The sequence below is a fragment of the Aliiglaciecola litoralis genome, from assembly GCF_039523355.1.
Classification (GTDB): Bacteria; Pseudomonadota; Gammaproteobacteria; order Enterobacterales; family Alteromonadaceae; genus Aliiglaciecola; species Aliiglaciecola litoralis.
This window is the reverse complement of the sequence record NZ_BAAAFD010000002.1, coordinates 346,029-461,371: the sequence shown is the minus strand read 5'-3', so window position 1 is coordinate 461,371 and position 115,343 is coordinate 346,029. Positions and strand designations below refer to the sequence as shown.

The following is a 115,343-nucleotide window of genomic DNA, read 5'->3' as shown; positions in this document are numbered from 1 at the left end:
AGCCCAGCCATGGCGAAGCTACCTTACATTTCAACTTTGGAGCATGGCGTGACCAATCCTGAACCTTTATTTCGTCAGTATCTTGATACTCCAATAGGCACTCTTGAGATCGCGGCAGATGATACCAGTGTGCGGTCTATCTATTTTGTCCAGAAGCGACAAGATTCGCCTTTGGGTAATGACATTACGCAGTTAGCGCTTGACCAATTAGCCGCGTATTTTAATGGACAACGCCAACAGTTTTCACTTCCGTTAGGCGCGCTGGGAACGGCATTCCAACAACAGGTATGGCTGCAGCTCAGTGATATACCTTATGGCAGTACTTGCAGCTATGCTGATATTGCAAGACAGTTAAACAATCCCAAAGCTGTGCGCGCCGTGGGAGCGGCAAATGGTAAGAATCCGATTTCTATTGTGGTGCCATGCCATCGGGTGATTGGCGCAAACGGAAAACTGACAGGATACGCCGGCGGATTGGATCGAAAGTCCTGGTTACTAAGACATGAACAGCAAGGTCAGCTATGAGAGCACAAGATATTTTAGAACTCATTTTGTTAGGTGCTATATGGGGGGCCTCTTTTTTATTCATGCGCGCTGCTACGCCTGAATTTGGCGCCATCGGGCTGGTTATAGTGCGAACCGGGGTTGCTGCATTATGCTTATTACCTTTGCTGTTATTGTCCCGTAAACTCAATGTGGTCAAATTACATTGGCGGCCAATTTTGTTTGTAGGTTTAGTCAATACCGCAATTCCATTTTGCTTATTTAGTTATAGCACAGTGTTATTAGGGGCAGGTTTAGCCTCGATTTTAAATGCAACTGCGCCCATTTTTGGCGCGTTAGTGGCGTTTTTCTGGCTCAAGGATCGACTTTCCTCGTTGGCCGTATTTGGCTTAGTGTTGGGATTTTCCGGTGTTGCCGTGATCAGCTTGGTTCGCTCTGGCGTTGATGTTTACGCATCATTAGTGCCCGTTGCAGCAGCACTGATGTCGACATGTGCTTATGGGATAGCCGCTTGCTACGTGAAACAGTATCTGTCTGGTGTCAATACGCTGGCTGTTGCTACCGGTAGTCAGGTTTTTGCGACCGTAATTTTAGCACCTTTCGCCTTTTGGTTTTGGCCGACCCACCCCCCGTCCATAGAAGCCTGGACCCAAGCAATTGTGCTCGGGGTTGCCTGTACTGGGTTTGCTTACATTTTATATTTCCGATTGATCGCTAATATTGGGGCGCCCAAAGCGATAACCGTAGCTTATATTGTGCCGGTATTCGGTGTGTTGTGGGGCGTGATTTTTCTGGGCGAAGTGATAACACCTTTGATGATATTAGGCGCTGCACTTATATTACTTGGCGTAAGCTTCACAACTGGGGTTATCAAGTTCAAACTTAAGGCCGCATAACGCGGATATTATTATGTGCTTAACATCATGATTATGCAGCCTTAGCCAACTGCATTTTCACCATATTACGACCGTCACGTTTTGCTTGATAAAGCGCATCATCGGCATAACCAAGTAAGTCAGTAAGGGCGCGTTCGGTATCGGTGTGAGATACCCCGAAACTGGCAGTAACTTGCAACGATATGGAGCCCGTTGAAGCGGTCATTTTTGCTAAGTTTTCACGTAGTTTTTGCGCCACTTCAAAGGCTTGATCTGCGGTGGTGTCAGGTAATAGCAATACAAATTCTTCACCGCCCCAACGACCGACCACATCACCATCGCGCAATTGATTTTGTAACAGCTTTGCGATTTGTCGAAGTACTTGATCGCCCGCGTTGTGACCATGGGTATCGTTTACGGTTTTAAAGTGGTCAATATCAATCAATATAAGACCCACAGACTGCTTTTTATCGAGCATCTCGGCATAACGCAGTTCCACTTTATTACGATTGGGCAGGCGCGTAAGCGGATCGGTTTGAAAGTTTTTCTGCATGTCTTTTTTGAAGTGATAAAGCAGGTGATAAATCAAAAAGAACAATGCAAAAATGATCACGAGCAAGGTAACTACGCTGACGATAAAGCTTCGACTTATTTCGGTTTGTCTGGCTTGCAAGGGAGTAAGTAAATACATAGTCCAGCCAAAGGGATCTACCTTCACTTCAGCAATCAACGCATCTTTACCATTAATGGACACCAAAGCATTGTTGAGTGACCCTTTGGCAATTCGTTCTGAACTTAATCCTTCATACCACTCGAGACTTTGTAACGTGGTGAAAACGGTTTTATTCACAATCAGCTCTGGATCTGAAGACAGGGCAATGTTGTCGTCTTGATCGACAAAAATAAAATCATAACCGTGCAGCGCTTTATACTGTGCGAATATGTCGACGAAACTGTCTAAACTTTTGCTTATGCCAAAAAATCCGACGAATTTTTTGTCGTCATACACTTTTAAATCAATATAGAAATTCGGGTCTTCCCATTGGCCAATATCAGCGATTGCGTCTTGCTGCCATTCTTTATAACGAAAATACCAATCTACCTTGCCTTCTACTAACGCCAACTTAGTACCATTTGAGTTGTACTGCATACGCGTTAAATCGCTAGCGATAAAAAACTCCATATCGAACTCTAGCTCGAGTCGCCGAAGCATCTCGAATACCGTTTTTTCGTCTACCTCTGGGTTTTTCATCAGGTCTTTAAGCTCTTTTGCCTCGGCCAAGGTTTGCGAGACATGAAGCGGTTTTAATAACTGATCAACGATTAGCGAGATAGCAGGTGAGATTGATTGTTGCTGGGCACGACTTTGTTCCGCCACTATTTTGGAAGCAGTGAAATGTACCAAAGTGACAATTGATACCACCACCACAGCGAAAAGTATCAAGAAACTTCTATATAGTGAGCGAAACGCGTTCAAAAGAAATCCAATTTCTACGTAATTATACCGACGCTCACATAATAACCGCTTGTCACTCACAGTTCCATGCAAATTCGACATTCACAGCAAAACAATAATAATTTAACCTCCCTAGACGCCCCACAATCAGCAAACAGAACACCACCTCTCACTTTTTTGTAGCTAATAACCGACATTCACAGTTAAGCATTAACATGGACAGGCATGTTTAAGCATTAACATGGACAGGCATGTTTAAGAATTAACATGGACAGGCATGTTTAGGATTAACATGGACAGGCATGCTTAAGGATTAACATGGACAGGCATGTTTAGGAATTAACATGGACAGGCATGTTTAGGAATTAACGTGGACAGGCATGTTTAAGAATTAACGTGGACAGGCATGTTTAGGGATTAACATGGACAGGCATGTTTAGGATTGGCATGTTTAAGAATTAACATGATTAACATGGACAGGCATGTTTAGAATTAACGTGGACAGGCATGTTTAGGAATTAACATGGACAGGCATGTTTAAGAATTAACGTGGACAGGCATGTTTAGGATTAACATGGACAGGCATGTTTTAAGTAAGTATGTGAATCTGTACTGAGATAAAACACTCTCTGGCACTAGACCTTTGTTAAGGCATGAGTAGAATAACGTCAGATTAAATTATTAAGGAACTTATATGACATTTTCTGTGGTTATTTTGGCCGCTGGTAAAGGGACGCGCATGAAGTCGCAATTGCCCAAAGTACTTCACCCAATTGCCGAGAAACCGATGGTTCAACACATAATCGACACAGTGAAGACCCTAGGTGCGGAAAATATTCATCTAATTTATGGTCATGGCGGAGAACAGTTAAAACAAACGCTAGCCCATAACGATCTAAATTGGTGTTTGCAGGCTGAGCAGTTAGGTACGGGTCACGCAGTGCAGCAAGCGGCTCCACATATTCAAGATGATGAGGATGTACTGATTCTGGTTGGTGATGCGCCGCTGATCAAAGCCTCAACTCTTCAGCAGCTTATTGATGTAAAGAAACAGTCAGATTTGGCATTGTTGACGGTAAAGCTTGACGATCCCACCGGAATGGGCAGGATCATTCGAGAGGGTGAGAACGTAAAAGCCATAGTGGAACACAAGGACGCAAGTCTAGTTCAGCGAGAAATCAAAGAAATTAATACCGGCATGATGATCATGGGCGGTGCAGATCTGAAGCGTTGGTTGTCTGCGCTTAAAAGTGACAACGCACAAGGCGAATTCTACCTTACCGATGTGATCGAAATGGCTGCTAACGAAGGTAAAATAATTAAGGCCTCGCACCCAAGTAGCGCGGTAGAGGTAGAAGGGATCAACAACCGCAAGCAACTGGCAATGATCGAACGTGCCTATCAAATTGAAAAAGCCCAACAGTTATTAATGGAAGGCTTGTACATCATAGATCCCAATCGATTTGACTTGCGCGGCAGCATTGAGTTTGGTGAAGACTGTAGCATCGATGTAAATGTGATTGTCAAAGGCCGTGTTGTGCTGGGCAACAACGTACAGATTGGTCCAAATTGTATATTAATAGACTGCGAGATAGGTGACGGTAGCGTGATTGAAGCCAATTCAGTCATTGAACAAGCCATTATTCATCAACACTGTACTGTGGGTCCATTCGGCAGATTACGCCCAGGAGCAGTAATGCATGACAAATCTAAAGTTGGTAATTTCGTTGAAATGAAAAAAACCATTTTAGGTAAGGGCTCCAAAGCAAACCACCTGTCATATTTAGGTGACACTGAGGTAGGAGTAGGAGCGAATATTGGCGCTGGTACCATTACTTGCAATTATGATGGTGTAAATAAATCTAGAACTATCATTGGCGATGGCGCATTTATTGGTTCAAACAGTTCGCTCGTTGCCCCAGTGAAAGTTGGGGTTAATGCAACCGTCGGTGCCGGTTCAGTGCTCACCAAAGATCTCGACGATGAGCATCTAGGCATCGCTCGCAGTAAACAGCGTAATATTCAAGGGTGGGAACGGCCAGTCAAAAAATAGTGTTTCATCGCATCAGCAAAGCCAGCCATTCGTGCTGGCTTTTTCATTACCGCTAAACAAGCAATATTTACAATGGATTGTAAATTAGTTGTGAACTCAAAACCTTTTAAATTCTAACTTATTGAAAGTATTGATTTATTTTGTGGCACACAATATGAATATTGTAAAGCTCGAGCTATTTCATCGAGGCGATGTCAACTTTATTTAGATAACTGCTGCCTTGAACCAAGCGGAGCATATTATGAAAGAGCGCAACCAAGAAATCCTAAAAATGACCGGTCTATTTTTAGTAATTGCATTAGCCGTTATTTTTTTGTGGAAAGTGGCAATTAAAAAAGAACAAATAATAGAGGCAGTTGAATATATCCAATCTTTTGGCGGTTGGAGTATCGCAATTTACGCACTTTTATACATCACATTAGTTAGTCTGTCTTTTCCCAGTTCTGTTTTTAATATAGGCGCAGGTATATTGTTCTCGTTTACTCAAGCAGCGATCTTAGCCTCTTTGTGTGGATTGACAGCAGCTTCAGTGACCTTTGTAATATCTCGATATTTCTTTCGTGATTTTTTCTGCACCAAAATGGAAGCCTCAGAAAAAGGCAAAAAAGTGCTCAAATTGGTCGAGTCAGAGTCCGGCAAAGTGATTGTTTTGCTGCGCCTTAATACATTTTTGCCTGCTGTGGTAAAAAACTATGGGTTAGGAGCAAGTGATGTTGCCTATACGCCATATGCTCTTTACACCCTTATTGGGCAGCTACCACTAACGTTAATGTACGTTTACATTGGTTGGATAGGTGGAAGAAGCATACTAGCCGAGGAGAGCGGCCCTGATACAGCGCATTGGGTAATGTTGGGCTTAGGACTAACCATCACTATCATTACCTTAGCTGTGTCGCACTATTACTTTAGAAATAAAATGCAAAGGTTATAAAAACGAATTAAGCGAGGTGTTTATGATCTCTTTTATTGCAAAAGATACCAGGCAACTTTTCCTTTTCTTGGTAATTTGCATGATCATTTTTGGTTTTGTTCAGCTATCCAGTGTCGTCATTGCCGGTAGCAGCGCCCATATTGACGAAAAAATTTTACTGATGCTCAGAAACGAATACGATGTCAGTGATCCAATTGGACCTATGTGGGTCGAAGAAATGATGCGAGATATTACCGCCTTTGGTGGTGTCGGCATTTTAGTTGCAATTTCACTGATGGTCTTTTCCTACTTACTGCTCAGCGGGAATCACACGCTGGCGTGGAGCTTCTTTGTCGCCATCACGACTGGGATAACGGTCAGTTTCGCGCTCAAATATGGATTCACGCGGCCGCGTCCCGATCTCGTACCTCACGGGAGCTATGTATACACAAGTAGTTTCCCAAGTGGCCATGCGATGATGTCATCGCTTATCTATTTCACCATCGCGGGTATGCTGGCGAAAGTAGGGTTTGAACGACGGATTAAGTCTTATTTCTTTTTTGTCGCTGTGATTTTAACCGTTGCTGTAGGTGTTAGCCGAGTATATCTTGGCGTGCATTGGCCTACTGATGTACTAGCTGGTTGGATGACCGGCACTGGCTGGGCAATGCTTTCATTGTTTATAGTACGTTATTGTCGAGCAAAAAATTGGTTACAGATATAGATGATATGCCGCGAGTAATAAGCTCTTTATCGTTTGAATTGACACTAACCTTTCGATTCGAAATGCATTACCAGTAAACCAAGTTTCCTGCACATTATACTTAATTATCGAATAATATACTTGCAAAACGAAATATAATAACTATTATTGCTTTCGATTTGAAATATAACCCTTTCGATAGTGCAGGTTTTAGTGCAGAAACGAAATACTCAACAACGTCGTCGATCCATCATAGAGCGCTTGAATGAGCGCGGCGAAGTGGCTGTTGATGAACTATCAAAACTATTTTCTACTTCCGAAGTCACGATTCGAAAGGATTTGGCGGAGCTTGAAAATAATGGGTTGCTGCTGCGGCGCTTTGGCGGAGCGGTGCTTTTACCCGCTGAATCTTCAGAATTATCCAACGAAAAACTATCGAATCGAAAGAAAGCAATTGCCGCAGTCGCAGCAACACTTATCCAAGACCATAATCGAATTATTATCGATGGCGGTAGCACTACTTCAGCCCTGTTGCCTCACTTGCCCAGCAAAATGGGATTGGTAGTGATGACCAACTCACTGCAGGTCGCCAATACATTGCTAGAGGGCGAGAATGAACCGCAAGTGCTAATGACCGGTGGCACTTGGGATCAGCAGTCTCATTCTTTTCAAGGGCAAATGGCTGAACAGATGCTCAGAGCCTATAATTTTGATCAAGCATTTTTAGGAGCCGCAGGGCTGGATATTCATCGTGGCTCGACCACATTTAATGAATTAACCTCATTAAGTCGCACTATGGCTGAGGTTGCTCAGCAAGTCGTCGTGATGGCTGAGTCTGAGAAATTACAACGAAAAATTCCCAATGTAGAATTGCCTTGGTCGCAAATTTCTATCTTGGTTACTGACGATGGCATCGATGCGGATGCCAAACAGTCCATTGAACAACATGGCGTAACCGTACTTTGCGCCCAAATATCAGAAACACATTAGGAGATTAATATGTGTGGGATCGTAGGCGCAATTGCCGAACGTAACGTGGTTGAAATTCTACTTGAGGGATTAAGACGGCTGGAATACCGTGGATATGATTCCGCTGGTGTTGCATTGCTTGACGGACATGGAAATCTTACGCGTGAGCGACAAGTAGGCAAGGTGCAAGCCTTAAGTGATGCCATAGCTGCTAACCCAGTGAAAGGTTCAACCGGCATCGCCCACACCCGTTGGGCCACTCATGGTGGTGTTAACCAGAAAAATGCCCATCCACATTTCTCAGACGAGCGCATTGCGGTAGTGCACAATGGCATTATCGAAAATTACGAAAGTCTCAGAGCAGAATTGCAAAGCAAAGGTTATACCTTTGGTTCAGACACCGACACCGAGACTATCGCTCACACCGTGCACGAAGAAATCAAAAAAGGTAAAGATCTGTTAGCTGCAGTTCAAGACTCAGTAAAACAGTTTCATGGTGCGTACGGTACCGTGATCATGGATAAAATGGATTCCGAGCGAGTGGTTGTTGCTCGCTCAGGCAGTCCTTTGGTGATTGGGTTAGGGATTGGGGAAAACTTCATTGCCTCAGATCAAATGGCACTGCTCCCCGTTACTCGACGCTTTATGTTTTTAGAAGAAGGCGATGTAGCGGAAATTACCCGAACCTCTGTGACTGTTTACAACACCAATGGCGAAAAAGTTGAACGTGAAGTGTTTGATTCAGAAATAGAACATGACGCGGGTGACAAAGCCGGCTACCGCCACTACATGTTAAAAGAGATCCACGAACAACCAACGGTGGTGCGTAATACCCTGCAAGATAGACTGGGTGAAAGCGACATTGTTGAAGGTATATTTGGTGCAGGCTCCGAAGCTATTCTGAAAGATATTAAGCATGTGCAAATTATCGCGTGTGGCACCAGTTACCATTCAGGTATGACAGCCCGTTATTGGTTAGAGCAATATGCAAATGTGTCTTGTAATGTCGAGATAGCCTCCGAATTTCGCTATCGCAAATCTGTGGTTCACCCCAACAGTTTATTGGTAACGATTTCTCAATCAGGCGAAACCGCCGACACACTTGCGGCGCTGAGATTAGCTAAGCAAGCTGGCTATATGTCGAGCCTAACGATTTGCAACGTGCCGGGTTCTTCTTTGGTGCGTGAATCCGATATGGCCTTCATGACACTTGCCGGTGCTGAAATTGGTGTCGCTTCTACTAAAGCGTTTACGACGCAATTGACCGGCTTTTTGATGCTAACTCTGGCACTTGGAAAATATAATGGTATCTCTGCGGAAGATAAAAAATCCATCATCGATGGGCTGCATAGTCTGCCAAGTAAATTGGAAGAAACATTAGCGTTAACAGCAGGCATCGAAGACTTAGCCGAGGAATTTGCCGATAAACATCATTCGCTGTTCTTAGGGCGAGGCGATCAATATCCTATCGCGATGGAAGGCGCGCTTAAGCTGAAAGAAATTTCCTACATTCACGCCGAAGCCTATGCCTCAGGCGAGCTAAAACACGGTCCCTTGGCACTAATCGACGATGAGATGCCAGTGATTGTGGTGGCACCGAACAACGAGCTACTGGAAAAGCTCAAATCGAATGTTGAAGAAGTGCGCGCGCGCGGCGGAATTATGTATGTGTTTGCCGATAAAAACGCCCACTTCCAAAGCGACGAAACCATGCGCGTGATCAACGTACCTCACTGCGAATCGCCGATAGCACCGATAGTTTATACTATTCCGCTGCAGCTGCTTTCATACTACGTTGCGGTGATTAAAGGCACTGACGTGGATCAGCCAAGAAATTTAGCGAAGTCGGTCACGGTTGAGTAAGAGGGCCGGTTGTTTACAACTATTGTAGATTGTGAATAAAGTTGGAAAGTGATAATGATAAGCAGTCTAAAGATAAGGCTGCTTATTACCCTTAAACGAAAGATTTGAAGTTTGCTTTAGAATAAATTGCGTATTTGAGGCAAATATCTTTCGGCAATATCAAGTTGTTCATTAAGTATGGATTTAAAAAAACTTCTCAATGTCACTTGCGATCATTGGTTTAGCAAAGAAATAACCCTGTGAAACATCAGCGTCGTATTCTATGCATTTATTCAGATGCTCTTGTGTTTCCACTCCTTCAACTACAATCTTTAATTCCATCGACTTGCCGAGATTGATTAATCCCCGTAACAGGCGACAACTTACTTCGCTAGTTGGCACATCTTCTAAAAATGATCGATCAACTTTAAGCGTTTGCACATTTAATCGTTTTAAATAACTCAAGGAGGAGTATCCCGTTCCAAAGTCATCAATAGCGACAGCAATACCTAAGTCATTTAATCTATTTATAACTGACAATGCAATTGTGAAATCTTGTACTAGTTCGCTTTCGACTATTTCTAATTCAATATTACTCGGGTCTAAACTGAATTCTTCCAAGGTCGTTTGAATAGTGGGTAAAAAACCCTCATCTTTAAATTGCCGCGCTGAGATATTGATCGCCATTTTAATGTTATCAAAACTCGGTAATTGGCTTTTCCATTGCGCATACTGCTTACTCGCTGCACTAATCACTAGCTTGTCAATCTCTACAATTAACCCTGTTTCTTCGGCAATATCTAAAAAATCAGCCGGGTTGAGTAACCCTTTGCTGGGATGTTGCCAACGAACTAGTGCTTCAATGCCAATAATGGATTTACCATGCGAATCAAATTGTGGCTGATAAAAAACCACAAACTCTTCTCTCTTTATCGCTGTTCTTAAGTCGGAATGCACGCTCATTCGTCGTATGGCAATCGACTGCAAAGACTCACTAAAATAGTGAAACCTGTTGCGACCCTCCGCTTTCGCTTTATACATCGCCAAATCCGCTTGTTTTAGCGCTTCGTGTAAATTTACAGTTTCTTCTGGGAGATCGGCAATGCCAATACTGCATTCAATCGTAATATCGATACTGCCGATTGGAATGGGGGGCTTAAGTCGTTTGAAGATCCTATCAGCGACGGAAGAGGAGTAATCTGCATCTTTACACGCTATAGCAATCGCAAATTCATCACCGCCAAGACGACAGATAAGATCATTCTCTCGGCAAACATGTTGCAAACGCTGGGCAACCGTTTTCAATATATGATCGCCAGCGTCATGACCAAAGGTGTCATTGATCCATTTGAAATTGTCGAGATCAAGTAGCATTAAGCTTCGGCTGTCGACTGTGCGTCTACCAAAGCCATTTTTATCGGCAACTCGGGTTTCAAAAGCGTAACGATTTAGTAATCCAGTTAATTGGTCATGCTCAGCAAGCTGTTGCATTTTTTGACGGTTAACTTCTAACTCGTGTTCATTTTTGTGGCGTAATTTCGCGTGAGTAATCGCCTTGATTAAGTGGTTTGAAGTTAAATGCTTTTTTTGTAAAAAATCCTGAGCGCCGTGTTCAAGACATCGTTTGGCCAAAACTTCATTTTCTTCTCCTGATAGAAATAGCACGGCGGCATTACCAAGTGAATCAGTGTTAATTTCTATCAAAATGTCTAAACCGTTTATATCGGGTAAATTATAATCAAGTAAAATCAAGTCGAATTGATTTGCCTTGATCATTTCTACCGCATTTTTGCCGGTATCAGATTCAACAATGTTGATATCATTCAGAGATTTTTTGAGCAGACGTTTGGTTGCCATACGATCAAGTTGATCATCATCGACCAAGAGTACCTTCATGGATTGCGGACCCTCTTATTTGGGGGTAACTCACTGATATTCCAGTAAGACGTTAACATTTCAATTAGCCTGTCAAAACTTGTTTTTAGATTGGTTTTTACGATGTAGCCGGCAATATTGCGCTCGTAGGCAGCTAATAAATCGACCTCTGAGTGAGACGTGGTTAAGACAAAAACCACAGTCTCTTTCAACTGTTCGTCGTTTCTAAGCTCATTCAAAAATTCAATACCATTCATTCTAGGCATATTTAAATCGAGTAAAACAATTAATGGCTTGGGCACAGCGTTACTTCGCAATAATTTTAAGCCTTCCAAACCATTGGTTACTCGCGTCACAGGGTTTGATATCTGGTGCTTTTTAAATGCTCTCATCAAGCCCTTAGCATCAATGTCGTCGTCTTCCATGAGTAGAATGTTAACTAGCTTATCGTCCACTTCTTTCATATATCTATTCTCGCAGTTGCGCCAATGTTTGTTTTAGCTTTGTTTCTTTGGGCCATGTGAATATCACACTGAGGCCTGAATCTGAATTGGCAGCGAAATTAAGCGTTCCAGTAAAGTTGGTGATGATTTTGTCGATGATGGCAAGGCCCATTCCACTTCCCTCAACTTCATCTTTGGGTTTTAAGGTACTAAAAAGTTGCGTGATTTTGCTAAAATCGTTAGGGTTTACGCCTGGTCCGTCATCTTGAATCGTGAACTCATAATAGTCTTCGAGTTCGTTATATTTTACCCAGATATTTCCATTGCTGTCATGATGATGCTTTATGGCATTATCTAGCAGGTTTCGGAGCACTTGAGCAAAGGGTGCGGCCATGGTCTTAAAAGCGGGTAGTCCGGGCTGCAAATGCAATTGGATTCCTTTATCACTGTTGAGCATGTCAAAGAGCTCTGAACATAAGTTACTGCAATCGATAAGTGTTATCTCATTTTGATGCATTCCAATTTTAGAATACTCTAGTAAATCCTCAAGTAGTGTTTCCATTCTTATTATTCGTGAGTTCATCAGATCAAAGTGGCTTTTGGTCTCTTCAGATAAGACCACCTTCTCATTTTCGAGATCTTCTTTAATCCAGCCTGCAAGTTGACGAATGCCTCTTAGAGGAGACTTAAGGTCGTGAGAAGATGCATTTGCGAAAGCTTGGAGCTCATCATTACTGTCTAGTAATCGCTGAGATTCAGCGGTAAGTTTGGCCTCAGCCAATTTTCGCCTTTCAACCTCAATTCTTAATTTTTCTACAGTCGGTAATTCCTTGAGAGTTGGTACCAGTTTCCAAAGCATAATGGCGGTTGCTACCGAGACGAGTGCCGTAACGCCTTTAACGCTTCCGCTAAACCAATATGCTCCGTTCCAAACTGTCCAAATAGAAATCGCATGTGTGAAACCGCACAACAAGACAAAGGCACCAAATAACGCCATGACCTTGGAAAAAATCAGGTCTTTTCTGATTCTTAAAATATAAACTAGAGTAATAGGGATACTGGTATAGGCTAAAAAGATTAGTGCGTCTGACACGACATGAAGCCATAGTAAATCGGGTTGCCACAAATAACACATGCCATGTGGCATAAATTCATCACTAAACAGTATATCGGTTATATTCAATTTAATTCTCTTTCTAACTGATAAGATAGCATTCGCTATTGGTTACATTAAATGAAGACTCTAGCTGCGGTGCATCTTCGATACATTAGGGAGCGTCTGTTGGCACTAACAATCTCCCAAACACCGCTAAATTGAGCTAGGCAACACCCTTTAAATCGCGATTCATTTCACCATAAAAAAGTATCAGTAGCGCGAATTCTGTTTTTAACATTAGACGCGTTTTAACGAAAAAGACAATAATGTCATTGATGGAATAGTGATTAATTTTTTCCACGCGGTTTCGATTTTATTAGTATTTGAGTGCATCACTCAATCGGCTAAATAATCGGGCTATGTTTAGAATAAACGTCTTTATTAACATTATTATTTTGCCTGAAAAGCTTTTTTACTAGGATTAGTTAACGTCAGTCTTGCAATATGCTATGCACCGCCGAGGTCACTGTGATTACTATTATAAAAGCCAAAAATGAGTTTACAGGACTATTACGTCGGCAGATCAATGTGGCGAGTTGAATATTCAACTCGCCCCGGCTTTAACTATTGGGCGTTGTTTCTGCGTTGCTCGTCAAATTCCATTAGCATGTTGTACATTTCTTCTTCCGAATAGCTCTCCTTTAAGCGTCCTTGTTGTTGCTGCTCATTGAGGGTCTTTCTTATCCAATCAAGTTTTTCATTAATTTTAAACTGACCTTTGATAAATCGTCTTATGAACTGCAGCATGGGGTTGGCATGTCCGCCCGGGCGCCATGTCTTCTCAAGGTTGTTGTGGAACGCATCAAAGTGTAAACCTCTAGGGGCGCAAATTACCTTGCCACGATTTACCACCAGTTTGATAACGTTGGTACATAGCGTACCGGAGGCCAAATCAATGCCCATTTTAGTCGAGGGGAGATCTTTGGTGAAAAAGTCGACTTTACTTTTATCCATCAGGTAGTGCCGTTGTTGCACGGTGGGTCCCACACCCACTACAAAGCGGATAATATTATCAATGTACACTTCTAACTTGTGCATGTGCATGGCGACAGGATCGTCTTTGTGTTTTTCAAGAAACTTAGGACAAGGTGAGTTCATTCCAAAATAGTCAGCAAAGCTCATGCCTTTGCCGGGCAAAAAGGCCATAAAGGCGACGCCCATACCCATAGGTCCAGCAGTTAACGCGGGAATGTTCTTTTCGTGACACTTTTGAAACGTGAGCCGGCGTATTTCTACCGCAAATATATCAAGGCTATCGAGATAAACGTCAACACCATCGAGAAACTCATCAACATTGTCTTTTTGAATGCCATTGGTGAAGTTTTTAATATTTGCATCAGGGTTGATGGCTTTTATGGTTTCTTCCAATATCTGAGATTTAGCTATTCCCACGGTGTCTACGTTTGCGCCTGCCTGACGGTTGAAATTACTGTAATCATAATCATCTAGATCGGCAATGTGGAAATTCTGCGCGCCCATTCTGGCCATCGTAATCGCATGATCACCGCCAACGCCACCTAAACCGCCTACCGCAAAGGTGGCATTTCTGATTTTTTCTTGTTCTTCTGGTGTTATCCAGCCTAAATTTCGCTTAAACGCTTTATGATAATCGAACATGCATCGTTCCTTAATTAGACGTTAAAGTTATTCTTTTTAAATTCGTCAGCTCTGCTACGCAATTGCTTTGCCATCAAAATCGTTTTTGGGAACGCCGCAAGTTCTTTGACAAAGCGTCCTACCATTCGGGTCATGCCAACATTCTCGCTGTAGGTTTTTATCAGCTCTTCTCCTTGTCCTCCGTAGTTGGAAAACTCATCGGGGAAAAAGGCCTTATTGACAAAGGGCCAGGTTTTACGCAATTTGACAATTTCAACTTCGCGCTTGCCTAACCCGGTACTTTCGTCAGGTTTTTTGGGGGTGAAAACCCAATTGGCGTTGCAGTTCACCTTGCCCAAAGAGTGAACTTCGTGAAACCAGTATGGAGGGATTGAAACCACATCACCGGGCTTGCTGATAAAGTCGTAAAAATCGTATTTTTCTGGGGCGTAGACGAAATCTCTGCCCACCAGGCCCGCATACATAAAAGGCATACAGGGTAGGGGAGTTTTAGGCGACGTTAATATCCACCGTTTCTCACCAATCACTTGTTGGTTAAGTCCGTGTAAACTGTTGCCATCATAGTGAGGCAAGGTAATGTGACCTTGGGGCTGCATAAAAACGCGCATCGGCGATTTACGCACAGCATACTCTTCGCGAGCCAATATTTTTTTTACAAAATCGGGGATGGCGATGATTTCATTATCCACCAAGTCAGAATCAAACCAGCCTAGTTCTTTTTTTGATTCGTTCGAAAAATTCTCTTTGACGTATTCAGGCGTGACTTTGTCGCTATCAAAGGTAAATACACCTTCTACAATGACGGGCTTTTTAGGCACGATATATTCGTTAAAATACGTATCAAAATCGAATTCACTGTAGGCGATTCTATCAATTTCCAATTTCATTAAAATTCTCTTTGCAGTTTTTACTTGTGGTTACACAAGGATACCAAGCTGATACCGATTGAACGCTTTATTAGGGTAGTATCTTTTCTTGCTTCTATCACTATTGATGTCACAGTTCGCCACGCGCTCACAGCTGATAATTGCCGACTGTAATTACTTCAGCAACCGATGCACACATGACTGTACTAAAGAGTTTGAGGAATAAACCCTAGTGATATTAAGCAATGTCTGTTCATTCATTATGAAGAGTATTAGCCTATCGTTTTATTATCAAGGAATAAGCGACACGGGCGAGTGAAAATCGTTCTCAAATGTGTTTGTGTGAGATGCTTAATTGTAAAATTTTAACCGCTGGAATGTATAAAAACGAGACAAGCATACCCTGTATTGCTGACAGACAGATTCATTTCAACAGTGGCCAAGGGTGTGGTGATACGAATGAGTTTACCGTCAGTTGATGTTTGGCTTGGGCACTGAGTGCAGTGCATTACATAATAAAACGCTGCCAAGATTTCTCTCGACAGCGTTACGTTCTTCATTTCACCACTTGTTAATAAACGGCTTTACTCGGTCTCTGCAATCGAGCGTCTAGAACTTGTGTTCAAGACCCAGTGCCAACCAAGACTTGTCTTCGCTCTTGTCTAGTCCGCGATCTGTGTACCAAATAAAGGCTTTTGTGGATTTTCCTAATTTGTAATCGGCACCAATAGTTGCACTATTGTCATCTTCAAGGGTTTGATATTGACCTTTTAACACTAACTTACCAATGGTATAGGCTGCACTCATCATCACGCCGTTTTTCGAGCTGCCAGTTTCAACCGATTCTTGACGATGTAATATTGCGCCAAGGGTTAGCTGGTCAAACTTTCCTTGCACTGAAAACCGTTGACTATCGTAGCCTTTCATATCGAAGTCAGCAGCAACAGAGGCAAACCACTTGTCTTTTTTCAACGCTTTGTCGCCATAGGTAAGTGAAATTGATTGGGAGTCATCTCCAGCAACGTCATCTTCGGCAACATAAGTCAGGCCTAAGCTAAAGCCATTTGCCGTTGGTGAAATATAGGTGACTGAATCACCCATACGATTCTCGCCTTTCCATAACCCTTTGATATCAGCTTCGTAATCACTGAATTGGTCAATCTTACCTTGAGATTGTTTTAATACGGTGTCGTTCCTGCCTAATAAAACCGTACCAAAGCTGCCTTTTAGACCAACATATTGATTACGCGCTTTGATATTATCTGAACCCGATTCATCGGCTAAATCGACTTGCCACTCGAAGGTGTACAAAACCTCCATATCGTTATCAAGCTTGAGGTCGCCTTTAACGCCAAATCGTGATGCATTACTTTTGATTTCAGTAAAACTGCCCGCGCCTTCATCTGCCGCTTGAGCAGAAATGTTTGCCTTACCATATACCGTAATAGGATCAGCAAAACTTGCCGCTGAGACGGATATTGCGAGTAAAGATAACGAAAGTTTGCTTATAAATTTCATGTGTTCAGTTCTCAAATAGTAAAGTTTTAAATAGCAATGTATGGAATATAGGGCTGGTTTATTACATTTGTATTACAAGTCATATTCTAATTCACATTAAAATAAAGCGCGTATCAATTTAATTAGAGGGGACTCTATCCCAATCTAACGTTCAATTCATTGGTTTTTGTGCTCGAATATCATTTAGTTGATGAAAATGCGCACATAAAAGGGACAATGAAATTTAGCAACACCAAGTCAATTAACTGGCGCGGCGCAATAGCAACTGTTAATTATCATGGCTAAGTTAATTTTGTCAGTTACAACGTAATTAGGTTATCTGAGTTGAGCAATAAATGACGCCAAAAGAAAGAAGGCGGCAACCAGACTTATGTTTGGCATCTATAATAGACTAAGCATCCTTAAGGGGCGCGTTGCAAACATCGGCTTCACCTTTGTCCGCTTAGTTTGCCAGACTCTTTCTTATCGTCAGTTTAATAATGTTCGCTTTAAAAACACTAAGTTGCTAGAGACTAATATTACGAGATATAGTATGTTCTGTGATGCCTGACTTATGTTGGTTGAGGTTAGACGAAATGCCAGTTGTTAGTCCCTTTTGGATGGGATTAAATACGCACTTAAATTGGTAAGTTGAAATAAATTTGAACCACTTGATTGATTAAAGTGCTAAAATTTAACGAAAGTTAACCCATTAATTATAAACGGTTTTTCTATGGAAATGTTGACAGATTTGCTGATTTCGTTAAGTAATCCACGCAAAAACAACCAACAAAAACTTAAGCAAATATGTTCAACTACGATGCAAGCGATAACGCATGCTAATAGGGTTAGCTTGTGGGCATTTAATCAAGATAAAAGTGAAATAGTTTGTTTAATGTGCCTTTCAGGTGAGCCGGCAACGTTTACGTCTGGAACGAAATTAAACAAAACCGATTTTGCCGACTATTTTAATGCGATTTTATCTGAGCAGGTGTTAGTGGCATCCGACGCGAGAACCCATCCCGCTACCAAGTGCTTTAATAAAGGCTATTTTGAACCCAATCATATCTATTCTTTATTTGACTATGTTTATCATGACGACTTTGAACCTAAAGGGGTTATATGTTGTGAATCCGTGGGTAAACCAATCGAATGGGTACAGTCTGAACAACATATACTGCGCAAAATTGCCAACATCACTTCGATGTTCTTTAAGTCTGAATAACAGCCAATAGTTTCGTTCTTTAATCCGCCTCAAATATCCCGATTTTAATAAAACAACCTCATCTCATTGTCTTTGAAACTATACTGTGTGGTAACGACGCTTTTTCTATTTGCGTTTTTCGAATACAAGATATGTATATGAATGATACTCAACTCGCTACTCAAATAGCCACCCAAGTGATTTCTGATACCAAATTCTGGATAGGAATTATTGGTTTACTTGGTGCAATTGTTGGGTCGTTACTCACTATTTTCGGAAACGTTTTACTGCATTGGATAAAGCAAAAACCGCAAAACGAGCTTGAGAGAAGCAGAATTAAGATGTTGAAAGATATGCTCAGCGACGATAGATTTCCAGACAAATGGCGGCTTCTTTCCACTATGTCTGCCGTCATTGGGGCTGACAATGAAGAGACTAAACGACTGCTGTTTAAAGCTGGTGCACGAGGCTCCGAGAAAGCGGATGGGAAATGGGCGCTGGTCGAAATCATCCTTTACCCAAATCTGAGTGATGTCCGAAATCAAGTATACTTAGCCCCTTCGGAGCGGCTAACTAATAAGGTTTAAAATAGCTTAACAATTGGCGGTTAAAAGCGCTATAACCACCCTTTGCTAGGTTAAAATCCGACTTTAAAGCCCAAACTTGTCCATGAGTAAAGACTAGACTTTGTATAGGTAAGGTTTACATCAATGTTTTTTGCCAACTGGTAACTAGCGCCAACGCCAGCCATAAGACTACTGTCTTTAAATGAATAGGGTGGGGTGTTGCCAACAACTGAGTATATATCACCTTTTCTTTTTACCCATTGATAACCTAATTCTAAATGCAAACTAAAGTCGTTAATTGGGTAAGTCGCTACTGTAGACATTGAATATGCGTCAGAATTAAATGATCCACCACCTTCAAACTGACTATTAGACCAAGTAAAAGTGCCTAAGTCTTGATATGCCATTTCTACCGACAAGTATTCTGAAAATGCGTAACCGGCCCTCAAAGCGTAACCAATGTCACTATTTTTGTCGTGCAAGTAGCTGGTTTCAGAATTCAATAAAGATGCACCAATATAAAAGGGGCTTTCAGCATCAGTTGCAAAAGTTTGGCAAGAGTAAATGGTAAGAGCGGACAATATAACTTTCTTCATTTTATATCCTATAGTGATTAATGCGATGTAATTGTTGTTTAACAAAAACGGTGAGAGCAGTCTATTCTGAAGTCAGCATTGATGTAGTTTCAAATTGCCAATAATTGTAATTTTGTGTAATCAAGAAGGATGGCGGACGATGGATGTATAGATAGTTGAAGTAAGGTTCTATTGAATTGAATCATACTCGGACTTGTCATTGATACTAGCGAATCTTTCGTTCGGTAAACAATGAGATGACAGTATCCTGCAGAGCCGTAATAAGTCCCAGCTGTTGAGTAATTCAAGCAGAAGAGTCAAGATCTGCTTGCGAAGATAAGGTCGGAATGAACTAACGACTGTTCACTCCGATCCTCTTTAATCTACTTTTTTATTTCACTGTTGCGCGCAACATCCACGCCGTTTTTTCATGGACACGCATTCGATCTGAGACCAAGGCTGACGAAGATTCATCGTCGGCTTGCTGTGCTATTTTTAAAACGCTACGACAGGTTTTGACCACTTGTTCATGGCCTTTGGTGAGTATTTCGACCATCTCGCTAGCTTGCGGTACGCCATCAACTTCTTTAACTTGGCTTAACTTGGCAAATTCTTTGTAAGTGCCTGGGGCTACTACGCCCAATGTTCTGATCCGCTCAGCGATATCATCGACTGCCACTGCCAGCTCGGTGTAGTGTTCTTCGAACATCAAGTGTAGCTCTCGAAATTGCGGCCCGGTCACATTCCAGTGAAAATTGTGGGTTTGCAGATACAGTGTGTAGCTATCTGCCAATAAGTGCTTTAATCCTTGGGCAATGCTTTGACGATCTGATTCATTAATACCAATATCAATTTTCATTTTGTTCTCCTAGTGATGAATACCCCTATGATACAGATTAAAAGTGCCTCATCTAATCAGTAATATAGATTAATTGTATCGACTCAACCAATGAACTCAGTTGTGACATGCCATTTGCTTGATGCATGATGTAGTTTGACAACGGATTAGGCCGCTGCTCCGTTGCGCGGGCTGACAAGGACATTAAAGCTAGGGTTAATATCATTGTGAGTATTGTATTACGCAGCCTATGATTTCCAGTAAAGCGAATAAGACCTTGGTCTAGATTATAGTCGGACACGGCATGTGTTGGATTTATGCGATTAGCTACAAAAATACGTGACCGAAGACTTGAATTTATTGCTTAATCAATACTGCTATGAGCAAAAAAAAAGGGGCGCGAGGCCCCATAGGATTGGCTTTCAGATAAGCCGGGAGGTTTAGAGGAAGGATTACTTACTATTTCTCTCCTCGTCTTTTAGGAGTCTGTACTCCTAACAAGGTGAGTCAATTCTTTGTTCAACACTCTCTCTTTAATTGACCTAGGCCGAATTACTCAAAGTAGGCGTTGCCCTTTAATATAAGCGAACACTGTGCCAACTTTGTTAACGTATTGAATGTTATAAAGAAAAGTGTTTTTAGACGTGTTTTTGTTTGCTTTTCGTTGAGTTTAAAGCGTGAATTTTACACAGATAAATGAAAATTTTTCATACCTGATTACAAACATAGGCTTGCATGTCGGTATTGTGTATTTGCGGCTTTAAAGTTAGGTATGCAACGCTGGTCTTTGAGGGGGATAAATACCTCATGGTCGAGTCCTGACTTTTATTTGAGGGTCACTTATTATCCGCCACATAAGCGCCTCGCTTACCTATTGGTTTATCTTCACCAATAGTGCTGTCTTTATGCGTTTGTCGTTCCATGGCAGAATTAAATTCGGCTCCAAATAAAATAATGTAAGCGCTTAAATAAAACCACATCAACAGAATGATCACTCCACCAATAGATCCGTATGTTTCATTGTACTTTGCGAAGTGACTCAGATAGTACGAAAATCCATAAGTAGCTGAAATCCACAACAGAGTTGCTAATGTTGATCCGCTGGTGACCCATCGCCATTTCGCCTTTCGGCGTGAAGGAGCGTAGCGATAAAGTGCAGCCAAACTAAATTGAAAAAGCACAATCAGCACCGGCCAGGTCAACCACTTTGCTTGTTGCTCTGAAAGCGTAACTCCAGCCAGTGAATCGATTAGCATAGGCATTATAGTTATGGTTCCTAAAGCAATTAGCAATATCATGATTGCACATAGAGTTAGCGCTAATCGCATCAGAATTTTTAACCAAAATGGACGGCTAGATGTTTCGTTATAGGTAATATTGCATGCAGTCATCAGTGCTTGTGAACCCTTACCACCACTCCAAATAGCCAGCAATATACTCACCAGAAAACCGATACCTAAGGTTGTTTGGCTTTTACTAGACACTTGTGCAATTTGCTCTTCCAATATGTAGCGGCTTTCGTAAGGGACTATGCCAACTAAATGCTGCATGTGCTTTTCCAAATCATCTGCAGATACAAAAAAGCCATACAAAGAAACAAGCGCTGCAATAAGTGGGAAGATTGCTAGCAGAAAATAAAAGGCCACCCCAGCAGAGATCAAAGATAGGTTGTCTTGCTCCATTTTTCGGTACACCCGTTTGGCAATATTCCAATATCCACGCTTAGTAAAATCCAGTGGGCTGGTGGCGGTGTGTTGTTGCTTGGTATTTTGCATATAAATCTCAATTAACCTAGTTGCACTGTGCGTCAATGACGACGCTTTTTCTTAGCTGCCTCATTCTGCTGCAGTGGCTCTTGATAATTATAGCCGACTCTTATTGTTCGCCTATTTATTGCACTTGATTAGTATAAAGTCGAGCTTTAACGGCCGCGGACTTAAGCGAAATTACCCTAACTGTCAGCAACAGCTGAGCGTCAACGAGCGCCATAGTGTTAACACCAAGCGTTATAGTCACTAGGACAAATTCAGTAGCTTCAGTCTAGCCTCGTCTGAATCTAATGTAACAGTTAAGCTTCGATGAGTTTTAACCAATGTGACAAAATACCTACTCGCTCAATTACTAACTTAATACAGACAAGAACAGGCACCGCTAACAATACACCGAGTATGCCCCACAACCAGCCAAGAATGAGTAACCATAGAATGATCACCAGTGGGTTCACTTGCATACGTTTACCTAATACTGTGGGCGTGACAAACTGAGATTCAATAATATTGATTACGATGAATACGCTAGCTGGGAGTAACGCCATCGGCTCAATTCCGAATTGCACTGCGCCAGCCAAGCATAAAATCGCTAAGCTAAACAAGGAGCCTACGTAAGGTACAAAATTAAAAAAGGCAACCAAAGCGCCCCACAATAATGCATCTTGGATCCCCAACAACGAAAAGGCGGCGGCCGTTGCCAACCCCAAAAGGGCATTGATCACACTGATAGTTGCAATGTATTGCGACAAAACTCGCTGAATGTCATCAACCATTTCGATCATGCCTTGTTTATTTTTGACATGGGGGAAATCTTGTACGAACACATTAAACAGTGCTGGCCCATAAATCAGCAAAAACACGATCAGTATAATGCTGGCGAGAAGCTGCGCCATTATAATAGGAGCATTGCTTAACACCGACACTAATACTTCAATACCTCCCTGTTTAATCCGCTCTTTTACCACGTTTTGTGTTTCATTTTGGGGGGGAGCCTCTTCTTCATCGTCGTCTGAGAACCAACCAAAGAAATCGAATCCGCTATCCTCTTCCTTTTTTTGTGCTTTGACTTCCTGTTTGGCTTGCTGTTCTTGCTCCGCAAATTCTTCGCTCAAACTGTCAATTTTTTCTGTTAGATGAACCGATATTTTAGGAAGTAGTTTCACCCATTTTTCCGCTGGCTCAGCTAACTCATTGGCTAAGAAGGTAAAGGGAGCGATTAGCAGAAACAATAAAACAAACGCTGCTATCGGTCGTGGAATATAGATCGCCTGAAGAGAGCGCACTAGCGGGCTCAAGAGCAATGCTATGAAAACTGAAAATACGATTGGGATCAATAACGACTGTGCCAAATACAGTGTGTAGAGGGCGGCAAGACCTAATAAGACCCTTAGGTAAACACTCGCTGTTGTTTTCGTTTTGTTTGGCTGACTTGTTTGCTCGCTTTGCTTGACCACTATGAATCCTTTTTAAATCAATTGCCGTGATATCTAGTAATGGAGGCCTTTATCTTTCTTTTCTTAACGTGTGAATATACTTATCCGCGATGAACTCACTATATTGATCATATGAATATGATTTTGTACTGGTAATGCTTTGTTTGCGCTTTTCCACAATAGAATGAGCCGCAGAAAAGATCAAATGCCGCTTAACAACAACGCCAAAAATCATTTTTCGGTTATGGCGTTCAACGCACACTTTTGCATCTTCATCCTCTGTGTTTACGAAAGAGGGTGATCACTGATTTGAAACAGTTTACTATCCCGCCCCATAAAATTGTCTTCCCGAATACTGTTCGGAGTGTAAGTAAAAAGGAATAGAAGTAGTGAATCTGCAATTAAGTGTTGCCTGTTTTTTGGCAATGTTCGCAATACCCTCTGTGGCACAAAATAATATTGAAACAATGCAAGTCACTGGCTCTCGAATAATCGATAGCAACCAGGCAAGCTTCACGGCATTGAATCGAGATCAAATCGACCAAATTAATCCGGTTTCCACATTAGATTTACTCAGACGTATACCTAATTTAGTCGTTGCTGAAAATGGTGTCGGGGGGCTGTCCTTTGTGTCTTTGCGTGGCGGCGAGTCGAACTTTACCCTGATCATGATCGATGGCATTGCAGTCAATGACTCCACTAATAGCCGCGGGGGCGGGTTTGACTTCAGTCAAATAAATCCAGAAGCCATTGAATCAATCGAAGTCTCTCGAGGTGGTATCAGTGCAATCTATGGTGGTGAAGCAATAAGTGGTGTCATTCACATCATTACTCGCAATAATGCAAGCCAGTCGGTTGGCATAGAAATAGGTACAGATGAGCTTTTTAATGCCAATTTGATGCTGGCAAAAAACTTCGACAATGGCGTGAATCTGCTAGCGAGTCTTTCAACCCGCCAGCGTCAACAATCAACGTCTGCAAAAGCGCAAAGTCAACAAGGTCTATTTAAACTTGGCTATCAAAGCGATTTTTCAAAACATGCATTTTTGGTGACACTCAGTGACAGTGATAACACCAGCTTTGCAGAAGATTCCGGTGGTATGTTGTTCGCAGATCCGCGTACACCAGAGTATCGCAATAGCCAACAATGGTTAGTTGGTTTAAACAGTGAATTTCAGCTAGATGAGCAGCTGCAATTACACAGTAAATTATCTTGGCTGAATCGCGAAGAATCATCTGTCCACCCTGGTATTAACCAAGGCGTGCTTTCTGGAATACCGGCCAGCGATATTGTGTCAGAATTCGAGCGTAAAGAAATTGAGGTGTATACCGACTATGCACTTAATCAAAATATTAACCTCATTACCGGACTCACGCTTCGCAGCGCAGAGGGGAGCAATGACGGAACGCTGGATTTTGGTTTTCCACTGCCAGTCGATTATGTGCTTAAGCAAGATACCCGAAGTGCGTTTGCCGAAGCGCAGTATCGCCAATCGAGTTATGCGTTGAATCTTGGCTGGCGTTATGACGACTCCGATGATTTTGACAGTGAAACCTCATTGCGTGTTGCGGCCAACTATTTCGCCAATGACCAAGTGACCTTGTTTGCGGTGTATAACGAAGGCTACAAACTTCCTAGCTTCTTTGCGCTGGCCCACCCTTTAGTTGGCAATCCACAACTACTTCCTGAGCGAAGTGAAAATATTGAAATTGGCATGGCATATAGTGAAAATGGTCAAGAGCTCACCGTGACCTTTTTTGACAACCATTTTACAGATCTTGTCGACTTTGACGCACAGCTTTTTACCAACGTAAACCGAAGTCGCGTTGATAGTGCAGGATTGGAACTTAGCTTTGTTAGCGAGTTGCAATCTTGGTTAAATCTTTCTGCCGATATCAGTTATGTGGAGGTTAATCTAAATGACGGGGTGTCTCAATTACGCCGACGTCCGCAGTGGTTTGGTAGTGCTAGTCTCGACGCTCATTGGCAAAGACTGAGTGTGACTTTGTTCATGGACTTTAGAGATCGCTATTTAGATAGCTCTATTCCAACAGGATTAATCGAGCTTGGCGGCTACGCGAAGTATGGTTTAGCTGCTAGTTGGCAGGTATCTCAAGCGATGATAGCAACCTTTAATATTGATAATTTCCTAGCCCGTGAATATCAAGAATCGGTCGGTTTTGTGAATGACGAAGCCAATCTAAGAGTAGGATTGCAATACCAATTTTAGTTAATACCTTTTTCGAAACTAACTAAGGCGCCCTTCCAGGCGCCTTTTTAGTGGCCGCAGAAATTTCTCTGCGAGCCAGAATATATGCAATGTTCCTTTAGCGTTTTGTTAGTCGGAAAAATATCAGTATTGCAGCTTAAGCATGCCTGTCCATGTAACTGATGCAATGGGATTAAACGTGCCTGTCCATGTAACGGGATTAACATGGCTGTCCATGTAAGATAAGTTTATTCAACTAACTCTCGTTGTAACAAGGCAACCATATTTCCAGTTTTTGCAGTCCAAAGCCCTTGAGCCAACTCTGGAGTTAAGATTTGAACTACCTGCCAGCCTTGCTCACCTTGTTGATTAAAAATGTCGACAAAATCAGGCAATTTAGGCTTTTTGATACCTGCTAGAAAACCTTCTTTGTTTTCAATTTCTAACGTTTTGTATTCGTACTTTTTCACTTTGATCAATTCCTCGAAGTCGAGGTCTTGGATATTGATATCAAACACAGAGGCTAATGCCTTTTTTGACTGCAGCGAAGCTGAAGCCTCATTCTCAATTCGCTGCACTGTTCTCAAGTTTAGTCCGCTAGCAATAGCCAGCTCTTCTTGTGACCAAGCTTTATTGTTTCTTAGTTTAATTACTAACTGAGCATTAATTTTCATCAATATCGACAACCTATGAGTTATGAGACCAGTGGAGTATCAAGGTAAATCATGGACTCTGTTACGACTTTTCACCGTATTCTTTCCGACTATCATACGACACTTTTACGACAGGTTGCTAATAACTGTCGTTGAATCGTAAAAGATTAGCTCTGACAATGCCTGTCCATGTAATGGGATTAAGCATGGCTGTCCATGTAACGGGATTAAGCAGTCCATGTAATGGGATTAAACGTGCCTGTCCATGTAATGGGATTAAACATGCCTGTCCATGTAATGGGATTAAACATGCCTGTCCATGTAATGGGGTTAAGAGTGGCTGTCCATTTAACGGGATTAAGCATGGCTGTCCATGTAATGGTCCATGTAATGGGATTAAGCGTGGCTGTCCATGTAATGGGATTAAACATGGCTGTCCATGTAATGGGATTAAACATGGCTGTCCATGTAATGGGATTAAACATGGCTGTCCATTTAACGGGATTAAGCATGGCTGTCCATGTAATGATGTAACGGGATTAAGCATGCTGTCCATGTAATGGGATTAAACATGGCTGTCCATGTAATGAGATTAAGCATGCCTTTCCGTCCATGGAATGGGAATTAGCATGCTTGTCGATGATAGGTTGCATCGATTGATGCAATCTAATGTGGCAGTAAAAGGTTTGTCTAGTTGACAAAGAATAAAACGATTTCTAATGCGATCAGTATGATGATGATCCATTCTAGGAAAGAGGAGTGTTTATGATTTTGTTCTGCAACGAGCATGTCGAGTAATTCGTGTATGGTTTGCAGCTTTAACTTCAGTAGCTCTATGCGCTGGTCTAGCTCTTGATAACGAGAGGCGCCTATGTACAATTCTTGGGTTTCTGGAAAGTCCCCAAAATACTCTGGCGTATCCAATAAACTAAAGCGCGACATAATGTCACTTTTCGTTTGAAACAACGCACCTCTTAATTTGGCTAACTGGGTCCGACTTAACGAAATACGCCCTTTGTTGATCAGCTCATCGGTTAAATATCTATTGTCATCTAGTGACTTTTGCGCTCTGCATTCAAATATTTGTAGCTTACAAGATTGTGCAAGCGCATGGCTCACGGCCAACAAGGTATGGATTTTAGAATTCTGCAACGTCACCGTATTGTTACTAAAACTAAATCGGGCTTCTGGCTGCAGTGCGAACCGATATATCTCCCAATCTTTATTTTGTTCTTTGCTGTAAAACTTCTCTAAGCCTTCCATAATCAAAGATTTTTTAGCGTCACTGATCCCCCAGGTAACCACCACGCCATAATTAAAAACGAAAATGTGTCCACGAGGTACATCAATGTGTAAGGCATCACGATATTGGGTTGCCACATAAGACTTAGCAAAGTGCGCTTTTACATCTTGTAACTTGATCGTGTCGGCGATACAGCTCACTTCGACTTGATCAGTTGAAAAAAGACTGGTCATGATGATCCTCTTATTGTTCGGGAACTAGCGACGTTTGATTAAAACGACGGTTCGAAGTTTATTTTTGCCAAATGCAGACATCTTGGCAAAATCTTCAAGCGCCAAAGGAACATGTTGTGCATCAGAGCTATGCGTCTGGCTACTCTCAGTATTGGGTGTGTCTGGATCAGGATCGTGGAAATACAAGCAGTCTTGATCAATATGGGTAACGGCTACCCAGTGGGGCACTTTTTTACCATCCAAACGATAAGTACTGATAAGACATAGCAAGCTTGCGCCTTGTTCAATCTGCGCCCGCAGTTCATTCAGATCAGGATCTTTTATGTCGATCTCAATTCCCAAATTCTGAGCGGTATATTTGAAATGGCTGTCTACCGCTTTGATGATCGTTTTTTTGTGCTCGCTGCGAACGCCGTCTAAAAATAAGGTGTCGTTGGTGTTAATAACCACCTTAGCGTCAAAACCAAATTTGTTCGCGGCTATAGCCAGCCCAACGGGATGGCAACCACCGTGTCCTGATGTCATAAAAATCGTAGTCGCCTGACGCCATATATCCAATTCATTAGCTTGGTTCATACTAATCTCTGGATCGAGATTATTCATCGCCATCAGTAAAGACGATGGCCCGCAAGTAAACTCCGTCGTTTGGTGATACCAAGGATAAGCTTCAAAGGGACCATGATCTGTGGTTTGACGCAATGATTTTTGCATTCTCAGCGCATCTAAATCGTTGTCGTAATATTTTTCGTATATGCCAAACGAGCGATAACCCATACTATTGTAGAGTGCGATACCCACCTGGTTATTGCAGGCCACTTCCAGGCGCATAAACAGTTTGTCATGTTGCATGGCTTGTTGTTCTAACTCAATGAGTAGCAATTTTCCCACGCCCAAACCGCGGGCATGCGCAGCGACTGCAATAGAGTACAGGCGCGCAAGACGAGTCCCTTTGCGAATTAATATCAAGCCATAGCCCAATAGTTTACCGTCTTGAACAGCAACCAGCATGACGGATTTGGCCGACTTGAGGTAGTGTTTAAAGCTACGAGTGCTAAGACGATCGGTGCTAAAACACGCTTGCTCTAACTCCACCAAAGACGCCAAATCGTCGGCGTTAGCCAACCGAACGATTGGCTGCGCCTTATGTTTTAATTGAGCTTGGCTCATTGTCTGCCCCGATTTTCCAGGCGATTAGCAAATTCTTGCATTATGATCATGTACAACTCTTTGCCCAGATATAAATCTTCAACTTTGGATTCGATGCTGGGGTTGTCATTGACTTCAATCACATAGGCTTTGTTATTCACTTGTTTTACGTCCACGCCATAGAGGCTTTTGCCAATCACTAAACTGGCTTTCAACGCTGCATCTAGCACCGGCTTGGGCACTTCAAAGGTCGGAAGTGTTTCAAAGTCACCTGAGAAATGCTTTTTAGAGCTGTGGTTATAGATCTGCCAGTGATTGCGCGCCATAAAATAACGACAGGCATAAATCGCTTTACCGTTGAGCACGCCGATTCGCCAATCATATTCAGTAAAAATATATTCTTGTACTAACACCAGTGCAGAAACACTTAACATTTCCTGCAGCTTAAGCTTCAACTCAGCCAGAGACTCCACTTTGAAAACACCCATAGAAAACGCACTTTCAGGTAATTTCAGCACCATTGGAAAACCAAACAGGGCAACCAGTTTTTCACAAGTCAGGTCGCTTGCATCAGAAATAAACTGACTCTTGGGTGAGGGCACATGGTGATAGCTAAAAGCATCATGTAAATACACTTTATTACAGCATCGCAAGATGGATTGCGCATCATCAATCACCACTAAGCCTTCTCGCTCGGCTTGACGGGCAAGACGATAAGTGTGGTGGTTAATCGCCGTTGTTTCGCGAATGAAAAGCGCATCATAGTGGCCAATCGACTTGGCTTGTTTTGCACTGATCAACTCCGCTCTGATACCCACTTGCTCGGCGGCTTTGATAAACATTTTCAATGCTTTGGTATCACTAGGCGGTGTTTTTTCTTTTTCATCGACCAATATCGCCATGTCCCAACGATATGAGCGCTTGTTGTAATGATTGCGCCATTTTGTCTGCGTGTAATTTTCAATTCGCTGGGCAAATAGCGGCCATTCATTTTCAGGCAGTTCATGACAGCCTAACGACGTCACTTGAACGCTGATGGATTGCTCCGACGGTTCAATATGTAATCGTAAAATAGGTGAAGGAAAGCGCTCAAAAACTTGCTTTGCGACTTTTTTGAAATCAGGGTTTTCGGTCCAACCAAAGTACACATAGAGATCCTGCGTATCATTACTTTGCATCAGTGTCTTAGGCAAAATTACGCAGCGTTCGGCTGGCAATTCAGCGGTGTTCACGGCATTTAAATCATTGATACAGTTTACACTGGGTAGCACTTTATGTTGTCTAGCTTCAGCTAATAATGAACAGTAATAGCCCTCGCTCAAGTATGTAGAGGTGCTGCATAGATTTACTATACGCGTTTTGGGCTCGCCCGCTTTTGGGTAGTCCGATAGATACTGAGTGAAATCGATCACGATCGCATCCATTGGCGGCAAATTTTCTAATTTATCAACAACTACTATTGATTTGTACATGTGGTTCCATACCTAAAATAATGGCCGTCGAATCGACAATTCGATATCGCGGATACCTAAAAGAATTGCGCGCAATATAGGCTTAGTGTTGATTATAGCAACTCATTTCAATTAATTTGACGACGCAAAATTATTGTCGTCAGATGCAAATTATTTTGCTGGTTAAGCGGCGATTAGTTGCTCACAATTCCGCAACTTAGAAAACTTGGCTAGGAAGATAAGGTAAAATGAGAAAAGCGATTATCAGTTTGTTGGTGTTATTGTCTACCAGTGCATTCGCTCAGCAAGTTGCTGATGCTGATACTATCAGTGAGATGCTTGAGTATTGTAAAGACGTCGCCGCGGAAGATGGCACAGGCAACAAAAGCATGGATGAATTCTTATTAAACTGTGTCAATGAAGAATTGGCATCAGAAGATTTCAAAAAGATAAAAATGCTTCCTAAATTATAGGTTGCGGTTTGTAAAGAGACATACTCTGCAACGGAGTGTGTCTCTTTCTTAAATGAGCATAGCCCATTTAGTTAAGGGATAATCTGTTTAAAGTAATTGGTGATTTGCTCAATCTCAGACTGTGGAATTCCTTGCATCACACTCAAAAACACACTCAAACTGACATCAAAGGTCGACTCGATTTGCACCAGGTTACCTACCTTATGACTAAGAGTGCTATTGCCTGAAACAATATTCTTAGGCAGTATCGCACAGCTATTGGGGTGGCTCAGGAGTTGATCTAGTCCAATACTGGCAGAACTGGTCTTCAAGGTACTTTGTTTGAACTCTGGACAGCTCTTAAACACCGCATCGCTAATTTTCTGGTTCCACTCGATATGAATATATTGACGCTCTGCTTGCTCATGTTGATGGCCAAACAAAGCCAATGGCAATTCAAACAGCTTGATACTTTCGACATTATCTAATTTTAGCGGCTCGGTTGTGAAACCAATATCAATAGTATGATCATGTAACTGACGAGATATGAGTTCAATGTTGGCTAAGTCATTACGCACAGAAATATCGTGAATATGGTTACCCAAGTTTGCGATTGCTTGCCCCACGGGCGTAAAGTACGCATTAGGGGTACAAGCACAATGGATTGTGGTGATCGCGGTTTTTGCCAGTGCTTTTTTGGCTTCTTGCAAATTTTCCGATAATTGTTGAGCGAAGGGAATTAGTCGTTCACCGGCGACGGTTAGTTGAATACTATTGCGATGGCGAACAAATAGCTCTACATCGAAATATTCTTCTAACAGTTTGATTCTGGCACTGACCGCCGATTGGGTCAGGTATAAATTGTCCGCAGCCTTGCCGAAATGGCGTGTATTGGCGACTTCAAGAAAGGTTGATAAAAAACGAATATCCACAAGAACGCTTAATCACTGATTATGATTATTCGTTAATACGACAAAATGACAAATAAGGCAAGCGATTCGCCTGCCTTATCATCGTAGATTTCTAGTGGACTTCAGTCCCTCTAGCGCGTTCACGACTCATGTGTTTGCTAGCGCGCTTGCGCTTTTTCACATCATCGAAACGCTTTCCTTTATTCGACATTTCATTTCCAACAATCCAATCACTATTGTCGAAGTCTTCTTTCTCGCGTCTGTAATCTTTACTCATTAGTCTATCACCGGTTAAACCTACCCACATCATCGCCAAGTTCTTAGTGAGAGTGAAACAAAATATAATTGTCTTAAAGACAAATAATTTTTGAGGATAACCAGAACGCGTTGATGCTGATCTACCATGCCAACTAACTTAAAAATTACCGTGTTACTGCATGCGAAAGACACACTCAGGGCAACCTTAAAAGTGGATTGGTTGTGACTAACTGAATTTACTGAATAGTCCGTTGACACTGCGCACCATCCATCTTGGGTAATGCGTAGCCCATTGAACCAATAACTTATTAGCCAGTTTGTCTAGGAACACTACTTCACCTTTCATTAGTGCTTTGTAGGTATCATTCGCTAAAGTATCTGGGTGTGCTTTGAGAAATCCCGGAATGTATCTTTCTAACCCTTCTGCATGACTAAGCATTTTGGTTTCAGTCATACCTGGGCAGACACAGGTCACTGATACGCCTGTACCTTTTAGTTCTTCAGAAATCCCTTCTGAGAACGACAATACAAAGGCTTTGCTGGCGCCATAAGCACTAAAATTGGGAGTAGGCATAAAACTGGCGATCGAACCAACGTTGAGAATTCGTCCCTGACCTCTTGCTATCATAGGTACCACAAATTGCCGAGTCATATTGACTAGGCAATTGACGTTTAATTGCAGCAAACGGTTGAGTACGTCTTCATCGCTCTCATGCAGCTTTTCAACCTGCATCATGCCGGCATTGTTAACCAAAATATCAACATGAATGTTGTCTTTAGTTAGAGTGGAAAACAGCTCTTTGGCCGCATCCTGACCCGTTAAATCCATCGGGTACACTTTGCACTCAACGGCATATTTTGCGCTCAAGTACATCGACAACTCATTGAGTTTTTGTTGGTTGCGAGCCACCACCACAAGATCATGACCTTGCTTGGCAAAGACTTCAGCAAAACTGCGCCCAATACCCTCGGAAGCGCCTGTGATTAAAACCGTTTTTAACGTCATCAAATTTCCTAAGCAAATATAGTAAATAAATCTTAGCAGCTTCTCATAAAAACAAGATATATAGCGCGATTGAGTTTTGATTAAAGTGCAATAGTCGTACGCACGTAAAGGTTTATTGTTGCAGTCAATATAAGCAAGTAAATAATGTAAGTTAGGCTAAACTCAAATCTGCACTTCAAGGAGGGATAAATGAAAAGCTTTAATTATTTTGTGCTTGTGAGCAGCTTATTGGTGTTTAACCTAGCTGCGTTCGCCAATGAAAACGCCAGTGTTGATTATGATGGTTTTGGACAGAAAGTCGATGCACTGCGTAAATCCAAACACATTCCAGGCTTGTCTATTGCTGTGGTGGATGATGCCCAACTAATGTGGTCTGCGGGCTATGGTTTCGCAGACAATAATAACGAGATCCCCGTAACCGCTAACACACCCTTTTGGATCGCCTCAGTGACTAAAACGTTTGTCGGACTGGCTTATCTGCATTTGGCTAAAGACGGCATCGTTAACTTGGACGAGCTTGCGGCAAAAACCCCTGAATTTACTGGTTTGTGTGATTGGTTGGCAGGCACAACCATCCCTTTTTCCAAAGGTATGGATTGCAACGAGCCGATCACCATCCGCCATGTTTTGCATCATCAGATAAACAAACCTGTGGGGACCACTTTTATGTATAACCCCATTATGTATTCTCGGTTGTCTCGACACCTAGAGCATGGTGTGGGAGAGGGAGTGCGCCAAGTGGAAGGGCGACACAACTATTTGGCGCAAGCGATTGATAAATATATATTGCAGCCAGCGGATATGACTCGGAGTTTGGCAAGCATGTGGGATCGCAGTAAACCGCTAGTGTATTTCGATTTAGCTGATGGATTTAAAGTCGATGAACGTGGCAACAAGGATCGCAATCGCCGCCCCGAAAGGCATATTGCAGGTGGGGCAGGTGTGGTATCAACCGTACTAGATTTGGCCAAATACGATATCGCTATCAGCAATGGAAAAATTGCTTCAGGGGATATCGGCAAAGCGCTACTTCAGCCTGCAACCTTCAATGACGGGTCGCAAGCGCCGTACGGATTTGGCTGGTATTTCCAATGTTATAACGGTGAGAAACTCATGTGGCACTCCGGCTGGGATCCTGATAACGGTTATTCTGCGATCCACTTACGTCTGCCTGAGCGCAACATGGCCTTAATTATGTTAGCTAATGGCGAAGAGCTATGGTGGGATAATCCGTTAGATAAAGCGCAGATCGAATCCTCTGAGTTTGTTCAACTATTCTTTAATCATTTCAATTTGACTAAAGGTGATGCTTGCGGATCTGCACTCAACAACAAGGGCTAGACTGTGACTCAAACGATTAAAGCGAGTTGTTCAATTAATCTTGGCTATCCCTATCACGGCGCGGTGCCATTAAATGATCTGCTCATTCAAATGCACGATTATGTCAGTCAGCAATCTCATCAGCCTGAGGAGCTTGGCACCGAGCAAGGCGCAGCAGTGCTGGAGCAAAAAGTGGCTAAGTTGCTAGGCAAAAAGGCGGCATTATGGTTGCCAACGGGCACCTTAGCGCAAGGTATCGCGGCGCGCATTCATGGTCAACGAATTGAAAATGGGCAATTGTTGTTGCACCCTAGCTCACACCTATTGTTACATGAAGAAGAGGGCTACTATCACGCCCACGGCAGCTCAGCCAAAATCATCGGTCGATGGCGAGAGCCCTTGCAGCCTGAGGATTTTGATGACGCGGTTGGCTGTGCTTTTATCGAACTGCCCCAGCGCCACAGTGGCGGTAAGCTGCCCAGTTGGGACGCCCTAGTAGCAATAAAGTCTCGATGCAAATCACAAGGTATTCCGCTGCATATGGACGGCGCCAGATTGTGGTCATGTCGTCCCTTTTACAACAATAAAACCTACGCACAGATCGCATCAGGGTTTGATTCTGTTTACCTGTCTTTATACAAAGATATAGGTGCTATCGGCGGCGCTATTTTAGCTGGTGATAAGTCTTTTATTGATGAAGCGCGTATTTGGCGGACTCGCTTAGGCGGCTTCTCAGTGGGCTCATGGCCGCTAATTTACGATGCTCTGCGGTTGCTTGATACACGCATTGCGCAAATGCCAGAATTCGTAAGGAAAGCCGGTGAATTAGCCTCGTCTATTGGTCACATCGCTAGGTTACAGGCTGATCCCCAACTACCTCATACGAACTTATTCCACATTTTACTGCCGGTCAGTGCACAGCAGGCGCAAAAAGCACGAGATCAACTAGCGCAACAACACGGTATTTGGTTAGCGGATCGCTTTTGGGGGTATGAGTCTGATCAACAGTGTGCGATGGAAATAGTGGTAGGCGAAAAAGCCTTAGCCTTGGATAAACAGGTTTTTGCTGAGGCCATGGCTAAATTTGCCCATGCGATAGGTAAATAACGGACTAAATTTTTATTAAGTAACCTCAACTAGGGATAGGATGTGTTAAGCGTATTTAGATTTAGTTATGCGTTGTGCAGCACAGATGTCACATTAGAAAATCCCCAGCGATTGCCGGGGATTTGAATTCAACAACAACGTTGCTTATTTCAGACGTTCATCGTCACAACTTGACGGTGAGACTCCGTATTTTTGCGCAAAGTTCGCTTTTTGCGCTTCACATTGATTGTCCGCGTCTTGGACTTGAGATGGTTTGCCCGCTTCTCTAAGGGGCTTAGCGCTATTCCCTATGCCGGAGCTTAGGGCAAGTTTACTAGAGTCATATCCATCCAAACCACAAACCCGAGCGGCATTGCAACTGATAAACAGAATGTCATTAAAGCGCGATGTACCAGTGTCATCCACGCCTGCTTCTGAACTCCTAGAAACCGTTAACGGCGTTGTAGAAGAGAACTGATAGTTCCTTCTGTTTGCACCTTCAGTCTCATTCAAAATCACATCAATGGTGTAATTAGTGCTTGGACTGCCACTGTAGTAATGCACGTCAATATCGAACTGACCATTACTATACGCACTATTACCGTCGGCGCGATAGGAGACCACTTCAGGACCAAATCCGCTGATATCATCTCTATCTAAATTACCTAAAGTCACTGTTTTATCACGATACCAAAGGGTTTCACTTAAGGGATCTTTAGAGTAGATGTCGATGTCAGTGGACGTATCCCAGCGCAGCACAAATACCACGCGAGACGCTATCAATGCGTTCACACCTGTTGAGCTTGCAGCTATTCCGTTCAAGGTAATGATTTCTTCTCGTGTAGTGGGTGTGTTGCCGTTGAAGCCTTGCGCTTTAACGGTATTGGCACCAAGGGAAAGCACCACAGAACCCTCGAATCCACCATCGTTCCCCATAGGAACCACCGTTGTGATACCGTTGGCCGTAATATGCACATCGTTGGTGAAATCGCGCCCTTCAGCTGGGATTTCGCCTTCAATGCTGACCACGCGATCACTCAGGTTCTCACCCGTTTGATGACTGGTAATGATAGTATCAACACTCAATTCATCTCGGATCCTGAAGGTCACACTAACAGTGGCGTCTGTGTCTTCATCGGCGTTTACTACGGTTACAAAAAGGTTGGGTAGATTAGTTACGCCTTCACCGTATACAAAACTAGATTGAGATGAGGTGTTAAACCAAGTGTGGGCTATGCCATTGATGGTATTCGTTCCCACAAAACTTGTATCGTTGCTGGCGATAGAAACCATGACTTCCGAGGATGATTGAATCAACAACTCGGCCACTTTCCCCTCAGGCATTGTGCCCGACAAAGCCGGCACTTCAAATGAAACCGCACCGGCACTTTTTACTTGGGAGACGCTTCGTAAGTTATAGGCACTATCACCATGTTGAATTATTGCATCGTCAATTGAGCTGGCAATAGTTGGCGCGAATCGATAACCCGGCTTTGTAAAATTAAAGGTTACGTTAGTTTCATTACTATCTAAGGCCACCATACTATTACTAAATTGAGTCGCAACATTATAATAGGCTAACGCTGCTGCGAGGGTATCGGCCTTGTCAGCACCAAAATGATCACCAAAATCACACCCCATGGTTGCTAACAGACCACTGAGGTTTTGTAATGCCAGAGGATCAGTATCTTGAGCGTGATTGAACACCTGCTGCATGGTTTCGTTCATGGTCGGACATTTTTCGTCAAGCAATTTGAACACTGAAAAGCGCTGATAGGGGCGATTGATGCCGTCTCCACGACCTGTGGTTAAACCAGCTTCGAGTATGCGTTGACCACCATTTTCTTTGTTGATGTAGGTATTAACACTGTCGAAGATGACATCTTCCACCCAACGCGCAGTACCTTCGTATAGCCAGGCTTTGTTGGTACCACCGTTGATGGCTAAAGATAGGTTGCTCAGTTTTGAGTCAGGGTGACCTTGTGCATGGTGATAATACTCATGTACCGAGGTTCCTTGTATAGAAGATGCAGCAATGGTGTTAACTTCATTTATATGTAGTACTTTCCTACCTTCTTTAGAATCAACAAAGCCTAAATGGCGCGGATTACTCATCGCTTCTATGAGAACTTCGAACTCGTCATCATATGCTAAGTTTTGCAATGAAAATTCGGCACGCGCATCAATTAACCAAGATACCATCTGTTCCTTGGAAACACTTGTCCAACGCAGCGTATCGTCGCCCCAACCGGCAATCGTAATTTTTACATTTGCATCAAGTGTGCTGGTACATTCAAACTCATCTAATGAAACCGTTAGAAAGGTTTTTTGTGTACAAGTCACATCCTCGGGTCTAGCAGCCTCGACGGGAGTAAAGTTAGCCGTATTGCCACTGGATAGTGGCTTTTCTTGTGATACCGATTGGTACCCAAAGAATCCCAGCTCAGGTAATTGCGAGAACCTGAAAGAAACGACCACATCCTCTTCAGTGCCGGAGAATTGGCGATTATATCCGCCTACTGACCATATAGGCTCAGCCGATTCTGAGACCTCTCCGTACTTGTAGAAACGGACATCATCTATATTGACGCCATTGGGCAGGTCATTCAATGGGAAGCGAATATCAACATCAGCTGCAACAGTTGAATTAACTATCAAGCCGTCCGTCAATGGAACGACCCCAGTTGGCATGTTCGGGATACTTTCTTGAGCGACCTTGCTCAGCGTTAATGTAGCTAAGGCGTCGCCTGCTGCTACTTGACTCAATGCGACACCTAATAAGTTAGAGCCATTCTCAGTTACGCTTAAGGTTGACGTGGCGGCATCATATTCGGTTGTCAGCAAATTAGTCTCAGGCACAGTGATGCTAAGCTCGACAGTTGAAAAGCGACTGCCATCATTGACGGTGACATCGGCCGTGACCAAACCGCTAGGTTGATTACTCGGTGGTAACCAACTGACTAAACCATTGTTGAAATCAATGGTCATGTCATCGGGAGCGTTGCTCAACGAATAAGTTAGCGGATTGTTGCCTGTGTAGCTTAATTGAACTTGAAATGACATGGGCACATTAGGCAGTGCGACTAGGTCAATCTCAGGCTCTGATGCAACTAACTGGATACCTTTTAAGTCAACATCCTGTGGGTCAATACCATTGTAGAAAGCATCTCCTGATGTGGCTTCTGCCAAGATGATTTTGTAATCTTGTTGGCCATCGACAACGCTGGCATTTTGCCCGTACACACTAACTGATTGCGGCGTTTGCCAATTCTCAGTAGTAAAGGTCAACGTGCTTTGCTCTGGCAATCCTTCTTGCTCATCTGTAGAGGCAACGCCGATGGTTACGTTGGCCATTGGCTGACTAGCCAAGGATACTGAAAACTCGGCTAACGAGTTTACACTTGCCGTGTTACCAATGACGTTACTGACATTAATGGCCGGCAAGGGTCTGCCTAACACCGATACGGTGTCAGTGGCAGTTGCTCCGTCGTCATCGGTCACGGTCAATTCAAATTCAAAATCAATGTTTTCGGATAGCGCCGGTATAGTGATGCCTGGCTCGCTAGTTTGGGCATTTTCAATTGTTAAACTGGGAGCACCGTTGTTCACTTGAGTCCATTGATATGAGGCAATAGTCCCGTCTGTATCTTCACTGCCACTGCCGTCGAGCAATACTGTTTGGCCAATTTTAGCTTGGGTTGCTGCGCTGGCATTTGCGGTCGGCGGCGCATTAGTCACTTCAACATTTATTATACTGATGTCAACACTATCCGTTGCTGTCGCGTTACCGTCATCAGTTACTTGTAATTCAAAGGTCGCTATTGCGTCGGCATCTACAGCTGGAGCATCAAATGTCGGTGAAGCTACTGAATTGGATGATAGCGTGATACTAGGCCCTGAGGTCTGCGTCCACAGATATGCGCTGATGGTGCCATCTGAGTCGGTCCCCGAACCGGATAATGAGCCGCTAGTATTTTCATTTAGCTGAATATCCGCGCCAGCATTCGCCATCGGAGCTTGGTTTACCGGTGGTGGCGGAGGAGGGGGCGGTGGTGGAGGCGGTTCACTGTCGCCGCCGCCGCCACACGCAGATAAAATCGTTGCTAAGCAACTCGCAATCGCAATTTTTCGAAATGAGTGTAATTGATTGGCATTATTATTGTTGGTCATATAGATCCCTATTTTACTTCAGACCAAACAGTGTACTGGAAGGCAATACACCATTTATATCTTAATTATGAGCCTAATCTCGCGTTCAGGAGGTCAGGCTTTCCCTTTTACATTCAGAATGTTACTACAAAAAAACACAAAAATTCAAAGTAAAAAAATTAGCTGCAGGCAACCTTGAAGTATCGGTAGAATTATTGAACTATTTTGGAGTATCTTCTGGTCCAATCCAAAAGTGCGGGTTGTGAGCAACTTCCCATAGATGCCCATCAGGGTCTTTAAAATAACCGCTGTAACCTCCCCAATCAGTGGGGCGGGGTGTTTTGGTCACCGTTGCTCCGGCATTTATCGCCTGTTGGATTACCTGCTCAACTTCAGCTTCTGATCCCACGTTGTGGGCCAGCGAAAATGCATTGAATCCGCTGGCGTTGCTGTCCACCATTGCATCTTCAGCCAATGCGTCTTTTGGATATAGCCCCAACCAACTCCCGTTCAGGTTGAAAAATGCCACTTGTTCGCCTTCACCGTGTCGTGGAAATCCCAAGCCATTTTGGTAGAAGTCAATGGCCTTGGCCATGTTTGCCACACCTAAGGTGATCATGCTGATCCTCGGCTTCATAGTATTGTTCCTTCCAATTATCTAAAGTGATTAAATACGATTGCAAATACGTCAACAGCATAGTGCGAATACAAAACATCATCACAATTTAGTCGTGACTAGTTTGCCTGTTTAGCGGCACTATTAACGGGTAGAAAGTCACTTAAAAAGGCTTCGGTTTCCGTAAAAACGTCCTCAATATCTTGTTTGTAATACAGCGTGTTGTGACCGGTTTCTTTAAGGGTGATCATCCGCACCCACTTTTTTCTATCGTCGAGTGCATCAAACATCATTTCCGATTGTTCTAGTGGCACAATGTCATCGTCGTCACCGTGTATCAGCAGTACGGGAATATTGATTTTGTCAGCTTGCAATGCAGGTGACTTGGCAACTAACATCGGCATGTCTTTTTCTGGGTCGCCGATACTGTCTTTAATGTAGTTGTGAAACCTCTCTGAGTCGTATTTATCCAGATCGAATTCAACTTGCTCGGGTAGATGAGATACGCCACTGATACTAATGGCACATCTGAACATATCAGGGGTTTTTACGGCACCCATTAATGCGGCATAACCACCGTACGAGGCGCCAACAATACACACTCGTTTTTTATCCACTAAGCCTTCGCTGACCAAGAATGTCACCACATCTTCTAAGTCTTCTTGCATGATACCGCCCCATTGCTTGTAGCCAGCTTCTTCAAACTGTTTTCCATAACCTGTAGAGCCGCGGAAGTTGGGTTGCATGACGATATAACCGCGGGTAGCAATAAACTGTGCGTACTTGTCATACCCTAGATAATCACGGGCATGCGGGCCGCCATGGGGCATGACGACGAGCGGCATTGCCTGACTGCCATCAAATTCAGGCGGAAGTAGAATGTAGCCATTGAGTATTTGCTTATCACGAGTGGGGTATTGAATTTTGATCCCCGCAGCTAACTTGTCCATTGGCAAAGACGTATAGGGGTAGTTGAGAGTTTGCATTTTATCGTTGACCAAATCGTAGGTGTGGTAGGTAAACGGATTATTGCTTCCTGAAGAGATCACGACCGCCCGTTGTTCTTTTTCATCGATACTGCGGAAGGCGAAATTTTCACCTTCGAAATATTTCGCGGCGGCCGTGTATCGAGATTGCAATTTTTCATCAAAATAATAAGAGCGATACACATCACCAAGGGTTCGATACCCTATGACTTCTGAATTTATGCCATCGGTGATAACGCCTACTACATCCCTATTGGGGACGCTTACCAACACTTCCGTAGTCTCTCCGTCAAGGGTAATGAGTTCATGAAAGCCACTCTCCTCATTCATCTTGCGGTATACAAGTTTGCCATTATAGAGCCCAACTAGATCCTCTAACTTGATTTCATTCTTCTCTTGATCCTCTTCGTCAAAATAAAATTCCTCAACTAATTCCCATTCTTGTCCATCGCTCAACGCAAAAATTTCAAGCACCTTAGCAATACGTTTATAATCGTATCGATAAAGTACCTTGCCATTCTCATCAATCAGGTAATCAATCGTGTTCTTGCCACCGGTAATGACCAACTCAGATTCGCCGTCATTCACATTAACTTTGAAAAGTGCTAGGCGCTCTCTGCGCTTTGATGACATCAAAATATGATCTTTATCGTCGGGTAGGTAATGCGGTATGCGTGACAAATTGACATTGCGCTTAGCGGTGCGCTCGTCGTTCATTAACTCAACTAAGCCTTCGCCTGAAATATCGGTGGAAACGATGCGACCAAACATAAAGTAATCGTCAATATCAAAGTCGTCTTTACTACGCGCATCACGTCTAACTTGAGAGGTTTTGTAGGGAACTAACAATTTCACCAAAATGCGTTTGTCGTTTGCCCAAGTTACGCCAAATGGGCGAATAATGTTGTCGCCAAATTTGGTGATTATTTTGTTGGCATCGAGATCGTAAACCATCACCGTTCGGTTATCTTCGATGTTCCAAACGGTTGCTACATATTTACCATTAGGCGAAATAGAGGCAGAGATCATCCCGGGTTTGGCCAAAAAATCTTGAAGCGTTAGTTTGGAGGCGTGCAAGTTGGGCGAGAAAATGAAAATAAGTGCGAACAAAGTACCGGTAAATTTAAACATAAAGCATCCCTTCAAATACGACTAATCCAAACAAAAATACCTTTTTTACCTTGCTGCTACAAATTTTGTCTCAGAATTGCACGAAAATGTCCCAAAATCACATGCTCATATGCCTCATGATTGAGTATTAGGGGTGTATTCAAAAATATTGAATTAAAAATTCAAAATATTCCGATTTTGTTTTGTTTGGTAATGCTTATACTCATTTCAAACGCTAACTATATGGCGCTTGGTTTTTTCAGAATAATTAAACTAACATTGAGGGTAAGGTAATGAATGCAGCACTATTAACAAAAATATTTAACACTGAATCAGGTTTTGGCGCTTTGGCTCTTCGCGTTCCTGTTGGCATGATATTTATTGCCCATGGAGCGCAAAAGCTATTCGGTTCATTTGGCGGCTACGGTTTAGAAGGTACGGGACAGTTTATGGCTTCCATTGGGTTAGAGCCAGGCTATTTGATGGCGTTATTAGCAGGAGCAGGCGAGTTTTTCGGCGGTCTATTTATCTTATTGGGATTGTTAACGCGCCCTTCGGCATTGGTGTTAGCCATTACTATGTTAGTCGCCATTTTTGCTGTGCACTTTCAAAATGGGTTTTTTATGTCCAATGGGGGGTATGAATTTGGTTTAGCGCTGCTTGCCGCCTCTGTATCTTTGTTTTTCAGCGGCGCAGGCAAGGTTTCGCTGGATAGTGCGATAGCGAAAAAATTAGCTTAACATCGCGCACAAGAGGCATCGTTATGATCACGCTTCGCAAGGCTCAAGATCGCGGCGTTGCCAACTTTGGTTGGCTTGATAGCAAGCATTCGTTTTCCTTTGGCGCTTATTACGACAGTGCGCACATGGGGTTTTCCGCTTTACGGGTGCTCAATGATGATAGCGTAGCCCCTGGCGCGGGCTTTGGAACCCATGGCCATAAAGACATGGAAATCATCAGCTTTGTTATCCAAGGTGCGCTTGAGCACAAAGACAGTATGGGTAACGTGCAGTCATTGCCTAAAGGTGAATTTCAGCTGATGTCAGCTGGACGAGGAGTGCTGCATAGTGAATATAACGGCTCAAAAACACAAGCGTTGCGATTTTTGCAAATTTGGATCCAGCCTAATGCGTTTGGCGGTGATCCCGGTTATCAGCAAAAAGACTTTGGCAACCATGCTGGCTTGACTCCTATAATCACGCCTAATGGCGATAATGGTACGCTTAGCATCAAGCAAGATGCCACTATTAGCCAATTGGTGCTGCACCTAGGTGAATCGATGGAAGTTACGCTTGATGCAAACAGAAAATACTATGTGCATCAAGTCGAAGGCAGTAATACGTTAAATAAGCACTTACTTACCTGTGGTGACGGAGCGAAGATTGAGCTGGAATCAAGCTTGGTGATCCACAACCCATCTGAAAGCGACACTAGCATGGCATTACTATTTGATTTGCCCGCTTAGTTAGGTGTAAGGCCAGCTTCATGCTGGCCTTATGACTGTTGAAATAGTTGTTAAGAAAATTATCAAGAAGGAAAGATGCTGAATGCACCACGGGATCACGTTAGAGGCATTAAGAGTGATTGAGGCGATTCACCTCAAAGGCAGTTTCTCTGAAGCCGCGAAATCGCTTTTTAAAGTGCCGTCGGCACTTACCTATACTGTGCAAAAGTTGGAAAGTGATTTGGGGGTGGCGCTTTTCGATCGTAAAGGACAAAGAGCTAAGTTGACACAGGCGGGCAACATTCTATTGCAAGAAGGGGAAGCTTTGCTACGTGCCGCTCAACTGCTTGAGCAAAAGGTTAAGCAGGTAGAATCTGGCTGGGAAACGAATTTGGTAATTGCTAAAGATACCATCATCAAAGACCAACCCGTTTTCGACATTATTCAACGCTTTTGTACCTTAGGTAAACAAGTTGAAGTGCAACTACTCGAAGAGGCGCTAGGTGGTGGCTGGGATGCGCTGCACACTCAGCGCTGTGATGTGGCAATTGGTGTAACGGGAGAGTTACCCAAAGGACAATACGACGTGCATCAAATTGGTGAATTAGAATTTGTGTTCGCGGTAGCTAAAGATCATCCATTGGCGGATTATGTTGGCGTGATCGAGGGCCAAGAAATAAGCCAATACCCTTCCATCGTGGTGGCTGACAGTGCTCGTACGTTACCGCAACGCAGCAGTGGTATATTTCACAGTAAACAAACCATTCGAGTACAAACTATGGCAGCCAAATTGCTCGCGCAGCAAGCTGGATTAGGAGTAGGCTTTCTGCCACTGCATTTGATTAAAGATCAATTGCGAAACGGAGAGCTGGTGGTAAAGTCTACGTCATTGCATCGCCCACCAATGCCGATTTATATGGCTTGGCATAAAGGTAAATCAGGTAAGGCATTGGCTTGGTTTGTTGAGCGGTGTAAACAGCAATCTTGGTTATGACCCCTGAGTCAGGTGTTAGATGTTGCCAAGAATACAAACTTTCTTACAAACAAACCTGTTTTGAAGGAGGCGTTAACACGTATCATTAGCGCAACAAAAGTCGAAGTAAAGTGTGGCGATGAAAACTCTTTTTTTTAAAATTCTTGTTTTAGTAGTTGGCTTGGTCGCCATCAAAGGATGTGCCAATAACAATCAGGTGCAACGTATCGAGGCGACGGACTCGATTATAAAATATAAAGATAATAATGATGACGGTCATCAGCGTTTTGCGAACCTTTACCCAGGCAAAAAAAGCTATCCCGTCACTTGCAGTGAAAACTGTTATCCAATTACGAATGAACTCCTCTGCCAAACAGATTCCCCAGCCGATAATTGCCAGTTTGAAGGTGAACAAGTTGTGCCCACTATCGATAGTGGATTTACCATACAATGGTTAGGACATGCTAGTTTCTATATTCAAAGCCCAGATGGCAGCTCATTTTTGATTGATCCGGTTAGCCAGCAATTTGATTGGCCCGTCAATTGGGCATTTCGAATCGATAGCGGATTCAATCGCAACGAACCTAATTGGCTAAGTACTGCGCAGGAGCAGCAACTGGACGCCATACTGTATTCACATATTCATTATGATCATTTCAATAAATCGGATATCGAGCGCATCGGTAATTCGCCTACTTATTTTGTACCGCTAAACTTTGCCGATCATTTCCCTAATGATGAATATCGTATAAATGAGATGGCATGGTATGCCAGCGAAAAGGTGAATGAGGTCACACTGCACTTTGTGCCTGCACATCATTTCAGCAGCCGAATTTGGGTGCCAAAGCTTTACGAAGACAACGATAAAACCTTGTGGGGTGGTTGGGTGCTAGAACATAAAGGGAAGCGCATATTTTACGCCGGTGATACAGGTTATTCACAGCACTTCAAAGATATCCAAAAACAATATGGTGACATGGATGTGTGTTTAATCCCCATTGCATCTTACTTTCATTCGGAACAAGGCGATTGGTATCGCTATGTGCACACTACACCCGAAGATGCTCTTGTGGCGGCGGATGAGTTGAATTGTAAAGTGATGATCCCATGGGGCTACGGCAATGCCAGTTGGAAGATGGGCGATCTCAGCTCCCATTCGGCATTACAGCGGCTACTCCATATGGTTAAGCAACTGGACACCAAAACCCCTTTGTATATCTTAAACGAGGGGGAGCAGGTGCAGTTTTAGTGTGTATGGACTGTGACGAGCCGCCTCAACATTAGAATATCAGCGTGACGTCGACGCCCTTGTTATCCGCACGGTTGCTAATAAGAAGTTTGGCTTTGTGATATTCGGCGATGATTTTAGCGATGTATAACCCTAAGCCCAAATGCGTTCCTTGCTGGTTATGATGCTCACGCACTGACACCATCGAATCGAGTAATTGCTCATGCATATTATCTGGAAGCATAGGACCGGTATTTGAAACGACCACTTGTGCGCGCCCGTTTTTTTCTAACAATCGAATCGCAATATCGCCCTGAGGCGGACTGAACTCTACTGCATTGGTAACAATTTTATCGAGCATTTGGGCAAACAGCTCGGGCGAGCCGTTGAGAGTTCTTTGTATCTCTGCCAATTCCAAACTGAAGGTGTGCGTTGGGTAAGCGGCTTGATACCCTTCGGTACATCCAATTAGCACTGCGCTTATATCAAAGTTCTCGCGCTCGCTATACTGAATGGCTTGCTCTAAACGAGTGGCTTCACTCATGTTACTGAGAATTTTACTCAGTCGGTGAATACCTGAATTCGCTCGCTCAATATATTGCTGTTTGTCAATTTCATTGTTTTCAGCGTTTTGTTCCAATGCTAAGTTTTCTAACGATGATTTCACAATGGCCACTGGAGTACGCAGCTCGTGAGAAAGCCGAGCGCTCATGTTTTCGAGGTAACTGTTGTACTGCTGTAATTTGTCCAACACGCTGTGGAAGGTGCGCGATAGATCGCCAATTTCGTCTTTGCTTTGTGAGCGCGGAATATTGCCGAGGATCTTGCCACTATCATCAATGGCTGATTCTGTTTCATTACGTAGTTTTCGGATCTTAAAAGAGATCCGCGAAGCAAATAAAAATAGTGCCGCAGTGCCTAAAAACACGACCGCAATGATAAGGTGAAATAATTGCTCCAACGCTTGATTTCTGAGTGTGCGAATTCCGTGAGTTGTCTGTTCTACTACCACCGCCCCCATCACAGTATCATCGATGAAGATTGGATGTGCGGCAGAGATCACCACGGCTTTTTTGTCGGGTGATAGTCGCCACTGTGAACTGGCTTCGCCTGCTAAGGCGTCAGCTAAATCCTTCCCTTGCAAGGCATATGCATCTTTTAGCTCATCAACAAAATCGGCTGGTGGTTTGGTTAGAATTTGGTAGTACAGCGGAAATAGCCAATCTTGCTCTATTCGTTGCCAAAGGGTGTCACGTTTAGCCACCGCCGGTTTAGTGCGAACGCCTGTGGCGTCTTGGATGTTGCCAGAGCGAGCCAACACGCGCATGTGTTTATCCACCACCCATACTCTGGCGTTGGAATATTTCAGTCCTTTGAGGATTTTTTCAATCTCAGGTGACGGCACCAGAACTGTGCCTAAGGCGTCTGATCTATTCGGGTTGGCGGTGCCGATCACAAACTTTTTCGCGCCGCTACTGGCATCATCCACATCGACAATCGCAAACGCGATTTTGCTCGACATGATCTGCAGTGGAAAGCGTAACTCGATATTATAGCCGCTGTCAGTTTGTTGCCAGTTTCCCTGGATCGCGGTCTCTAAAGACACGGGACGGTAAGATTCTGGGTTCTCATCTAGTAAGTAAGCATTTACCTATCCAGAACCTTGTGGCGCTACTATGTAGCGTCTAAAGTGGCCGGCGGGATCGGTGACCGCAATCAATAAATGATCATTTCTGTCCACACGCAAACTGTTTTCGGGTCTAAATACCAAAGTCTCGTCTTGCACTTTGAACATGGCGTACAAGTACTGATTATACTGGCCCACCATATGTTCAAATTGCAAACTAGCGGGCTGGTAAGCGGTGCTCTGCTCAATCAATTGCATTTCGGCGTATGCAAGTCTCAGTTCAGCATAATCTGCCCAGTCATCGAGTCTTCCGTCTAACCGTATCGGGTCAATAATTCTGTGAGCGTACAAATCCGTACCGGGTTTTACATCTTGCAAATAGGAGGATTGACTATCAAACAAGGTCGGTCGTTCATGCAGAGCCGTAGCGACCGCTCTGGCGGTACCTTCCATAGTTTGTTCTTGGCCAATACGCAGGTAACTCTCCAGCTCCCACACATATTGATAGCCCAGCCAAGGAATGGTGAACAAGAACAATGACAGTAGAAGCAGCTTTGAGCGGATCCCGAACCGAAAACGATACATAACTTACGCCGATTTCCAGCGATAACCCATACCATACACAGTTTCGATACGATCGAAGTTGGGATCTAATTCAACAAATTTTTTGCGGATCCGTTTGATATGGGAGGTGATAGTGGTGTCGTCGACCACCATCTTTGATTCGTCCATCAGTTGCTGACGACTTTTTACGTGGCCAGCATATTTTGCAATGGCGTGTAACATCCAAAACTCGGTGACGGTTAATTCAATGGACTTGTCATTCCAGCTAACGGTCATGCGATTTGCGTCCATCTTTAGCCAGCCTGTATGTATTAAATCGGTAGGGTTCTGTGGTTGATTTAATAGTTCGGTTCGACGAAACAAGGCCGCAATACGAGCCAACAAGTGCGGTAAACTGATGTCTTTGGTCAAGTAGTCATCTGCTCCCATACGCAAGCCGCAGATAGTGTCATAGTCATTATCACGAGCGGTAAAGAAAATAATGGGAATGGTTTTTGACAACGAGCGCAACTGCTGACAAACCAAAAAGCCGCCATCAATTTCGTCATTCAAGCCAATATCGACCACCGCAAGATCCGGTAGGCGCTGAGAAAAGGCCGCTTCTGCGTCTTGCCGCGTGGCATAACTAACCACCTCATAACCTTGCTTTTGTAATGCCGATGCGTAGTTGTCACGAATGGCCGGATCATCTTCCACAATGGCGATGCGCTTTGACACAGTATTTACTTCTCTTATCTGTCTGCTGTTGATGACTCAACTATATCTTAATTTTTTCGCCAACCAATGGACTTTTCGACGTTCAACTGCAATTTCCATATTTTCGCCACATTTGCTCACAAGATTGCCATTTTTGCAGCCAAAAACGGACATAAATTGACGTTTAAATATCATTCAAGCGAAACGCCACAACGACTTTCGCTTTACAAAATAATAAACACATTCGGAGATAAACCATGAAGAAACGTATTTTACTGCCACTTACCGCCATTGCCATTACTCTTTCAACCAGTGCCTTTACTGCCCAGCGCGATGACCAACAAAAAAACAATGAAATTATTGGCCTCAGCTCAGGAGCCACTGCGGGTGCCTTGGTTGGTGGTCCACTTGGAGCGATGATCGGCGGTATTATTGGCGTTTTGATTGCCGATGACGTTAATGATGAACATGCACTGCAAATCAGTAAAAAGGAATTGGCAAGCACCCAATCTCAGCTCCAGCGTCAGGACTCTCAATTAGCCGCATTACAACGCCAGTACGAACAAGCAAAACAGCAAAATCAGATCCAACTGGTTGCTATGGATCAAGAGATTGAGCGAGTCATGCAAGAAATCGAATCTCATGTGTTGTTTAGAACGGCATCTCACAACATAGAAGAGCATTTTAAACCGCAATTAGATCTTGTCGCTAACGGGCTGAAGAATAATCCACAATGGGTGGTGACTTTATCCGGTTACGCCGATAGCCGCGGAGATGACGCTTATAATCAGGTGCTATCCCAGCAACGCGCACTTAACGTGAAAGAGTACTTGGTTGCTCAGGGTGTCAATAGTAAGCAAGTACTTACATCGTCATATGGTGAGACACAACCTGTGTCAGCACAACAAAACCGCGAAGACTTTTTCTTTGACCGTCGTGTGTTGGTGCGTGTTTCACAAGGCCAGCAATCCATGACTGCGTCAAACTTGTAGGAGAGTCGTTGTGAAAAAGCACCTACGTTTTGTGGTTGTGCTGTCGTTGTTGTTTTTGATTTGGGCGTTGCAATATGCAGCGCCGTTATTGTCTAAAGACAGCCAAGCTGAAGCGAGTCAGCAATCGACCTTTAAGATTGATGTGTCTTATCAATCTACAAGCGTTAATCGTCATCCAGTGCACGTCAGTGATTATCACGATGTTGAGCAAGGTAGCTTCTTTTTACAAGCTAGCGGCCAAGCAGATTACCAATTAGCGCCACTACTTGATACTCAGGTTGACATGACAATTACGGGATTAATCGCCCGAGCCAGAGTGACCCAAGCATTTACCAATACTAGCGATCAATGGCTCAATGGCATATACGTGTTTCCGTTACCGGAAAATGCCGCAGTGGATCATCTTGAAATGCACATTGGTAAAAGGCGTATTGTCGGCGAGATCCACCCTAAACAAAAAGCCAACGCCATTTACCAACAAGCTAAACGAGATGGCAAAAAAGCCAGTTTGTTGGAACAGCAACGGCCCAACCTGTTTAAAAACTCGGTGGCGAATATCGGCCCGGGTGAGCGAATTCAGGTTACCATTGAATATCAGCAAGCGGTCGAGTTTAGTAACAATAGGTTCAGTTTGCGATTTCCCACCACCATTACCAAACGCTATCTACCGGCGATCGGCGAACCGAATGAGATCACCATAGATGACTCCGGCTGGGGTATCACACAACCGAGTTACGGTGAGATAGCAGCACTTAATAATGACAAGCATCAATCCGAATCGGACTCTGCTGACTTGCCTATCGATTCTAAATCAAATTATTCGACGCCCAAGCACAAGGTTGCCCTAAATATTACGCTCAATAGTGGTTTTGACTTAGAGACAATAGAGAGTGAATTTCATCCTATTTACAGCAAAGAAATAGCATCAGGTAGATACGAGATAAGCTTACAACAATCGATGATCGCCAATCAGGACTTTGTCCTGAGCTGGCAACCGAAGGCGGATCACAATCCCCTTGCAGCTCACTTCACGCAATCCACTGTCAATGGCCACTACGGCATGGTGATGATGATGCCACCTGATAAACAGAACGATGCTGTGATTTTGCCCAGAGAAGTCATCTTTGTCATAGATACCTCAGGTTCAATGGCTGGCGAGTCTATGCAACAGGCCAAACAAGCGTTGATCTATGCGGTAGACAACTTGCCCGTCACAGACTCGTTCAATTTGGTCGACTTTGATTCACAAGCGACAACCATGTGGCAGGCACCGCGCACGGCGTCGCTAACGAATAAGCAACAAGCGATAGGGTATATCAGAGGCCTTTTGGCTGATGGTGGCACGGAAATACTATCCGCTTTGCAATTAGCCTTAGGGCAGCAAAACCCACAATCAGAAAAAATACGCCAAGTGGTGTTTATTACCGATGGCTCGGTGGGCAACGAAAGCCAATTGTTTGGTTATATTCATGACAATCTGCAACACAGCCGGTTATTTACCGTCGGCATTGGTTCGGCGCCCAATAGTTTTTTTATGAGTGAGGCAGCCCGTATGGGCAAAGGTAGTTTTACCTACATCGGATCGGTTGACTCGGTACAGGACAAAATGCAGGAGTTGTTTAGCAAACTTACTCACCCGATTTTAGCTGATCTGAGTCTTAATTTTCCGCAATCAGTGCAAGTGTATCCGCGAAATTTGCCTGATTTATATAAAGGCGAGCCGCTGATGATCAGCTATAAATCTGCCACTGCCTTCGACCGTTTAACCGCATCAGGCACGCTTAAAAACCAGTATTGGCAAAAGACCATGTCACTGCAACACTCTGGCTCTCAAACGGGATTAGACGTGCTGTGGGCAAGGCGTAAAATTGCCCAGTTAGACATAGACAAGGTACTTGGTAAAGATATCCAGAGTGTAAATCAGCAAATTGAGGATGTTGCTATGGCGCATCACCTCGTAAGCTCAATGACCAGTTTAGTGGCGGTAGACAAAACCCCCTCAGCATTGCAAAAGAGCCAAGATGTGCAAGTCAATAATCACACTCCCAAAGGGAAATTAAACGGCACCTTGCCGCAAACGGCTACGCCAGCCCAGCTGCAGTTTTGGATGGCGTTACTACTGATGAGTATCGGCCTATGTACGGTCATTTTCACCCGAAACCGCTGAGGCTCAGATTGCTTGGGTCAGTGTGGCGATACAAGTGGGCCAGTTTATTGATTGGGGCAAGCCTTTATTTGTTTGTCGCAAGTGGTTATATCCACGCCAAGGCGACGTTAGCACAATACTTAATTGCAAGTGCCTGGCGTGAATCCATTCAAACTGACCAGCCAATTTCGCCTTGGTCATGGGCAGACACCCATCCGGTGGCAAAGCTCAGTATTGCGGGAGAAAGCTACTATGTTTTGGCGGGAGCGTCAGGTCGAGTACTGGCCTTTGGTCCCGGTCATATGAGCGCCACGCCACTGCCCGGTGAATCTGGAAATGTCGTAATTTCAGGTCACCGCGATACCCACTTCGCGGTGCTTGAACAGGTGCGTGTAGGCGATGTAATAGATGTGGAAACGACGCATCAACAGATGCAATACCAAGTGTTAGAGACAAGGATTGCCCATCAAAGTCAAATGGAACTCACCGCTAGTGGTAATGAAGACTTACTCACCTTAATCACTTGTTATCCCTTTAACGGAGTTGACCCCAATCCAGAGCTGCGTTTCGTAGTGCGTGCCCAACTAATTAAGCCGAACACTGGTTAATTTGCCAAAAAACCAGTATTAGACTTTAGTCTAATACTGGTGTAAATTTTACCCTCGCTGTACGAGTGTATTTTAATCCAATCCTGCCACTCGCAATACCGAATGGTGACGGGAATAATAAAACCAAGGAATCGGTATCCCATGAAAATTCAGAATCTGTCGTCACTAATTCATTATGTTCAATGGCTTTACCGGCCGCTATTTATTTTTATTGTTACTACATTAAGCCTGTTTACCTCCTTAGTCGCCCAGTCTCAATGTGATACTTTGCCAGATCAAAGTGCCTATTTGCGCAGTATTTTAGATGCGCAAAAAGTGGCCAGTATTCCTGCCGGTGAAACCTGGCGTGTTGATCAGCTAGAACTTAAAGATGATGAGTCTTTGTTCGGCTTGGGCACCATATGCAAAGCCAGTAGCAGTGAATACGCCCTAAAGGTGACAGGTAATAATGTACAGATTAAAGATCTTACTTTTGCACCACAGACAGTGTCAGGACAGCCTAATTGCGACATTCATTTGGCAGAGGGTAGCCAGCATGTAAAAATCGAGTCTAACCATTTTGTTGGACAAACCTATAGTGCCGTTTGTGCTGCCGTTGATAGCGCCGTAGGGGGCCAACCTTACTTCATACCAGCCAGTAATATCATTATCCAAAGTAATACCTTTGATGGCTATGTCAGGCCACTATTTTTACACTCGGTCAGTAATATCACCATTAGTAACAATATAATCAGCCGTACCTTGCGAGATGCCATTCGACTGCGTGAGAATAACGGTTATGTGATCATATCTAATAATCAGTTCATCGATATTGGTAACGGCGTGAATGTTACTGATACTCAAGATGCCATCGACAGTTTTTGGAGTGGCCAAAAGCTGGTGATTTCAGACAATATTGTGAAAACCACCGAAGGCGTTGGTTTTGATATCAAAGGAGTCGATCCAGATAACATCCAAATAGGTTCTCGCAGTGTGATCATTGCCAACAACTTAATCAGCGAAACCCGCTTCAGTGCCATCGTCTTGCACGGTGATCTCGACACCGATGCCGGCAATTACTCAGTCATTCTCGACGCCAATATAATCGAAGATTCTGTGCGCAGCGCATCCTATGCTGATGCCGCAATCTGGGCCAAAGGATCAATTAAGCACCTGACTATATCCAACAATCAACTACGCTCAAACCTAGCAAGAGGGATCACCGTTCAAACCCGCTCGGGTGAATCTGACGGCAGTGTTAGTGATGTGCATATAAACGGTAATATCGTGATCAACAATGGGGTCGGCAGTGCGCCTAGTTCTATTGGAATTTATTTACAAGGAGTACAGGGCGCCATCGTAACCGGCAACACCGCGGGTAACGATCCTACCCTATCTAACGCTACAACCCGTTTTGGCATCTACGCCACTAAACTGACAGATGGTATCGTAAAAAACAATTTGCTCACCTGTAATAGTAATACCCAGATATCTATCACAGGCACTAATTTGATAGTAAGTGATAACTTACAAACTAATGCAAGCTGTCCTTGAACCAATAAATTGGTCTGTTCATAGCATAAACTAATGGCTTAACCAGAGTTCAGGTTACATAGGGTATTGATTATTGGTAAACGTTATTCAAATACCAGCGACCAGCGCTATCTACGCTTATTAACCTATAATGTTCGTCAATAAGCGATTTCAAGCTGAGATTGAGCCGAAACACTTTATAATCTTCCACACCGACAAATAGATAGGGAACTTGCTTGCTTATTAGCGTTGACCTAATGTGATCGATTTGTTCAGGGAGATAAAACTCCCATGCCGACCCAACAATAGGGTGCGGGATTTCTCTACCCGAGTACTGATATATCATTGGATTTCCCAGCACATAAATAGGGCCTTGGATAGTCGATGGCTCTTTTAAAAATTGTGCGCTGAGCCATTGACGCTGAAACATATCACTCACGTCGTTCTGATAACCTTTTACGCCTTGATTACCAATAAAATAGTGATGCAGCAGCAATTCTGTACGTTGAATTAAGGGAGAAAAAACTGAACTAGCAGCACAGAAGATGAAGAGCATGACGGCGATATTGATCTGGGTATTGGTAAAGTTGCGAAATACGTCTTTAACCAGTAAATCTAAGCCAATCAACCCCAGCAATCCAACCGGCACAAAGAACAGCAAGGTGTGGTAATGGTACCAAGAAAATTTCTGCACCAAGAATAAGAGTATCGCAATACACAGCCAAGCAATGACTAAGCCTATGAATTTATCTCTTACGCCTTTGATAAATTTAAATACAGCGTAAGCAACAAAGGGTGTCCATAGCAGTGTGAACTCAGTGAAGAAAAACAACGCTGTCACGAGTCGCGTGTATGACGCGGCGGGTGAGCTTTGCAGTGCCAAGGGGGGATAGACAAAACTAGTCCATATAAATTGTGACAATGTTCCTTGAGTGTAGAACCACAGGCACAAGGGGAGGATAACGACCAGTGCGCCTAACCCTGCGGGTAGCAGTCGCAGACTTATCGTGTTTTGCCAGGTAATACGTGTACGACAATCGACCCAGATGCACCACAACCACAACACGATAAATACCGCACCTAACAGCAGCTTGAAAGCAACCAACACGCCGGCCATTATGCCACTTAAAAACCACAATAAGCTGATGTTTATAGCCGTTTCATAGGCCTTAACTAAACATATAATGCCTAGCATTATTGGCAAACTGACGAGCATCTCCAGTTGCGCCAATTCAAGTTCAGTGGCGCTGGCGTAATAACTAGCGACACAGGCTAACGGGGCTAAGGCTGCTAACATTTTGACATGCAGTTGCGAACGCAGAAACCATACTAAGGTTAAGGACAGTACCACCAAGCAAATCAGCTCTAAACTGTGTACGCCGAATTCACTATAACCAAACAGCCAACCCGCTATCGCATAGAACCAAAAGAGCCCCGGTTGCTTGTTATCCCAATAATCGACATAGAGTTGTCCGCCGTCACGAATGCTAAGCGCCCCTGTGAAGATAGAAGCCTGATCAGGTCCAAATGGGAAATACAACGATGTAATGCCCAGCAGTATGACAAATAATACAGGAATGGCGTAAATCACCGATGGTAAATTGATGCTAGATAGAACGCGTTTTTGCGGTAGCAGGGTCAACAGTTCAAATCTCCTATATTGAATATATTCGTGACCTAAGCAATCGCCTTAAGTTTTAACTCACAAACATTGGGTATGACCAAATCAGCAAACACGCTGTTCTTTGCATTTAACAAGCATAAAAGCATGTCTTATTCTATTCAATAGAAATTGCTATCCAGAGTTCAGGTTATCTAGAAGCTTGCATTGTGACTAAGCTCGGCTATTGTTTGACTTCAACCCAAGCAATGTCCAGATAGACAAACAACAAAGGAGTATTTTTTATGGGAGCTAAAGATCAAAATCAACAGGGGATCGCGCACTACGCCGCATTGAAAACGGCCATCGCAAATGGCGAAGAGCAGTTGGTAAAAGACTTATTGACTAAGCAACCAATGCAAGAACTCGAAAAAAACTACCTCATAGAGTTAGCCGAACTAAGCAACAATTCCGGTATTTTAGAATTACTTAAAGGTACACCCACTTTCAAGAATGCGGAGTAAATTTTCGAGCCTGTAGGATAAAAAGCCGACTTGAAATACTAACTATTCAACCCGGCCTCTTTTTCACTTAGTTAGCAGATAATCCAAACCACCGGTAATGGCGGCGACTTGTGCGAGTGTGCAGTTTTCGTCGTCGGCCCGTGGGCTGTCAGGATAGACTTCAGTGGTGGTGACATACTCGCCACCGGCGAATCCGCCGCACAAGAATAATTTTCGTTTATCGTAATTGATCACACCTCTTTGTTGCAATTCCACACCAATGAGTTTGCCATCGGGATCGGCTGGTGCGATATGGGTGACTTTTTCTACCGAGTCTATAATGGCTTTTTGGAATTCTGGTTGTGGATTAGTGGTATCTGCTACTCCATAAAACCCATCAGGAATATTCCAATTGTGATTCTCTATGCCATCTCTGGCAGCCAGTGCAGGGCGAAATTCTGAGTTGTCTGAATCGGTGGTTTCGTGCAAGTCAAAGTGCGCTAACAGAGTTATATCTAAAGACTGCAAAAACGCCATGGCTAAGGCCGCTTCTGGCGCCGGTGAATCCGCATAGAAAGAACGATTCGGATCAATGGCAAGTGGGTTCCAACGATTGATGGTTTCGTATCCCCACGGGCTGATGCAGGGCAAGACAATAAAATTAAAGTGTTCTTCATACCGAGATAGCTCTGTTTGAGCAAAGCGAATAGCGCCCTGCACACCGCTGGTTTCATAGCCATGCACACCGCCAGTTACCATGACATTGGGCAACTTAGGATCCCACTGTTTAGTGCGAATGCAAAAAAGCGGATAGCGAGTTTCGTCGTAAGGCAAGGCACCGTATTGGAACAGCTCTAAGTCGCTGCGCAAGGTCATTATTTTGTCCAATACCTGGTCTTTGTAAGAGCGTTTAATGTCTTGGTTAGCTAGCCATTGGGCTTTTTCAGCCTCGCCCCATGGTTGACCAGGTGTACCGATCGGATAGACAGCTTCAGTCATGTTTTCCTCATTTAGTTTGAAAATGCGAGCCTCGTTTTACAGCCGCCTAACTTACCATTGCAAGGTGAAGCTGGCAAAACTCAGTTCGATTTTGTGCGTAAAAGCGTCTGTTTAGGCAACAATGGATCTTAACTTATCTTAGTTTAACCAAGTTCTCCCTTCCTTCGTGCTTGAAATATGCGAAAATGACATCATATGATACCACTTACACTGCAAACATTAGCACAGGATATTGAATGAAAGCCTTGGACATTTCCGGCCTGACAAAAACCTACAAAGGCGGTACTCAAGCTTTGAAAGGTATTGATCTTGAAGTCAATGAGGGGGATTTCTTTGCTTTGCTCGGCCCCAACGGAGCAGGTAAATCGACCACAATTGGCGTGGTTAGCTCATTGGTGAATAAGTCATCCGGTGAGGTAAAGGTATTTGGCCATTCTTTGGATAGTGCGCTAGTTGATGCCAAATCCTGTATTGGCTTGGTCCCGCAGGAATTCAATTTCAATCAATTTGAAACCTTGGCGCAAATCGTTATCAATCAAGCTGGCTATTACGGTGTGCCGCGTGATATCGCTAAGCAGCGGGCCGAAAAATACCTCAAACAATTGGATCTATGGGAAAAGCGTGATCAACCGGCAAGAGAGTTATCCGGTGGTATGAAGCGCCGCTTAATGATTGCCCGAGCACTGATGCACGAGCCAAAAATGTTGATCTTAGATGAGCCTACAGCAGGGGTCGATATTGAAATTAGGCGCTCAATGTGGACCTTCCTAAAAGAGATTAATCAGCAAGGTATCACCATTATTCTGACTACCCATTATCTTGAAGAAGCCGAAATGTTATGTCGCAATATTGCCATTATTGATAAAGGCATTATTGTTGAGAACACCAGTATGAAAGCGTTATTGTCGCAGTTGAATATGGAAACCTTTGTGCTTGATCTACCGGTGCAAAGTAAGCCGCCGAGTCTGACAGGCTTTGAGTTTCGTAATTTGAATGATCATACGATGGAAGTCGATGTGCTCAAAGACGTGGGCTTAAACGATGTGTTTAAACAATTATCCGAGCAAGGGGTGACGGTACTGAGTATGCGCAACAAAGCAAACCGGTTGGAAGAGTTGTTTGTCAGAATGGTTGAGTCAGGCAGAGACAAAAAAGCAGGAGCAGCATAATGGCAAATCGTAATTTCACTGCACTACGTACCATTTGGATCAAAGAATGTACCCGCTTTTTACGCATTTGGGTGCAAACATTAGTGCCACCTGCCATCACCATGTCATTGTATTTCGTCATTTTTGGTAGCCTGATTGGCAAGCGAATTGGCGAAATGGGCGGCTTCTCATACATGGAGTTTATTGTGCCAGGCCTCATCATGATGTCGGTGATCACTAACTCTTATGCTAACGTCAGTTCGTCCTTTTTCAGCGCCAAGTTCCAGCGCAATATTGAAGAGTTGTTGATCGCCCCTGTGCCGAATTGGATCATCGTGTTGGGCTTTGTCGGAGGCGGTGTGGCGCGGGCCATTTTGATAGGCATCATAGTGACGTGTGTGTCGATGTTTTTTGTCGACATTCAGATCCACAATCTGGCCATTATTATCATCACTTTACTGCTCACCTCGTCACTGTTTGCTACCGCGGGGCTTATCAATGCGGTATTTGCCAAAACCTTTGATGATATCTCTCTGGTACCGACCTTTGTGCTTACTCCGTTAACTTACCTAGGTGGGGTATTTTACTCGTTAACCTTATTGCCTGAATTTTGGCAATGGGTGAGCAAAGCCAACCCCATAGTGTATATGGTCAATGGCTTTCGCTATGGCTTCTTAGGTGTGTCAGATGTTAACTACATGGTGTCGCTAGGCTTGTTGGTAGGCTTTAATGTGGTGTTGTTTACCATTGCTTATCAGTTGATCAATCGTGGCGTGGGTATTCGCAGTTAAATGAGTGACTCACAGACTAGCCACCGCGGCAATTCACGCTCGATAACGACCAATCAGCTTGGGCCGCATGAAAAGGTGCCTGAACTGGTGCGACGACATCTCAACAATGTCAGCCAAAAGCCGTTTAATCAGCATACCTTGGATGCCTTTACGCAAGTCACTATGTGGCTCAACGAACGTGATCCTGATCGTCAAAAACCATTAATTTTAGATTCCTGTTGTGGCGTCGGTGAGAGCACTGCAAACATTGCGGCACAGCATCCTGAGGCGCTGATTATCGGTATCGACAAGTCGCAGGTACGCACCTTAAAACACGCGCACTACTCAGAACAGGCTGACAATTATCAGGTCATTCGTGCTGATGTAAATGATTTTTGGCGACTGGCGAATCAACACAATTGGCGTCTTGAAAAGCATTTTTTGCTCTATCCAAATCCTTACCCTAAGTCAGCGCATGTGCAAAGACGTTGGCACGCCTGTGCTGCGTTTAAAGATATTGTTGCGTTAGGGGGGGAACTTGAAGTCAGAAGTAACTGGGATATCTATATTCAAGAGATGGCATTGGCGCTGCAAACTGCAGGTAAGAACGCGACAATTCAACACTATCAGGCGGAGCAAGCACTTACTCCGTTTGAGCGAAAGTATTGGGCTAGTGGTCAACGGAGTTGGCGCGTGGTGTGTGATCTTTAAACGCGCTAATCGATAATCAAATGAAGCTTACGAAGGCTTAGTGTCAGGCCCTGGTTTGCTAAAGTAATAACCTTGCGCGTATCTGATCCCCAAATCTTTGACTCTTTCCAAGGTGGCTTTGTCTTCTACGTGCACGGCAACAACTGCGATACCTTTGGCGTGTGCCGCTTGAGTAAGGTGTTCCACAAAATCAAATGTTTGTTGGCTATTCATTAGGTGGGTGATCAAACCGCCGGCGATTTTAATACCATTGATGGGTAAATTTAGAATGCTATTGATATTGCCTGGCGTGGCCCCGAAGTGATCGATATACAGTCCGATATTTAACTCGACGCAGCGTGACGCGAAAGCGTGAAATTTATCAATATTCTCCAACACCACCGATGCGGTTAATTCTAAACTAACGCGGCTGGGATTGGGATAATCGACTAAAGCCTCGCTGAGGTTATCCAACAAATCGGGATTGAGCATATCTTGCTGGCTAATATTAATGTTCCATGCCGCATTAAGATCGCGAAAGTAGTTTGCACTGCGGCTGAAAATCGTCTCGGTTAAGCGTTTCACCGATTGTTGTCGTTCGACTAAATGCAAGAACTCACTGGGGAGAAAGGTCTGCTCGCAAGGAGTGACAAGTCTCGCTAAGCATTCAAAGCGCCAGACCGAATTGTGTGAAATATCCATTATTGGTTGAAAGAAAGGCACCACTCGGTCTAAATCGAAATGTTCCGTAACTTCTCTTATTTGCATAATAACCCTCTATCTCACATCTATTTACCATAGCAGCTCTATCTCGAAAGGGAACTAAACTTCACCATATAAGCTAAAATAATTGTCAGATTTTGCTACTGGTCGAACCATAGTGATTGGCCTGACCTACGAAGTAGGATAAAGTCCGCCCCTGAAAATTTTGATATGAGGTGATAACCAGTGGCTAAAGCGTCGGCCAGTTTAGAGCATATGTATCGTGTTTTTACCAAACCGGAAGGCAAAGACTCAAAGCTGGCTCAGATAGAGGAACATTTATCCGACAATCTGTCTGACTTTTTGTCTCGTCATGTGGTTACTAAAGCCAAGTCGCTAGAAGAGGTTGAGCAGCATTTTAGCGCGCATAAAGTGCCGGAATCCCCCGAGTTTGTCTCACAGCACGCGGAAGCTTTGCTAGACAAGCTAGTGGCACATTCGGTCAACACCTACTCACCGACGTTTATTGGTCACATGACCTCTGCATTGCCATATTTTCACTTGCCGTTGGCGAAATTGTTGGTTGGGCTAAACCAAAATCTAGTCAAGATAGAAACCTCAAAAGCATTTACCCCGCTTGAGCGTCAGGTCATCGGTATGATGCACGATCTGGTTTACAATGACTCTGCTGCTTTTTATCAACAACACCTGCACAGTGCCAAGCATTCTTTAGGGGCGTTTTGCTCCGGCGGTACCATCGCTAATATCACCGCATTATGGGTGGCCAGAAACAAGCTACTCAAACCTAGCCCAGGTTTTCGTGGTGTTGCGCAACAAGGCCTTGCAGCCGCGCTGAATCATTATGGCTATAACAAGCTAGGCATTTTATCTTCTAAACGTGGCCACTATTCCTTAGCAAAGGCGGTAGACGTATTAGGTATTGGCCGAGAACAAATGCTAATGCTGGATTGCCCTAGTCAGCGATTATCACCTGAAAAAGCCTTGGCGCTAGGACAAGCGTTCGAACAACAAGGTAATAAACTCATGGCATTGGTTGGTATTGCCGGTACCACTGAAACTGGACACGTAGATCCGCTCGATGAATTGGCGGATGTGGCCAAAGAATTGAATTGTCATTTCCATGTTGACGCCGCTTGGGGGGGGGCGACCCTTTTTTCCCAGCAACATAAACATAAACTCAAAGGAATTGAAAAGGCAGACTCGGTGACGCTCGATGCCCACAAGCAAATGTATGTGCCCATGGGGGCTGGCATAGTGGTGTTTAAGAATCCTGAAGATAGTAATGCGGTGCGACATCATGCCCAATATATTCTCAGGGCAGGCTCAAAAGATTTAGGCGCGACCACTCTGGAAGGGTCACGCAATGGCATGGCGATGATGGTGTACGCGTCTTTTCATATTTTTGGTCGTCAGGGCTATGAATTATTGATTGACCAAAGCATTGATAAAGCGAAAAGGTTCGCCACACTGATTGAAAGCCATCAAGACTTTGAGTTGGTTACACCACCTACCTTATCGATTCTGACTTATCGTATTAAGCCTCGTCATTTGTCTCACCCAGATATTCGCGAAAACGAACTGCTCGATGAGTTAGTGGTCAGCGTGCAAAAACAACAACGAGAAGCGGGCAAGTCTTTTGTATCCAGAACCCGCTTGAGTGTTGAGAAGTATCAGCAGCAGCCGATCACGGTGTTTCGAGTGGTGTTGGCTAATCCGCTTACCACTGAGCAAGATCTGATCAATATTCTCAACGAACAACATGATTTGGCAAAGCAGACAGCTTCTTGGAAAGTGTTACATCAGTTGAGCGAAAACGAGTCAGCAGAGTAAGGTCATTGGACCTACTCTGCGGGGATGGTTATGCCTTGAGTGACACCTGAATATTATCAATCAGTCGAGTTTTTCCTAAAAACGCAGCAGCCAGAATAACCAATTCGGTTTCTTCGTGGCCTGGGCTTAACAACGTGTCGATAGAGCGCACTTCTACGTAGTCAACTTTCAAGCCAGCTTCGTCCAAATCACGTTTAACTTGATCAACCATCAGGCTGAAATCTCGCCGCCCTGACTCCATTTTTTGTTTTAGTTCGCACAAACGTGCATACATAATTGGCGCTTTTTCACGCTCTTTAGCGGTCAAATAGTGATTTCGCGAAGACATTGCTAACCCGTCAGATTCGCGCATGGTAGGCACGCCATAGATGGTTAAGTTCATCGACAGGTCAGTCACCATGGCTTTGATCACCTGCAACTGCTGGAAATCCTTTTCACCAAAAAAGGCCATGTTAGGCTGCACCATGTTAAATAGCTTGCAGACGATAGTGGCTACACCGCGAAAGTGTCCTGGACGGCTTGCCCCGCATATCATGTAAGACAGTCCGGGTACTTCAACAAAGGTTTGTTTTTCCAAACCGCGAGAGTAAATGGCGCTGGCATGGGGCGTGAACAATACGTCGACACCCAATGCTTGCAATGCCGCTTTATCTTGTTCAAGCGTACGAGGATAGGCTTCTAAGTCTTCATCAGGGCCAAATTGCAATGGATTGACAAAAATTGACACCACCACGATGTCGGCTTTGCTTTTTGCTTGTCTAACCAAATTAAGATGGCCGTCGTGTAAGTTGCCCATGGTCGGTACAAAGGCAATGGTTTTACCTTGGATCTGCCATTTTCTGCGAATTTCTCTGAGCGGCGTGATGTCGCTGATTTGTTGCATATTCGTCTTATCTCATTACTAATTGAAACTGTGCTGTTCACTGGGAAAAGCACCACTTTGAACTTCTTCAATATAGGCTTTAACGGCTTCGCGTATATCACCGGTTTGTTCAAGGTAATTTTTAGAAAATTTAGGCATGTAATTAGCGGAAATGCCGAACATATCGTGCATTACTAAAATCTGTCCATCGGTGCCAGAGCCAGCGCCTATGCCGATCACGGGGATCGCTACAGCTTGACTGATTTTACTCGCCAGTGCTGTAGGAACACATTCAAGTACCAGCATTTGGATCCCTGCTTGTACTAATGCTAATGCTTGTTCCATCAATTGTTCGGCTTGTAAATCGTCACGCCCCTGCACTTTAAAGCCACCGATAACGTGCACGGATTGAGGCGTCAGGCCCAAATGGCCACAGACAGGTACGCCGCGTAAGTTTAATCCGCGAATGGTGTCAATTAACCAATCGCCACCTTCGACTTTCACCATACTCGCACCGGCTGCCATTAAGGCTGCCGCATTGGTATAGCTTTGTTCAACAGTGGCGTAACTCATAAATGGCATATCAGCCACCACGAAAGCACGCTGGGTACCTTTGCGTACGGCGCGAGTATGATAGGCAATCTCATCAATGGTCACGCTCAAGGTATCATCGCTGCCTTGCAATACCATTCCTAACGAATCACCGATTAACATCATATCGACACCCTGTTCGTCAAACAGTTTGGCGAAGCTGGCGTCGTAAGCAGTTAGCGCGGTGATCTTCTGATTTTGTTGTTTCATCTTCAACAAAGTCGAAATCGTTGTTTTCTTAGTCATCTTTTATCACCTGTTGCTAACGGAAATACCCACCTCTGCTGAATTTATCAGTTGGGCTGTGTATTTCGCTCCCAATTTATATCTGATGCTATTGCAGATAGTCCGTTCTTAGAGACTCTATCTAGTACAGAAAGCAAAGAATTACCACATGGTAACACGAGATCCGGCGCTATTTCGTACAGCGGGTAAAGTACAAACTCTCGCTGTTTAAGACCATAATGTGGCACGGTCAAACGAGGGGTATCAAGTACCAACGAATCGATTAATAAAATATCGAGATCTAGGGTTCTTGGACCCCAGCGTTCCTCTTTACGCTGCCTACCTTGCTGAAGTTCAATTTTCTGTAATTCGTCGAGTAATGCCAATGGCTTTAAGCGCGTCGATATTTCTGCCACTGCATTGACATACTTGGGCTGGTCTTGAGGCCCCATAGGCTGGCTTGAATAAAAGGATGAACAACGCACAATGTGAGTATCAACAAGCTTTTCTATCGCGTTAAGCGCAGCTACGAGTTGTGTCTTAGGAGTCGCTAAATTGCTGCCTAAGCCGATAAAACAACGAGCAAGACTCATTATGACGATGCTGGCTTCTTGGTGCTGCTACGACGACGGCGAGGTCTTCTGGCACTGCCACCTTCAGCTTCGCGCAACTTAACAAGCATGTTTTTGCGCTGCTCGGCACTGACTTCTTGGAATTCGGTCCACCAATCGGCGAGTTCAAGCAAGGCTCCGCCTTCGACTTGCCCCCGGAGTAACAAAAAATCATAAGCGGCACGAAAGCGAGGATGTTCAAGCATTTGGTAGGCTCGGCGTCCGAAACGTTTGGGTAAGCGCAACTGCAACTGCCAGATTTCGCGCATGGTAGTGGAGAATCGTTTTGGGATCATGATGCGTTGAATTTGACGATGCAATACATCGTTAATCGCAATATTGAATGCATCGAAATGATTGAGGCCGGCCTCATCCATTAATTTTTGGGTGTGCTCTTCAATGGGATACCACAAAAAGGCCGCATACATAAACGCCGGCGTAACACGCAAACCCGTATTGATTCTATTATCGGTATTAATTAATACTCTTTCAATGAACTGATTTTCACGACTCTTGGGGTCTTTGAGCAACGGCGAAAGTTGCGGGAATAGCGGCTGCATTAAATCGAATTCTTGCATTAACTTGAACGTACTCAAGCCTTGCCCAGAGGCGAATAATTTGATCACTTCTTCAAATAACCGCGCCGGTGGAATATTGCTTAACAAGGAGCCTAACTCATGAATTGCCTGCGCAGACGACTCGCTGATTTGCATATTTAACTTAGCGGCGAATCGCACAGCCCGGATCATTCTTACCGGATCTTCGCGGTAACGGGTTTCTGGATCACCAATTAGCTCAATGCGTTTATTTTTAATCGCCTGCATGCCGTTGGCGAAATCGGTAACGGTAAAATCTGTGACACGGTAGTACATAGCATTGATGGTGAAATCACGACGCTCAGCATCTTCTTCAATGCTACCAAACACGTTGTCGCGTAATATTTGACCTTCTTGATTCTGCTTGCCTAAGGCTTCTTTGGGACTTTTTTTCTTTTCATCAGGGCTATTTTGATGGTGACCTCGAAACGTCGCCACTTCGATTATTTCACGACCAAATACCACGTGGGCCAAACGAAAACGACGGCCTATTAATCGACAATTCTTAAACAGTGATTTGACTTCATCGGGGGTGGCGTTGGTCACAACATCAAAATCTTTGGGCTGTAGGCCTACAATTAGATCGCGCACACAACCACCGACTAAGTATGCATCGAACCCCGCACTATTGAGTCGATATAATACTTTAAGCGCATTGTCACTGATCCCCTCGCGCGAAATACCGTGCTCGCCACGCGGTATGACCTTAGGATCGAGTAAGTCCGAATGGTATTCTGTAGCACTTCCTGCGAGCGCGTTTTTGACCTTTTTGATCACACGAGAAATGATGGTGATGTTCCTGATTTCGCTATTGTTCTGTAATGGCGCGCAATGATATACCGTATAAAGGATTTTTTCTATTAGTTGATGCAGTGTTTAGCCTAAAGGAGGTTGTGACACGGGTAAGGATTTTTGTTGCCATTGGGTGATTGCCCAGTTGAGCAATGGGACCACCTCCATTTGTGCGGCTTGTGGGGTAATTTCAATCCCCAAATACCCTAAGGCGTGCTGTAGGTTTTGCTTTGGCTGGGTGAGATCCAATGCCGGTGCATTATTTTGCTTGCTGTATTTGCGACCATCTTTGAACGCTACTAACGGCAGGTGCATCGTTTTAGGTGGCTGAGCTTCAAAAGCGTGAAACAAGGACCATTGGCAGGCAGTAGGTAACAGCAAATCTTCGCCTCGGACAATTTCGGTGACTCCCATGGCAATATCATCTACCACCGACGCTAAATGATAGGCATAGAGTCCATCTTTGCGTTTGACGATAAAATCTTCGTTGGTGGCACTAGGGTCAATGGTGATATGTCCTAGGTAGCCATCATTTAAGTTGCTCACAGGATTAGTGTGTTTAAACCTCAATGAAAACGGCGCGGAAACGGACGTCTTGTCGCGACAGGTACCAGCATAACGCCCTCCTGCTGCTTTGATTTGTGCCCGAGTGCACTCACAGCGGTATATTTTGTTGTTTGCCAATAGGGATTGCAGCGCGGATTCATATTCGGCGCTATGGTCACTTTGATACACAATCTCATCATCCCACTTGAGGCCATGGACCCAAAGTGCGCTTTGGATGTGTTCAATTGCGCCGGGCATAATGCGTGGCGGATCAATATCGTCAATCCTTAAGCGCCACTTTCCTTGCTGAGCCTTGGCTTGCAGATAACTTCCTAGTGCTGTGACCAGCGAGCCTAAATGCAAGTGACCAGAGGGACTTGGGGCAAATCGACCGATGTAAGCTTGGCTGTTCATCCGACTATTCCAAAAACGACAAAAGCCGCTACGGGCGGCTTTTGTTTATGCATTGTATTGCTTAACCTTGTAGCTGTTTTTCTTTTATTTCAGCGAGGGTTTTGCAGTCAATACACATGTCGGCAGTTGGACGGGCTTCTAAACGGCGAACACCTATCTCGATACCACATGCGTCACAGAAACCAAAATCGTCATCTTCGATGCGTTTTAGTGTCTTTTCAATTTTCTTGATTAGCTTACGTTCACGGTCACGGGTACGCAATTCTAAGCTGAATTCTTCTTCTTGCGCAGCACGATCAACGGGATCGGGGAAATTGGCTGCTTCGTCTTGCATATGGTGAACAGTGCGATCAACTTCTTCGCGCAATTGTGCACGCCAAGCAGCTAAAATTTTTCTAAAATGCTCAGTTTGAGCTTCGTTCATGTACTCTTCGCCGTCTTTCTCCTGATATGGAGTCAAACCTGCAAGAGCAATTAATCCTAATGCTTTATCTTTTCCTGTTGGCATCTGCCAATTCTCCTACACTACGACACAAACAAGTGTTTGCAGCCCACAATCTATACCAGAAAGCGGTCATCCTAGCAAACCTTATCAGGCCGAATAAATGCAATGGTTGTGATTACAACCTATAAAAATCGAACCCTGAAATGCTCGATTTTTTATTAGAAACCCATCGAGCTATTTTTTTAAGACTGGCAAACATAGGCTTCTTTAATAAAAAATCAACCTTTTTTTTAATAAATGAATTCTAGTCGTTGATTTATGGCGACATTTTTTTGATTGATTTGTGCGCTGTAAACCAACACTTCAACCCCAGCTTGCATTGCTTGTCTTAAGGTGTCTGCATATTCGGGATCAATGCGCTGTGCGGCACTGACAACCTCAATACCGGTATGTTGTGTACAAAAAAACAAAACCGCACGTTTCCCTTGATTTACCATCTCGATAAGCTCTCGAATGTGTTTTGTACCTCGGGTGGTTTTAGCGTCTGGAAAATAGCCTTTATCTTCTAGTAATAAAGTGACAGATTTAACCTCTACATAACAGTCCACTTTATTGTCATCGCTCAATAAAATATCAATGCGACTATTTTCTGAGCCATATTTCACTTCTTTTTTAAGTGTTTTATAGCCGTCAAGCTCTGGGATCCTTTCCGCGTGTATCGCTTCAATAACTAGCTGATTGGCACGGTGAGTATTAATACCAATCCAGTGCCCTTGATGATTTTGTGCTAACTCCCAAGTATATTTTAATTTGCGTTTGGGATCCGTGGAGGGGCTGAGCCACACCTGATAGCCAGGTTCGGCGCATCCAGTCATGGCTCCGGTATTGGGACAGTGTGCGATCACCACACTACCGTCGCATAATTCGACATCCGCGAGAAATCGTTTATAACGTTTTAACAATGTGCCCTTGATAAGTGGTGTTTGGAACAGCATATTACCTCTATTGAATTGGGCCGATAGAACCCATTGTTTTTTACTCTGCAAAGGAGCAAGTATGTCACACATGTTAGTTGAACTCAGTATCCAACCCGCAGCGTCTCATTGGGGGAAAAAAGCCGGACTTAGTTTTCAAGGTAATACAGCCATTATCCATTTGTCGGCTGATGCTGAAGAACCAGCGCAATTAACCCAAATACAAAAAGCCGCTAGAAAACTAGATGGTATGAATCTCGACGGTGTCAAATTGCAAGGAGATTGGAGCGCCGAGCAACAATGGGCTTTTGCTTTTAGTTATCGTCGCCCACGCAATCCATCATCTATTGAATGGCTAGATAATGCTGACAAGTCAACTCTTCAAAAGCGGTATGACGCACTGTGTTTCACTCGTGACTTGGTCAATGCTACTCCAGAAGATTTGTCGCCAGAGAAACTAGCTGAACGCTCGTTAACATGGCTTGCAGAGTTAGCTAACGGCAAGATCACCTCTAAACAATGGGTTGGCGAAGAGTTAGCTGAGGCAGGATGGATTGGCATTTACAATGTCGGTCGCGGCAGTGTGCGTCCACCGGTGTTGCTCGAAGTTGATTACAATCCCACCGGCGATCCTAATGCGCCCGTGTTCGCCGCTTTAGTGGGCAAAGGAATTACCTTCGATAGCGGTGGTTACAGTATTAAGAGCAGCGAAGGCATGCTCAGCATGAAATGCGATATGGGCGGAGCGGCAACGGTAGTGGGTGGCTTTGGGCTGGCGATCATGAACGGCTTAAACAAACGTGTGAAGCTGCTTTTATGCTGTGCAGAAAACTTGATCAGTGGTCATGCCTATAAGCTGGGTGATGTGCTGACTTATAAGAACGGTGTTTCGGTAGAGATAGTCAATACCGATGCTGAAGGCAGACTGGTGCTGGCTGATGGTTTGATAGCCGCGGCTGAAACTGATGCTCAAATGATAATAGATGCCGCTACACTGACAGGCGCTGCGGTTGCTGCCACGGGCGGAGACTACAATGCGTTGTTTGCTTTGGATAAACCCGCGCTCAAGCAATTCATTCAGTGTGCAGAGCAGGAAAAGGAGCCTGTGTGGGCGTTACCGCTAGAGATCTGGCATCAGGATAAATGCCCATCGGATTTTGCTGATACGGCCAACAGTCGCGCGCAAAAAGGTGGTGGTGCAGGTGGCGCCTCTAATGCGGCTGGGTTCTTATCTCGTTTCGTTGCTAACAATGGCAAAGGGTGGGTACATATCGATCTTGCCGCTGCGTACAATGCAAGTGGCACAGCAACTATGCCAGTCGGCGCTAGCGGTATTGGATTCAGATCGATAGCAAGAGCACTTTTAGAAGACTAGAAAAACGTTATCGATGCGGCTAGTCGAGTTAGGCTAGCTGCATAATATTTTTTTTAGCCAAGGCCTCGTTATTGTTGGTGAGGCAAAGGTTGGAATAAGTAGCTAACTAGATCCCACCGATACGTTCTGCGAATTCTTTGTATTTTTCAACAGCCGTTTTGTCAAACAAAGGTTTACCAGCGTCATCTTTGTCTTTTGACATTAGCAAACTTTCACGCTCCAATCGTTCCACTCGACCCTCTTGAACACCTAAAAACTCTGCTACTTCTGCGACAGTCATTAAACTCATTAACCTTTCCTCAATTCGAATGCTAAATACAATTAAAGCGTAAACTGCATCTTTTGCTAGTTTGCGCACAACTTACTGTTTGCAAGTTATAGCACCTTCTACACCTTAAGTGAACTTTTCGACATGCACAAGTGATTGATATCACGTTCTTTATAGACTTATTCAATTGTTTCTTATGAGGTTTGTATGTTGCTATTGAAGGACGGATATATCGTTTTAGATATTGTTGGATAAGGGTTACAATGCCGCCAGTTGTATTATTTGGGGAGGTAGCATGGATATTTGGTCTACAGCGGTGATGTTGTTTCTGATCATGGATCCGCTTGGTAATTTACCGATATTCATGTCGATATTAAAACCAATCGAGCCTAAAAGAAGACGGATTATTTTGGCGCGTGAGTTGCTCATATCGCTGTTAATTATGTTTATCTTTTTGTTCAGCGGGCAAGCCGTATTAGATTTTTTGAATGTTAAACAGCAAGCCGTCAGTATTGCTGGTGGTATTATTTTATTTCTGATTGCCATTCGCATGATTTTTCCCAATAAAACAGCTCACGCTGATGATGGTGTTCATCCTGAACCTTTTATCGTTCCCTTGGCAATTCCCATGATTGCCGGTCCGTCGTTATTGGCGGCATTAATTTTAATTGCCAATCAAGATCCTTTAAGAATGCTCGACTGGTCAATTGCGGTGTTTTCTGCTTGGGCTGTGTCGGCCACGATTTTGATGTTCTCAGGTGTATTCTTTAAACTACTCGGCGAGCGTGGGTTGATTGCAGTGGAGCGATTGATGGGAATGATCTTGATCATGCTTGCAATTCAAATGTTTTTGGATGGCATTGGTAACTATTTTGCCTTAGGGGCAACCACATAGAGTTGGATAAATGAACGAAAAATTGAATACTTTTCAACGAGTAAGAGAGCTCAAAGGTTGGCATGCAGTCGCATTTGCCACCACCCTTGTGCAGCGCATGCAACCCAACTTTGCGTTATTTCGCGATACCACAGACTATGATGATGAAGGTCAGTTTAATAAGTCGCTAGAGGCACTTTGGCAGTGGCTCACGCCCAACTCAGGGAAAATCAACTTCGCATTGCAGTTGGATAAAGTCGAAGAAATTACGCCTGATGCAGCCGATTATCAATCCTACGGTGTTTATCCTGCTATCGATGTGACGATTTCATTAGCCTCTACTATTTCCTTGATAATGAATGAAGAGCCACAGGGTGCGGTGATTGTCAGCAAGCTATCTCAAGGATGTGTTGAAGCCTTTGTGGAGCTTGTCAATGAAGAGCCGTTAGAGTCTCAGCAGATCAAGTCCCACCCTTTAATGGAATGGGAAGTGGCGTTTCAAAATGAACTGATAGACATACTGGCAACCATGCGACCTTCCGCGCAAAGTGTTAAACAATTACGCGCCATGGCGTTGAGTGAAGGTGTTTCTAATATCGGCATTGAATGTACCTGATATTGAGCTTTCAATGCGGTTAACTATCGTTCAACTCAAATAAACGAGATGATAAGTTGCTGGTGTCTTTTTGTTTGATCAGCTGCCAGTTGTCAGGCGCTGAGTAAGTGCTGGCTTGTCGCTCACACTCCACGTAAATCAAAGCCCCTTTTGCCAATACATTATTGTGGATTAAGACATCGAGGGCGCGGGGCACTAACTGTTGGTGGAACGGTGGGTCGATAAATATTAAATCGAACTGCTGAGGCAAGCTGGCACAAAGCGCAAAGGCATCGCCTTGTTTTACCTCTGCGGCGCTGTGATCAATCTTCAAAGTCTGCAAATTCTGTTTAATGTTATTCGCCGCTTGTGGCGCCATTTCGATAAAGGTGCACCATTTGGCATAGCGAGACAATGCCTCAAACCCCAGACTGCCGCTGCCAGCGAACATATCAAGGCAGGTGCTTTGGGATACATAGGGCATCAGCCAATTAAACAGCGTTTCTTTTAGTCGATCAGTGGTGGGCCGCAGTCCCTGAGCGTTCAACACCGGTAATTTTCGGCCTCGATACTGACCACTGATAATTCTAATTGAACCTGTTGCCGAAGATTGCTTGTTTACGCCTCGCTTCATGAATCCAAGAAATGCTATGATTGTGAAAATATGACGGTAGTGTAAACCGTCAACGACTTTTCTGCACTCTTGCAAATTAGGAAAGTTGAAATGCACTGAATCAAATTGCTTTAAGAGAACTGAATTTAAAATGTCGAAATTTTTCAAATGGTTTAATAAAGATAAAAATGAACAACCGACTGATGATCAGCCATCCACTGATCAACAGACCATTAAACCAACCGAAGGCAGTGAAGGCGCGCCAGTGGAAACGCCTGCCACGGAAGAGCCTAAGATTGATCAAACAAAGGATAACCAAAGCACATCGCAAGACCTGCAAAACAAGCCAATTGAAACAGGTCAAGATAGATCGCCAATTGCACCTGAGACTTCTGTCGATGTGCCATTGTCGGCAGTTCCCCCTGTTGACCTAGTCGATCCTGCGCCTCAAACTTTGCCAGAGCCAGAGCCAGAGCCAGAGCCAGAGCCAGAGCCAGAGCCAGAGCCAGAGCCAGAGGGGTTTTTCAGCAAGCTCAAACGCGGCCTGTCTCGAACTAAGCAAAACTTGGGCAGTGGATTTGTCAGTCTTTTCAAAGGCAAGACCATTGACGATGAACTGTATGAAGAGCTTGAAACGCAACTGTTAGTCGCCGACTTAGGCATGGACACAACTAATAAAATAATCACCAATTTAACCGAAACTGCCGACCGCTCTCAGCTCAAAGACGGAGAAGCCTTATACGATTTGCTGAAACAGCAAATGGCCGACATTTTGGGGAAAGCCAGTGAACCCTTAAAGATTGATCAAGCCGAAGGGCCTTTCGTCATTTTAATGGTGGGTGTCAACGGGGTGGGTAAAACTACCACCATAGGGAAACTGGCCAAGCAGTTTCAGCAGCAAGGTAAAAAAGTGATGCTTGCGGCCGGAGACACCTTCCGAGCCGCTGCGGTAGAACAATTGCAGGTCTGGGGTGAGCGCAATAATATCCCCGTTGTTGCTCAACAAACTGGCTCTGACAGCGCCTCGGTGATCTTCGATGCATATCAATCAGCTAAAGCAAAGAACATTGATGTGTTAATTGCGGATACAGCAGGACGTCTGCAAAACAAAGATCACCTAATGGAAGAATTGAAAAAAGTGGTTCGAGTAATGAAGAAGATTCATCCGGATGCACCACACGAGATCATGTTGACCATCGATGCTGGCACTGGTCAAAATGCTATTAGCCAAACCAAAATTTTTAATCAAGCAGTAGGCTTAACGGGCATAACGTTAACGAAGCTAGATGGTACCGCTAAAGGTGGGGTGATTTTTGCGATTGCCGACAAATTCGACATTCCCATCCGCTATATTGGCGTGGGTGAAGGTATTGACGATTTGCGTCCTTTTGAAAGCCAGCAATTTGTGGATGCGCTATTCCACGACGCTGACAACCAATAACATAGGATCCACTAACCGTGATCAAGTTTGAACAGGTCAGTAAAACTTACCCTGGTGGGCAACAAGCGTTGCGCAAGGTTAGCTTTCATATTGAACCGGGTGAAATGGCGTTTTTGACCGGACATTCTGGAGCGGGTAAAAGTACCCTGCTCAAACTGATCAGTATCATGGAGCGCCCGACAGTGGGTCAGGTACTCATTAACGGTCATGATCTGAATAAAATTCATCGTCGCCAAATCGCCTATATCCGTCGTGACATCGGCATGATCTTTCAAAGCCACCAATTGCTCATGGACAAAACCGTGTTCGACAATGTCGCGCTACCTTTAGTGATTGAAGGATTTTCACGCAAAGAAACCACCAAACGAGTGCATGCAGCACTAGAAATGGTTGGCTTGCGGGACAAAATTAGAAACTTACCCATTATGCTCTCTGGTGGTGAACAGCAACGTGTAGGGATTGCCAGAGCCGTTGTCAACAAACCCCCCTTGTTATTGGCCGATGAGCCAACTGGAAACTTAGATCCGAAACTATCGATGGAAATCATTCGTTTATTTGAAGATTTTAACCAAGCCGGTGTGTCCGTATTTATCGCTACCCATGACTTGGGATTAATAGCCCGAATGAAGTACCGCACTTTGACGCTCAAGCAAGGGCAGATGATCACTGACGGTCTTACTGAAGACTGGGATAGCGAACAGACTCCAGGATACCAACTCTAATGAGTTTACTATTTAAAGGTCGACCTCAAGGCGTTCACTCAACCCATGTTGGCTGGCTCCAACGTGTGCAGATGTTTTTCTTGAGTCATATTCGCCAAGCCTTAACGAGTTTGGGCGACCTTTGGCGCGCGCCCGTCGCATCGCTTATGACCATTGGCGTGTTGGGGCTCAGTATCACTTTGCCAAGCACCTTTTATATTCTAGTTAAAAATGCCGAAAACATTGCTGAAAATTGGCAACAAGCATCGGAAATCACCTTATTTTTGCGCCGTGATACCGCTTCCAAGGATGCCAATCAATTGGTCACCAAACTAGGTTTGTGGCCGGAAATTGATGGCATAACTTTTGTTCCTGCCGAGCAAGGTATGCAAGAGTTTCAGTCTCAAAGTGGGTTGGGAGCGGCGCTTGACTATCTCGATGAAAATCCGCTACCGGACGTAATTTTGGTGAAACCGTCATCACAGCATACGTCTCCCACAGCAGCTTCTAAGTTACTGGAAAAGTTACAAACTGAACGATTTGTCGATGTGGCAAAGCTGGATATCAAATGGCTAGAACGTTTGTATGGGTTTTTATCGATTGCGAAAGAATTAATTTATGCGGTAGCGTTACTATTGTTTTTAGCGGTGGTGCTTATTATCGGTAATACCATCAGGTTAAATATTTTAAGTCGCCGTGATGAAATCTTAGTCATGAAGCTAGTAGGTGCAACGGATGCCTTTATTCATCGTCCTTTTATGTATACCGGTATCTGGTACGGATTGTTCGGCGGGTTAATGGCATGGTTTGCGGTGGTGTTGCTGCTATGGTGGATGTCAGGCAGTATCGACGCCTTAACAGCCCAGTACAACAAACAGTTTGATTTGACTGGTTTGCACTTTGAAGCGTTGCTAATCATGCTCAGCGTGTCTGTTTTCTTAGGGCTTGCAGGATCAATGATCTCGGTACATCGCCACGTTCGCAGCATTGAGCCTAAATAAAGCGCTCGGGTTGACGTAACTGAACGTTCAACCCGAACCCCGTAATCGTTTTATTGTGGTTTGCTGGCAGGGTAGTGCGGTGAAATAGATTGTCGTACGCTGTTGCCCCAGACAATGGCCTGATTGAATAAACCGTGTAAGACTTTTTGATCTAGCTGAAGTGAATCGGCTATTTTTCTGACCTTCATCCAAGTGCCACTCTCAAATGCTCTGGCCAACATAATGTAATAGTAATAATCATTCTGGCCACCACACAAGGCATACTTAACCTCATCAACGATGGGCATCTTTAATACTAAATGTTGCATTTCTTGGTCGAGCAAAGCGTCCAATAAAGAAAATAGACCCGCCATAAAGCCAATTGGTGGGTTGTCGCCCGTGCCACGAGCTTGGGCCACCAAGTCACAGAAACGAGCTCTAACCAATGACATGTGCAGTAATTCCATGGGTTTGTCATCAGCTAAATTAGCCAATGCCAATAACGCGATAAACTTCTTAATTTCTACTTCGCCCATATAATTCAAGGCGTGTTTGAGCGAGGTTATCTTGAAACGTTTGTTGATCATCGGGTTGTTGATAAAGCGCAGCAGCATATAAGACAAACCAACATCGCGTTCAATGATCTCGTTTATTCTATCTATGCCAAAGTTATCTTTAGTGGTTTCGGCAATGAGTTCAATCAACGATAGCTTGTTAACCGGTAAAGGCGCATTACTGAAGCTTTCCGGTTTGGCAAAGAAGTAGCCCTGAAAATAATCAAACCCTAAATCACTGAAAGTCGTAAAATTCTGCTGCGTGTCAACGTTATCTGCGACTAACTTCACATTCGCATGGGTAAATCTTGGGATTTGTTTAGCGATGGTTGCAAAGGCATATTGCATGGTGTCGATCTTGACAATATCGACTAAGTTTAACAGTTCACTGCTGGTGGTAAGTTTTGGGCCATTTAACGCAATCTGAAAGCCTAGGTTGCGAATATTTTCGCAAGCGCTCACTAGTGAGTAATCTCCGGCATCACCATCGGCGACTTCGACGACGACCGTTTTGGGGTCAAGGCTATTGGGCAAGCCTTTGAGAATAGTTTCATTGGTGAAATTTATGAAGGCTGTTTTTTGACATGAAATATCATCCAAGCCTAACTTCAGGCTGCTTTGCGCACTATTACTGCGCTCGTCAGCTTCTACGTCTTTTTCAGGGAAACAGTTGCTTTTGCCATCTCTGAACAATAGCTCATAAGCAAAGACTTCCTTTTCTCTATCTAGTATGGGTTGCCGAGCAACAAAAGCGAACATCAATCAATCCTCAGAGGTTAATTATTATTTTTAATGGATTGTAAAATTAGTCAAGTGTTAATGCCCAATAGAACGAGCCATGGAAGCGCCCCATTTAATCGATTCATTATAGAAACTATGCAATAGTCTCTGATCGAGTTCAAGGCCCTTAGCATGGCGCTTAACACCTTCCCAGTCAGCGTATTCAAAGGCGCGCGCTAAAGACAAGTAATCGCGTAATTGGCTTTTCATACCGCACAGCGCATTTTTCAATTCATCGCTAAGCGGCAGTTTTTTCATTAACTGATTCATATTCTGATCCAGCAATGCATCTAACAATGAAAATAATCCCACTAGAAACCCTTTGGGTGGATTACTGATTTCTTTCTTCGCTAACGCGGTTAATTCACAAAATCTGGCTCTAACCAGCGAAAGATGCACTAATTCAGGCGCTTTATCATCCCCTAGATTCGCCAGAGCGACCAGCGCAATAAACTTTTTAATTTCGACTTCACCCATATACGTGAGCGCATGAGTTAAGGAGGTGATTTTATTGCGTTTATTCATAATCGGATTATTAATAAAGCGCAATAGCATGTATGAGAGCGCCACATCGCGTTCGATAATATGACTGATCAATTCAAAATCAAACTGAGAACTGGCACTTTCTTTCATCAGTTCAAGGAGCGTCATTTTCGAAGACGGGATGTTTTTTTGTTTCATCACCTCTGGTTTAGCAAAAAAGTAACCTTGGAAAAAATCGAAACCTAGCTCAACACAGCGATCAAATTCTTCTCGAGTTTCGACTCTTTCAGCAACTAGCTTTAACTTCGCGTCTCTAAATTTGGGGAGATGCTGTGCTATGACGTCGAATTCACATTCCATAATGTCTATTTTGATAATACTGATAAACGGAAGCAAAACGTCCCATTTGGGATCAAAGTCATGATCGTCTAAGGCAATTTGGTAGCCTAAGTTTTTGAGATGTTTGCATGCGGCAATTAATTTATCGCTGATCTCCACAGTTTCAACGATTTCAATAACCACTGCTTGTGGATTGAGCGAAGTGGGAAAACGATACAATAGCGTGTCATTATGAAAATTTATATATGCCGTTTTGCCGTCAGTAATTTCTTCAACGCCTAAGGCTAAGTGACTTCCTGCTATTAATTTTGAAGTGGCTTCATCAGGCTCAATATCTGGAAAACAATTACGTTTTCCATCGCGGAATAATAACTCATAGGCTTTTACATTTGATTCTTTATCAAAAATGGCCTGTCGGGCTACGTATGCAAACATCTGCTAAACCTTGTAGGGAAAATTCTGCTGTTTATTTATTCGACTAAATAGTTTGTAGCATTTTAATCAAAATTAATACCTTTAAATCGGTAGCAATGCCCCCAGTTTAGTATATCGAGTTAAAAAAACGACTTTATTGCTGTGAAAAGTGAAATTTTTGTTCCTTTTGATGGTCTATTACCGTATAGAAGATTGGCAAGGCCTATCGGAGTTTGTTAAACTCGGGCACTGAACTAAATTAAGGGGTATACATGAGCACAAATATGCGAGCAATGGCATTAAGCGTTCCTCAAAGCGGCAGCATTGAAACCTACATTCAAGCTGTAAGTAGCATTAGTATGCTAACCGTTGAGGAAGAGCGCGAACTTGCTGAGCGTTTGCAACGTGACGAAGACATTGAAGCTGCACGTAAGCTTGTCATGTCTCATTTACGATTTGTTGTCCATATAGCTAAATCCTATTCGGGTTATGGGCTGCCGCAAGCTGATTTGATCCAAGAGGGCAATATCGGTTTGATGAAAGCAGTAAAACGTTTTGATCCCACCGTTGGTGTGAGATTAGTCTCTTTTGCGGTTCACTGGATCAAAGCTGAAATCCACGAATTTGTATTGAAGAATTGGCGCATCGTGAAAGTTGCAACAACTAAAGCGCAACGCAAATTATTCTTTAACTTACGTAAAAATAAGAAACGTCTTGGTTGGTTTACTCATGCAGAAGTGCAAAAAGTAGCAGAAGAGCTGGGTGTAAGCACTAAAGAAGTGCTGCAGATGGAAGCTCGCATGAGTAGTCAGGACCAAGCATTTGATTTGTCAGCTGATGACGATGAAAGTGGCAACTTCGCGCCAGTGCAGTTTTTGGAAGATAAAACGGCCGATGTTGAGTCAGAAGTAATCGATAGTGACTGGGATGCTAATGCATCAAAACGTTTGCACTCAGCGATTAAAACCCTTGATGAGCGCAGCCAGCACATCATCCAAACCCGCTGGTTGTCTGACGATAAGTTAACCTTGCAAGATTTGGCAGATAAGTATGAAGTCTCTGCTGAGCGAGTACGTCAGATTGAGAAAAACGCCATGAAGAAATTGCAATTAGCGATGGCGTAGCAGCTAAACAAACACTAAAAAGCGCGATTTAATCGCGCTTTTTTTATGCCTGTTAGATCATGAGCTTTCAGGGAAAATCAGTTAGTCTGTAACTGGCAAAATCCAAAACACCCCTTTAAATTCTGCCACTGGATTTTCACCGTCCAGTATATCTACTCTTAACTTAATTGCTGTTTTCTTGTTACGTTGCAACAATTCGAACTTGCCATCTAAAAACTCTACATTGCATAACGCTCGTGGCTGCATAGTAATGGGCTTATGATAATGAATATTGCCATCACCCAGAACGATTTCGCCTTCTAACGACTTTTCTTTGAGCTTCAGATGGATCATGCCCCAGCCCGTTAAGGTGGCAAGTGAAAATATACTGCCCGCAAACATAGTGCCGTGCAGGTTAATATTCTTATTTAAGGATGCTCTGGTTTCCAAAGTCGTCCCGGAATACTTGTATAGTTGAATGCCCATCTGCTCGCTGATAGGGATGGTTTCGTACCAGGTTTTTTGAAGCTCCTGACACCATTTAGGATGGACCATGACTTGATTGACATCAGAGAGTTTTTTAATCATCTGGGTTCGCTTTAGCTTACCCATTTCAGTCGGCGCTTCTTTTTCAATTTCAAAGCCACAGGAACTGAAAAAATCGATGGAGATACGACGGCTATTAGTCACAAGACGCTTTGCTCCTTGCGATCTAGCAACTTCTTCTAATGCCGAATAGATCAACTTGCCTAGTCCCTTACCCTGAAATTCTTTAGCAATAGCTACATGTCGAATTTGTGCTTCTTCTGACATGTTCATATGAACCCGTCCAACGCCTACAACTTGGCCGTTTGCATCGAGAATCATGCGATGTTCAGCTACCTGCTCGTACTCATCTTTTTCTGAACCAAACGGGTGATTCCACGGTTTTCTTAGCATTTTCCAGCGAAACTGGAAATAGGCCTCAAATTGTTCATCCGTTTTTGGTGTATCGATTTTATACATACAAAGATAAGTCTCTTTTTGGGTATTTTACTGGTAACTATAGGCTATAAGTAATGGATTTATCCCTCACAGACAAGACCTTTGGTAGGGTATTTAGATAGGCTGAGAGGGAGCTCATTAAAACGCAATCAGCTACAACTCTCAATAGTGAGGCTAATTTATTTGCAAATGGAAGGTTACTGGTCCGTCATTTTCTAAGCTGATTTGCATATCGGCGCCAAACTGACCGGCTTCACAAACCATTCCTTGAGACGCACAGTAATCGAAAAAATACTGATATAATTGTTCGCCCATTTCAGGTGGTGCAGCATTGGAAAAGCCCGGTCGATTGCCCTTGTGGGTATCTGCGACTAGGGTAAATTGGGAAACAATGAGCAAATCTCCTTGTGCTTGTGACACATTCAGATTCATTTTACCCTGCTCGTCGGCAAAGATGCGTAGTTTGAGCATTTTATCTGCGAGCTTTTTGGCTATTTCTTCACTGTCTGTTTTTTCAACTCCCAGTAGCACTAATAAGCCTTTGTCAATTTGCCCTAAGGTTGCACCGTCCACTTTGACTCGGGCATAGTTGACCCGTTGAATTAGCGCAATCATTGGTTTTGCTCTGCGATGAATTTAGCCATAGCGTCGGTGGCATGACAGATCGCTTCGCTTATCTTGGGATCCGAAGCGCTATGAGCCGCTTCTGGCACAATCAATAGCTGCCCTTCTCGCCATGCTTGACTCAAAGCATAAGCATTTTCCAGCTTGCAAACCATATCGTATCTACCATGAATGATGGTGCCTGGGATTGCAGAAAACCTGTGTGCATTTTTTAAAATAAAATCTTCTTCAAGAAAGCATTGATGCTTCATGTAATGACACTCTAACCTTGCCAGACTCACTGCTCGGTGCAGATTCTTAGCCAGATCGTGTTCCTGAATCGAAGTATTCATCTGCGAGATCCTTTCCTCCCACAAACACCAAGACCGCGCGGCGTGCATTTGTGTGAGCTCATCCCCATTTAGAAAAATATCGTAGAACGCATCTGTTACGGAGAGACTCTTAGGTTGATCATGAAGCACTTCAATAAATGACTGGTAATGCTCGGGAAACACCTGCGCAGCTCCACCTTGTGGGCCGATGAACCAATCCAAGTCTTGTTGACGGGCTAAAAACACACCGCGTAGCACGATAGCACTGACACACTTAGGGTATTTTATCGCATAACTGAGCGCCAGAGTGGTACCCCAGGAACCGCCACACAACATCCAGTTCGTGACCCCTAGGTGCTTACGAATAACCTCCATATCGTCGACTAATTTTTGGGTTGTGTTGTGCTTCAAGCTGGCAAAAGGCGTCGACTTACCGCAGCCACGCTGATCAAAGCCAATGATCCAATATAGATTAGGATCAAAAAAGCTGCGGTAGTTATCTGATAAACCTGCTCCAGGACCGCCATGCAAATACAGTACTGGTATGCCTTTCGGGTTGCCAGATTGTTCGAGGTACAAACGATGCCCATCACTGACATCAATGGTTTCGCTCGTGTAGGGTCGTAAAGGGGGATAGCAATGGCCCATATATTCCGTTTTTTGTTTGTTAATTACGCTTCTTTGCTTTAATTTAGCACTTAATACCCCAATATCTACATTTGTTTTTATTTGCTACTGTTGGAGAATACTATGGCGGGACAAGGATCAGGTGGAAATGTGTTGGCTGCAATATGCAGTTTTTTCATTCCAGGGCTAGGACAATTGGTTCAAGGGCGAGTATTTAAAGCCTTGTTATTTTTTGTTTTTTCGTTTGTTTTTTATGGTCTCGCGGCGACCGTAGTACTGTTCTTTTTCTGGCCAGTTGGCGCTATATTCCATCTATGGTCGATTATCAGTGCCGCCACATATAAAGGCTCGGACGTATGAATAAGTTAATAATCATTTTGTTCAGTTTAACGCTGTTCGGCTGTCAAAGCGCCTATTATGCCGCGTGGGAGAAACTCGGCGTGGAAAAACGCGATATTTTGGTGGATAGGGTCGAGGATGCCAAAGAGTCTCAAGAAGATGCACAAAAGCAGTTTAAGTCGGCACTGGACGAATTTAGTCAGTTGATCAACTTTGACGGCGGCGAAATGCAGGAAATCTACCAAGAATTGAGTAGCCAGTTTGAAGCCAGTCAGGACGCAGCAAACAATGTCACTAATCGGATCAACAAAGTCGAAAGTGTTGCTGAAGCACTGTTTGATGAATGGACCGAAGAGCTAGATAAATATGAAAATGCTACCTTGCGCAGAAACAGTCAAAAGCAGCTTAAAGACACACAAAGACGATACAGCAGCTTGATCAGCGCGATGCGCAAAGCTGAGTCAAAAATGCCACCGGTATTGTCTGCACTACAAGATAACGTGTTGTACTTAAAGCACAATTTAAATGCCAGCGCGATAGGTGCACTGCAAGGTGAATTCAATGTCATTAAAAAAGACATTGATGCACTGATCAAAGACATGAATTCTGCCATTTCTCAATCGAATGACTTTATATCAAGCATTAAAAGCTAGTTAGAATATTTTATCAGTGACCAGCCGCTCTACTTATTGAGCGGCTATCGATAAAGGCATTAAAAAAACGGCTATACTAAAACCAAGTAATTACCTTTAGTTGTTTATCGCGCCATCATATCTAATCGAAAAAGGACTTCTTCATGAAACCACTATTAACGTTATTTTTCTTGGCAGTTACCTTAAGTACCGTAAATTCACATGCCAATACAAATTTCTCGGTAACCTCCAAAGCGAGAGGAATTAGCGCTTTTGATTTCACAGTGACAGAAATACACAGAAGTGAAAGCTATTCGACGCTTTCAATTCCAAAGTTTCAAAGCCGTTCAGCAGCAGCCTCTCGCTGGATGATGTGTGTTTATGCTGAATTGGCTATTGCCAGAGGGTTCGAATATTGGTCTTCAATATATACTGATGATTCGGGCGATAATATTGTCATTGTATTTCCTCAAACAAATTCGACATCGGATCCTGCATTTAACAATATAGATCTGCTGGGCACCGAGCCAACTATCTCCGAATTATCAACCTATAAACTCTTTTGCGGTTTAAAGTAATGACGGGTGGATAGTCCTCATAAATCAATTAATTTGTATTTATTTTCTTTGACAGTGCTCGCTAGGTTGGTGGCTAGTTGCTGTCGCACTTGAGGAAAAAATGCGTTCGTCGTTAATTAAGCAGATAATTTATTGCTTATTTAAACTTAGACGCTACTTACAATACCTGATACATCATCGACATGTTTGACACACTCAAATATAAAATCATCCATTTCATGTTCGGGATGAAATTTTGAATACTGTAATCCTAGTTCGGCCGCTTCGTTCACATGCCGAATTAGCCCTTTGATAGTGCAGCAGATCCCAGACGTGGGCAAAGTTAACGTAATTTTTACGTGACTATCAGGCAAGGTGGCGGGCATGGCAGATAACAATTTAATGCGAATACCTGAATAACTCATATCCAGCATATTACCTTCTAAGTGAATACCCTGTGGATTACTCTGATTACTGATAATGATGTCAGCATGAACGCCTTTAGGACTAAATCTAGGATGTACTCTTTTATCATTTGTCATTGGGTATACCGCGACTAGATTTCACTCAATAATAGTATTAAATGCAGAATACGCCAACGTGCCCCCCCTATTTAAAACGATCATGGCAAATGACCGCACAGCGATGATGAGATAATCGCACAGAGTTTAGGCTATTTAGACTTTCTCTTTTCCCTTTCGTCGCTCGTCTTCTTCAGGTAATAGGTTGCGTTCTTCACCGGTATCTTCTTCAGGGATCACTCGTTCTAGCCCTCGGGTAAATTCAGCGCCCACCAAAACTAATACCCAACTTAAATACACCCACACGAATAGAATGGGAACTACCGCAATTGCGCCATAAATCACCTGATAAGAAGGGAAATTCTCGATATACATTGCAAACATTGTTTTCGACAGCTCAAACAAGGTCGCCGCCAAGACTGCACCGGAGATGGCGTGCTTGGCACTGATACGTTTGTTAGGAACGACCATATAAAGTATGAAAAAAGCGATCACCGCGGTGATAAAGGGCACCGCTTTAAGCAACATGGTAGAAAAGCCGGGGGTATATTCATCGGCATAGTTTGCCAGTCCAACAAGGTAGGTACTTACTAACACGCTGACACCTATCAGCAAAGGCGCAAGGGTTAAAACCATCCAATAGATAGAAAAAGTATAAATGCGCGGTCGCTCACTTTTAGCCTGCCAAATGTGGTTCAGTGTTTTGTCGACATTGGAGATCAGAGCCAATGCAACAACCACTAATGCGAATATGCTGACGGCGCCCATTTTTGAGGCATTCGCGACAAACTCTCCCATGTGTTTTTGTAGGACGTCACCTGAGGTGGGAATGAAATTGCTAAACACGTAGAGTTCAAGTTGTTGGCGTACTTCATTAAACGCGGGAAACGCTGAAAGAATACTGAAAAACACCACAATAAATGGCACTAACGACAGTAATGAAACATAGGCAAGGTGGCCAGCAGATACGGTGATCCTATCTTGGATACAATGGTGCACGACATTGCGAATTAACGCATAGGCGTGACTCATAAAATTCTTCACCTTATCCAGTGTAGTTAATTCGTGCATATTTCCCTCTTGAACTCTTTTCTCCTGATTAGTTTATCTGCTTTAAGCCCGAACACCTAATAAATGGCAAATGGCGTAGCTTAATTCGCTGCGGTTGAGGGTGTAAAAATGGAAATCGCGGATCCCTTCTTTTGCCAGTACTTTAACCATATCCATAGCAATACTGGCACCCAGTAAATTACGTGTGGTTTGGTCTTCTTTTTCCAATCCATCGTACATTTTGTGCAGCCATCCAGGTACGTGCACATTGGTAAAGCCTGCAAACCGTATCAAGGTTTGATAATTAGTAACAGGCAATATGCCCGGCACAATATCCAAATCGATGCCCGCTGCCGCGGCGCGATCGCGAAATCGTAGGAACACCTCTGCATCAAAAAAGAACTGGCTGATCGCTTCGGTCGCACCGGCTTCGGCTTTTCGCTTTAGATTGAGCAAGTCAAATTGCGCGTTGGGCGCTTCTGGATGCTTTTCTGGGTAGGCGGCAACAGAAATATCAAAATCGGCGACGTCTTTAAGCAACGCAACCAGATCAGCGGCATACATATCTGTTTTGCTGGTTCCCTCGGGTAAATCTCCACGCAATGCCACTATCCGGCGGATCCCGCTACTCCAGTAATCTTTGGCAATTTGTACCAATTCTTCTTTGCTGGCATCGACACAGGTTAAATGTGGAACAGCAGGAACACCTGTTTCTGTTTGGATCCGTTTCACTACGTCATGAGTACGATCTCGCTCGCCACTATTGGCACCATAGGTTACTGACATATACGCCGGTTTCAGCGGAGCGAGTCGATTTACCGACTTCCATAGCGTCTGTTCCATTTGTTCAGTTTTGGGCGGGAAAAACTCAAATGAAACGTTAATGCCACTTAATTCTGATAAAGATTGATTAAGGGACTCTATACCTTGGGCATACGAAACCATGGACACTCCGAAAGTTAGTATTAAAATAGCCGTTTAGACGTCTAAATTAGACTGGTTAGGCTAAGCCGTCAAGATGTTTAGACATCTAACTGAGTTACAGTTAGACTTTCCAATCATAAGAAAGATAAAAAAGAGTATCAGTATGGCAAAGTGGAACGGAAAATATATACATCCCTACGCTGAACACGGCAAAAAAAGCGAATTAGTTAAAAAAGTGACAGTTTCTATTCCACTTAAAGTGTTGAAAGTGCTCACTGACGAGCGCACTCGTCGTCAGGTCAACAATTTGCGCCACGCGACTAATTCTGAATTATTGTGCGAGGCATTTTTGCACGCGTTTACGGGGCAGCCATTGCCCAATGACGACGATTTACGCAAAGACAATCCTAACAAGATCCCTAAAGAGTCACGTGAATTAATGGCGTCTATGGGATTAGAGATTAAGGAGAGTGACGATTAACATCTGTTGGGTTTTGCATACAAGATCCAACTCATCGTTTTCACTAGGAGGCTGTTAATTTACATGCCTAGTATTTAGCGCACAGTTGACTACTGGGCATTAAAATAGCCATTTAACTGTGCTTTAGCCTAAATCTCTCCCCCATCAATGCACCAATTTACGCTTAGCTAGAGCAATATTGGTGCAGCGATTTATTGCCTTCCTCGACGCTCCAATAATTTGACCAGTAAATTCATTCTATTGTCATGAATTCGTCATCTACGGCAGCCACACTTAGTATGGCAAGCACCTTGCATCGTAGTTGAAATTAATGTCAATTCAATGAAGGACCACTTAACCATGAGTAAAACCCCGCGGATCCCAAGAAATACCATGAACGATCACAGCAATGAGTGGGCGAAAAAGCGTCGCGACTATTTGACCGAGCAAACTGGCACTGAGCTGCCCCATACGGGCTACTACTCAATCGATCCAAAGGCGTTGCCCGGTAATATTGAAAATTTTATTGGCGTGGTGCAAATGCCCGTTGGTATTGCAGGTCCAATGTTGGTCAATGGAGAGCACGCCAAGGGCTATTTTCACGTGCCACTTGCGACCACAGAGGGGACGCTAGTTGCGTCATACAGTCGTGGTATGCGTGTGGTGAATGAGTGCGGAGGAGTGAATACCACAGTGGTAGAGCAATTCATGCAACGTGCGCCTGCATTCATTTTCGACAACGCCAGACAAGCTCGAGAGTTTGGTAGCTGGATTGATACACATTTTGAACAGATCAAACACGTTGCAGAAAGCACCACACGAATTGGCAAGCTGATGCACATCATGCAGTGGTCAGTATCGAAAACCCGTTACCTACGTTTCAATTATACGACAGGTGATGCAGCCGGTCAGAATATGGTAGGCAAGGCGACGTTGGCGGCTTGCGAATGGATATGTGCTAATTATCCTGGCAATTGTGAATATTTACTGTCGGGAAATATGGACACAGACAAGAAGCACTCTCAATTGAATATGCTGCACTCTCGAGGAAAGCGCGTGATTGCTGAAGTTGTATTGAAAAAAGACGTGCTCAAAAAGATCATGAAAGTAGATACAAAGATGCTGGCCAAAGCCACAGTGCTTGCTAACACCGGCGCTTTAATGGCTGGCGCGGCATATAATGGTCCGCACTCTGCGAATGGTCTTGCGTCGTTATTTATTGCCACTGGCCAAGATGAAGCCAATGTGGTGGAATCCCATGCTGGCTTGTTGTCCCACGAATTGTTAGACAATGGTGACTTTTATTTGTCAGTTACTTTACCTTCATTGATAGTCGCAACCTATGGCGGCGGGACAGGGTTACCGACGCAAAAGGAATGTTTGGAAATAATGGATTGTTATGGTCAAGGTAAAGCAAATAAATTAGCTGAAATTGCTGCGGCCACCGTATTAGCTGGAGATATTTCTTTGGCATGTGCGGTGATTGGCGGTCATTGGGTAAGCAGTCATGACAAGTTTGGACGCAATCGAGATTAGATAACCTGAACTGAAGGATAAGATACCTTTGCGCGAGGTTAATCAGCAGTTAATGGTGTTACTCTTGCCATTAAGAATACGTCTACATATTTCCCGTCTCGAAAGGCATAGTTTTTTGCCGTTCCTTCGATGGTGAAGCCAAATTTTTGATATAGGGATATTGCTGCGTCGTTATCTGTGTAGACTTCTAATTCGATTCTGCTGATTGCCAGCCAGTTGTGGGCCAGATCCAAGGCGGCTTTTACTAATGTGCTGCCCACCCCTTTGCCTTGCCACTGTTGAGATACGGCCATGCCGATATTAGCCTCATGTTTTCTTCGTGGAGCTTTAAATACTTCCATACCCAATTGACCAACAATAGCGCCATTTTGTTGGGCAACTAAGCTATAGAAATTATCCGGTTTGTTGCCTAAAAAGGATTCCCAACTATCAAGCGATGGATAAGGTAATTGTAAGGTATTAGTGTAATTAGGCGTTTGTTGATAAATCTGCCGTATCGCTGAAATATCGACTTTTTCACTGTGCCTTACTGTGAATTGCTGTTCCATTTGTCACTCGTAAAAGTCCAAGGGTGATTATCATCACCCTCACTTTTTATGCTAAATAGTTATCCGGAAGTGATGTCAACGCCGCGACGCCAGTCTCAATTGCCGCTTTGGCAACTGCGGTGGCTACGCGTTTGCACAAGCGCGGATCCATCGGTTTGGGAATAATGTATTTGCGTCCAAACTCAAGTGAATCGATCTTGCTGGCCGCTAATACTTCCGCTGGGACAGGTTCTTTGGCGATGCTACGTATGGCATCAACTGCAGCTACTTTCATTTCATCGTTAATTTTTGATGCTCGCACATCGAGCGCGCCGCGAAATATAAATGGGAAGCAAAGTACATTGTTCACTTGATTGGGATAATCAGAACGACCAGTGGCCATGATCAAATCACTTCTAACCTTATGCGCTAGCTCGGGTTTGATCTCGGGGTCCGGATTGGAACAAGCAAACACCACCGGATTATCTGCCATTAGTTTTAATGTGTCTGGCGGCAAAACGTCTGGGCCAGATACTCCGACAAATACATCTGCACCGTCCATCACATCTTGCAGTGTGCGTTTGTCTGTATTGTTGGCAAACAACAATTTGTGAGGAGTGAGATCGTCGCGACGGGTGTGAATAACACCTTTACGATCAAGCATATAAATACGTTCTCGCTGAGCGCCACACTTGATCAGTAGCTCCATACAAGCTACTGCTGCTGCCCCTGCGCCCATGCACACTATAGTGACATCATGAATTTCTTTACCTTGGATTTCCAACGCGTTAAGCATACCCGCGGCGGTTACAATAGCTGTGCCGTGTTGGTCATCATGGAACACCGGAATAGAACAACGCTTGATCAACTCTTGTTCAATTTCAAAGCATTCTGGCGCTTTGATATCTTCTAGATTTATTCCACCAAAGGTATCAGCAATATTTGCTACTGTGTTGATAAACTCTTCAGTAGTGCGGTGCTTTACTTCAATGTCGATAGAATCAAGCCCTGCAAAGCGTTTAAACAATAACGCTTTACCTTCCATTACCGGTTTTGATGCCAATGGACCTAAATTGCCCAAACCCAAGATGGCGGTACCATTAGAAATAACGGCCACCATATTGCCTTTGGCGGTATATTTATAGGCGTTATCGGGGTCAGCTGCGATTTCACGAACGGGTTCAGCCACCCCAGGGCTGTATGCGAGTGCAAGATCAGTGACACTTTCCGCCGGTTTCGTCAGCTCAACGCTAATTTTTCCTGGAACCGGCTTGGAATGATAATCCAGAGCTTGTTGCCGAAAGTCAGACATAGTCGTCTTGTTCCTTAATGTGTAGGGTCAGAATAAATTTTTATTCGGTTTTTGTGTTTTTTTTATACCGATATTGGCAAATATAACATAGGCTTACTAGATACACATATCAGACAAGCCTATAAGTGGTATTCATGATGAAAATATTCTTCAAGTTTGTCATATGCAAACCGTTATACTAGAGAGTAGAAAAAAGTGAATACAGGTCTTTACCTAATTGACTGAATTCTGACAATGCACTAGTTTAGTGTGAAACCCGTTTCTTGGAGTCGCTATCTTGATCGTCTTAGCTTCTGTGCACGCACAAGTAAAAACACAATTACAAAAAACTGAAGAAGAGCGGGATCGACTTTTATCCCGTGTCGCCGAGTTGCAAAACGAAAACAAAGCGTTGGTGAGTGAGTTAGACACTGCGTTAAGTGCAGATCAAGTGGGTTTTGAATCCGGCTTGGTAAATTGTACTTTGGAATCGTTGAAGCAGGTCGAAGGGATTAGGCAGACAGTTTTAGAATCATTCAATCAGATTGAACACGAAAGTCAGTCGATCAAATCAATTGATACCTTGTTTGATGCATCAGCAGCTTCGCTCAAGATGATTGCCAAAGAAATGAACGGGCTATCTTCCAAAATGGGAGAGATGAACGACAACATTGGCGGTCTGTCAGATAAAGCCGACAACATTAATAAATTCGTTTCGACCATCACCAGTATTTCCGACCAGACTAACTTGTTGGCATTGAATGCTGCTATTGAGGCTGCTCGAGCCGGTGATGCGGGTCGTGGTTTCAGCGTTGTAGCCGACGAAGTACGGTCACTGGCCAATGAAACCAACAAATCTGCCAGTGAAGTAGCAGACTTAGTCGGTAACATCATTGCTTCAACCAAGAGTGCTGTCGATTCAGTTGTTGAAATTCAGCAAAATAATACCAGTCTGTCAGAGGGTGTGGCTGGCTTGAATGAAAATTACTCAGCTATTGTCGGCAGCTGTTCTTCAATGAAAGCAACTATTGCCGAATCCTCACATCGTTCTTTTATTCAAACCATGAAACTTGATCACATTGTTTGGAAGAGTGATGTTTATGCGGTAATTCATGGGCTGAGTGAAAAATCGATTGATGCTTTTGATGAAGCCAATAACTGTCGACTTGGTAAGTGGCATGCTGGCGAAGGACGGTCGCAACATGGGCACTCTTCAGCATATCAAAAGCTAGATGGACCTCATGCAGACGTGCATAGCAACGGCGTTAAGGCGATGATGTTGTTTAAAGAAGGTAAGCATCAAGAAGCCATTTCCTATTTGCAAAAAATGGAGACCGCTAGCGTCAAGATGATGAACTATTTAGATGAACTGGCGTTTGATCAAAATAAATAACCTTGGCACTAATTAAGTCACGCTATCGCCGATGCAAGTGAGGGCAATAGAGTGAACACTCTGAATATCAGAGCTTCGTTTAAGATTAAATTTCAAGCATAAAAAAAGGCGCTATTAAGCGCCTTTTTAGTTTTTGAGTTGGGCTTATTTCTTACCCAAAGCACCAAAACGTTTCTTGAACTTGTCAACACGACCACCAGTATCAACGTTACGTTGCTTACCAGTGTAGAAAGGGTGACATGCAGAACAAACGTCAAGGTTGATATCTTTACCAAGTGTCGAGCGAACAACAATTTTGTTTCCGCAAGAACAACTAGCTGTCATTTCTGTGTATTCTGGATGAATATCTTGTTTCATATGGATTACCTCATTTCTGGGCCGTATCGCTATACAACCCGAAGTTGCACACCATACGCAAATTAAATTAAAAGCGGCTTGCCGCAAAGAGGCGCGCATATTAATGTAAAGGGCATTATTGATCAAGCTGTTTTGACTGTTTGTTAACCGTTTACTGGCTTTATAAGTATAAGTTAGCCTAAGGTACGTCATTTAATATCATGCCCATTTACCAAATAGCATTACCACTGCCTAAACGACAAGTGTTTGATTACCTTTGTGAACAAGCCGATCTTGTGCCTGGGGTACGTGTAGTGGTGCCTTTTGGGCCCAGAGAGATGGTCGGTGTTATTGTCAATGCAGTCACTGAATCTGAGCATCAAACTAAATTAAAAGCGATTAAACGCGTATTAGACGAATCCCCTGTGCTAGACGAAGCGCTTTTGGCTATCAGTCATTGGTTGGCACATTATTATCAGCACCCGATTGGCGAAGTGATGCAAACCGTCATGCCAGTGGCACTTCGTAAAGGAGAGTCTGATAAACCTAAACCGACTTGTGTTCTAGGCTTGTCGAATAGCGATGTTGATGAGCTAATTTCGCAAGTATCTCGAGCAAAAAAACAAACAGAATTAGTCCAAATGTTAACAGCCGGTCCGGTTGCCCTTAGCGAAGTCAAACAACAATTTAGTATGGCAGTGATCAATGCCTTACTCGAAAAAGGCATAGTAGAAAAACACGAGGTAGAGGTTAGCAGTGACGTATTGTCGTGGAGTGTGCCTGAATCTCTCGATAAGCCCAGAGCAAATGTTCAGCAGGCGCTGGCTATTACCGCCATTACTCACCGACTCGATCGATTTGCTTGCTTCTTGCTAGAAGGCATTACCGGAAGCGGCAAAACCGAAGTTTACTTACAAAGTATTGAGGAGGTGCTGCGTCAGCAGAGGCAAGTATTGATACTGGTGCCTGAAATTGGCTTAACCCCGCAAACCGTAAAGCGCTTTGAACGACGCTTTGGTTTAGCTGTCGGTGTATTGCACTCAAACCTTACCGATAATGAGCGACTCAACGTGTGGCAACGAAGTCGCAGTGGTGAGTTGGCCATTGTCATCGGGACACGTTCCTCCATTTTCACGCCCATGCTCAAACCAGGTATGATCATCGTCGATGAAGAGCATGATGGCTCTTATAAGCAGCAAGATGGATTAAAATATAACGCCAGAGATTTAGCTGTGATCCTCGCCAAACATTATCAGGTGCCTTTGGTGCTAGGGACCGCAACGCCGAGCCTAGAAACATTGAATAACGCCCTAACCGGTAAATATCAGCATTTACAATTGTTGCAACGAGCCGGTAACGCTGCGCTAGCCAAGCAACAGTTGATGGATATCACTAATCAATCTCTTGAGTCTGGCATTGCCACTGGCATGCTTGAGCGACTTCAGGCGCACCTTGAGCAGGGTAGTCAGGTGATGATTTTTGTCAATCGCCGGGGGTTCGCCCCTGCTTTGCTGTGTCATCATTGTGGATTTGTTGAGCAATGTAAGCGCTGCAATAAACCTTACACAGTGCATAAATCACTGCACAAAATACAGTGTCACCACTGCGGTGCTGCGAAAGCTATACCGCCAAAGTGCAATGAATGTGGTCATCATGAGATGGTGACTCATGGCGTCGGTACTGAACAGTTAGAGGCCTTGCTCAAAAAGCGTTTTGCACAATACAGTACAGTGCGGATTGACAGTGACAGTGTGCGCGGAAAAAGTAAATTACACACCTTGCTTGATGAGGTGAATCGGGGGCAACATCAAATTTTAATTGGCACCCAGATCCTGTCCAAAGGACACCATTTTCCCAATGTCACCTTGGTGGTGATCCTTGATGCAGATGGCGCCTTGTTTAGCGCAGATTTTCGCGCCGCTGAACACCTCGCGCAACTGATTACGCAACTCGCCGGACGGGCGGGAAGAGCCGAAAAACCCGGAGAAATGTGGCTGCAAACACACCAACCAGGACACCCACTGTTACAAGATTTGATCCATAACGGATACGGTGATTTTGCACGCTTTGCACTGCAAGAACGTAAATTGGCTGATTTACCACCATTTTGTTACCAAGGATTGTTTCGTGCCGAGGCACTGCAGGCTAGTGATGCGTTCCAGTTCTTATCAACCGTGGCGGAGTTGTTAACGATTGAAAATGTCAGAATAATGGGGCCATTGCCAGCGATTATGGAAAAGCGTCAAGGCCGCTATCGTATGCAACTTTTGCTATCAAGCCCAAGCCGAGCACAGTTGAATAGAGCAATTGCTAATCACATCGTCAGCATAGAAAATCTTCCGGCTGGCCGTAAGGTCCGATGGTCAATTGACATTGACCCCCAAGACTTTCTCTAGACTGTGTTTACTCTGTCATAATCATGATACTGTTATGCGATCTGTAGTTGGGGTTCTATCAGTATTCGCGTAAAATTCCACTTATAAGTAACTTGTATGTTTTGTGATTGAAGCTCGCTGGATAATCACTGTTTGTTTGCATAATAGTTTATCCAAGTTGAGCGTCTAAAAAGAAGAAAAACCAACACCTTATGGCTCAAAAAGACTTTGTAAAACGTGGCCAAGCGCCGAAAAAGAAACCCGCAAAAGCGGACAAAGCTAAACCACAGTTGCCGTGGCTTAGAATTATTATCACCTTATCTTTGGTAGTGGGGTTTGCTTATTTTTTATGGGCAATTTCGCACAATTCAGAAGTAGCACCCAAGACGTTGGAAGCACAAAAATCATCTGCGCAATCTGTAGAGCAGATCGATCCCTTACCTGAAATGCCCGAAGACAAATATACTTATCCAACAGAACTTGAAACCAGTCATGTTGAAATTGATCGAAAAGAGCAACAAAAATCAGAACGCCCCTACCTAATGCAATGTGGTTCGTTTAGACAGCAAAATCAAGCGGATAAAATGCGTGCGCAGCTTGCGATGCAAGGGCTAGAGTCTCAAGTGAAGTCCAGCGATGGTAAAAATGGTCGTTGGTATCGCGTGATCTTAGGTCCCTATGATTACAAACGTGACGCGGAAGCCGATCGTCACGTTATTCAACGGATAGGGATCAGCACCTGTCAAATATGGTATTGGGACTTATAGCTTTATCTCTTAGGGAGTAGGGCCTTGAAAAATTTTCACTGCTCCCCACATATACTGCATTGAACAATCGACGATAGCGTAAAGATCGTCGAGCCTACCCTAATTTTCAAGGAGTCGATGTGACTACTATTGTATCTGTTCGCCGAAATAACCAAGTTGTGATTGCCGGTGATGGCCAAGTATCCCTTGGCAATACGGTAATGAAAGGCAATGCACGTAAGGTGCGAAGATTATATAACGACAAGGTCATCGCTGGTTTTGCTGGTGGTACAGCGGACGCCTTTACCTTATTCGAGCGATTTGAAAGTAAGTTGGAAATGCACCAAGGCCACTTGACCAAAGCGGCGGTTGAGCTTGCTAAAGACTGGCGAACGGATCGCATGTTGCGCAAGCTAGAGGCACTTTTAGCGGTTGCAGATCACACCGCTTCTTTCATTATCACTGGTAATGGTGATGTGGTTCAGCCCGAGCAAGATCTTATTGCCATCGGCTCAGGTGGCCCTTATGCACAGGCTGCTGCCACTGCACTTTTAGCCAATACCGATCTCAGTGCCCAAGAGATTGCACAGAAGAGCTTGTCGATCGCCGGTGATATTTGTGTGTTTACTAACCACAGTCAAACGATCGAGACCCTAGATTACTAATTTTATTCGGACTGTCTTGATAACACAGTCCACTTACTCAAAAGGTTTATTTCATGTCAGAGATGACTCCAAGAGAAATCGTCCATGAATTGGACAGACATATTATTGGTCAACAAGACGCCAAACGTGCAGTTTCCATTGCCCTAAGAAACCGCTGGCGTCGGATGCAACTTGAACCTGAGTTGCGCCAAGAAGTGACACCGAAAAACATTCTGATGATAGGCCCAACTGGTGTGGGTAAAACTGAGATCGCTAGGCGCCTTGCAAAGTTGGCTAATGCTCCGTTCATTAAAGTTGAAGCGACTAAATTTACCGAAGTGGGCTATGTGGGTAAAGAAGTCGAAAGCATTATTCGCGACTTGGCGGATATCGCAGTAAAAATGACCCGCGAGCAAGAAACGCAAAAGGTGAAGTATCGCGCAGAAGAGGCGGCTGAAGATCGTATTCTCGACGTGTTGCTGCCGTCGCCTGAAAATGTGTATGGAGAAAAAGAAAAAGTCGAAGACAAAGGCACGAGACAAATTTTTCGTAAGAAGTTACGCGAAGGCCAGTTAGACGACAAAGAAATCGAAATCGATATTGCACTGCCACAAGTCGGTGTTGAAATCATGGCTCCACCGGGCATGGAAGAGATGACGAATCAGCTACAAGGTATGTTCCAAAACCTTTCAGGCTCTCAGAAAAAGAAAAAGAAAATTAAGATCAAAGAAGCGTTCAAACTGTTAATTGAAGAAGAAGCCAGCAAACTCGTCAATCAAGAGGAACTAAAAGAAAAAGCCTTGTTCAATGTTGAGCAAAACGGCATTGTCTTTTTGGATGAGATTGACAAAATCTGCAAACGCGAAGGGGCAGGCAGTAGTGCCGATGTTTCTCGCGAAGGGGTGCAGCGAGACTTGCTGCCATTGGTCGAAGGCTCTACTGTGTCGACCAAGCACGGCATGGTCAAAACTGACCACATACTGTTTGTCGCCTCTGGTGCGTTTCAAATGAGCAAACCCTCCGATCTTATCCCAGAACTACAGGGGCGCTTACCCATTCGAGTTGAATTATCAGCCTTGAGTGTTGAAGACTTTGTACGCATCCTGACTGAGCCCAATGCTTCGTTAACCGAGCAGTATATCGCGTTACTAGGAACCGAAGGTGTCAAGGTCAGTTTCACGGAAGAAGGTATTCGCCGGATCGCAGAAGCGGCTTGGCAAGTTAATGAAAAAACCGAGAATATCGGTGCACGTCGTTTGCACACGGTCATGGAACGGTTGATGGAAGACATTTCCTTCGACGCCACAGAAAAAAGTGGCGAGTCTTTAATTGTCGATGCTGATTATGTCAATGAGCACCTTGAAAGGTTAGTAGACAACGAAGATCTGAGCCGTTTCATTCTTTAACTGACTACAGCAGCCCTAGTTTAACAAAGGACGGGTTGAATTGATCTAGATAGTCAATTCAACCCGCCTTTTTTATTGTCCATTGTTGATACGCACTTTGCTGTGCTTTTATAAATTCGTTAAATCATTCATTTTTTGGTCAAAAACGCATTGATAACGCATTCTAGTTTCCTATCTCATTGTATTTATTGGTTTTTTAGTTGGTCTAAATTTTGCTAAATAATTTTTGGAAATACAACAATAATAGGAACCATATGAAAAACATAATAAAAACAACGTTCGTTAATTCTCACAACAAACTGCGTAATGGTTGGTGGATAGCTATTTTCATTGTGTTTGTGGCTATGACGCGACCAATCTATAAGCCTTTAAAATTACTGCTTGATGATTTTGGCATCCACGCGAATATTCTGGAGCTGCTCTCTGCTGCGTTAATTCTGTTTGTAACCTATCTATGTGTTCGGCTGCGCAAAGAGACTATGGGCTCAGTTGGCCTGGATATCGATTCTAATTGGATGCAACAATTTGGTTTAGGTCTGGGAGCTGGCTTGATCATGGTATTTGGGTTGGCAGCTACGGTATGGTTGGGGGGAGGTGTTAATTTTGAATATAATTTTAAGCTTGACGTTTCTTTTTTGTTACTTAGTTTTTATCTTTTTGCGATAGGCGCATTCTTTGAAGAGCTACTTCATCGCGGTTTTTTATTCCAAAGACTAATCGGCGGTATTGGTTTTTGGCCCGCACAATTGATGATCGCTAGTTTGTTTGCGGTCGGACATCTCAGTAATCCTGGAATGGAAGGCGTAAGTCAAATAATTGGTGCTGTAAACTTGTTTGTCAGTTCACTCGTGTTTGGTCTAGCGTACTATAAAACGCGAAGTTTAGCGTTGCCCATCGGTTTACATTTAGGTTGGAATTGGAGCATGGGAAGTCTTCTTGGGATTAATGTCAGTGGTCATGAAAATGCCGGGGTATTAATTTCTCAGATTTCCGACATGCCAAGTTGGTTTACTGGTGGTGAATTTGGGCTTGAAGGGAGTGTGCTAGCTATTGGGGTAGAATGTGTGGCACTTTTCTTATTATGGCACTGGACAGGCACTCACTGTTCTTCAAATGCGTCCGATAAGATTGTATTAAAGGCAGCTTAACTGCCGTGTTTCCTAACGGGACACCCACTGCTATTTAACAATCCACCCTTGATTATTTAACAATATTTAACAAGACACCCATGGTAAATCTCTAGTTAAAATTGAAGCGAAGATTTAGATTTTTACGATGGGTGTCTTCGTAATTTGGTGTTCAGATAATTCGTATTAAGGGTGGGTGTCCTGATAATTATTGGCGATCTTCAGTCTACACTGACACCCAGTGCTGTTCTTTCTTCGATGCATTCATAAGAGCCCATTTCAAATTCGCGACAATTCCATGGGCGATTTTCATAAATTGAACACATGAGCGTATCCCTGTCTAGGGCTGAGCACCAACCGTCCTCTAAGCGTAACATGGTTTCCCCTCCCCATTCATCGACTGCAATATACTCATCAGGAACGCCGGTATCGCTGATAATCAATACTTCTAATCGACAGCAACAGGCCTGACAATTTGCGCAAGTTATCTGTGGCTCGGATATGTTTTTGATCGGAATCGTCATGCTAGTCATCGGGTCGAATAATGGACCATTTTACACCAAATTGAAGCCATTCGACACGCATTTAACCTACACGGATTCTGCGTGGTCAGTTCAAGGGGCGCTCCTCGGTGTAGTGATACGCCTTTAGTCTGTGTCTTCGCAATTAACTAGTGGGTGTCCTTGTAATTACGGTGGGTGTCCTCGTAATTGTTCTAACATCGACCTTGCCAATGAGGACGTGTACCGCAATAGTCATATTGATCATTACAATCGTACTTATAAAACGGATTTCTGAACCCTTATTTAAGTATTCATTTAGGTCGCAGGCCTGCACCTTTAACAATTAAGGGGTTAGAGGTTGTATACAACACAGGCGCTTTCTGCCAATTCGTATTGGCTAATTAGTTGGTTTTTAATGACTTGTATATTAACGCCACAACATGCACCATAGGTTGCGCGTTTCATCAATTGTGAGTCTTCTATAGTGACCAAAGTCCTGTTGCTCGATTTTGCCAAGATAATCATTCTTAGAGACGATATCGCTGAGATAGTTGTTGATGAAGGAGTCGAAATGACCAGTGCGATGGTGGATCAGTACCATACTTGCTTGATAGAGAACCTGCTCTCACCCTTTTCTGTTCTGATCAATAAAATCAACACCTATACCTATGATTTTCAAGCGCAACTAAAAATTGGCACGATTGAAAATATTCATGCGATGGCCGTGGTCACTTATAGCCGACATGCTGAACTTGCTACTGATGTGATGGATAAAACAATGCCGCGGGAAAATAAATGGAATATGCAGTTATTCTCGGAGCGCAATGTGGCATTAGAATGGCTAAAAGAGCAGCAGAGCGACTTATAAATTCGGATTAGTGAGGATCTGGGTAGAGCTCTCTGAAGCGCGCGAATTCATCGATACGAGTTAACAGTATATCCACTAGCTTGGGCTCAAATTGTTTACCTTTTTGCTGAATTAAGAAATCCACTACGTCTTGCGGTGGCCAGGCTTCCTTGTAACAGCGGCTGCTACCTAAAGCATCAAACACATCGGCTAAGGCCGTTATGCGGCCAGCAATGTCGATTTCGTCCTCCTTTAGCCCTTTTGGGTAACCCTCGCCATCCCACCTTTCATGGTGCTGGTGAGCAATAGTTGCTCCTAACTGTAAGACAGGATTTTCAGATTTGACTAGCATCTGGTAGCCAATTGATGCATGGGTTTTCATGGTTTCCCACTCTTGTGCATCATGTTTTCCAGGCTTATTGAGTACAGTGTCTGGGATCCCTACTTTGCCGACATCATGCAACGGAGAAGCTAGCTTAATCATTTCTGCTTGGTATTCGGGTAAACCATAGTATTTGGCCAATAAATAACTAATATGCGCGACTCGTTTAACATGGCTGCCGGTTTCTTTGCTGCGCATCTCGACGGCTTCACCAATTACATAAGACAGTTCTTTTTGAGATTCTTTTATCACTTCTCTGAGTTTGATATTTTCATGAGCAACGGCGATGTTACTGGCAAAAAACTCCAATAAATTGTGCTGCATAGGCTCGAGCTTTTCATCTTGAGAAACGTACAGTAGATTCTCTGTTCCGCGTTTAGTCGTAAAATAACCTATAAAGTAGTCTTGTTCATAAATTGAGTGTTTTTCATTGAGCGCGCGGCGTAATCTAGCATTGACGGCTTGAGGTACCGCTAAATCATTGTTTACAAGCAATGCCATTTCATCATATTGATTCAGCGCAAGGATATTGACCTCGGTTTGGTTACTCCCTGCATCTTTTGCGGCGGCACAGCAAATAATGGCTTTCTCATCGATTCCTAACACTATCGCAACTTGCCTCAGAATTGCCGACGCAAATTGCGGCAGTGTATCGCATTCAATAAACTCTGATGATGCAGCAATGATTTTTTCTAGGCCGCTGCGATGTTTCTCAATAGTCAAAATATCGCGATAGCCTCGCAGTGCAGAATAAAGCGTGGTCTTAAGACGAAGAGCGGTAAGTTCAGTTTTGTTTTTGTAATCGTTTATATCGTAGTCACGGATCACGTTCTCTTCTGGAGCTTCACCTGGCTGGCCAGTTCGCAAGACCAATCGAATTTTGTGATTATCTAAGACTTCTCTGACCCATTTAACGAAGTCCAAACCTGCATGCTGAGTTTCCATGACGACATCAACAATGGCGACGGCAAATTCATTATCCGGGCTTTTCATTAGCTCTTGGGCCTCGGCGCCAGAAAAGGCACTGACCAGCTCTAGTCGACCCCCGTCAAATTCCAACTCGCCAATAACGAGTTTGGTGATGTTATGCACTTCCGGTTCATCATCAATGACCAACACCTTCCATTTCACGTCTTTGTTGGGGGTGTCGTCAAGTGAGTCTTCGGCAAATAAAAAAGTATCATTCATAATAAAATTAATAGGTCATAACAGTGTTTGCAAAATTGTTTACAACAGCCTAGCTAAAAACATTGAATTAGAGAAGTTCCAGACAAAAAATAATTAAAATGAACAACTTGCGACTTAGTTCATTAGGTTTTAATAATCAGCAAGCTATTTCCAATACGACTATTGAATAGGCCATAGCCATGCTGCAGGAGCCACCCGTGTTTTCAAATTACGGGCATTAACTTAACCTAACTCATTGTCTCCTGCCAAACTAGCAAAATCTCTAGGTGTTTGTGGACCATAACCACTGCATACTTCGGTCAAGTGCAAACCTAAGGGGGGAGCTTCAAAACAATGCAATCGTCTCTGTTGAGCTTACTCATGTAACTACTTAATATCGCAGCCTAACCCACATAACTTGATGTCAAAGGACTCGCTTACATGAATAAAAAATCGTGTCATTTTCACCTAATTTTAACGGCGGTTCTTGGCTGTGTTTTAGCATTTTCAAGTGACATTTATGCGCACTCCGATGCGCTTCGCTTATCTGCTTCAGACAATGCTCAGGGCAAAGTCACCTATCTTGCCAATGAAGCTATTATGATTGAAAGCGCCGAAACCAAGTTGTTGTTTGATCCGTTTTTCCATCATCACTTTGACACTTACGCATTAGTTCCAGACACCATCAAAGCTAAGATAATGGCAGGGGAGCCTCCATTTGATAATATTAAAGCGATTTTTGTCAGTCATGCACACGGAGATCATTTTTCTGATAAGGACATGTTAGCTTATTTAACGGCACATTCAGGCACTCATCTTTACGCGCCCGAGCAAGCCATAAGTCAACTGACGTTCCTAGCGCCACCTGATGAGATATTAGCTAGGTTACACAGCATCTCACTTGCGTTTGGTCAACAAGCTGAGACAACAACGAACGACAATCTATTAATCGAAACCGTTCGAATTCCACATGCAGGTTGGCCAAGTCGTGCAAACGTTGAAAATCTAGTCTTTCGTGTGTCAATCTACAGTGATGCAAAGCGCGATGATAACGCGCTTACCGTCATGCATATGGGCGACGCAGACCCGAATCGACAACATTTCATTCCCTTTAAAGACCTCTGGCAAAAGCGCCACACGTCAATGGCGTTTCCACCTTATTGGTTTTACTTAAGCAAACAAGGAAATGAGATACTGGATAGTATTATCAATACGCGCAAATTTGCCGGCATTCATGTGCCGTTAGCCGTCCCAGAAGCGTTATTAAACAGCAGCAACGATTACTTTACGCAGTCAGGAGAGACCCGCGTCATTGAAAAATAAGTTGATTAAAAAACGGTTTCATTACGAGGTATTTAGCAAGCTGATAGCATTAATAATTACTGCGAATCTGGCAGCACACCTATTCCAAACTCGGCGGTAATGGCCTTGTAATCAATTGTTTTTTTGAACTGTTTTATCGCATTGTTAACCTTGTCGACCAAATCAATATGTTTGTTGGCTAAATAGTGATGCCCTGGAATACGTTGTAATGTTTCAAAACAAAAGGAGTCAAGTTTATCCCTTTTGTTGTACAAGTCGGTTTCAAACACGAGTAGGTGACTAAATTCACCAGAATACAGTCCTGTCCACGCTTCAACCAGCGTAGTCAGCGTCGTAGACTCAGGTTTAAGCTGTTTAGCAACGGTGGAAAAAATGTGGGCGTCAACGCCATAAGCCAAGGAAGAGCCTGGGGGAAGTTTAGTGCCATCCAGTTCGCAAGATTGACCTTGTCCACCAACCAAATACAAACGCGCATGAATAATCGGCTCAGGTACTTTAATTGCCACTAAGTTCAATTGTGGGATATTCACCACTCTAACCAAGTCTCCATCGGCACCAAATCCCAGTGATTTGATCACGGCCTCAGAGCTGGCAAAACGACTGATAACGGTTTTATAACCTAATGAATCGTATACGCTATCCATTATGCGCGAGAAATAATACGTTCCTTTACCAGGTAACGATGAAAAATTCATCAGTCTTTCATCATCTACCATATCCACTGATGCCTGTGTATTTGACATTTGAATACGGGTTTGAATTTCAGCAATTGAATCAGTATTACCGTTGCGAATATCAGTAATAATCGCATTGGCCCACGCTTGGGATATGTTTGGCTCTGCGTCTCGATTAAAATAATGTACCAGTTGGGTGGCATTTTGTATTTGCATTTGTGCCTGAGAAACTCGCGTTGATAAGGTTTCTTTTTGCACCGGTTGTTTGCTGACTGACAACCAGCCTAAATCATCGGCTAAGGAATCTACTGCCATGTAGCTCACTAAAAATTGCATTAGTTTGGAAACTTGAGCATGCTGGTTAGTGGAAGAGGGGATAATTAACACTTCCATGGGAACGACTGCGATGTCGTCATGTCCGCGTTGGAAATTTGGGAAAGGAAAAAAACCAATGTTAGCGTCATCTATTTGTTTAATTTGCTGCTCTACAAATTGACCACTTAAGGTCATCGCCGCTTGTTTTCTCTCTACCGCAGGTATGATTTGTTGCCACCGCCAAGAATGTTCAGGTGCGAAAAATAGATCGTTTGATACCAAATACCTAAAAACATCTATTAAGGAATTAAAGTCGGCTTGGTTTCCTGTTTCTCCAGTTATAATTGCATCTCTAAAATTGGTTCCTGCAATTTTCACCGACAAATAGTCGAGCCATGCAAGCGTAGGCCATGAATCGGCAGTGGCCTGAATTAGTGGCGTGACGCCGCTTTGTTGCAAGCGTTGGTTCAATAGTTTGAATTCATCCCAAGTATTTGGAGGGGAAAGTTCAAGTTGCTTAAAAATACTTTTGTTGTAGTAAAAGCCCCAAATATAGTGTCCTAACGGTAAGGCGTAGATATGATTTTGATATCTCACTGCATCCAATGCACTGGCCAGATATTGTTGTTCTATTTCGTCTACGTTTATAAATTCAGAAAGTGGCACTATCTCTTGGTTTGCCACTAACTTATTCAGGCGCTGACCGGCTCGGCCATAAAGCACATCGTAGTTACCTAGCTCAATCCATCCTGGCAGTTTCTTTTTAAAATTAACGTCGCTGTAAACATGGATATCAACTTTGACACCCGTTGATACTTCAAACTGAGAAATCATTTTAGTGTAAGCGAGGGTTTGTTGGTCGGTCGTACTTAAAACCGCGATTTTAAGAGGCGCATCACTAGCAGCTTCTGCTTTTAAAAAGAAGAAAGTAACTAAAAACAATAAGTAGAGGGAATATTTAGTGCGCACCTAGCATCCAGATTAGGCCTTCTATGGGGTTAAAATTTTATACTATTAACACTACACGCAGTTGTGTTTTCACGCAATCTAGACCTTTACAAAATTCAGTTAGTTTTTAAATTTTCAATTCATTTTATGCCAACTTTTTAAGCAACGCAGCAGCCTCCAGCCGCCCGACCCGCCAAGGAGGGCGGGGCTGGGTACCGATACATCATGGACGTGTTAATGACGCCTTTAAGTCAGCGTAACGAATTCTTCAGCTGAAGTGGGGTGAATCGCTACACACGCATCGAAATCAGCCTTAGTCGCGCCCATTTTCATGGCAACGGCAAAGCCCTGCAATATTTCATCCATCGCGAAGCCAATTCCGTGAATACCAACCACTTTCTGCTCTTTGCCTGCGCAGATGAGTTTCATCTTGGTAGCTTGACGATGAATGGTAACAGCAGTGTACATGGCAGCAAAACTTGAGTTGTATACTTTGATGTTTTCTTCACCGTACTTGGCAATTGCTTGCGGCTCAGTGAGCCCCATTGTGCCTATGGGCGGGTGGCTAAACACCACTGTTGGGATCAAGTCGTAATCCATATGTGCGTCATGCTGACCATTGAATAAACGCTCTGATAACAAACGTCCCGCTTTAACCGCTACAGGAGTGAGCTCCACTTTGCCGATACAATCGCCAACGGCATACACATTGTCTACATTAGTATTTTGATATTTATCGACCTTGATATAGCCTTTATCATCTCGCTCAACACCAATGTTTTCTAGCCCAATATTATCGTTTGCCGGTGCACGCCCTATAGCCCAAACTAAGCAGTCGGTTTCAATCTGTTCACCGCTAGTCATGATCACACACAAGCTGCCATCGTCTTGTTTCTCAACTTGTTTAATCACATGGTGGGTATGTAATGTCATTCCTTCGGTGCGGATAATCTCGGTCAATGTCTCACTCAACATGGGGTCAAAACTTCGCAACGGTGCATTCTTTCTCACGAGAAGATGGGTTTCGCTGCCTAAACTGTGCATCACACCGGCTAATTCTACGGCGATATAGCCTGCTCCAGCGACGACAACGCGCTTTGGTTGTTCTTTAAGATCGAAAAAACCGTCTGAGTCGATGCCATACTCTGCACCAGGTACATTGCCTATTTTAGGACGACCACCCGTAGCGATAAGAATGTGATCAGCGGTGATTTTTTCGCCGTTAACTTCAACGGTATTTTTGTCGACAAAAGTGGCAAACCCTCTTATCAGGGTAATGTTATTGTTAGTAAACACTCTTCCATAGGAACCGTGAATTCGCTCAATATAAGCGTCTCTGCTGGCAATGAGTTTTTTCCAGTCAAAATTATTCACGGTGACATCAAAACCATAATCGGGCGCATATTTGTGGATGGCTTCTGCCACTTGCGCACCATACCACATGGCTTTTTTGGGCACACAGCCCACATTTACACATGTGCCACCAATTTCATTGGCTTCAATGATGGCTACTTTTTTACCATATTTTGCTGCTCGATTCGCAGAAGCAATACCACCACTACCTGCGCCAATACATATGTAATCAAAATCTGCCATTCTTTATCCTATCGTTGAACTTGTTTTATGAGGTGGACAAAAGCCATCCTGCTAGTCGTTAAAAATTTGCTGTCTAAGCATAAATCACTTTATTGGGATTCACACGCTAACATTGTTAGAACGTGTTTAAGCTAAGGTTGTTTCAATGGATCACAATTCAAGCTTAGTTCAGGAAAGTTTTTAGTTAGGGGAAGCGCTAATTTTCTCAACCTATCACTTGTAATTCGGTCTTTTCGGCCTTACCTACGTATACACAGCCAAGTATTAAAATGGAAATCTATTTATGGGTCAATCAGCCAAGCATGACATTTCACAGTCGGATATCACTGCGTTACCGCAATTTTCGAAAATTAAAGTTGAAGACATTGTAGAGTCAATAGACAGCGCAATTCAACGTTGTAAAAATGTCATTGATGAAGCGGTGAAACAAAGTGACATTAGCTGGGCTAGCGTCATTGCACCCATAGACGATGTGGATGATGAGTTGAGTCGTCTCTGGTCTCCGGTCTCACATATGAATTCGGTAGTCAGTAACGATGACCTGCGAGAGGCCCACGATGCCTGCTTACCGTTGCTTTCCGATTACAGTACGTGGGTAGGTCAACATCAAGGGCTGTTTAATGCCTATCAGCATATAAAGCAAAGCCAAGAATTTAGCCAATTGAACCAAGCCCAGCAAAAAGTGATTGATAATGGTATTCGCGATTTCACTTTATCTGGCGTGGCGTTGCCTGACGATAAAAAGCAACGATATGGTGAGATTCAGAGCAAATTATCAGCGCTGTCTTCTCAGTTCAGCAATCAGGTGATGGATGCTACCTTGGCGTGGCAAAAACATATTACAGATGATTCCTTGTTAGCTGGGTTACCCGAATCTGCTATGGCTGCAGCTAAGCAGTTGGCAAGCAGCAAATCTTTAGAGGGTTGGTTATTTACCTTAGATATACCGAGTTATTTACCGGTTATGACCTATGCCGACAATCGTCAATTGCGAGAAGAAATGTACGTTGCTTATGCGACACGAGCTTCTGAAAATGGCCCCAATGCGGGCAAGTTTGATAATACGCAAATTATTGAAGAAACGCTGGCATTGCGTCATGAAGTAGCCAATTTACTCGACTTTGAAAACTACGCTGAGCGCTCCATTGCAACCAAAATGGCGAATTCAACCGCTCAAGTCACCACCTTTTTGCAAGATCTAGCCAAACGCTCTAAACCTCAAGCTCAGCAAGATCTGGCTGAATTAAGGGAGTTTGCTGAACAGCAGTACCAGATTAGCGATTTGCAAGCTTGGGATCTGGCTTATTACAGTGAGAAACTCAAGCAACAGCGATATGCGGTATCTGACGAGCAGCTGCGACCTTATTTTCCAGAGCCTAGAGTGGTGGAAGGTTTATTCAAGGTTGTGAAGCAATTGTACCGTGTCGATATTATCCAGCGCGATGACGTTGATGTGTGGCACCCAGATGCTAAATATTTTGACATTGTCGATCATACTGGCCAACTTCGAGGCAGTTTTTATTTAGATTTGTATGCTCGTGAGCACAAACGCGGTGGCGCTTGGATGGACGAATGTCAGGTACGAAGAAAACGCGCCGATGGCAGCATGCAATATCCGGTGGCTTATCTAACTTGCAATTTTAATGGGCCAGTAGATGGCAAGCCTGCGCTCTTTACTCATGACGAAGTGATCACCTTATTTCACGAGTTCGGTCACGGTATTCATCACATGTTGACCAAGATTGATGTGGCAGGTGTGTCCGGTATTAATGGTGTACCTTGGGATGCAGTAGAGCTCCCTAGTCAGTTTCTTGAAAATTGGTGTTGGCAACCTGAAGCCCTTGCGTTTATCTCTGGTCACTATGAAACTGGCGAGCCATTGCCGCAAGACTTACTTGACAAGATGCTGGCTGCGCGGAATTTCCAATCGGCAATGCAGATGCTCAGACAGCTAGAATTTAGCTTATTTGACTTCACCTTGCACGAGCAATATCAAACAGGGCAATCGGCCAATGTGCAATCCGTATTGGACAAGGTTCGAGCCGAAGTATCAGTATTGATCCCGCCTAGTTTCAATCGATTCCAAAATAGTTTCAGTCATATTTTTGCCGGTGGCTATGCGGCGGGATATTACAGTTACAAATGGGCCGAAGTATTGAGTTCTGATGCCTTTGGGCGCTTCGAAGAGGAAGGGATTTTTAATCAACAGGTTGGCGCTGATTTCTTGCAGCACATTCTTGAGATGGGTGGCAGCAAAGAGCCGATGGACTTGTTTGTGGCATTTAGAGGCAGAGAGCCAAATGTGGATGCCCTATTGCGCCATTCAGGCATAGCCGCGTAATAGGTATTCGTTTTTCATATATTAAAAGAGATCTAACATGGGCGAGCTAGAAAGTTTTGAACAGATCTATCAACGAGCTTGTGAGCGTAAAGGCGGCCCGAAGAAATTAGCTGCGCTGCTGGGTAAGCCGCTACCGCCCTCACAACTTGAAAAAGTGGGGGATGATAGATTTCTAGCTGAGTTTACTAAAAAAGTATTTCAATCTGGTTTTGTGTGGCGCGTGGTTAGGGATAAATGGCCGGACTTTGAGCGAGTCTTTTTTAACTTTGATATCGACAAAATATTGTTAATGCCAGATGAGATGGTGGAAAAGAAGGCCCAAGACCCAAGTATTATTCGTAATTACAATAAGGTGAAAACCATTCGTGAAAATGCCTTGATGATAGAGTCTGTTCGTCAACAACATGGCAGTTTCGCAAAATTTGTCGCCAACTGGCCTTCGCACGATATTATCGGGTTGTGGGCTTATCTTAAGCAACATGGTGCCAGGCTCGGTGGAAACACCGGTGCGTATGGATTGCGAGCTGTCGGCAAAGACACCTTCTTATTGAGCCGCGATACCGTATCCTACTTTGCACAAAGAGGGATCATTTCAGGCTCAGCAACATCAAAGCGCAGCCACAAAGCCATCCAAGACGCTTTCAATGAATTGCATAAACAAAGCAATCGCTCTTATCAGGAGTTGAGTCAAATCATGTCAATGAGTGTGGGTGATAATCACATTCAAGCGGATTCTCACAACGACGAATAGAATCTGTATTAGGCATAGCAGGTTACGTGCTAATTAGGTAAACTTTAGCTAGTTCCCGAAGTCGGCTCGCACAAGCGCCGCTAAAAAATACAGCAAAGATCAACAGGCTCTAGCTAGTGCCAGAAAAGGAAATGCAATGACTAACACCCCGTCCTCGAGTTCTGATCTCAACACTCCTAAGTCAGAGCCATCATCGGTGACTGAGACATCTTCTAAACAACAATCCACTGGCACTGATCAAACACATTTTGGTTTTAAGCAAGTTGCAACTGAGCAGAAAGTGTCAATGGTGGCGGATGTTTTTCATTCCGTTGCCGCAAAATATGATGTGATGAATGACCTGATGTCTATGGGTATCCATCGATTGTGGAAACGCTTTACTATCGATTGTAGTGGCGTTCGAACTGGTCACACTATACTGGATTTAGCTGGTGGAACCGGCGATTTAGCCGCTAAGTTTTCAAAGTTGGTTGGTCCAAGTGGCAAAGTTATATTAGCGGACATTAACAATGCGATGCTAAAAGTGGGGCGTGATAAATTGCGCAATAAGGGCATTGTCGGCAATTTAGAATACGTCCAAGCCAATGCCGAAATGCTGCCGTTCCCAGACAATACCTTCGACATTATTACCATCGCCTTTGGCTTGCGCAATGTGACCGATAAAGATAAGGCATTGGCGTCAATGTATCGTGTCTTAAAACCGGGCGGTCGCTTGTTAGTGTTAGAATTTTCTAAACCTCAGAATGAGCTGCTAACGAAAGCTTACGACATGTACTCTTTCCACTTATTGCCTAAAATGGGCCAGTTGGTCGCTAACGACAGCGAAAGCTATCAATATTTGGCCGAATCTATTCGCATGCATCCGGATCAAGAAACTTTAAAGAGTATGATGGAATCGGCCGGTTTTGAGCAAACCAGCTACCACAATCTGACGGGTGGTATCGTAGCGATGCATCGCGGGTTTAAATTTTAATGCCAGCAGCTCAGCTTGCCTCCGCTGCTGTGGAAGCAGTAATTAATAGGTTGTTAGCGTTAGACGCTGATTCAGCTTCTCGACTGATCCCGCTCTCGGGTAAACGCCTCAAAGTCACTTTGGCTGAGCTACCTTGGCCACTGATATTCCATTTTTCAGATCGTATTGATATTGTCATTCCGGCGGTAGATGTAGATGAAATGTCAGATTGTAGTTTGAGTTTATCACTGGCTACATTGCAGGCACTGCAAGACAATAATCAGATAACGAGGTTGATTCAGCAAGGTAAATTGGAGCTTGAAGGCGACATACAAGTCGCACAAGGTTTTAGTCAGCTTATCTCCCAATTGGATATCGATTGGGAAGAGCAACTATCTCACTACACTGGTGACGTAGTGGCGCACAATATGTTCAGTATAGCGAGTCAATTTAAACAACATGTTAGTGGTAAAATAGCGGGTTTAGCGAAAACGCTATCGGAAGGCGCGATCGAAGAAAAACACATTGCGGCGCCAGGATTATTGGTGACTGATTTTTGTGATCAAGTCACTCGCTTACGCAGTGATACTGACAGATTAGAAGCTCGGTTAGCTAACCTTGAAGAAACCAAATTCAAGGCATCCGTTGTAGATAAGGATCACGATTAGTATGCGTGCTTTGCGACTGTACAAAATCAACCGAGTGATGTTGCAACATGGGCTAGACGAACTGATCCCGGATAAATGGTTACCTTGGTATGCCAAGCTGGGGCGGTCCTGCCAATTTTGGTTGCGTAACCAACATCCAGAAAAGCCTCTTGGGGAGCGCATTCGACTGGCACTGCAAACCTTGGGGCCAGTATTTATTAAATTCGGCCAAATGTTATCTACCAGACGCGATCTGTTGCCTCCTGACATTGCCGATGAGCTGGCTATTTTACAAGATAAGGTCAAGCCATTTGCAAGCGACATCGCTATCGAGATTATTACCTCTTCATTAAAAATTAACGATGTCAGCGAGTTGTTTGATGATTTTCAAGCGACGCCTCTAGCGTCTGCCTCTATTGCTCAAGTGCACAGTGCGAGGCTAAAAACCAATCAACAAGAAGTCATCATTAAGGTTATTCGACCTGATATTGCTGACACCATTCACGCCGATATTGAACTCATGCAAGCGCTCGCTTATGCGGTACAAAAATTATTGCCTGATGGTAAACGTTTGCGCCCAGTTGAAGTCGTTGAAGAATACCGAAAAACCATAATCGAAGAGTTAGACTTGTTGCGCGAAGCGGCCAACGGTATTCAATTACGACGTAACTTTGAGCAATCTGATTCACTGTATATTCCGGAAATATACAGTGATTATTGCACTAAGAATGTCATGGTTATGGAACGTATTTATGGTATCCATATTTCTGATATAGCGGCATTAGAAGCACAAAACACCAATATGAAATTACTCGCTGAACGCGGTGTGGAAGTGTTTTTTACGCAGGTGTTTCGTGACAGTTTTTTCCACGCAGATATGCATCCGGGTAATATATTCGTATCCAAGGAAAATCCTCAGAGTCCTAAGTATATCGCGATTGATTTTGGCATTGTGGGAACGCTTAATCGCGACGACAAGCGTTATCTTGCGGAAAACTTCATTGCATTTTTTAATCGAGATTACCGTAAAGTCGCCGAGTTGCATGTGGACTCGGGTTGGGTGCCCGCAGACACCGACATTGAAGCTTTTGAAGTGGCTATAAGAACCGTGTGCGAGCCAATATTTCAAAAGCCGCTGGCGGAGATCTCATTCAGTAATGTGCTGTTGCAGCTGTTTAATACAGCGCGAAGATTCAATATGGTTGTGCAGCCGCAACTGGTTTTGTTGCAAAAAACCTTACTTTATATCGAAGGGTTGGGACGCCTACTGTACCCTCAACTCGATCTTTGGCAAACCGCAAAACCGTTTTTGGAGCGATGGATGAAAGAGCAAATAGGTTTTACTGCGATGATGAAAAAAGTCAACGCTAACCTCCCTTTTTGGTCTGAAAAGTTGCCTGAAATGCCCGATTTAATTTACGACAGCCTTAAGCAGGTTAAACAACTGCCAGCATTGCAACAAAAGCATTTCGAACAGCAACAAGCGCAGCATGCTAATGCGCAGAAAAATGTATTCTTAGTTCTGACCGGAGCCACCCTGTTAATTTTAGCGGCTATTCTGCCTCTATATCTTACGTCTTACGTTCCCAGTGCAGGGCTGTCGTTCATTGGCTGCACGGCTTGGTTGGTTGCTTGGATAAGGCAATAAAAACGCCGCAGCGCACCAACACTGCTTCATCAAAAGCCTGTTTCGTTAACAATGAACGTCAGTAGGCCACACTTTGGAAGCACTTTAGCCCATGGCGCTTTATTAAATCGTTAGCCTACCGGCTTGAAAATCTGCTATTGCTTGCTGAATTTGCGCTTCAGTGTTCATCACAAATGGGCCGTATTGCACTATGGGTTCATTCAGCGGAGCGGCGGCAACCACAATGCATTTGGCGTTGCTACCCCCCTTGATGACCACGCGCTGGCCGTTTGACAACACCGCTAATTGACCTTTCTCAAAGGGTTGTCCGGATATTTCAACTTGCTGTTGATAACAATATACAAAGCCGTTGTGCTCACTCGGAAGGGGAATCGTGATTTCGTCATCATCGTTAAAGGTGATATCGAGAAACAGTGGCTCAACCGTTTGAGTTGATACTGGGCCTGTTTGTCCTAAGTAGTGGCCGGCGAGCAGTTTTACTTCAGTGTTAGCATTTATGATAACAGGCACTTGATCCGCTTGAATATCTTGATAATCCGGAGGCGACATTTTTTCGCTAGCGGGTAAGTTCACCCACAATTGAAATCCGTGCAAGGGCTTATCACTGTGTTGTGGCATTTCTTCATGAATGATGCCTTTACCGGCATTCATCCATTGTATACCGCCTTTTTCAATAACACCGTGATTGCCTTCGGAGTCTTTGTGCTGCATTTTTCCTTCTAGCATATAGGTTACGGTTTGAAATCCACGGTGAGGATGGGATGGAAAACCAGCCAAGTAATCGTTAGGATCATCTGCGCCGAATTCATCTAGCATCAAAAAAGGATCTAAATGGCGCAATGCCGACTGCCCGATTACGCGTTTTAACTTCACCCCAGCACCGTCTTGCGTAGAAGAAGCCGACACTACCTTAACGATGGTCCTAGTGTTCAATTGGCTATCCATTTAACTCAACTCCGAACAGCTTATCGGCAGATACATCAGGAACCTTGCCGAATTCCCAACCATTTTCAAGCATATCGGGCGACACTATCGAGACGTCAATATGCTCATCTAGGCCTTTGAGTTTACGGAAAATTAACGTTCGGTGAGCCCAAGGACAAGCCAAGGATACGTACAGGTGATAACGGGCAGATTCAGCTTGATAGCGGCCACCCGTCTCATCAGAAACAGTATTTCTGAATTGGGAACCCTGCCTTTCAAATTTACCGCCACTTGAATCAGTGTCGTACCTTTTGTCTCGCCATTTGCTATCTACCAACAAGCCCAAATTCATCTCCAAAGTGCTAATACAAAGATAAATACTGGAAAACCGGCTTTAGAGTTCATATTGACGCTAAGTTACAATGAGTAACGCACCCGAGAATTCGGATTAAGCGTTATCTCTCGCCGAAAAAGCCCTCGATTCTTAAAGCGATACCAAAAGAAGCTGAAAAATTCTCGTCTCGACGCCATAAAATAAACGGCTCAATATCGTAAAAAAGCCATTCTCTTTGGGTGTTTCTGCGAAATTTGACACTGAGTAAATATTCTTCGAGACGGTAGTTCGGTCGGCTTAACCCTTCTATATAATATCCGTAGACAACCGCCGTGCGATCATTAATTTGTTGCAGTGCTTGCCAGCTATGCTGCCACAACCAATCTTTCGATTTATCTCTAAAATAAAATCGATTTTCAAAACGCAGTAACATCTCTTTGGAATAATCGTAATCCAGCCCTAAGCCTAGATCGCTGCCAAATCCATCTCTATTGTAATAATAGATAGAGGCATCGTAGCGTAAATTTAAATCTGGCAAGATATTTGCGGTGTCGCGGTAGCGAGACTTTGCGAAATACTGAAAACGGCGACCAAAACCAAGACGATGGGATAAGCCGCTATCAGGTTTATTTTTATAACGCAGTGCTAGTGAGAAATTGTCTTGGCGATTGATGTCATTGACACGTCCAGCTCGCACCTTGTCATCAGGATTATCTTCATAGTCAGATAAAATCAGGTCGACTCTGTTTTTTAAGTTGGGTAATTTGACTCTGACTTTGAGTTTAGCCTCAAACTCATTTAATTCTCGTGAACGCGGCTCCCACCCCAATCGTAGCCGGACCTCACCTAGTGCATGTTGATCTTCTTGTTTATTTGCTTTAGCAAAAAAGTTATCAAACCACTGAGCACTATCCATAACAGACTCTGAGATACTCTTATGCATAGTATCTATCCAAACCTCATCATTTTCTTGCCCTTGTGATGCACTTGAGAACAATAAAAATGATAAACTAACTGCAAATATTCCGGTTTTTCGCAAACTTCAGGCTCCAATTCTTGTCAACAAATCATGCTCTTTTTTTTGCTTCGTATCAAATCCAGTGACGTTTTCGATTTGCTACGTATAATAGCCTTACAAAATAGTCAGGAGTACAAAGATGGGAAACATCGGTTGGGCACAATTACTTATCGTATTGGTCATCGTTTTATTATTATTTGGCACTAAGAAACTTCGCTCTTTAGGCGGTGACTTAGGCTCGGCAGTTAAAGGATTCAAAAAAGCAATATCAGATAAAGATGCCGATTTTGAAGAAGATGCTAGCAAAGATGTCAGTAAAGAAGCCAGTAAAAAAGTCGAAGACAAAACAGAACAATCAACCACGCAACAGACAGAGACCATAAAACAGTCTCAGAAGTCAGAATAATGAACGCGAAAAACGGTTTTTATGTTTGATATTGGTTTTTTAGAAATCCTGGTAGTGGGAGTTCTCGCACTTTTAGTGTTAGGTCCTGAACGTCTACCAGGTGCGATGCGCAGCGCTGCGAAAACCTTTAGGAGTATTCGCGGCATGGCATCGGGCTTCAAACAAGAAGTCGAAGAACAGCTTCGGGTTCATGAATTGCATGAAAATTTAAAAAAAGCTGAGCAGCAAAATATGCAGAATTTATCGCCTGATCTGCAAAAAGCGGTAGACGAACTGAAGTCAGCTGCTGATTCGGTGAATCAGCCTTATGTAAAAGAAAAGCCTGAAGCGGTGAGCCAAAATACGATTCAACCAAATGATAAAGAACCGTCGTAATGTCTGAGTCAAACAATATCATTTCGCATCTCATTGAGTTGCGTGGACGCATACTTAAAGCATTGCTCAGTATATTGGTACTTTTTGTGCCATTGGCTTTTTTTGCTCAAGATCTCTATCACTTGTTGGCAACTCCGCTGCTTGATGCCATGCCTGCAAACGCACAAATGATTGCAACAGATGTAGCGGCGCCATTTTTTGCCCCCTTCAAACTCACCTTGGTATTGGCGTTCTTTTTGGCCATTCCCTTTGTGCTTTATCAGATTTGGGGGTTTGTCGCGCCAGGATTGTATCGTAACGAAAAGCGTTTGATCGCCCCTTTGTTATTGTCCAGTACTTTGCTGTTCTACGGCGGCGTGGCGTTCGCTTATTTCGTGGTGTTTCCAGTGATATTTGCATTTTTTGCCGGTATCGAGATCACCGGTGTTGCCTTTGCTACTGACATTAGCAGCTATCTAAATTTTGTACTTAAGCTGTTTTTTGCCTTTGGTATGGCATTTGAAATTCCCGTGGCGATAGTACTCATGTGCTGGACTGGAATGACCGATGCCGATAGCCTTAGAGCTAAACGTCCCTATGTAGTTGTGGGTGCCTTTGTGGTGGGCATGTTATTAACACCACCCGACATTATCTCTCAATCTCTATTGGCAGTGCCTATGCTGATTTTATTTGAAATTGGCATTTTGATTGGAAGTTTGTATTCGCGTAAATCAGAAGAAGAAGAAAATCAGGAAGTTTCATGAAAATAACAAAATCTCTTTTAGTGTCATTTATTCTGCTTTCAGGTGTGTCCACATCCGGTGTACATGCTGAAACGGTCGCTCAGGCACTAAAAAAATGCGGTCAGGTACAAAACAGCCTCAAACGATTAGTATGTTATGACCAAATCGTCAATAATATGAATCGTTATGGTGATCTAGATGAATTAATGCAGGTCCGCGCTCCTCTTTCGGCAAGTGGTGTGGCGCAGCAGAGTTCATCAGCTACAAACTCACAAGCGCCAACGGAAGCTGCGGTGGCACCTGTGGCAAAAGCCCCTCAGGCTACTGCGAATGATGACTTTGGTATGGAATATAAAACCATACGTGAAAATGCCCAAGATAAAATCTATGCAACTATTGTAAAAATTGAAACCAATGCGCGTAAGAAGCGCGTATTTACCTTAGACAATG

At 43.7% G+C, this 115,343-nt stretch carries 108 protein-coding genes and 2 pseudogenes (2 of these 110 cut by a window edge); 57 read left to right on the top strand and 53 right to left on the bottom strand.

Features of this window, described 5'->3' with window-relative positions:
• The 3 genes in view from ABD036_RS05765 to ABD036_RS05755 are tightly spaced (each overlapping or abutting the next) and all read left to right on the top strand, a layout consistent with a single transcriptional unit that may run on beyond the window.
• On the top strand, positions 1–52 hold the final stretch of the coding sequence (locus tag ABD036_RS05765) for a DNA-3-methyladenine glycosylase 2 family protein (protein ID WP_343858008.1). The gene continues 1,328 nt to the left of window position 1, outside the view; 52 of the gene's 1,380 nt are visible here — the last part of the coding sequence; its start codon lies beyond the left edge, outside the window; the stop codon is at positions 50–52.
• Entirely contained in the window at positions 49–525 is a 477-nt protein-coding gene (locus ABD036_RS05760) for a methylated-DNA--[protein]-cysteine S-methyltransferase (protein WP_425542546.1), read from the top strand. Before ABD036_RS05765 ends, ABD036_RS05760 begins: the two co-directional genes overlap by 4 nt.
• Positions 522–1,400: a DMT family transporter gene (locus tag ABD036_RS05755; RefSeq protein WP_343857430.1), complete on the top strand. Its 879-nt coding sequence runs from the start codon at positions 522–524 to the stop codon at positions 1,398–1,400. Before ABD036_RS05760 ends, ABD036_RS05755 begins: the two co-directional genes overlap by 4 nt.
• 31 nt (positions 1,401–1,431) lie before the next feature.
• Here the strand turns inward: ABD036_RS05755 and ABD036_RS05750 are convergent, their stop codons facing one another.
• On the bottom strand, positions 1,432–2,856 hold the full coding sequence (locus tag ABD036_RS05750; RefSeq protein WP_343857428.1) for a sensor domain-containing diguanylate cyclase: 1,425 nt from the start codon (positions 2,854–2,856) through the stop codon (positions 1,432–1,434).
• Positions 2,857–3,529: 673 nt separating this feature from the next.
• Between ABD036_RS05750 and glmU the strand changes: the two genes are divergently transcribed.
• The 5 genes from glmU (at position 3,530) to glmS (ending at position 9,333) form a co-directional block, all read left to right on the top strand.
• Positions 3,530–4,888 (top strand): bifunctional UDP-N-acetylglucosamine diphosphorylase/glucosamine-1-phosphate N-acetyltransferase GlmU, encoded by a 1,359-nt coding sequence (gene glmU, locus ABD036_RS05745; RefSeq protein WP_343857426.1) that lies wholly within the window; start codon positions 3,530–3,532, stop codon positions 4,886–4,888.
• Between the two features lie 241 nt (positions 4,889–5,129).
• Positions 5,130–5,819: a TVP38/TMEM64 family protein gene (locus ABD036_RS05740; protein ID WP_343857424.1), complete on the top strand. Its 690-nt coding sequence runs from the start codon at positions 5,130–5,132 to the stop codon at positions 5,817–5,819.
• A 79-nt stretch (positions 5,820–5,898) separates the two neighbouring features.
• The gene (locus tag ABD036_RS05735; RefSeq protein WP_343857422.1) at positions 5,899–6,522 is read left to right on the top strand and encodes a phosphatase PAP2 family protein; all 624 of its coding nucleotides are present in this window, start codon (positions 5,899–5,901) and stop codon (positions 6,520–6,522) included.
• A 192-nt stretch (positions 6,523–6,714) separates the two neighbouring features.
• Positions 6,715–7,491: a DeoR/GlpR family DNA-binding transcription regulator gene (locus tag ABD036_RS05730; RefSeq protein ID WP_343857420.1), complete on the top strand. Its 777-nt coding sequence runs from the start codon at positions 6,715–6,717 to the stop codon at positions 7,489–7,491.
• A 9-nt stretch (positions 7,492–7,500) separates the two neighbouring features.
• On the top strand, positions 7,501–9,333 hold the full coding sequence (gene glmS, locus ABD036_RS05725) for a glutamine--fructose-6-phosphate transaminase (isomerizing) (RefSeq protein WP_343857418.1): 1,833 nt from the start codon (positions 7,501–7,503) through the stop codon (positions 9,331–9,333).
• A 183-nt stretch (positions 9,334–9,516) separates the two neighbouring features.
• Here glmS and ABD036_RS05720 read toward each other — a convergent pair whose 3' ends face one another.
• The 6 genes from ABD036_RS05720 to ABD036_RS05695 all read right to left on the bottom strand — a co-directional run bounded on the left by ABD036_RS05720 (position 9,517) and on the right by ABD036_RS05695 (position 16,787).
• Positions 9,517–11,208 (bottom strand): two-component system response regulator, encoded by a 1,692-nt coding sequence (locus ABD036_RS05720; RefSeq protein WP_343857416.1) that lies wholly within the window; start codon positions 11,206–11,208, stop codon positions 9,517–9,519.
• The gene (locus ABD036_RS05715) at positions 11,205–11,651 is read right to left on the bottom strand and encodes a response regulator (RefSeq protein WP_343857414.1); all 447 of its coding nucleotides are present in this window, start codon (positions 11,649–11,651) and stop codon (positions 11,205–11,207) included. Before ABD036_RS05715 ends, ABD036_RS05720 begins: the two co-directional genes overlap by 4 nt.
• A gap of 4 nt (positions 11,652–11,655) precedes the next feature.
• Positions 11,656–12,813, bottom strand: a complete 1,158-nt coding sequence (locus ABD036_RS05710; protein WP_343857411.1) for a sensor histidine kinase — start codon at positions 12,811–12,813, stop codon at positions 11,656–11,658.
• 537 nt (positions 12,814–13,350) lie between these two features.
• Entirely contained in the window at positions 13,351–14,403 is a 1,053-nt protein-coding gene (locus ABD036_RS05705) for a ThiF family adenylyltransferase (RefSeq protein ID WP_343857409.1), read from the bottom strand.
• Between the two features lie 14 nt (positions 14,404–14,417).
• Complete coding sequence (locus ABD036_RS05700) at positions 14,418–15,290, bottom strand: cupin-like domain-containing protein (protein ID WP_343857407.1); 873 nt, start codon at positions 15,288–15,290, stop codon at positions 14,418–14,420.
• Between the two features lie 588 nt (positions 15,291–15,878).
• Positions 15,879–16,787 (bottom strand): porin, encoded by a 909-nt coding sequence (locus ABD036_RS05695; protein ID WP_343857406.1) that lies wholly within the window; start codon positions 16,785–16,787, stop codon positions 15,879–15,881.
• A gap of 712 nt (positions 16,788–17,499) precedes the next feature.
• Here ABD036_RS05695 and ABD036_RS05690 point away from each other — a divergent pair.
• Positions 17,500–17,991, top strand: a complete 492-nt coding sequence (locus ABD036_RS05690) for a GAF domain-containing protein (RefSeq protein WP_343857404.1) — start codon at positions 17,500–17,502, stop codon at positions 17,989–17,991.
• Positions 17,992–18,128: 137 nt separating this feature from the next.
• Positions 18,129–18,557 carry a hypothetical protein gene (locus ABD036_RS05685; protein WP_343857401.1) on the top strand — a complete coding sequence of 143 codons (429 nt, stop codon included), beginning with the start codon at positions 18,129–18,131 and terminating at the stop codon, positions 18,555–18,557.
• A gap of 50 nt (positions 18,558–18,607) precedes the next feature.
• Here the strand turns inward: ABD036_RS05685 and ABD036_RS05680 are convergent, their stop codons facing one another.
• The 4 genes from ABD036_RS05680 to ABD036_RS05665 form a co-directional block, all read right to left on the bottom strand.
• Complete coding sequence (locus ABD036_RS05680) at positions 18,608–19,132, bottom strand: porin family protein (protein ID WP_343857399.1); 525 nt, start codon at positions 19,130–19,132, stop codon at positions 18,608–18,610.
• 370 nt (positions 19,133–19,502) lie between these two features.
• Positions 19,503–19,970 (bottom strand): Dps family protein, encoded by a 468-nt coding sequence (locus ABD036_RS05675; RefSeq protein WP_343857397.1) that lies wholly within the window; start codon positions 19,968–19,970, stop codon positions 19,503–19,505.
• An 815-nt stretch (positions 19,971–20,785) separates the two neighbouring features.
• Positions 20,786–21,724 carry a YihY/virulence factor BrkB family protein gene (locus ABD036_RS05670; RefSeq protein WP_343857395.1) on the bottom strand — a complete coding sequence of 313 codons (939 nt, stop codon included), beginning with the start codon at positions 21,722–21,724 and terminating at the stop codon, positions 20,786–20,788.
• 293 nt (positions 21,725–22,017) lie between these two features.
• Positions 22,018–23,172: an AI-2E family transporter gene (locus ABD036_RS05665; RefSeq protein WP_343857393.1), complete on the bottom strand. Its 1,155-nt coding sequence runs from the start codon at positions 23,170–23,172 to the stop codon at positions 22,018–22,020.
• Positions 23,173–23,540: 368 nt separating this feature from the next.
• Between ABD036_RS05665 and ABD036_RS05660 the strand changes: the two genes are divergently transcribed.
• A complete protein-coding gene (locus tag ABD036_RS05660; RefSeq protein WP_343857391.1) occupies positions 23,541–25,382 on the top strand; it encodes a TonB-dependent receptor plug domain-containing protein in 1,842 nt (613 codons plus the stop codon).
• Positions 25,383–25,609: 227 nt separating this feature from the next.
• Here ABD036_RS05660 and ABD036_RS05655 read toward each other — a convergent pair whose 3' ends face one another.
• Entirely contained in the window at positions 25,610–26,035 is a 426-nt protein-coding gene (locus tag ABD036_RS05655) for a DUF4177 domain-containing protein (protein ID WP_343857387.1), read from the bottom strand.
• Positions 26,036–26,296: 261 nt separating this feature from the next.
• On the opposite strand from ABD036_RS05655, the gene ABD036_RS05650 reads away from it, so the two are divergent.
• Positions 26,297–26,548, top strand: a complete 252-nt coding sequence (locus ABD036_RS05650; RefSeq protein WP_343857384.1) for a hypothetical protein — start codon at positions 26,297–26,299, stop codon at positions 26,546–26,548.
• 156 nt (positions 26,549–26,704) lie between these two features.
• On the opposite strand, the gene ABD036_RS05645 is transcribed toward ABD036_RS05650, so the two are convergent.
• From ABD036_RS05645 to ABD036_RS05635, 3 genes are read right to left on the bottom strand one after another with little or no spacing between them, the layout of a single operon-like run.
• Positions 26,705–27,490, bottom strand: a complete 786-nt coding sequence (locus tag ABD036_RS05645) for an RMD1 family protein (protein WP_343857383.1) — start codon at positions 27,488–27,490, stop codon at positions 26,705–26,707.
• Between the two features lie 24 nt (positions 27,491–27,514).
• The gene (locus tag ABD036_RS05640; RefSeq protein WP_343857381.1) at positions 27,515–28,657 is read right to left on the bottom strand and encodes a peptidase C39 family protein; all 1,143 of its coding nucleotides are present in this window, start codon (positions 28,655–28,657) and stop codon (positions 27,515–27,517) included.
• Positions 28,654–30,108, bottom strand: a complete 1,455-nt coding sequence (locus tag ABD036_RS05635; protein WP_343857379.1) for a RimK family protein — start codon at positions 30,106–30,108, stop codon at positions 28,654–28,656. Before ABD036_RS05635 ends, ABD036_RS05640 begins: the two co-directional genes overlap by 4 nt.
• Before the next feature lie 227 nt (positions 30,109–30,335).
• On the opposite strand from ABD036_RS05635, the gene ABD036_RS05630 reads away from it, so the two are divergent.
• Positions 30,336–30,560, top strand: a complete 225-nt coding sequence (locus tag ABD036_RS05630) for a hypothetical protein (protein WP_343857377.1) — start codon at positions 30,336–30,338, stop codon at positions 30,558–30,560.
• 71 nt (positions 30,561–30,631) lie between these two features.
• Here ABD036_RS05630 and ABD036_RS05625 read toward each other — a convergent pair whose 3' ends face one another.
• From ABD036_RS05625 to ABD036_RS05615, 3 genes are all read right to left on the bottom strand, one after another.
• Positions 30,632–31,471, bottom strand: coding sequence for a LysR family transcriptional regulator (locus tag ABD036_RS05625; RefSeq protein ID WP_343857375.1), 840 nt, complete (start codon positions 31,469–31,471; stop codon positions 30,632–30,634).
• A gap of 91 nt (positions 31,472–31,562) precedes the next feature.
• Complete coding sequence (locus ABD036_RS05620) at positions 31,563–31,760, bottom strand: hypothetical protein (protein WP_343857373.1); 198 nt, start codon at positions 31,758–31,760, stop codon at positions 31,563–31,565.
• Positions 31,761–31,934: 174 nt separating this feature from the next.
• Positions 31,935–32,714, bottom strand: coding sequence for an SDR family NAD(P)-dependent oxidoreductase (locus tag ABD036_RS05615; protein ID WP_343857371.1), 780 nt, complete (start codon positions 32,712–32,714; stop codon positions 31,935–31,937).
• Positions 32,715–32,903: 189 nt separating this feature from the next.
• On the opposite strand from ABD036_RS05615, the gene ABD036_RS05610 reads away from it, so the two are divergent.
• Entirely contained in the window at positions 32,904–34,055 is a 1,152-nt protein-coding gene (locus tag ABD036_RS05610) for a serine hydrolase domain-containing protein (protein ID WP_343857370.1), read from the top strand.
• A 3-nt stretch (positions 34,056–34,058) separates the two neighbouring features.
• Positions 34,059–35,141: a threonine aldolase family protein gene (locus ABD036_RS05605; protein WP_343857368.1), complete on the top strand. Its 1,083-nt coding sequence runs from the start codon at positions 34,059–34,061 to the stop codon at positions 35,139–35,141.
• A 144-nt stretch (positions 35,142–35,285) separates the two neighbouring features.
• Here the strand turns inward: ABD036_RS05605 and ABD036_RS05600 are convergent, their stop codons facing one another.
• From ABD036_RS05600 to ABD036_RS05590, 3 genes are all read right to left on the bottom strand, one after another.
• Positions 35,286–39,290, bottom strand: coding sequence for a PKD domain-containing protein (locus tag ABD036_RS05600; RefSeq protein WP_343857367.1), 4,005 nt, complete (start codon positions 39,288–39,290; stop codon positions 35,286–35,288).
• A gap of 199 nt (positions 39,291–39,489) precedes the next feature.
• The gene (locus ABD036_RS05595; protein WP_343857366.1) at positions 39,490–39,906 is read right to left on the bottom strand and encodes a VOC family protein; all 417 of its coding nucleotides are present in this window, start codon (positions 39,904–39,906) and stop codon (positions 39,490–39,492) included.
• Between the two features lie 98 nt (positions 39,907–40,004).
• Positions 40,005–42,002 carry an alpha/beta hydrolase family protein gene (locus ABD036_RS05590; protein ID WP_343857364.1) on the bottom strand — a complete coding sequence of 666 codons (1,998 nt, stop codon included), beginning with the start codon at positions 42,000–42,002 and terminating at the stop codon, positions 40,005–40,007.
• A 272-nt stretch (positions 42,003–42,274) separates the two neighbouring features.
• On the opposite strand from ABD036_RS05590, the gene ABD036_RS05585 reads away from it, so the two are divergent.
• From ABD036_RS05585 to ABD036_RS05570, 4 genes are all read left to right on the top strand, one after another.
• On the top strand, positions 42,275–42,721 hold the full coding sequence (locus tag ABD036_RS05585) for a DoxX family protein (RefSeq protein WP_343857361.1): 447 nt from the start codon (positions 42,275–42,277) through the stop codon (positions 42,719–42,721).
• A gap of 23 nt (positions 42,722–42,744) precedes the next feature.
• Complete coding sequence (locus tag ABD036_RS05580) at positions 42,745–43,446, top strand: pirin family protein (RefSeq protein ID WP_343857358.1); 702 nt, start codon at positions 42,745–42,747, stop codon at positions 43,444–43,446.
• Positions 43,447–43,528: 82 nt separating this feature from the next.
• On the top strand, positions 43,529–44,419 hold the full coding sequence (locus tag ABD036_RS05575) for a LysR substrate-binding domain-containing protein (RefSeq protein ID WP_343857355.1): 891 nt from the start codon (positions 43,529–43,531) through the stop codon (positions 44,417–44,419).
• Positions 44,420–44,537: 118 nt separating this feature from the next.
• Positions 44,538–45,647, top strand: coding sequence for an MBL fold metallo-hydrolase (locus ABD036_RS05570; protein ID WP_343857352.1), 1,110 nt, complete (start codon positions 44,538–44,540; stop codon positions 45,645–45,647).
• 31 nt (positions 45,648–45,678) lie between these two features.
• On the opposite strand, the pseudogene pdsS reads toward ABD036_RS05570, so the two are convergent.
• Both pdsS and pdsR read right to left on the bottom strand, forming a co-directional pair.
• Positions 45,679–47,838: pseudogene (pdsS, locus tag ABD036_RS05565) on the bottom strand (proteobacterial dedicated sortase system histidine kinase).
• 3 nt (positions 47,839–47,841) lie between these two features.
• A complete protein-coding gene (gene pdsR, locus ABD036_RS05560) occupies positions 47,842–48,534 on the bottom strand; it encodes a proteobacterial dedicated sortase system response regulator (RefSeq protein WP_343857349.1) in 693 nt (230 codons plus the stop codon).
• 236 nt (positions 48,535–48,770) lie between these two features.
• Here pdsR and pdsO point away from each other — a divergent pair, with 236 nt between their 5' ends.
• The 4 genes from pdsO to ABD036_RS05540 all read left to right on the top strand — a co-directional run bounded on the left by pdsO (position 48,771) and on the right by ABD036_RS05540 (position 53,792).
• A complete protein-coding gene (gene pdsO / locus ABD036_RS05555; protein ID WP_343857346.1) occupies positions 48,771–49,505 on the top strand; it encodes a sortase-associated OmpA-like protein PdsO in 735 nt (244 codons plus the stop codon).
• Between the two features lie 10 nt (positions 49,506–49,515).
• Positions 49,516–51,672 carry a marine proteobacterial sortase target protein gene (locus ABD036_RS05550; RefSeq protein WP_343857344.1) on the top strand — a complete coding sequence of 719 codons (2,157 nt, stop codon included), beginning with the start codon at positions 49,516–49,518 and terminating at the stop codon, positions 51,670–51,672.
• Complete coding sequence (locus tag ABD036_RS05545; RefSeq protein WP_425542545.1) at positions 51,642–52,259, top strand: class GN sortase; 618 nt, start codon at positions 51,642–51,644, stop codon at positions 52,257–52,259. Before ABD036_RS05550 ends, ABD036_RS05545 begins: the two co-directional genes overlap by 31 nt.
• Before the next feature lie 141 nt (positions 52,260–52,400).
• Positions 52,401–53,792, top strand: a complete 1,392-nt coding sequence (locus ABD036_RS05540; RefSeq protein ID WP_343857342.1) for a right-handed parallel beta-helix repeat-containing protein — start codon at positions 52,401–52,403, stop codon at positions 53,790–53,792.
• 70 nt (positions 53,793–53,862) lie between these two features.
• Here the strand turns inward: ABD036_RS05540 and ABD036_RS05535 are convergent, their stop codons facing one another.
• Positions 53,863–55,413: an ArnT family glycosyltransferase gene (locus ABD036_RS05535; protein ID WP_343857340.1), complete on the bottom strand. Its 1,551-nt coding sequence runs from the start codon at positions 55,411–55,413 to the stop codon at positions 53,863–53,865.
• 263 nt (positions 55,414–55,676) lie between these two features.
• Between ABD036_RS05535 and ABD036_RS05530 the strand changes: the two genes are divergently transcribed.
• Entirely contained in the window at positions 55,677–55,895 is a 219-nt protein-coding gene (locus tag ABD036_RS05530) for a hypothetical protein (RefSeq protein ID WP_343857338.1), read from the top strand.
• A 63-nt stretch (positions 55,896–55,958) separates the two neighbouring features.
• On the opposite strand, the gene ABD036_RS05525 is transcribed toward ABD036_RS05530, so the two are convergent.
• Positions 55,959–56,873, bottom strand: a complete 915-nt coding sequence (locus tag ABD036_RS05525) for a M14 family metallopeptidase (protein ID WP_343857336.1) — start codon at positions 56,871–56,873, stop codon at positions 55,959–55,961.
• 236 nt (positions 56,874–57,109) lie between these two features.
• On the opposite strand from ABD036_RS05525, the gene ABD036_RS05520 reads away from it, so the two are divergent.
• Genes ABD036_RS05520 through trmB form a run of 3 tightly spaced genes read left to right on the top strand, consistent with a single transcriptional unit; the run spans position 57,110 to position 59,502 of the window.
• Entirely contained in the window at positions 57,110–58,042 is a 933-nt protein-coding gene (locus ABD036_RS05520) for an ABC transporter ATP-binding protein (RefSeq protein ID WP_343857335.1), read from the top strand.
• Complete coding sequence (locus tag ABD036_RS05515; protein WP_343857334.1) at positions 58,042–58,812, top strand: ABC transporter permease; 771 nt, start codon at positions 58,042–58,044, stop codon at positions 58,810–58,812. The genes ABD036_RS05520 and ABD036_RS05515 overlap by 1 nt, the downstream gene beginning before the upstream one ends.
• A complete protein-coding gene (gene trmB, locus ABD036_RS05510) occupies positions 58,813–59,502 on the top strand; it encodes a tRNA (guanine(46)-N(7))-methyltransferase TrmB (protein ID WP_343857332.1) in 690 nt (229 codons plus the stop codon). It abuts the gene before it with no gap.
• Positions 59,503–59,529: 27 nt separating this feature from the next.
• On the opposite strand, the gene ABD036_RS05505 is transcribed toward trmB, so the two are convergent.
• A complete protein-coding gene (locus tag ABD036_RS05505; RefSeq protein WP_343857330.1) occupies positions 59,530–60,249 on the bottom strand; it encodes an EAL domain-containing protein in 720 nt (239 codons plus the stop codon).
• Between the two features lie 180 nt (positions 60,250–60,429).
• Here ABD036_RS05505 and panP point away from each other — a divergent pair, with 180 nt between their 5' ends.
• Positions 60,430–62,034, top strand: coding sequence for a pyridoxal-dependent aspartate 1-decarboxylase PanP (panP, locus tag ABD036_RS05500; protein ID WP_343857328.1), 1,605 nt, complete (start codon positions 60,430–60,432; stop codon positions 62,032–62,034).
• A gap of 28 nt (positions 62,035–62,062) precedes the next feature.
• Here the strand turns inward: panP and panC are convergent, their stop codons facing one another.
• The 7 genes from panC to sfsA form a co-directional block, all read right to left on the bottom strand.
• A complete protein-coding gene (gene panC, locus ABD036_RS05495) occupies positions 62,063–62,917 on the bottom strand; it encodes a pantoate--beta-alanine ligase (RefSeq protein ID WP_343857325.1) in 855 nt (284 codons plus the stop codon).
• An 18-nt stretch (positions 62,918–62,935) separates the two neighbouring features.
• Complete coding sequence (gene panB, locus ABD036_RS05490) at positions 62,936–63,733, bottom strand: 3-methyl-2-oxobutanoate hydroxymethyltransferase (protein ID WP_343857322.1); 798 nt, start codon at positions 63,731–63,733, stop codon at positions 62,936–62,938.
• 47 nt (positions 63,734–63,780) lie between these two features.
• Positions 63,781–64,305: a 2-amino-4-hydroxy-6-hydroxymethyldihydropteridine diphosphokinase gene (gene folK / locus ABD036_RS05485; protein ID WP_343857320.1), complete on the bottom strand. Its 525-nt coding sequence runs from the start codon at positions 64,303–64,305 to the stop codon at positions 63,781–63,783.
• A complete protein-coding gene (gene pcnB, locus ABD036_RS05480) occupies positions 64,305–65,621 on the bottom strand; it encodes a polynucleotide adenylyltransferase PcnB (RefSeq protein ID WP_343858005.1) in 1,317 nt (438 codons plus the stop codon). The genes folK and pcnB overlap by 1 nt, the downstream gene beginning before the upstream one ends.
• A gap of 174 nt (positions 65,622–65,795) precedes the next feature.
• On the bottom strand, positions 65,796–66,671 hold the full coding sequence (gene gluQRS / locus ABD036_RS05475) for a tRNA glutamyl-Q(34) synthetase GluQRS (protein WP_343857318.1): 876 nt from the start codon (positions 66,669–66,671) through the stop codon (positions 65,796–65,798).
• A 61-nt stretch (positions 66,672–66,732) separates the two neighbouring features.
• Positions 66,733–67,179, bottom strand: coding sequence for an RNA polymerase-binding protein DksA (dksA, locus tag ABD036_RS05470; protein ID WP_343857315.1), 447 nt, complete (start codon positions 67,177–67,179; stop codon positions 66,733–66,735).
• A 227-nt stretch (positions 67,180–67,406) separates the two neighbouring features.
• Entirely contained in the window at positions 67,407–68,111 is a 705-nt protein-coding gene (gene sfsA, locus ABD036_RS05465; RefSeq protein WP_343857313.1) for a DNA/RNA nuclease SfsA, read from the bottom strand.
• A gap of 61 nt (positions 68,112–68,172) precedes the next feature.
• Between sfsA and pepB the strand changes: the two genes are divergently transcribed.
• A complete protein-coding gene (pepB, locus tag ABD036_RS05460; protein ID WP_343857311.1) occupies positions 68,173–69,465 on the top strand; it encodes an aminopeptidase PepB in 1,293 nt (430 codons plus the stop codon).
• 106 nt (positions 69,466–69,571) lie between these two features.
• Here the strand turns inward: pepB and ABD036_RS05455 are convergent, their stop codons facing one another.
• Positions 69,572–69,754 (bottom strand): helix-turn-helix domain-containing protein, encoded by a 183-nt coding sequence (locus ABD036_RS05455; protein ID WP_343857309.1) that lies wholly within the window; start codon positions 69,752–69,754, stop codon positions 69,572–69,574.
• Between the two features lie 274 nt (positions 69,755–70,028).
• On the opposite strand from ABD036_RS05455, the gene ABD036_RS05450 reads away from it, so the two are divergent.
• The gene (locus ABD036_RS05450; protein ID WP_343857307.1) at positions 70,029–70,628 is read left to right on the top strand and encodes a YhgN family NAAT transporter; all 600 of its coding nucleotides are present in this window, start codon (positions 70,029–70,031) and stop codon (positions 70,626–70,628) included.
• 10 nt (positions 70,629–70,638) lie between these two features.
• A complete protein-coding gene (locus tag ABD036_RS05445; protein ID WP_343857305.1) occupies positions 70,639–71,223 on the top strand; it encodes a YjaG family protein in 585 nt (194 codons plus the stop codon).
• Positions 71,224–71,242: 19 nt separating this feature from the next.
• Here ABD036_RS05445 and rsmD read toward each other — a convergent pair whose 3' ends face one another.
• Entirely contained in the window at positions 71,243–71,836 is a 594-nt protein-coding gene (rsmD, locus tag ABD036_RS05440; RefSeq protein WP_343857303.1) for a 16S rRNA (guanine(966)-N(2))-methyltransferase RsmD, read from the bottom strand.
• Positions 71,837–71,966: 130 nt separating this feature from the next.
• On the opposite strand from rsmD, the gene ftsY reads away from it, so the two are divergent.
• The 3 genes from ftsY to ftsX are packed head-to-tail and all read left to right on the top strand — an operon-like array spanning position 71,967 to position 74,958.
• On the top strand, positions 71,967–73,256 hold the full coding sequence (ftsY, locus tag ABD036_RS05435; RefSeq protein ID WP_343857302.1) for a signal recognition particle-docking protein FtsY: 1,290 nt from the start codon (positions 71,967–71,969) through the stop codon (positions 73,254–73,256).
• Positions 73,257–73,273: 17 nt separating this feature from the next.
• Positions 73,274–73,978 carry a cell division ATP-binding protein FtsE gene (ftsE, locus tag ABD036_RS05430; protein WP_343857299.1) on the top strand — a complete coding sequence of 235 codons (705 nt, stop codon included), beginning with the start codon at positions 73,274–73,276 and terminating at the stop codon, positions 73,976–73,978.
• Complete coding sequence (ftsX, locus tag ABD036_RS05425; RefSeq protein WP_343857297.1) at positions 73,978–74,958, top strand: permease-like cell division protein FtsX; 981 nt, start codon at positions 73,978–73,980, stop codon at positions 74,956–74,958. The genes ftsE and ftsX overlap by 1 nt, the downstream gene beginning before the upstream one ends.
• 50 nt (positions 74,959–75,008) lie before the next feature.
• Here the strand turns inward: ftsX and ABD036_RS05420 are convergent, their stop codons facing one another.
• Positions 75,009–76,250, bottom strand: a complete 1,242-nt coding sequence (locus ABD036_RS05420; RefSeq protein WP_343857295.1) for an EAL and HDOD domain-containing protein — start codon at positions 76,248–76,250, stop codon at positions 75,009–75,011.
• Positions 76,251–76,307: 57 nt separating this feature from the next.
• The gene (locus tag ABD036_RS05415; protein ID WP_343857292.1) at positions 76,308–77,528 is read right to left on the bottom strand and encodes an EAL and HDOD domain-containing protein; all 1,221 of its coding nucleotides are present in this window, start codon (positions 77,526–77,528) and stop codon (positions 76,308–76,310) included.
• A 251-nt stretch (positions 77,529–77,779) separates the two neighbouring features.
• Here ABD036_RS05415 and rpoH point away from each other — a divergent pair, with 251 nt between their 5' ends.
• Complete coding sequence (rpoH, locus tag ABD036_RS05410) at positions 77,780–78,631, top strand: RNA polymerase sigma factor RpoH (RefSeq protein ID WP_343857289.1); 852 nt, start codon at positions 77,780–77,782, stop codon at positions 78,629–78,631.
• An 81-nt stretch (positions 78,632–78,712) separates the two neighbouring features.
• On the opposite strand, the gene ABD036_RS05405 is transcribed toward rpoH, so the two are convergent.
• The 3 genes from ABD036_RS05405 to pip all read right to left on the bottom strand — a co-directional run bounded on the left by ABD036_RS05405 (position 78,713) and on the right by pip (position 81,177).
• The gene (locus ABD036_RS05405) at positions 78,713–79,615 is read right to left on the bottom strand and encodes a bifunctional GNAT family N-acetyltransferase/hotdog fold thioesterase (RefSeq protein WP_343857287.1); all 903 of its coding nucleotides are present in this window, start codon (positions 79,613–79,615) and stop codon (positions 78,713–78,715) included.
• A gap of 153 nt (positions 79,616–79,768) precedes the next feature.
• Entirely contained in the window at positions 79,769–80,209 is a 441-nt protein-coding gene (dtd, locus tag ABD036_RS05400) for a D-aminoacyl-tRNA deacylase (protein ID WP_343857284.1), read from the bottom strand.
• Complete coding sequence (pip, locus tag ABD036_RS05395; protein ID WP_343857281.1) at positions 80,206–81,177, bottom strand: prolyl aminopeptidase; 972 nt, start codon at positions 81,175–81,177, stop codon at positions 80,206–80,208. Before pip ends, dtd begins: the two co-directional genes overlap by 4 nt.
• 102 nt (positions 81,178–81,279) lie before the next feature.
• Between pip and ABD036_RS05390 the strand changes: the two genes are divergently transcribed.
• The 3 genes from ABD036_RS05390 to ABD036_RS05380 all read left to right on the top strand — a co-directional run bounded on the left by ABD036_RS05390 (position 81,280) and on the right by ABD036_RS05380 (position 82,705).
• Positions 81,280–81,516, top strand: coding sequence for a hypothetical protein (locus ABD036_RS05390; RefSeq protein WP_343857279.1), 237 nt, complete (start codon positions 81,280–81,282; stop codon positions 81,514–81,516).
• The gene (locus ABD036_RS05385; RefSeq protein ID WP_343857277.1) at positions 81,513–82,148 is read left to right on the top strand and encodes a DUF2959 domain-containing protein; all 636 of its coding nucleotides are present in this window, start codon (positions 81,513–81,515) and stop codon (positions 82,146–82,148) included. Before ABD036_RS05390 ends, ABD036_RS05385 begins: the two co-directional genes overlap by 4 nt.
• 143 nt (positions 82,149–82,291) lie before the next feature.
• Complete coding sequence (locus ABD036_RS05380) at positions 82,292–82,705, top strand: hypothetical protein (RefSeq protein ID WP_343857275.1); 414 nt, start codon at positions 82,292–82,294, stop codon at positions 82,703–82,705.
• A gap of 146 nt (positions 82,706–82,851) precedes the next feature.
• Here the strand turns inward: ABD036_RS05380 and ABD036_RS05375 are convergent, their stop codons facing one another.
• The 3 genes from ABD036_RS05375 to metF form a co-directional block, all read right to left on the bottom strand.
• Positions 82,852–83,226: a PilZ domain-containing protein gene (locus ABD036_RS05375; protein WP_343857272.1), complete on the bottom strand. Its 375-nt coding sequence runs from the start codon at positions 83,224–83,226 to the stop codon at positions 82,852–82,854.
• 135 nt (positions 83,227–83,361) lie between these two features.
• Positions 83,362–84,237 carry a virulence factor BrkB family protein gene (locus tag ABD036_RS05370; protein WP_425542556.1) on the bottom strand — a complete coding sequence of 292 codons (876 nt, stop codon included), beginning with the start codon at positions 84,235–84,237 and terminating at the stop codon, positions 83,362–83,364.
• A gap of 81 nt (positions 84,238–84,318) precedes the next feature.
• A complete protein-coding gene (metF, locus tag ABD036_RS05365) occupies positions 84,319–85,200 on the bottom strand; it encodes a methylenetetrahydrofolate reductase (protein WP_343857267.1) in 882 nt (293 codons plus the stop codon).
• Between the two features lie 142 nt (positions 85,201–85,342).
• Here metF and metJ point away from each other — a divergent pair, with 142 nt between their 5' ends.
• The gene (gene metJ, locus ABD036_RS05360) at positions 85,343–85,660 is read left to right on the top strand and encodes a met regulon transcriptional regulator MetJ (RefSeq protein WP_343857264.1); all 318 of its coding nucleotides are present in this window, start codon (positions 85,343–85,345) and stop codon (positions 85,658–85,660) included.
• A gap of 339 nt (positions 85,661–85,999) precedes the next feature.
• Positions 86,000–87,175, top strand: coding sequence for a hydroxymethylglutaryl-CoA reductase (locus ABD036_RS05355; protein ID WP_343857262.1), 1,176 nt, complete (start codon positions 86,000–86,002; stop codon positions 87,173–87,175).
• 38 nt (positions 87,176–87,213) lie between these two features.
• Here ABD036_RS05355 and ABD036_RS05350 read toward each other — a convergent pair whose 3' ends face one another.
• Positions 87,214–87,723 carry a GNAT family N-acetyltransferase gene (locus tag ABD036_RS05350; RefSeq protein WP_343857258.1) on the bottom strand — a complete coding sequence of 170 codons (510 nt, stop codon included), beginning with the start codon at positions 87,721–87,723 and terminating at the stop codon, positions 87,214–87,216.
• A gap of 46 nt (positions 87,724–87,769) precedes the next feature.
• A complete protein-coding gene (locus tag ABD036_RS05345) occupies positions 87,770–89,014 on the bottom strand; it encodes a malic enzyme-like NAD(P)-binding protein (protein ID WP_343857255.1) in 1,245 nt (414 codons plus the stop codon).
• A gap of 277 nt (positions 89,015–89,291) precedes the next feature.
• Between ABD036_RS05345 and ABD036_RS05340 the strand changes: the two genes are divergently transcribed.
• Positions 89,292–90,386, top strand: coding sequence for a methyl-accepting chemotaxis protein (locus ABD036_RS05340; protein WP_343857253.1), 1,095 nt, complete (start codon positions 89,292–89,294; stop codon positions 90,384–90,386).
• 144 nt (positions 90,387–90,530) lie between these two features.
• Here ABD036_RS05340 and rpmE read toward each other — a convergent pair whose 3' ends face one another.
• The gene (gene rpmE, locus ABD036_RS05335; RefSeq protein ID WP_343857251.1) at positions 90,531–90,743 is read right to left on the bottom strand and encodes a 50S ribosomal protein L31; all 213 of its coding nucleotides are present in this window, start codon (positions 90,741–90,743) and stop codon (positions 90,531–90,533) included.
• Between the two features lie 200 nt (positions 90,744–90,943).
• Here rpmE and priA point away from each other — a divergent pair, with 200 nt between their 5' ends.
• The 5 genes from priA to ABD036_RS05310 all read left to right on the top strand — a co-directional run bounded on the left by priA (position 90,944) and on the right by ABD036_RS05310 (position 97,041).
• Positions 90,944–93,118, top strand: coding sequence for a primosomal protein N' (gene priA / locus ABD036_RS05330; RefSeq protein WP_343857249.1), 2,175 nt, complete (start codon positions 90,944–90,946; stop codon positions 93,116–93,118).
• Positions 93,119–93,309: 191 nt separating this feature from the next.
• Positions 93,310–93,864 carry an SPOR domain-containing protein gene (locus ABD036_RS05325; RefSeq protein ID WP_343857247.1) on the top strand — a complete coding sequence of 185 codons (555 nt, stop codon included), beginning with the start codon at positions 93,310–93,312 and terminating at the stop codon, positions 93,862–93,864.
• A gap of 119 nt (positions 93,865–93,983) precedes the next feature.
• Positions 93,984–94,508 (top strand): ATP-dependent protease subunit HslV, encoded by a 525-nt coding sequence (gene hslV / locus ABD036_RS05320; protein WP_343857245.1) that lies wholly within the window; start codon positions 93,984–93,986, stop codon positions 94,506–94,508.
• Positions 94,509–94,561: 53 nt separating this feature from the next.
• Positions 94,562–95,893, top strand: a complete 1,332-nt coding sequence (hslU, locus tag ABD036_RS05315; RefSeq protein WP_343857243.1) for an ATP-dependent protease ATPase subunit HslU — start codon at positions 94,562–94,564, stop codon at positions 95,891–95,893.
• Positions 95,894–96,147: 254 nt separating this feature from the next.
• Positions 96,148–97,041: a CPBP family intramembrane glutamic endopeptidase gene (locus ABD036_RS05310; RefSeq protein ID WP_343857241.1), complete on the top strand. Its 894-nt coding sequence runs from the start codon at positions 96,148–96,150 to the stop codon at positions 97,039–97,041.
• A gap of 200 nt (positions 97,042–97,241) precedes the next feature.
• Here the strand turns inward: ABD036_RS05310 and ABD036_RS05305 are convergent, their stop codons facing one another.
• The gene (locus tag ABD036_RS05305) at positions 97,242–97,544 is read right to left on the bottom strand and encodes a YkgJ family cysteine cluster protein (protein ID WP_343857240.1); all 303 of its coding nucleotides are present in this window, start codon (positions 97,542–97,544) and stop codon (positions 97,242–97,244) included.
• A gap of 463 nt (positions 97,545–98,007) precedes the next feature.
• On the opposite strand from ABD036_RS05305, the gene ABD036_RS05300 reads away from it, so the two are divergent.
• Positions 98,008–98,391, top strand: a complete 384-nt coding sequence (locus tag ABD036_RS05300) for a hypothetical protein (RefSeq protein WP_343857238.1) — start codon at positions 98,008–98,010, stop codon at positions 98,389–98,391.
• 7 nt (positions 98,392–98,398) lie between these two features.
• Here ABD036_RS05300 and ABD036_RS05295 read toward each other — a convergent pair whose 3' ends face one another.
• Complete coding sequence (locus ABD036_RS05295) at positions 98,399–99,940, bottom strand: DUF3369 domain-containing protein (protein WP_343857236.1); 1,542 nt, start codon at positions 99,938–99,940, stop codon at positions 98,399–98,401.
• Positions 99,941–100,360: 420 nt separating this feature from the next.
• On the opposite strand from ABD036_RS05295, the gene ABD036_RS05290 reads away from it, so the two are divergent.
• On the top strand, positions 100,361–101,242 hold the full coding sequence (locus ABD036_RS05290; RefSeq protein WP_343857234.1) for an MBL fold metallo-hydrolase: 882 nt from the start codon (positions 100,361–100,363) through the stop codon (positions 101,240–101,242).
• A 56-nt stretch (positions 101,243–101,298) separates the two neighbouring features.
• Here ABD036_RS05290 and ABD036_RS05285 read toward each other — a convergent pair whose 3' ends face one another.
• Positions 101,299–103,200 carry an ABC transporter substrate-binding protein gene (locus ABD036_RS05285; RefSeq protein ID WP_343857231.1) on the bottom strand — a complete coding sequence of 634 codons (1,902 nt, stop codon included), beginning with the start codon at positions 103,198–103,200 and terminating at the stop codon, positions 101,299–101,301.
• A 225-nt stretch (positions 103,201–103,425) separates the two neighbouring features.
• Positions 103,426–104,775: a glutathione-disulfide reductase gene (gorA, locus tag ABD036_RS05280; protein WP_343857229.1), complete on the bottom strand. Its 1,350-nt coding sequence runs from the start codon at positions 104,773–104,775 to the stop codon at positions 103,426–103,428.
• A gap of 283 nt (positions 104,776–105,058) precedes the next feature.
• Between gorA and prlC the strand changes: the two genes are divergently transcribed.
• The 5 genes from prlC (at position 105,059) to ubiB (ending at position 111,114) form a co-directional block, all read left to right on the top strand.
• The gene (gene prlC / locus ABD036_RS05275; protein WP_343857227.1) at positions 105,059–107,116 is read left to right on the top strand and encodes an oligopeptidase A; all 2,058 of its coding nucleotides are present in this window, start codon (positions 105,059–105,061) and stop codon (positions 107,114–107,116) included.
• Positions 107,117–107,153: 37 nt separating this feature from the next.
• The gene (locus ABD036_RS05270; protein WP_343857225.1) at positions 107,154–107,867 is read left to right on the top strand and encodes a DNA-3-methyladenine glycosylase I; all 714 of its coding nucleotides are present in this window, start codon (positions 107,154–107,156) and stop codon (positions 107,865–107,867) included.
• Positions 107,868–108,003: 136 nt separating this feature from the next.
• A complete protein-coding gene (gene ubiE, locus ABD036_RS05265) occupies positions 108,004–108,840 on the top strand; it encodes a bifunctional demethylmenaquinone methyltransferase/2-methoxy-6-polyprenyl-1,4-benzoquinol methylase UbiE (RefSeq protein ID WP_343857223.1) in 837 nt (278 codons plus the stop codon).
• On the top strand, positions 108,840–109,487 hold the full coding sequence (locus tag ABD036_RS05260) for a ubiquinone biosynthesis accessory factor UbiJ (RefSeq protein ID WP_343857221.1): 648 nt from the start codon (positions 108,840–108,842) through the stop codon (positions 109,485–109,487). The genes ubiE and ABD036_RS05260 overlap by 1 nt, the downstream gene beginning before the upstream one ends.
• A gap of 1 nt (position 109,488) precedes the next feature.
• Positions 109,489–111,114 (top strand): ubiquinone biosynthesis regulatory protein kinase UbiB, encoded by a 1,626-nt coding sequence (gene ubiB / locus ABD036_RS05255; RefSeq protein WP_343857219.1) that lies wholly within the window; start codon positions 109,489–109,491, stop codon positions 111,112–111,114.
• 102 nt (positions 111,115–111,216) lie between these two features.
• Here ubiB and ABD036_RS05250 read toward each other — a convergent pair whose 3' ends face one another.
• The 3 genes and pseudogenes from ABD036_RS05250 to ABD036_RS05240 all read right to left on the bottom strand — a co-directional run bounded on the left by ABD036_RS05250 (position 111,217) and on the right by ABD036_RS05240 (position 113,411).
• Positions 111,217–112,059, bottom strand: coding sequence for a pirin family protein (locus ABD036_RS05250; protein WP_343857217.1), 843 nt, complete (start codon positions 112,057–112,059; stop codon positions 111,217–111,219).
• A 10-nt stretch (positions 112,060–112,069) separates the two neighbouring features.
• A pseudogene (locus ABD036_RS05245) lies at positions 112,070–112,384 on the bottom strand (glutathione S-transferase family protein); the annotation flags it as partial.
• Between the two features lie 109 nt (positions 112,385–112,493).
• The gene (locus tag ABD036_RS05240; RefSeq protein ID WP_343857214.1) at positions 112,494–113,411 is read right to left on the bottom strand and encodes a hypothetical protein; all 918 of its coding nucleotides are present in this window, start codon (positions 113,409–113,411) and stop codon (positions 112,494–112,496) included.
• 118 nt (positions 113,412–113,529) lie between these two features.
• Between ABD036_RS05240 and tatA the strand changes: the two genes are divergently transcribed.
• The 4 genes in view from tatA to ABD036_RS05220 are tightly spaced (at most 21 nt apart) and all read left to right on the top strand, a layout consistent with a single transcriptional unit that may run on beyond the window.
• Positions 113,530–113,796: a twin-arginine translocase TatA/TatE family subunit gene (tatA, locus tag ABD036_RS05235; protein WP_343857212.1), complete on the top strand. Its 267-nt coding sequence runs from the start codon at positions 113,530–113,532 to the stop codon at positions 113,794–113,796.
• A gap of 21 nt (positions 113,797–113,817) precedes the next feature.
• Positions 113,818–114,171 carry a Sec-independent protein translocase protein TatB gene (tatB, locus tag ABD036_RS05230; RefSeq protein WP_343857210.1) on the top strand — a complete coding sequence of 118 codons (354 nt, stop codon included), beginning with the start codon at positions 113,818–113,820 and terminating at the stop codon, positions 114,169–114,171.
• Complete coding sequence (tatC, locus tag ABD036_RS05225) at positions 114,171–114,914, top strand: twin-arginine translocase subunit TatC (RefSeq protein ID WP_343857208.1); 744 nt, start codon at positions 114,171–114,173, stop codon at positions 114,912–114,914. Before tatB ends, tatC begins: the two co-directional genes overlap by 1 nt.
• A protein-coding gene (locus tag ABD036_RS05220) for a hypothetical protein (protein ID WP_343857206.1) crosses the window boundary here: on the top strand, positions 114,911–115,343 show its 5' portion. Its footprint extends 143 nt past the window's final position; the window shows 433 of its 576 coding nt (coding positions 1–433); the start codon lies at positions 114,911–114,913; the stop codon falls past the right edge of the window. Before tatC ends, ABD036_RS05220 begins: the two co-directional genes overlap by 4 nt.

Coding starts and splice junctions, on each gene's coding strand:
- ABD036_RS05445 (WP_343857305.1), top strand. CDS start 70,639: ATGAACGAAAAATTGAATACTTTTCAACGAGTAAGAGAGCTCAAAGGT.
- gluQRS (WP_343857318.1), bottom strand. CDS start 66,671: ATGAACAGCCAAGCTTACATCGGTCGATTTGCCCCAAGTCCCTCTGGT.
- ABD036_RS05655 (WP_343857387.1), bottom strand. CDS start 26,035: ATGAAAATTAATGCTCAGTTAGTAATTAAACTAAGAAACAATAAAGCT.
- ubiB (WP_343857219.1), top strand. CDS start 109,489: ATGCGTGCTTTGCGACTGTACAAAATCAACCGAGTGATGTTGCAACAT.
- pepB (WP_343857311.1), top strand. CDS start 68,173: ATGTCACACATGTTAGTTGAACTCAGTATCCAACCCGCAGCGTCTCAT.
- rpmE (WP_343857251.1), bottom strand. CDS start 90,743: ATGAAACAAGATATTCATCCAGAATACACAGAAATGACAGCTAGTTGT.
- ABD036_RS05525 (WP_343857336.1), bottom strand. CDS start 56,873: ATGACTGAAGCTGTCTATCCGATCGGTACACCTGGTCAACCATGGGGC.
- dksA (WP_343857315.1), bottom strand. CDS start 67,179: ATGCCAACAGGAAAAGATAAAGCATTAGGATTAATTGCTCTTGCAGGT.
- ABD036_RS05735 (WP_343857422.1), top strand. CDS start 5,899: ATGATCATTTTTGGTTTTGTTCAGCTATCCAGTGTCGTCATTGCCGGT.
- ABD036_RS05575 (WP_343857355.1), top strand. CDS start 43,529: ATGCACCACGGGATCACGTTAGAGGCATTAAGAGTGATTGAGGCGATT.
- ABD036_RS05305 (WP_343857240.1), bottom strand. CDS start 97,544: ATGACGATTCCGATCAAAAACATATCCGAGCCACAGATAACTTGCGCA.
- ABD036_RS05345 (WP_343857255.1), bottom strand. CDS start 89,014: ATGTCTGACTTTCGGCAACAAGCTCTGGATTATCATTCCAAGCCGGTT.
- ABD036_RS05380 (WP_343857275.1), top strand. CDS start 82,292: ATGAAACCACTATTAACGTTATTTTTCTTGGCAGTTACCTTAAGTACC.
- metJ (WP_343857264.1), top strand. CDS start 85,343: ATGGCAAAGTGGAACGGAAAATATATACATCCCTACGCTGAACACGGC.
- pip (WP_343857281.1), bottom strand. CDS start 81,177: ATGGGCCATTGCTATCCCCCTTTACGACCCTACACGAGCGAAACCATT.
- ABD036_RS05290 (WP_343857234.1), top strand. CDS start 100,361: ATGAATAAAAAATCGTGTCATTTTCACCTAATTTTAACGGCGGTTCTT.
- sfsA (WP_343857313.1), bottom strand. CDS start 68,111: ATGCTGTTCCAAACACCACTTATCAAGGGCACATTGTTAAAACGTTAT.
- tatC (WP_343857208.1), top strand. CDS start 114,171: ATGTCTGAGTCAAACAATATCATTTCGCATCTCATTGAGTTGCGTGGA.
- ABD036_RS05455 (WP_343857309.1), bottom strand. CDS start 69,754: ATGAGTTTAATGACTGTCGCAGAAGTAGCAGAGTTTTTAGGTGTTCAA.
- ABD036_RS05600 (WP_343857367.1), bottom strand. CDS start 39,290: ATGACCAACAATAATAATGCCAATCAATTACACTCATTTCGAAAAATT.
- ABD036_RS05250 (WP_343857217.1), bottom strand. CDS start 112,059: ATGGATAGCCAATTGAACACTAGGACCATCGTTAAGGTAGTGTCGGCT.
- ABD036_RS05375 (WP_343857272.1), bottom strand. CDS start 83,226: ATGACAAATGATAAAAGAGTACATCCTAGATTTAGTCCTAAAGGCGTT.
- pdsO (WP_343857346.1), top strand. CDS start 48,771: ATGAAGAAACGTATTTTACTGCCACTTACCGCCATTGCCATTACTCTT.
- ABD036_RS05630 (WP_343857377.1), top strand. CDS start 30,336: ATGAGAAAAGCGATTATCAGTTTGTTGGTGTTATTGTCTACCAGTGCA.
- ABD036_RS05415 (WP_343857292.1), bottom strand. CDS start 77,528: ATGTTTGCATACGTAGCCCGACAGGCCATTTTTGATAAAGAATCAAAT.
- ABD036_RS05675 (WP_343857397.1), bottom strand. CDS start 19,970: ATGAAAATTGATATTGGTATTAATGAATCAGATCGTCAAAGCATTGCC.
- ABD036_RS05505 (WP_343857330.1), bottom strand. CDS start 60,249: ATGCAAATAAGAGAAGTTACGGAACATTTCGATTTAGACCGAGTGGTG.
- trmB (WP_343857332.1), top strand. CDS start 58,813: ATGAGTGACTCACAGACTAGCCACCGCGGCAATTCACGCTCGATAACG.
- ABD036_RS05370 (WP_425542556.1), bottom strand. CDS start 84,237: ATGAGTCACGCCTATGCGTTAATTCGCAATGTCGTGCACCATTGTATC.
- ABD036_RS05685 (WP_343857401.1), top strand. CDS start 18,129: ATGAATGATACTCAACTCGCTACTCAAATAGCCACCCAAGTGATTTCT.
- ABD036_RS05420 (WP_343857295.1), bottom strand. CDS start 76,250: ATGTTCGCTTTTGTTGCTCGGCAACCCATACTAGATAGAGAAAAGGAA.
- ABD036_RS05385 (WP_343857277.1), top strand. CDS start 81,513: ATGAATAAGTTAATAATCATTTTGTTCAGTTTAACGCTGTTCGGCTGT.
- ABD036_RS05405 (WP_343857287.1), bottom strand. CDS start 79,615: ATGTATAAAATCGATACACCAAAAACGGATGAACAATTTGAGGCCTAT.
- ABD036_RS05515 (WP_343857334.1), top strand. CDS start 58,042: ATGGCAAATCGTAATTTCACTGCACTACGTACCATTTGGATCAAAGAA.
- ABD036_RS05530 (WP_343857338.1), top strand. CDS start 55,677: ATGGGAGCTAAAGATCAAAATCAACAGGGGATCGCGCACTACGCCGCA.
- ABD036_RS05295 (WP_343857236.1), bottom strand. CDS start 99,940: ATGAATGATACTTTTTTATTTGCCGAAGACTCACTTGACGACACCCCC.
- ABD036_RS05755 (WP_343857430.1), top strand. CDS start 522: ATGAGAGCACAAGATATTTTAGAACTCATTTTGTTAGGTGCTATATGG.
- ABD036_RS05690 (WP_343857404.1), top strand. CDS start 17,500: ATGGAAATGTTGACAGATTTGCTGATTTCGTTAAGTAATCCACGCAAA.
- ABD036_RS05585 (WP_343857361.1), top strand. CDS start 42,275: ATGAATGCAGCACTATTAACAAAAATATTTAACACTGAATCAGGTTTT.
- tatA (WP_343857212.1), top strand. CDS start 113,530: ATGGGAAACATCGGTTGGGCACAATTACTTATCGTATTGGTCATCGTT.
- ABD036_RS05635 (WP_343857379.1), bottom strand. CDS start 30,108: ATGTACAAATCAATAGTAGTTGTTGATAAATTAGAAAATTTGCCGCCA.
- ABD036_RS05720 (WP_343857416.1), bottom strand. CDS start 11,208: ATGAAGGTACTCTTGGTCGATGATGATCAACTTGATCGTATGGCAACC.
- panB (WP_343857322.1), bottom strand. CDS start 63,733: ATGACTAAGAAAACAACGATTTCGACTTTGTTGAAGATGAAACAACAA.
- ABD036_RS05310 (WP_343857241.1), top strand. CDS start 96,148: ATGAAAAACATAATAAAAACAACGTTCGTTAATTCTCACAACAAACTG.
- panC (WP_343857325.1), bottom strand. CDS start 62,917: ATGCAACAAATCAGCGACATCACGCCGCTCAGAGAAATTCGCAGAAAA.
- rsmD (WP_343857303.1), bottom strand. CDS start 71,836: ATGAAGCGAGGCGTAAACAAGCAATCTTCGGCAACAGGTTCAATTAGA.
- ABD036_RS05260 (WP_343857221.1), top strand. CDS start 108,840: ATGCCAGCAGCTCAGCTTGCCTCCGCTGCTGTGGAAGCAGTAATTAAT.
- ABD036_RS05640 (WP_343857381.1), bottom strand. CDS start 28,657: ATGAGCCAAGCTCAATTAAAACATAAGGCGCAGCCAATCGTTCGGTTG.
- hslU (WP_343857243.1), top strand. CDS start 94,562: ATGTCAGAGATGACTCCAAGAGAAATCGTCCATGAATTGGACAGACAT.
- tatB (WP_343857210.1), top strand. CDS start 113,818: ATGTTTGATATTGGTTTTTTAGAAATCCTGGTAGTGGGAGTTCTCGCA.
- metF (WP_343857267.1), bottom strand. CDS start 85,200: ATGGTTTCGTATGCCCAAGGTATAGAGTCCCTTAATCAATCTTTATCA.
- ABD036_RS05650 (WP_343857384.1), top strand. CDS start 26,297: ATGCCTGTCCATGTAATGGGATTAAACATGCCTGTCCATGTAATGGGG.
- ubiE (WP_343857223.1), top strand. CDS start 108,004: ATGACTAACACCCCGTCCTCGAGTTCTGATCTCAACACTCCTAAGTCA.
- glmS (WP_343857418.1), top strand. CDS start 7,501: ATGTGTGGGATCGTAGGCGCAATTGCCGAACGTAACGTGGTTGAAATT.
- ABD036_RS05645 (WP_343857383.1), bottom strand. CDS start 27,490: ATGACCAGTCTTTTTTCAACTGATCAAGTCGAAGTGAGCTGTATCGCC.
- ABD036_RS05620 (WP_343857373.1), bottom strand. CDS start 31,760: ATGATGTGGGTAGGTTTAACCGGTGATAGACTAATGAGTAAAGATTAC.
- glmU (WP_343857426.1), top strand. CDS start 3,530: ATGACATTTTCTGTGGTTATTTTGGCCGCTGGTAAAGGGACGCGCATG.
- ftsY (WP_343857302.1), top strand. CDS start 71,967: ATGTCGAAATTTTTCAAATGGTTTAATAAAGATAAAAATGAACAACCG.
- ABD036_RS05670 (WP_343857395.1), bottom strand. CDS start 21,724: ATGCAAAATACCAAGCAACAACACACCGCCACCAGCCCACTGGATTTT.
- ABD036_RS05570 (WP_343857352.1), top strand. CDS start 44,538: ATGAAAACTCTTTTTTTTAAAATTCTTGTTTTAGTAGTTGGCTTGGTC.
- ABD036_RS05580 (WP_343857358.1), top strand. CDS start 42,745: ATGATCACGCTTCGCAAGGCTCAAGATCGCGGCGTTGCCAACTTTGGT.
- folK (WP_343857320.1), bottom strand. CDS start 64,305: ATGAGTCTTGCTCGTTGTTTTATCGGCTTAGGCAGCAATTTAGCGACT.
- ABD036_RS05705 (WP_343857409.1), bottom strand. CDS start 14,403: ATGTTCGATTATCATAAAGCGTTTAAGCGAAATTTAGGCTGGATAACA.
- ABD036_RS05680 (WP_343857399.1), bottom strand. CDS start 19,132: ATGAAGAAAGTTATATTGTCCGCTCTTACCATTTACTCTTGCCAAACT.
- ABD036_RS05450 (WP_343857307.1), top strand. CDS start 70,029: ATGGATATTTGGTCTACAGCGGTGATGTTGTTTCTGATCATGGATCCG.
- ABD036_RS05355 (WP_343857262.1), top strand. CDS start 86,000: ATGAGTAAAACCCCGCGGATCCCAAGAAATACCATGAACGATCACAGC.
- gorA (WP_343857229.1), bottom strand. CDS start 104,775: ATGGCAGATTTTGATTACATATGTATTGGCGCAGGTAGTGGTGGTATT.
- ABD036_RS05325 (WP_343857247.1), top strand. CDS start 93,310: ATGGCTCAAAAAGACTTTGTAAAACGTGGCCAAGCGCCGAAAAAGAAA.
- ABD036_RS05615 (WP_343857371.1), bottom strand. CDS start 32,714: ATGACGTTAAAAACGGTTTTAATCACAGGCGCTTCCGAGGGTATTGGG.
- priA (WP_343857249.1), top strand. CDS start 90,944: ATGCCCATTTACCAAATAGCATTACCACTGCCTAAACGACAAGTGTTT.
- ABD036_RS05390 (WP_343857279.1), top strand. CDS start 81,280: ATGGCGGGACAAGGATCAGGTGGAAATGTGTTGGCTGCAATATGCAGT.
- ABD036_RS05595 (WP_343857366.1), bottom strand. CDS start 39,906: ATGAAGCCGAGGATCAGCATGATCACCTTAGGTGTGGCAAACATGGCC.
- ABD036_RS05350 (WP_343857258.1), bottom strand. CDS start 87,723: ATGGAACAGCAATTCACAGTAAGGCACAGTGAAAAAGTCGATATTTCA.
- ABD036_RS05715 (WP_343857414.1), bottom strand. CDS start 11,651: ATGAAAGAAGTGGACGATAAGCTAGTTAACATTCTACTCATGGAAGAC.
- ABD036_RS05695 (WP_343857406.1), bottom strand. CDS start 16,787: ATGAAATTTATAAGCAAACTTTCGTTATCTTTACTCGCAATATCCGTC.
- ABD036_RS05740 (WP_343857424.1), top strand. CDS start 5,130: ATGAAAGAGCGCAACCAAGAAATCCTAAAAATGACCGGTCTATTTTTA.
- ABD036_RS05540 (WP_343857342.1), top strand. CDS start 52,401: ATGAAAATTCAGAATCTGTCGTCACTAATTCATTATGTTCAATGGCTT.
- ABD036_RS05520 (WP_343857335.1), top strand. CDS start 57,110: ATGAAAGCCTTGGACATTTCCGGCCTGACAAAAACCTACAAAGGCGGT.
- prlC (WP_343857227.1), top strand. CDS start 105,059: ATGGGTCAATCAGCCAAGCATGACATTTCACAGTCGGATATCACTGCG.
- ABD036_RS05700 (WP_343857407.1), bottom strand. CDS start 15,290: ATGAAATTGGAAATTGATAGAATCGCCTACAGTGAATTCGATTTTGAT.
- rpoH (WP_343857289.1), top strand. CDS start 77,780: ATGAGCACAAATATGCGAGCAATGGCATTAAGCGTTCCTCAAAGCGGC.
- dtd (WP_343857284.1), bottom strand. CDS start 80,209: ATGATTGCGCTAATTCAACGGGTCAACTATGCCCGAGTCAAAGTGGAC.
- ABD036_RS05545 (WP_425542545.1), top strand. CDS start 51,642: ATGTACGGTCATTTTCACCCGAAACCGCTGAGGCTCAGATTGCTTGGG.
- ABD036_RS05590 (WP_343857364.1), bottom strand. CDS start 42,002: ATGTTTAAATTTACCGGTACTTTGTTCGCACTTATTTTCATTTTCTCG.
- ftsX (WP_343857297.1), top strand. CDS start 73,978: ATGAGTTTACTATTTAAAGGTCGACCTCAAGGCGTTCACTCAACCCAT.
- ABD036_RS05610 (WP_343857370.1), top strand. CDS start 32,904: ATGAAAAGCTTTAATTATTTTGTGCTTGTGAGCAGCTTATTGGTGTTT.
- ABD036_RS05270 (WP_343857225.1), top strand. CDS start 107,154: ATGGGCGAGCTAGAAAGTTTTGAACAGATCTATCAACGAGCTTGTGAG.